The following is a 101520-nucleotide window of genomic DNA, read 5'->3' on the forward strand; positions in this document are numbered from 1 at the left end:
TGAAGATTTCGAAGCATCCAAAATAACTTACACGGAGTTGTTGAAATATGATTCAAACAATGAGTTATACAATGACAAAGTAAAGTATTGTGACAACGAATTGAATTTCGCATCACATATTGATTTGGGCGACAAAGCGTATTTTGAAAATAAATTCACAATCGCCAAAGATCACTACAGCAAAGCACTAGATTTTAGAGAAGATGCTTTAGTCCTTAGAAGAAAGGAAGAATGTGATAAAATCTTGTCAAGAGAAGAGAAATTAAGACAAGAGATTAAAGCTGAATTGGAGGAAGAAATCAAGGCTAGCCTTGACAAGGAAGTAGAAGAGCAAATCAAAAACAAAGAGCTTGAGTTGAAAAAACAATTGAGAGCTCAACTTGAAGATGAACTTTCTTCTGAAATCCTACCTAAAGCTAAAGATGAAGTAACGCAAGAGCTGGAAACTACAATATGGAAGAAAACAGCTATTTGGAACAGTATTGAAGGATATCAATTTTATCTTTCCATGTTCCCTGAAGGGCACTTCATCGCGAAAGCTAATCAGCGAATCGATCAAATTCACAAGAAAAAACTAGCACAGAAAATGGGAGAAATCTCTCCAATACCTGTTGCTAAAATCATAGATAAGAAAGAAGAGAAAATAGAGGAGATCAATATTGAAAGAGCACTTCTAATGGACCTGAGAATGGAACCAATTGAAGATATTCTGGCAAAAATTGAAGAATCTAGAGGACTGAAAGGAGAAGTATTGCTCTGGACGGATAATGAACGTATTCAACTTGAAAGAAATGAAGAGGAAAATGAATATGTTGCACCTCCTTCTCCAGCCATTACTGAACTAGACGAGGTAATGGATGAAGCTATCAGAGAAGTCGAAGAAGAGGATAATGTTTCTTTCCCTGCTGTTGAAGTGACAGAAGTGTCTTCAGATTCATTCTCAGTTGAAGAGGCGAAAGAATTATCAGAGACAGCAAAAGAAGTAAAGGAAGAAGAGGTAGTTCAAGATGCTATTATTGAAGAAGTTGTAGATCTTGCTGATACCAATTCAAATCCTGTTACTGCCACTTCAGCTCCTGAAAATAATTCAGCTTTAGAACAGTTGAGCGAAGAGGAATTGTGGATCCGCTCGGAACAATTGAATACAAAAGAAGGATATCTTGAGTATATCAATTACACAAAGACAGCAGATCAAATTGCTGAAGCGTATTATAGAATCAATAAAATTGATCAAGGGGAAACACCTGAAGTTTCTGCCGTTGCTGCTTCAGCAAGCACTCCTATTATAGAAAATACAGTTGCTGAAGAGGAAGAGGTTGTTGAAACTCCTACACTTACTGAAATTTCTGAGGTGAATGAAATAGAGACTGAAGAAGTGCAAGAAATTGTAATGAATGAGGAGACACACACTGAAGAAGTTGAGGCAGAAACTCCTGTAGTATCTAATTCAGTGTTTATCGATGGTATGGATGAAGAAACGCTTTGGAAAACTGCACTCTCTATCAACACTATTGATTCTTATAAAGAGTATTTGAACCGCACAGAAGCTAATAGTTACCTAGCTGATGCGTATTCTAATATAAATACAATTCAAAACGGTGAAGTTGTTGATACTTCAACTGCGGACACAGAAGAGCAAATTGAATTCACTCCTACTTTTGAAACAATTGAGTTTGGAGATACAGAGGAAAGCACAACTCCAGAAAATGAAATTACTTCTTTTGAACTAGAAGATATTCCTGAGGTTGCTTCAAATGATCTTCAAAATGAAATTGATCAAATTATCGGTGAAGATGCTTCTCCATCCAATAATGTTGAGATCAATGATACACCTGCACCTGACGAGTCTACTTCAACGGAAGAAGAAGTTGAAGTGAACTTAGAAACAGAAGCAGAAGTGGAAGTGGAAACTGCACCTATCGTTGAAGAGGTTCCTGAGCCTGAGGTAAAAGTAGAAGTTCCTACTGCTACTGATCAGACTCCTACTGATGAAGAAATCTTTGAATTAAACGAAGACGAAGAAGATCTTTGGAAAAACACTTGCGAAGAGAACACACTTGGAGCTTATTTTAATTATCTGAACCTTACTACACAGAAAAAATACTGGAAGGAAGCAAAAGATAAAATAAGTGCTCTTAAAAATGATTCTCAAGCTAAGGAAGAGGAAGATTGGAAGCGTGCTCAAGAAATTGATACTATTGAAGGGTATAAAACCTACATTCGAAAATATCCGTTGGGTAACTACTATGCTGCCGCAATGATGCGACTTGGAAAGCTTGAATAAAAGTAATCCAAGAACATAATATTGAATATAACAGGCCTTGTTTCTATGGAAGCAAGGCCTTACTTTTTGTTAAAAGATATAAGTTTGTTTAAAGTATAAATATGTTGACCCCGATCATTGTATATTAGTAAATATTTACGAAAATTATGTAAACAGAATCACTCTTAAACGTATATATTAATAAGAGGAAGTGAAACTGAATTAACTTATATATTAGAACTAAAAAATTAATATTATGGGGTTACTAAATAGAATATTCGTAGCATTAGATGCTTCAAGAAAAGATGTACCTTTATTAAAACATGCCAATAAATATATCAACAATTCTGGAGCAGACAAGGTGTATTTCGTTCATGTACAGGAGTCATTAGATCTACCAGATGAGGTAACAAAAAAATATCCTGATATGCTTAGCCCGTTGGACGAATCGATCAGAGCTAGCATGAACTCTCTTATCCATGAACATATTCCTAACATAGATAACATCAATCATGAGTTGCTGATTGAAGAGGGGGTCCCTGCTGAGACAATCATTAAACTTGTGAAAAGAAAGCAATCTGATATTGTGATTTTGGGTAAAAACAGTCAAGGTAAAGGAACAGGCTCAGTAGCAAGGAAAATTGCAAGTTTTGCACCATGTTCTGTCCTTTTTGCTCCCGAATTATTGCAATACGAAAAAGAGCCTAAAGCACTTATCCCTATTAATTTCTCAGAAACAAGTAAAGATGCTCTGCAACAAGTAGAAGAAATTGCCAGCCACATTCATGATCTTAAATCAATGGCAGTCAATTGCTTCCGTATTCCAAACGGTTATAGCACAACGGGCAAATCTTATGAGGAAATGGTAGAGATATTGGAAGGCGTTTCTCAGAAAAAGTTAGATCACTTTGTAAAAAGTGCTATCGATGATCATAACATCATGACAAAGCCCGTACTCATTGGAGAGGATGAAACTATTGCTGACGGCATCTATAAAACAGCTAAAAGCGAGAATGTGGATATGATCATCATTGGTTCAAAAAGCAGAACATTTATGGCCTCAATGGTACTGGGTAGTACTGCCGAAAAACTGCTGCTTTCAGACATCAATATTCCTATCCTTATTTATAAAAATAAAAATCAAACACTAGATATTTTCAATTTCTTTGATAGAATTTAATTAAACAATATTTATTATTACAAATCTTCTAAAGGTGGGCAGTTTAATGAAACTACTCACCTTTTTTATTCACTCATCACTCGGAGTATTTTTTACACTTCTATAAACTAACACATTTCCTAAAAAAAAGGATGAAAAAGATCATCATAATTATAGAAATCTAAATAGTAACTTTATAGTAAAAATACTGTTCTTTTGTAGTATCAAATTATTCATTATCTCACACACAAAACATTCTTTCATAATATGGAGATGTTTCTAACGCTACTAAAGTCAGATTACGTAGCATTATTCGCAATTATTGCATTTGGTATTTTATTAGGTAAAATCAGTGTCAAAGGAGTATCCTTTGGATTATCTGCAGTGATTTTCGTAGCCATGTTTTATGGTTACCTTATGAATGCATTGGGTTTTGAAGACTTTGCAATACCCGGGATCATTCAAAAAATAGGTTTATTATTATTCATTTTCACGATTGGTATGCAGGCTGGGCCTTCGTTTTTCGAAGCCTTTAAATCGCAAGGCAGCAAACTGATCATTTTAGCAACTCTTTCTGTTGTATCAGGTGGACTTGTCACTTTTGTTTTAGGTATGGCCTTTGACATAGACTTTAAAATCGCAGTAGGTCTATTGACGGGAGCACTTACTTCTACACCAGGTCTTGCCGCCGCCATTGAAAGCTCACAATCGCCTCTGGCTTCTATTGGTTACGGTATTGCTTATCCTTTTGGGGTAATCGGTGTAATTCTTTTCGTAAAATTAGCTCCTAAGTTCTTCGGTGTCAGTATTGAAGAAACTGAGAAAAAATACGAAGAGGACGCAACTGCAGACACTCCCGACCTAAGCAACAGAAATTTCATTGTCACTAACGACAATGTTCACGGAAAAACCATCGGTGAACTGAATATCCGTTTTATGACAAAGGCCAACATCTCACGTGTAATGGAACCTAACACGGAGAGTAAGCCGCCAATGAAAGACACTATTCTCCACAAAGGGGATTTGGTGAAAGCCGTTGGTACTGAAGATGCTCTTAAAAGAGTGGAGTTGCTATTAGGCGAACCGACGGAACAGAAAATACCTCGATCAGGTATACATGAAATTCGTTGGTTTGTGGTATCATCAAGAAATGTAGTAGGTAAAACATTGGGTGAATTGGATTTGCACAACAACTACCTCGCTACTATCACCAGAGTAAGACGAGCAGGTTTGGATTTATCTCCAAGACCTTCTACTCGATTAAGATTCGGTGATAAATTATTAATCTCTTCAACAAAAGGAAATATTATTGGACTGACTGAGCTTTTCGGAGACAGTATTAAAATTGTCCAAACACCAAGTTTCCTGCCGGTTGCTTTGGGTATCATTATCGGTGTTTTATTAGGTAAATTTGAAGTACCACTTCCGGGTGGATCTTCCTTCTCACTAGGTCTTACAGGTGGTGTATTGATGGCCGCTTTAGGATTAAGTAGATTGGGTAAGACAGGACCGATTATCTGGCACCTTCCAAGTAACGCTAATGCACTTTTAAGACAGTTTGGTTTGCTATTATTCCTAACACCTGTAGGTGTGGGTGCCGGTACCAAGCTTGTATCAACAATCAGTGAATACGGTTTCCAATTATTTGGAATCGGTGCGTTGATTACCTTGATCCCTATGCTTGTTGTAACTATTGTAGGACACGTATTCTTTAAGGTGAATTTCTTATCGCTGATGGGTGCCCTTACAGGTGGCATGACGTCTACTCCTGGCTTAAGTGCAATGGACAACATGACGGAAAGCGACGCACCTCAAGTTGCATATGCTACGGTTTATCCTTTCGCATTAGTTGCAATTATTATTGTTGCACAGATCATTGGAGGACTTTAGAGTTTTATTTATAAGATAGCTTTAGCCCCAACTGCATTAATTAGCAGCTGGGGCTTTTCTATATCAGTTTTTCTCTACAAAAGATAAAATCTCAGACAGTACTTCTTCTTTGATTTTCTCATTGTGCATTTCATGTCTCAAACCTTCCCATTTCTTGAAAGTAATTTTTTCTGAAGGTGCTTTACTGGCAAACTCTTCTGAAGCCTTATAAGATGTAATATTATCATCATCACCGTGCATCAAAAGTGTATTTGTTTTTAATTGGCCTGCATTGGCAATGTTCCACTCACCAGCATCTTTCACCCCAAAATACAAAGCGGTACAGATTTTATTGTGCACCAAAGGGTCTTTCATATACACCTCCCCTACTGTCAAATCCGTGGATAAATCAGCAGGATTCAATTTGGATGGAATCACAAAATCTTTAATAATACCCCCTATAAACTTTCCTATTTTCTCCTGCCACGCCGGCGGGTCAGTAGCCAACCTCAACCAAGGACTTGTCACTATAGCCCCCTTTAAAAATTCAGGCTGTTCTTTCAATAAAAAAGAAGTAACAATGTTTCCACCCATACTATGACCGTAAAGATAAATAGGCAAACCTTGAAATTTTTCTTTAACAAGAGATAGTAACTCAGAAACATTTTGTAGTACCGCACTGTAACTTGGCACCACGCCTCTTTTGCCAGGTGTTTTTCCATGACCTCTTTGATCATACCCAATAAAGCCATAATTATTTTCAGTAAAAAAAGCCGCCACATGAGCATACCTTTCTATATGTTCACCAAAACCATGAACCATGGCAATTATGGCCTTAGGGTTTTCATTTTCAGGTAACCAACATTTACCGTATATCTCTATATTATCTGCTGTTTGCCAAGAGTATTCAAATGATTTCATCTTTATTTGGTGTATTTATGTATTTCGAAAAATTAGTAAAAGATAATAAATTTTGATGATTTGTATTCCAACCGGTCATTTTTCCCTATTTAAAAGTTATTAAATAGTAATATTATTCTTTGGGATTAGAATAAGGTGAAGAGAATAAGGTATATTTACGGAAGTTTTTTTAAAAAGTATAAAACTCACCTATGATACAATCGATGACTGGCTTCGGCCAAGTAGCAATAGAAAATGAGCAATTCAGTGCTTCTATCGAAATTAAGACACTTAATTCGAAGAATGCTGATTGCAATATTAAAATGTCATCAACTTTTTCAGACAAGGAAATTGAGTTAAGAAATTTATTGAGTTCAAAACTTCAAAGAGGTAAAATTCTTCTGATCTTGAATTATGTTTCTAAACGTTCTGAGAGTTTAACGGCTTCTTTAAACACTGAAGTGATAAAAAGCTATTACAACAGCTTGAAAAGCATTTCTGAAGATTTAGATACTGATTCAAATAACCTTCTGGAAATTGTGATGAACATGCCGGAAGTCTTCTCTAAAGAAAATCAGGAAGATATTACTAAAGAAGATTGGCCTGTTATTCAGGAAGGTATTTTAGAAGCAATTAATAAAACAATTGAATTCAGAACTGTAGAAGGTGCAGCCTTGGAGAAAGCTTTAAGAGGTGCAATTGTAAACATCACTGATTATCTTGAGAAAGTAATAGAATTAGACCCTCAAAGAATTGAGCGTTTGAAGGAAAGATTGAGAAATCAGATTGCTGAGTTTGAAAACAACGAGAACTTTGATGCCAATAGATTTGAACAGGAATTGATTTTCTATATTGAGAAATTAGATATCAATGAGGAAAAAGTAAGATTGTCTCAACACTTGAAATACTTTATTCAGACTCTTGAGCAACCAAAATCTAACGGTAAAAAATTAGGTTTCATTTCTCAGGAAATTGGAAGGGAAATTAATACCATCGGTTCTAAAGCCAACGATGTTGATATTCAGAAAATTGTAGTGAATATGAAAGACGAGTTGGAGAAAATCAAAGAACAGAACTTGAATATTTTATAAGGTCAGATTGAAATTTTACAAAAACGACCTAAAGAAAAAGGCATTATTCTATCACGCAGAATAATGCCTTTTTTATGCTTAAAAGCATTTTGAAACATTTCTAAGCGTTTCCTTTACGGATCGCCTGTTCCCATTTCCATGCTGACTCCATCATAATATCAATGCCACTCTCAGCTTTCCAACCTAAAATTTCATTGGCAATGGTCGTATCAGCCCAAATCTGCTCCACATCCCCTTCTCTGCGGTCTACAATTTTATAATTCACAGGAATGTCATTTACTTTTTCAAAAGCATTGATCACTTCCAAAACAGATGATCCAGTACCTGTTCCTAAATTGAAGAACTCATACCCCTCTTCGTTTTTGTTTTCCAACAAGCGTTCTGCCGCAATAATATGTGCTTTTGCTAAATCTACAACATGAATGTAATCACGAATAGCTGAACCATCAGGCGTATTATAATCATCACCGAATACTGAAAGTTGCTCTCTTAAACCAATGGCTGTTTGTGTAATGAATGGCACAAGGTTTTGAGGTACTCCCTTTGGTAATTCACCAATTAATGCTGATGAATGTGCGCCCACTGGATTAAAATAACGAAGAGCAATGGCTTTTATTTCTGAAAATGCCTTTACGGTATCTCTCAAAATTTCTTCACAAATCTGTTTTGTATTGCCATAGGGCGACTCTGCTGGCTGTACTTTAGCAGACTCTGTTACAGGCAAATCTTCTGGCTGACCATACACAGTACAAGAAGAAGAAAATACCATATTGGCTACTTTGTGCTTCTTCATGCTGTTAAGCAAATTGATTAGCGAACAGATATTGTTTTGATAATATTTCAATGGCTCATTAACAGACTCTCCTACGGCTTTAAATGCGGCAAAGTGAATGACTGAACCGATATTGGGATATTTTTCAAATAAAGCTTCTACACCACTTTCGTTCACTAAATTCAGCTCCTCAAAAAATGGTCGCCTCCCAGTAATTTTTTCTATTCTATCTACAACTTCAATTTCTGAGTTGGATAAATCATCAACTATTACTACTTCATAACCTTGGTTTTGAAGCTCAACAACTGTATGAGAACCGATATATCCGGTTCCTCCTGTGACTAATACTTGATTTTTTGACATCTTATTTAATAATTATTTTTGGCTTAGAACAATAATCTAACTTAAAAAGTACTGATTTAATTCACTTTTACCTTAAAGGTTTTATAATATTCTTCGGTAGATACTCTTAATAATAAATATTGTCCTCTATGACTGGCAGGCACATTTAAAAGTTCTATTGACTTCTCATTCGAAGACTTTTGGCTTTGGAGCATTTGCCCTGCCATCGTAAACCATGTGAATTCCAGTTCAATATTTTTTAATTTCGAAGGAAGTTCAACTTTTATAATTGTATCATTTACTGGATTCGGGTATACTTTCACCTTTTTGAACAAGCTTTCATTTTCTTCTAAATCTGTAATCAACAAAGCCCTTTCATAATTAGGAATACCAAAACCATACAGACTATCCGGTGCAGATGCTTTATCTCCAGACCTTCTAAGCCTTGTGATAACGTCCATTGGCGTAGTGCCTTCTGGTAAAGCCTGTATTAATCCAGCACATAATGCTGCCATTTGAGGAGCAGAGAAAGATGTACCATTTGCTGTGCTTACTGTACCTGTTGACTTTACAACCCAAGCACCTTCACCAGCTGCCATTACATCAGGCTTGATTCTTCCGTCTGATGTTGGTCCAAAAGAACTCGTAATCGCTTTGTTCAAAGTAGTATTATTTACGGAACCTACCGTCAATACGAAAGGTGAATCAGCCGGGAAGGAGATTTTCTTCCAATATCCTGCCCCTTCATTTCCAGCAGATGAAACCACTAAAATTCCTTTTGTATAGGCATGATTAGCTCCTAAAGTGATCCAAGCTGTTTTACCATTTAAATCACTTTGAGTGTAATTCTGAGATGCATCATCAAAATCATAATATCCTAAAGAGCTTTGGATGATATCTACGCCAATCGAGTCTGCTCGTTCTGCAGCGGCTACCCACATCAACTCTTCAATTCTACTCTCATAAGATGTGTTTTCAGTACGGTACAAATAATAGGTCGCTTCTGGAGCACCTCCTACAAAACTGCCTTCATCATAAGCTGCCATGGTCGACAATACATCTGCCCCGTGATTATGATCATCTGCTACATTAGAGTTCTTAGAATAAAAATCGTACGCTTCCCCTAACTTCAGTTCATTGAAATACGGATTTGTAGTGTAATTTTTAAATCCGGCATCTAATACGGCAACATGAATTCCTTCACCTTTGTGTCCGTCCTTGTGCATTTTATCAATTCCTAAAAGCTCATTCTGCTGTTTTGCTTTACCATAATCGTAGGCCTCAGTTTTTTCATCCTCTTCGATCCCGCCCATTGTCTTATCTGACATGTTCATTACTTTCTCAACAGATGCAATTTTTTCGATCTCTGCCGTATTCGTATTACTGACAATCACGGCGTTGAACCATTTCAATGGATACCATATTGTTGCTCCAGTTGAAGCCACGGCATCGATATAGGATTGTACTACAGGTAAGTCTGATGAATCGATAGCGATATTCATCATTTCTCTTCTATTGATTGACGCTTCAGAAAGGTATTCTTCTGGATTAGATAGACTGAAGTTGGTAGGGTTTTTATCTTTGAATTGAACAAGATAAAATGTTTCCTGTGCTGAAAGCAACAGTGACAAATGAAATAGAATGGCGGTAAAAAGTGTCTTTTTCATAATTAAAAAAGTGCAATTTCTTTTTGATATTTTTAAGTATGCTGAATAATGGGATAAGTACTAATTAGAAGTTAATCAGTTTTTATTTGATAAGAAAAAACCTCTTTCTACAAAAATCATAGATCGAGGTTCATTCATATCTTATTTATTGCTACAAAAATACAATTTTTTATAACAACAAGCCTTTATATTTAATTTTTTAACCTCCAGATTTCTTTGCTTTGTAACCTGCTTCTTTGAGCAGCTCCATCACTTTGTCTCTGAAATCGCCTTGAATGATAATCTCGCCTTCTTTGGCACTTCCACCAACACCACATTTTGATTTCAATGTTTTGGCTAAAGCTTTTAAATCATCATCACTGCCTACAAAACCTGTCACAAGAGTAGCTGCTTTTCCTTTTCTATTTTTACGGTCCAACATTACTCTCAAGTCTTGTTGATTAGGAGGAAGTGTTTCTTCTTCGAAATCTGATTCCGTTTCATATTCATAATCAGGATCAGTACTGAACACCACTCCTAAGCGATCTTTCCAGTCGCCCCCATCATTATTGTTTTTTCTCCCCATGATTTCTGATTAATAAAGGTCGTCCAACTTTAATTTTAAATATTTACTTATTGCGAAGTATACACTCGATACAACCACTAAAGTTCCCAATAAGACGGCTAATATACAAATAAACCCAATATCTTTTGTGGAGATCAAGTACACAAGTTCCGGCATAGAAGAAAGGGCCGAAATAGCCACCAAAGCCACAAAGACGGATGCTATGCCTCCTCCTATTGCTCCTTGGATCGCTCCTCTCATTAGGAAAGGCTGCTTGATAAACATCTGAGTAGCCCCGACTAACTGCATAGAACGGATTAAAAAGCGTTGAGAGTAAAGTGCTAAACGGATAGAGTTATTGATCAGAATAACTGCCGTTGAGAAAAAGATCAGGGACAGTACAACCACCACTATACCAATTGTTCTCATATTACCTCTGATGTTCTGAAGCATACTCTTTGTATATACTACTTCGTAAACACCGGAGAGCGTTGAAAGCTCATGTTTTACATTTTCTAATGCACTGCTTTCTACTCCAACATCCACGCGTACTGCAAAAGCATCTCTCAGTGGATTTTCACCCAAAAAGCGGACAAAATCTTCTCCTGTAGATTCTATCATAATCTCCGCTGCTGACTCCTTACTGATAAACTGAGGAGGTTCTTCTTTAGAAACAAAAGAAAAGTTCTGAATCGCCGCCGATAAGCTTTCTTTATCTGACTCTGACAAGTCTTTTTCTAAGATCACCTGCATCTCTATGCCGCTTGAAAGTTTGTTGGCTAGTCTCTTTGTTGCAATTGCAAAAAGCCCAAACAATGCAATCATAAACAAAGCAGCAGATATACTGAATAATACGTTTGTATAGGGATAACTTCCAACGATTTTTTTCTTCATTGGTCTATAAAAAATTTTGCTTTTAGGGGATAATTTCAACGCATGACATGGCATTCCACATCATTTTTATGAAGATGAGAAGTCCAGCATGCTCTTAGTGGACCTATAGGCACACATTAGATTAACGACAAAATTGTGTAGTTCTTATTAAAATCCTCCATCAAAATCATATTATTTCATATTGATGGAGGATTTTTTTACCAATTAATTGGTGATTCGCCTCTCTCTTCTAAATATTGATTGGCTTGCTGGAACTGATGATTTCCAAAGAAACCTCTATGTGCTGATAATGGAGATGGGTGAACTGACTTTAAAACCAAATGTTTTTTGGGGTCAATCACTCTTCCTTTTTTCTGGGCATAAGAGCCCCATAGGAAAAATACCACACCTTCTTTCTCGTTCGCCACTTTTTCAATCACAGCGTCAGTAAATTGCTCCCACCCTTTATTCTGATGTGAACCTGCTTTGTGTGCCTCTACTGTAAGTGTAGCATTCAATAATAACACACCTTGATCCGCCCAACGTTCTAAATTGCCAGATGCGGGACGCGGTATACCTAAATCCGCTTCAATTTCCTTGAAAATATTGACCAAAGAAGGTGGTTGCTTAATTCCGTCACTTACTGAGAAACACAATCCATTAGCCTGTCCTTCTCCATGATAAGGATCTTGCCCCAAAATCACTACTTTCACCTTATCAAAAGAACAATGTTCAAAGGCATTGAAAATTTTACCTGCAGGAGGAAAAATTGTTTTTGTAGCATATTCTTGTTTTACAAACTCAACAAGATTTGCAAAGTAGGGCTGTTCAAACTCTGCTGTTAGTTTTTCTTTCCAGGATGATTCTATTCTTACTTCCATATAAAAAAAGGAGTTACTCTTTTCAAGTAACCCCAAGGTATAATTTTATGCTTTTACAATTTCAAATGACAATGCGGCTGCCAATTTTGCAGTACGCTTATCAATATCCAAACGAGGATTTAACTCAGCGATATCAGATGAAATCACCTTTCCGCTTTTGTATACTTTTTTGAACAATCTCATAAACGTAGGGTTGGGCTCTACTCCATTATACGCTGAAGCACTTACGCCAGGTGCATAGTGCGCTGCGAACACGTCCATACATGTTGTTTGATATACAAAATCTACGCTATCCAAAAATGCACTCAGTTTGTGTGTAGTACCCACTTTATCTGCTTCCGACAATCTACGTCCTGTAATATACTTTACGTTCAAATCGTTAGCCGTATCATAAAGTTTTTGAGTATTACTGTTTTTTTGGATACCAATCACCAAATAATTGAATGATCTGCTTTGTTCTTTCTGCTTTTGAGCGATCTGATAAAAAGGAGTTCCTGAGCTTGGCAAAGGATTTGGCTCCCTTAAATCAAAATGAGCATCAAAATTAATGATGCCTAATCGTTTACCAGGGTGCACCTTATTCATATAAGCGTTAACCCCTAAATAGTGAGCATAGGCAATCTCATGACCGCCACCCCACACTAATGGACGGTAGCCTTTTGTCAAGATCATTTCAATTACTTTTCCTAATGCCTCCTGAGCACCTTCCAAGTCTTCATCAGTACATTGGATATTCCCTAGATCTAAAAGGTGAACTGATTCAGGAAAATGAACTGGTAAATTGGCACTTACTTTTCTCATTTCGTAAGGTCCATCTACCGCTCCTACTCTTCCGTTGTTACGTTTTACACCTTCATCGCACATGAAACCAATAATAGCTACCCCTGTTTCACCTTCTTGTAAAGTTGGCATTTCTTCTTTTTCAAGATTCACTACTTGTACCTTCTGATGCCATCTAAAAACATCATACGTCTCACCATCTATTCTTCCGGTCCAGATTGAAGGGTTTGTTGCTAAGTATCTATGATCTATCATGTATTTATATATTGTATTTTTCTAATATTTTTTTTAATTCATCTAAAAAGATTTTTTAGTGCTCCACAAATTAACAAAAAGGTTGTTTAGGATAGAAAAATTATGTATATTAATTGCATTAACCCTTTCAAAAAGTTTAAATAACATCAACTCACAGTGCATACTAAAAAATTATTTTGGCTACTCCTCTAACCTAATTGTCTTATTGATAATAGAAGACACATTAAATTCCTTCACCCTCTACCTATCTCAGAAAAATATAATTATCCCATGAAAAAACTTTCTTATACATCCACTTTAGACGACGAACTCAACCAAGCCTCAACTGCTGATGAACTGGAAATTCCCCGCGACACCCCCGAGGAAGAAGTTGTAAACAGCATCACGCACGGAATTGCTGCATTAGGCAGTGCAATAGGATTAGCAATTTTACTGAACAGCATCGATACAAGTGACCCTAAATATATTATTTCTGCTATTCTTTTTGGCGGAAGTATGGTGATTTTGTTTACTTGTTCTACACTCCTTCATCTTCATTCTGATGACAACTACACCAAAACACTCGTAATTCTAGACCATTCTGCCATTTATTGGTTGATAGCCGGTACTTACACTCCTATGTGCTTAATTGAAATTCCAAACAGTGGCGGAACAGAACTCTTTATAGTCATATGGACCATCGCCATATTAGGTACAATTTTTAAAATGATTGTCGCTGACCGTTATCAATGGATATCTATTACACTTTATCTGCTGACAGGTTGGGTTGGTGTATTTGTATTCCCCGAAATGCTTGAGGCTTTAGGTGATGGAATGCAATGGATCATTGCCGGAGGATTAGCGTATACATTAGGCGTTCCGTTCTATTTATGGAGAAAATTAAGATATAATCATGCTGTGTGGCACATATTTGTAATGATTGGGGCTGGACTGATTTACTATGGTTACTATTTATACATCTTTTAGAAGATAAATTATAAACAATCACTTTCACCTCAGTTAATACAAAAGCCCTGTAATCTTGTAAATTACAGGGCTTCTTTATGCAGTTGCATTATATTATTTTTTCTCTTGAACAGACTTTCCTTTTTGAGAAGGAAGATTCCTAAACATTTTACGTTTGTGTCTGTAGTCCAGATAATATCCAATCATTGGGAAAACTGTACTCAGAGTGATGATAAATAATATCTTGTATATTAATCCTTCTCCTTGCATAGCGTTGAATTTTAGGTTTGTATATTACAAATATACATGACCAAAGTCACCTTTCAAATGTTTTTCAACTGTTTTTACCATGTATCATTTTTGATACTATATTTTTCTTATCTCTTAACTCTCCCATGATGATTCCTAAGAAATGAAGAAAGATAAAACTTACCAGGTAGTAAAGGGATAGTTTATGCATATCTTCCATTAAATCATGATCTCCTATATCGTAGATGATACTCATTCCTGTGATTAATGAACCTGCTATGCAGACATAAAAAATGAAGTAAACCCATCCTTCCATCTTTTCCTTAGCTGTAAGCTGTCCAGAAGAAAGAAAGTTTAACTTAAAGCCTTTTTCCTTGGCATTGACGATTAATCTTAATACGTATAAGCCTATTAATAAGTATCCTGCATTAATATGCCACTGCCACATATTTCCACGAATTGCTTTTGCCACTTTCATGGCTTGATCTTTTGAGATTTCTACATCAAAAGTTCCCAGATAATTTAAGATTACATCACGCATATAGTATTTACTCATCCAGTTTTCTCTTAGGAAAATAGTCATTAGAATAAATAACATTGTAAAAGCGATCAACCAATGTAATAGGCGATGAGATAGACTGAAGCTTTGATTAGTCATTGTGTTTAAAGAGTGATAAGTACTTTTCCAAAATCAAGCTCAACCGTTTTTTAAGATTCATTTTATGTTGACTTTCCTTAAAAATAAAACAACAGCATTGTTATTCAATTTTTAAGGCTGTGAATCCATCAAAACTACCCCAAAACAGCATTAAGCTATTTCTGACCAAGCACTTAAGTGATTAAAAAGTGTAAGTAATTACAATTCTACAAAATAAAAATGAGAATTTTCTTTGTAATTTATAAATACAGTACATCACTTATAACATACCAAATAGCGTTTTTTGGAAGGATTTATTATTTTTAATCTACACAATACAATTAAACACCCCTAGTATGAAACAGTTTTACCAAAAGAGTTTACTCATCACGCTTCTCTTTATCTGCCATTATTCTTTTGCTCAAATTCAAAATGACAATTATCCTTTACTAGCGAGTTTTTATGCACAGGGAGGAAATTTTGAAGATAAAATACAGCTTTATATCGTAGAATTCAGACATACCTCTGAAGTACAAGTCAGTGTTTCTTATGATAAAGTTTCAGGAGATCTGGTTTTAAAATTTATGGATAAAAGTGGCTCAGAACACCGTGAGGTTTTACATGGATATGTTCCTCAATATGATTCAAACACACCAAGTGTGATCACATTTTATAAAAAAGACGAAAAGAACAAATCCGTTTCTATTACCGAATACAATGGAGGACTTTCAGTAATCTGGAATGGAGAGGAATATCACATGACGTCATAAACCTGAATAAAATATTCAACAAAAAATTAGGGCTACTTCCTTTTAAAGAAGTAGCCCTAACTTATATAATCTTTCAAAATCCAAGCTTTGTTGTTACCTCAACTTGGACTCATAATATACGTTCAATTTTGATCTTTGATATTTTGCATCACCTGCATTACCATCTGCCCAAAGGATTCTTCCTTTATCAACGTCATAGAATGGCTTAATATCAATTACTCTCAGTGTTAACTGACCTGACAAGATGAAAGAAGCCATTGTCTGACCGTCTTTCTCGTAACCTAACATGTACTTGTAGGCCGCATCTCTCATGTACTTACCTCTTAAAGAAGCTAACTTTAAATTACGATCATCTGCTTCTCCTGAAGCTTGACCTCTACCTTCCAATGAGATTCTATACATTCGATCAGGATTTGCCGTTAAGTTCATCAAAAGTCTATCACAAATTGCATCTAACTGCTCTTTTTGCTCTTTTGAGAATAAAGACATTTTTGTCTCTCCAGCTCCGTATGTTTCAGAACTGTAAACAACTCCTATTGGTTGATTTCTTAATTTTTCCCCTACAGGTACTAAATTGTCATTGTATAAATTTACGCTCATTGGATTAATTTTTAAAGATTATAATTGAAAGAATCCGACTTAAAAAATCTATGTTTTTACCGTCTTGGTATTACAAAAGTATATAAACTCTACCAATTTACAAGAGTAATAGAAAATAAAATACACAAATCAATCATAACTCATTGATTTACAATTAATTTATTTGTCTGCTAATTTTCTAATTCTTCTGATTTCTTCTTGATAAACGTCTTCATTTCTCTTCATTTCTTCTTGCGTAGCTTGCATTTCCTCAAGGTTCTGACGCATCTCTTCTTCTTGGGATCTCATTTGTTCTGCTTGTTGCTGAGAAATGGCTAGTAACTGTTTTAATTTTTCAGAAGCTAATTTATTCAAAATAGTGATGGCTAAACTCTCACAAACTCTTGAAAGGAACTCCAATTTATATTCCTCCAGCACCTTGAAACTCGCAATCTCAATCACCCCTTCCACCTTATCATAGGCTTTCAGTGGATATATAGCTACAAATGAGGCTGTGATATCACCAAGTCCTGAACTGATATTGAGATAGCCTGAAGGTACATCTTTTAAAATAATAGGTTTTTTCTCCAGGAAGCACTGACCTATTAATCCTTCACCTTGCTCAATTTTATTAGAGTTCAAATATTTCTTACGGTCATAAGCATACACAGACTGTCTTCTTAAATAGTCACCTCTCTCCTTGTCTTCTACTCTAGAAAATACGGCCACTTGATTCAGTTCTAACACTCTGGCTAGGAAACTTGTAGATTGATCAATCAGATCATCTAAATTCTCTACGGTTCTTGTCAAATCATTGAACTCAGAAAGACATTGGGTAGTCCAAGTTCTTTGTTCATCTTCAATTTTTGTCACTTGAACCTTTTTCAGGACCTCTCTTAATTCTTTGTCTGATTTTTCTAGTTCTTCAGCTCTTTCAATACTTTCCTTGGTTAATCTCTCTGATTCTAAACGATAGCTCATTCTTTCTCTTTGCATCAAAAGCATCAGAATACCCATTCCGAAAATACCGATATAGGCCCCTCTTGTAGAATCTGGTTCATAAAGAGTTTCATAATCAATCATTGGGTCTACCAAAATATCTTCCAATTGGAACATAGAAAGTAAAAAACCCGACAAGATGATAAACAGTGACCACTGATATTTTTTCTCTCTTACATCAAAAATCAAAAACGGAATCAACAAGTGTACAACTCCAATGATGTAACCTGAAATTCTAGGGTTAGCATCTACTGGTGTTAAATAAGAATTATAAATGATCACTACACTCATCGGTATAATACATAAAATCACTCTCGAAATCTGGTACAGTCTGAGGTGATTAAAAGTGAGTACAATCAAATTACCCAAAATACCCATCAAAGGCCATTGCATCAGAACAGGGGCCTTCATAATGGAGAGAATAAGGTAAAAAATTTCAAAAAAGGTCAGATAAAACGCAAATTGATTGGTTGTAATTACTTTCTCTCTCGTAATTCCTTGAATGTTTTTATCTAAACCTATTGAAAATATCTGCTGAAAAATGTTCATATATAATCTTTTAAACGCTTTGTGATAGTCCGCTTCTATTCTACTCCACTAATTTCATAAATCAAAAGTACTATGACAAATGTACTTGAGTTGTTTTATCACTCAAAAAAGAAACGTAAATTCAAATTTCTTTAGTATAAAAATCATGCACAAATGAATATTTCAAAAGACTTATACAAAACATCTCTCACATTATTGACTGATTTCTACCAAATCACGATGGCTTACGGATATTGGAAACAGAATAAAGGAGAGCAAAAAGCGGTATTTCACGGTTATTTCAGAAAAGCACCTTTCAAAGGCGGTTATGCCATTTGTGCCGGTTTGGGGTACGTGATCGATTACATTAATCAATTTGAATTTACAGAAGAAGATATTGATTTTTTAGCAAAGCAGAAAGATAATAACGGAGATGTTTTATTTGAGAAAGGGTTTCTGGATTATTTATCAAATTTAAAGCTATCTGTTAATGTACATGCGGTAGAAGAAGGAAGGGCAATTTTCCCTAACGAACCTTTTATAAGAGTGGAAGGTAATTTGATTGAATGTCAATTATTAGAAACTGCAATTTTGAACATTGTCAACTTCCAGACTCTTATTGCTACAAAAGCCGCACGTCTGAGAATTGCTGCTCAGGATGATAGTTTATTAGAGTTTGGTTTGAGAAGGGCACAAGGAATTGATGGTGGTATTGCCGCTACAAGAGCCGCTTATATTGGCGGTTTTGACGCAACTTCCAATGTGCTAGCCGCACGACTTTTAGACATCCCTGTAAAAGGTACTCATGCTCATTCTTGGATCATGTCATATGATGATGAAATGAAAGCTTTTAAGGCATATGCCGAATCTATGCCCACCAATTGTATCTTTTTAGTGGATACCTATAACACTTTAGAAGGTGTCAAAAAAGCGATTGAAGTGGGGCTGGAATTGAGAGAGAAAGGGCATGAAATGATTGGAATACGTCTTGATTCTGGTGACCTTTCTTACCTCAGTATCGAAGCTAGAAAATTGCTGGATAAAGGTGGTTTCCCTAATGCAAATATTGTGGCAAGTAATGATTTGGATGAGTATCTAATCAATAACCTGAAAAAGGAACAAGACGCTAAAATCAATGTTTGGGGCGTAGGTACAAAATTGGTTACTGCTTACGATCAGCCCGCTTTAGGTGGTGTTTATAAATTGGGTGCAATTGAAAATGAAGAAGGCGCACTGGATTATAAAGTAAAGCTTTCGGAGCAGGTCAATAAAATTTCTACTCCAGGGGTATTGCAAGTAAGACGATTTATAGACGATAATGGGAAATACAGTGCGGATGGTATCTACAATGAAGAGCATCCTATGCAGGAAAACTGTACGTTGATAGATCCGAATAACGGAATCCGTTCGAAGAGAATTACTGAAAACGACAAAGGTGAAGATCTTTTAATTCAAATTTTCAAAAAAGGCGATTTGGTATATGAAAAGCCAAGCATTCACCTTTCAAAAGAAAAAACGCTGACTGAATTAAGCCGATTTGACAACAGTGTGAAACGTTTTTACAACCCGCATGAATACCCTGTGGGGCTTGAAAAAGGTTTATATGAATTAAAATTAGAAGTTATCAATAAATTAAGATAATTATCATCAGAGAAAATTCCGATTAACATTAGAAAACCCTAATTTTGGGTAGATAGTGATAGGATTTTTGTAAGATAATCGCATTGTGATATTAAAGTATTTCAGAAAGTGTTACAATCCAGCAAGTTTTCCCATAAAAGAAACAATTCTGTTGATGAATCAGGAATTGACAGCAATCACTATTTCTGTAAATAATTTTTTTAACTGTCAGCGTTAAGCAAATTACTATATGGCTTCAGAAGCAAAAAGAAATAAAAATATTAGAAAAAATATATATAAACCCAATGCTACCGTTCCATCCACTTCTGCCACTCCACATGAAGAGAGAACGGAAAGGCCTTCGAGAGTGAAAATGCCGAGCATGTCCATCAATAGCAACAAGCTTAGTGATCCTAGACTGAAAACAAGTATTGGGCTTTCATTGATGTTCCTTTCAGTATACACTTTTCTCGCTTTATTCTCTTTTATTTTTACGGGAAAAGCTGATCAAAGTGTAATTGAAAATGTGGGCGGAATCAGCAATCTGATTTCATCAGGTAAAGAAGTACAAAACTGGCTTGGCTTGTTGGGTGCCTCTTTGTCTCATTTATTGATCTATAATTTATTTGGTATTGGCACAGCTTTACTTATCCCAATGCTGTTTATTGGTGGGTATGAATTATTCACTTTAGGTAAAGGAAAACTAATCCGTTTCAGAAAGCTTTCTTACATCTGTATTTTCTATATGATGTGGACCAGTATTTTACTGGGGTATTTTGTGGTTGTCAATGATTCTCCGAATTTTCTTGGTTTTCTCTGTGGAAAAATCGGTTTCACTGTAGCTGATGGTCTTTATAGTTTAATTGGATGGGGAACCGTCATTCTTTTGATTTTATCTGTTCTGATTCACACCGTCTATATCACGAAGTTCAAAAAAGTGAATTCATTGATTGGTAGAGTGACAAAGAATAATGTAGAAAAACAATCAGAACCAACTGCTTCTACAACTTCTGATGAGATCGAAACTCAAGAAGAAGAAAGAGAAGTTGAACATAAAGAAGCGGAACTTACAAACGAGGCTGATATTTCTAATGATATTGAGGAAGAAAACGAGGCAGAAGAAATTGAAGAACGAGACACTGAATTAGAAAATGAGATTGTCAATACTATCTTAGAAAAAGATACGCCTTCTCCAACTGAAATTGTTCCTCACACCCCTTCCACTCCTGAAGTTGTTGAAGAGAAACAGAAAAACAATGCTCCTCAGCAGATTAAGGTAGATCCTATTTCTGTAGATGTAAATATTCAGGTAGAACATGTTCAAGTTGGTGAAGCTACTCCAGTACCGCCAACTCAAAACTATTCTGAAAATAGGACTCAGAAGTCAAAACAGGAACCTCTTCCACCGGTACCTCCAAAGAAAGAGATCCCTGCATCGACTACTAAAGAAGAGGAAACTCCTCCATCTTATGAGTTGGAAAAAGAAGATCAAAAATCAGATCCAATCGCTTTAGATCCTCCTGCTCCAGCTCCTAAAGTAGATAAATCTATTGATCCACATGAATTAAGTAACGTATCAAATACAGATGATGTGGATAAGGCTGATTTGAATATTCAATTTGAGGAAGAAGAGGAAGATGATTTCCTACAAGTAGAAGATATGGATGAGTATGACCCTAAACTTGATTTGAGTCATTACAGACATCCTAGCTTGGAGCTTTTGAACCCTCCTGTTGAGAATAAAGCGAAGGTGACTAAAGAAGAGCTTGAAGAAAATAAAGAACGCATTGTAAATACATTAAGACACTTTAAAATAGGAATATCATCCATCAGTGCCACAATTGGCCCTACAGTTACACTTTATGAAATTGTACCTGAAGTGGGTATTAAAATCTCAAAAATCCGTAATCTTGAAGATGATATTGCATTAAGTCTTGCCGCATTAGGTATCCGTATTATCGCTCCTATTCCTGGTCGTGGTACAATTGGTATTGAGGTACCGAACAGCAATAGAGAAATGGTTTCTATTTCTTCTGTATTGGCGACTGAAAAATTCGCGAAAGCAAAAATGGACCTTCCTATTGCTTTCGGTAGAACGATTTCCAATGAAGTATTTGTAACAGATTTAGCCAAAATGCCACACGTTTTGATGGCAGGTGCTACTGGTCAAGGTAAATCAGTGGGTATCAATGTTCTCTTGAGTAGCTTATTGTACAAAAAGCACCCGTCTGAATTGAAGTTTGTAATGATTGACCCTAAGAAAGTGGAGCTTTCATTATTCAATAAAATTGAAAGACACTTCTTGGCAAGTTTGCCTGATGCTGAAGAAGCCATTATTACAGATACGAAGAAAGCAATCCACATTCTGAATTCATTATGTACTGAAATGGATATGCGTTATTCTTTATTGAAATCTGCAGGTGTACGTAACATCAAAGAGTATAATGCGAAGTTCAACAGCAGAAGACTGAATCCTAAGAAAGGACATCGATTCCTTCCTTATATCGTCTTGGTAATTGATGAATTAGCTGACTTGATGATGACCGCCGGAAAGGAAATCGAAGGACCAATAGCACGTTTAGCACAGCTTGCAAGGGCAATTGGTATTCACTTGGTTGTCGCTACCCAACGTCCTTCAGTGGATGTAATTACAGGTATGATCAAAGCGAACTTCCCTGCCCGAATTTCATTTAGAGTAACCTCTAAAATTGACTCAAGAACAATTTTAGATGCTGGCGGTGCGGATCAATTGATTGGTATGGGTGACATGTTATTATCAACCGGAAATGATATTACGCGTTTGCAGTGTGCCTTTATTGATACTGATGAAGTAGAAAAACTTTGTGATTTCATTGCTGATCAAACAGGATTTGCTACTGCATACATGTTACCAGAATTTGAAGAAGAGCAATCTGCTAGCAAAGACGCAGGAGGAAGAAGTGTGGATGACAGAGATGATTTATTTGAAGAAGCTGCACGTCTGTTAGTTAGACATCAGCAAGGTAGTACTTCTTTAATCCAGAGAAAATTAAGTCTAGGTTATAACAGAGCTGGCCGAATTATTGATCAGTTGGAAGCGGCAGGTATAGTCGGGCCTTTTGAAGGCAGTAAAGCAAGACAAGTGAATGTAAAAACAGAAATGGATCTTGAAGTCCTTTTAAGAACTTTAGAATAAAGTTTGAAACATTTTACCCTTTGTTTTACGTTAAATAAGGCTATAACAAAAAAACTGAACAAATAGAATCAAAAATTTAGCATGGTAACTACAAAAAAATATATATCATTAATCCTATCAATCTTATTTATTTCTACACAATCTTTATTCGCTCAGCAAGATGAAAAAGCAAAAAAGATATTAGATGAAATGAGTAGTTTTTACCAAGGTTTGGACGCATTTAGTGCTGATGTTCATCAAGAAGCAATTAGTACAAGTGAAGGCAAATTAGGTGATATTGATATGAAAGCGATTATCAGCGGTAATAAATATCAACTTCAATTAGATGGTCAAACAATCTATAGCGATACAAAAGATGTATATAGATATGATCAGGAAATGGAAGAAGTTACGATTGAATCTGCTGAAGGTGATGAAGAAAGCTTAACAGGTTCGCCTTCTCAAATTTATACTTTATATAAAAAGAACTTTAAGTATTTACATGCAGGCAAAGAAAATGGTTTAGATATTATTGATCTTAGTCCTGATAAAAGTTTAGATATTAATTTCTTCCGTATCAGAATGTATATCAAATCTTCTACTAAAGAATTAGTAAAGTGGGAAATGTACGAGAAAGGAAACTTGATGAAGTATGTTTATGTGATCAACAACTTCAATAAAAACGTTTCAGTTTCAGACAGTGATTTCAAATTCAATACGGCTTCTCATCCTGATGTTGAAGTGGTAGATTTAAGATAATCATCAAAATATTAAGCATAAAAAAACGTATCAAGCACAACCTTGATACGTTTTTTTATATCCATTTCTAAGCCCTACTCTACTGGAGCAGTTGCTTTGAATAATACAGCTTCACTTGAAGTTGCAATAGAATACGATGCATCTACTAATAATAATGCTACCTCACCTCTTGTTAAAGTTAAAGTATCATCACCTTCAGTAATTGTTGCCTCACCTTCAGAAACAATAATGATCTGAGCAGTTTTAGCAGTATGCATATAAGTGTCACCTTCTTTCAAAGAAATTCTACTTAATTCGAAATCTGGTGCTGGACTTTTGTAGATTCTTTCTAAACCATCCGCTTGCAACTCACCGTCCATTACATCAGGGTGTGTTTCATCAAAAGTCACGTGCTTCAATAATTCAGGAACATCAACGTGCTTAGGCGTCAAACCACCTCTTAATACGTTATCAGAATTGGCCATCAACTCCATGTTTTGTCCTTCTAAGTAAGCGTGTGGAAGACCTGCGTCTTGGAATACTGCCTCTCCTACGTCAGCTTTCACAATATTGAAGAAGTAAACTGAGTAAATACCTTTGTCTAAATCTTCACCTTCAGCTTGTAAAGCAACTGATTTTGCAGTCCAGTAATCAGGAGATGACTTTTCAATTTTACCTTCATTGTATAATGGCATTACTCTATCCACAAGAGAACGTAATTTTTCATTCACTTGTGCAGGAGTGTACTCCATCACAGTTTTATATAATTCATAATACCCTCCGTTTTCAAATACTTCAACTAAATCTGAAAACTCAGGTACCGTATTTAATACTTCTTTAAGTTTATCTTTTGGTAAGAAACCATGCAATAAATAAAATTCTGATAACGCCACCATGATTTCAGGTTTGTGGTTATCATCTTTATAGTTTCTGTGTGATGCCGTTAAAGGAATACCTTCTTCATTTTCTCTCGCAAAACCTTTTTCTGCCTCTACTTTTGTAGGGTGCACCTGAATTGAAAGAACATCTTTTACGTCAAGTACTTTAAATAAGAATGGTAAACGACCAAATTTCTCACTGATATAACTACCAATTGTCCCTTTAGGATCTTCTTCAATCATTTTATTCAATAATTGAGAATCACCAATTTGAGCAGGTGCGTTATTGTGAGCACCCATCCAATATTCGGCATATGGCTTGTCTTCTTGCGGTATAGATACTAATTCGGGGATAAACGAGCTACCTCCCCATGCGTAGTTTTGAACGATCCCTTTTAATGGAAATAATTTTGACATTTGAAATATTTGGTCTTATAAGTAGATAATAATGTTTGTATAGAGTGATTGTTTTTCTTTCTTTGTCCCGTAACCGGATGAAATAATTAATCATTGTTATCTGCTGTTTTGTGAAAACGACACAACAAGGTTCTATTCTAAACAGAACAAATGCAGTCATCTCAAAATAATAGTAATAATAGATTCAGTTATTCTTGTACAGTTACTTTCTGAAGAAAGCTCACTTAATTATGCTCACAAAAATAGAAATAATTTTTTCACTTCTATACTAACAAAACCTTATAAGACAGAAAAATAAAGTTTATGGATAAATATCTAACCTTTAAGTTTAAAAAGTTTGACATAGGTCATCAAAACTCCGCCATGAAAATCGGTACTGATGGAATATTATTGGGTGCTTGGGCTAATTTAATCGGTTGCAGAAATGTTTTGGACCTTGGTACTGGCTCTGGTTTGGTGGCTTTGATGTGTGCACAAAGGTATAAAGATATCAATTTTGTGGGACTCGATATTGACAAAGAAGCAAGTCTTCAAGCTGAAAGAAACTTCAAAAATTCACCCTATGCAGATCAACTCAAAAGCATTCATTCTTCTATCCAAGCCTTTCAGAACGATGAGAATATTTCCTTTGATGCCATAGTCAGTAATCCACCTTTTTTTAAGGATAGTCTTAAGGCTGATAATGAACAAAGAAACACTGCAAGGCATACTGACAGCTTAAGCTTGACAGATCTTTTCCTTTTCTCTTCCCGCCTATTAAGTAAAAGTGGAAAGCTGATCATTATTTATCCTTTTGATCAATTAGAGCAACTCAACACGACTGCTTTGAGTCATAACTTCCACGTTGTCAAACAAGTTAATATCCGACATAATAAGTCAAAACTTCCTAAAAGAGTATTGTTAGAGTATCTCTACCAAGAAAAAACACGTAAACAAACTATAGACTTTAATATACGCAACGGCAAGGGAGATTACTCTGAGGAATATATTTCTCTTACAAAAGACTACCATCCATTTTTATGATTAAGAATAAAACCAACATCTTACTTGATTCTACTACAATTGACTCTTTATATGCATCCATACATCAAAACATTGGAGGTGAAAGAGTTGGCAACAGAATTATTGGCAATACTATTCTAGGCAATGTAAATCTAGAATCATTCAACCATATACAAGACTTTAATATCAGTATCAACCATATGACGTTGAACAAAACCGCTCACATCTACAATAATGCGGATAATAGTGAGGGTAATGTTTATATGCTTGTGGTAAAAGGCGACGGTACTGTTCTTGCAAATACGGGGGAACGTAAACTAAAGGAGGTAAAGAAAAATGAACTTATCGTTTACTCTAATATCAATAAAGTTATTCTTGAGTTCCCAATGAATCAGTCTTTATCATTAGTTGGTCTTCGATTAAATAGAGAACAGTTGATTTCACTTCTAAATCACTCTGAAGATGCCTATCAGGAAATGATTACTTATTTAAATGAAAACGTTCTTATTGATCAGATTACATCTGAGACATTGCATATCATTGAAGAAATCATCAAAATACAGAACAGTACTGTGATAGGGCGTTCATCTATTATAATTGGAAAAGGATTAGAACTTGCTGGTAGATTCTTAACTCAAGTATATCATAAAATTCATAATCAAAGATCAAATATCAACCACATTTCACAAGAGGAAATGGAACTTTATCATGAGATCAAAGATTATTTGCTGCAGGATTATGAAAACATCCCGACTATTTCATCAGTAGCAAAGGAGTTTGGAATTGGCGAGACAAAGTTGAAGGAAAGGTTTAAGTCTATATTTGGCAAACCAATTTTCAAGTTTATCACTACACATAGAATGCTGGATGCACACCGTTTAATAGAAATGACAGACACACCAATCTCAAGAGTTGCAAAAGAAATCGGGTACCCTCATTTATCAAAATTTTCCATGGTTTTCAAGAAACATTATGGGTATACACCTTCGGAATTGAGAAAAAATACGGTCATTAATGCTTATTAAAAGTATATGACCAAAGTGGTAAATAAAAAGTCTAAAGTGGTAAATCAAATGTTAACAGATGGCGTTTTTATAACTATCAACATCATTTAAACATTTATTTCTACTTTATAATATTTAAGCAAAATGAAATTTACTACAAAAAACATCTCTGCAAACGTATTCCGTTTCTTTCTAGTGGCTATCTCTGCGTTAACAATAGCAAGCTGTAGCAAAGAAAATGATGAAGTTGCTCCAGAACCAGTATCTTCTATTGAGATCACAAGCCTTGAAGACGGTGCTATCGTAGGTGCTGAAACTTCTTTCGAATTAGTAACTGCTGTTTCTTCTTTAAGCGGTACAGTTGCTGAGCCAAAAGTTGCCTTTACTAATGTAAAAACTGGTCAACAATTTGAATTTGAATTAATTGGTAAGATGCCAGAAATCGAAGGTGCTATCAACACTACAATGACTGCACAAGTAGATGGTCTTATCAAAGGTGAATACGAAGTAATTGCTTCTTTCCAAGAAACAAACGTTACAAACAATATTGTAATTTCTGAAGCAATCAACGTAACAGCATTAGAAAAAGAACCAAGAAACTAATCCTCTGAGTAAACCAACTCAGATGAATAGATCCATACTATAGAAAATCTTCGCTCAAAAAGTGGGGATTTTTCCCTTTTATTCTAGGGAGGCTTATTTTTCATTGAGCACTTGAGTTTAGTTACTCAGGTGCTTTTTTATTTTCTAAGATTTCACTTCTAAAGTAAAGAAAATAGGTGTCTTTTCAGCAAAATTTTGAGAAAACAGGACTATTAATGCTTATTAAAAGGAAATGACTAAAGTGATAAGTAAAAAGTCTGAAGTGATAAATCTAATACTCAACCGTGGCGTTATAATAACTATCTAAACCAATTGAGTATTAATTTTAACTTTAACATTTAAGTAAAATGAAATTTACTACACAAACGATCTATACAAACGTTTTCCGTTTCTTCCTTGTTGCTATTTCTGCATTAACGATTGCAAGCTGTAGCAAAGAAAACGACGAAGTAACGCCAGAACCAGTATCTGCTATTGAAATCACTAGCCTTGAAGACGGTGCTATCGTAGGAGCTGAAACTTCTTTCGAATTAGTAACTGCAGTTTCTTCTTTAAGCGGTACTATCGCTGAGCCAAAAGTATCTTTTACTAACGTAAAAACTGGTCAGCAATTTGAATTCGAATTAATTGGTAAAATGCCAGAAATCGAAGGTGCTGTTAACACTACGTTGACTGCTCAAGTAGACGGTCTTATCAAAGGTGAGTATGAAGTAATCGCTTCTTTCCAAGAAACACTTGTTACAAACAACATTGTGATTTCAGAAGCAATCAACGTAACAGCTTTACCAAAAGAGCCAAAGAACTAATCCGCTGAGCATTATCTCACAGATTATAGTTTTCTAGAATAAAAAATCCCCACTTTCCAAAGTGGGGATTTTTCTGTTATAAGAATAAAATCAAAAATAAATCATAGTTAATTCTAATCTATTTTTGACTTTGTACTTATAAGGATATTTATTGCTTTTCAATCAGATAAAATCCACAGGTTGTCACAAAGTTTCTAACCCAAGGAATATCACCTAATACTGGTATCTTTTTTCGTGGCTTCAAGCCAAATTTATATTCATAAATAGGGTTGATAAAATATAAAGTCTTCTCTATGATTTTATAATTTGAAGCTTTGCTTATTCTCTCAAATCGTTCCAAAGAAATACCCGTTTCCTTGATTTCCATTAATTCCGTAACATGCCCTTCTGCCACGTTTCCATTCTTAAGAATAAACTTATAAAGTGGTGCAGGTAATAAATGAAAATAAGGGAGTTTAGATAAAACTTTACTGGCACATATTTGCTGATGTCCCCCAAAAGGCATTTGCCAAGGTGGGAAACCGAAAAATATTTTCCCTTTTGGCTTCAGGAAGCTTCTAAAGTAATGAATGATTTTCTCTTGATCGGGAATATGTTCAATTACATCTTTCAATACAATCAGATCAAATTTATCATCCAAATCCTTCTCTACATCGATATCATATATATTTCTGCCGATGATCTGTGCTTTCCCTTGATCAATATATTCTTTTAGGAATTGATTGGCGAGTTCTACCCTTTCCATATTCAACTCAATACCCATACCGGTACAACCACGGTCAAGAAAAGCTTTTAATACTCCTCCTTCACCACAGCCAACTTCTAGCACTCGCGTATTTTTTGTTATAGGATAGGATTGCTCAATAAAAGGAATAACGTATTTATTGGCATTCTCAGTCTGATATGAAAAATATACCTCTTTATCTTGATGAAACTCAAAAGCCATCGTTTGAAGTTTTTAGTCTTTTAATTTATTAATCAGCGGTGATACAATGTTAGGTTAGTACTGCTGACGTACCCATTCTATATGTTCACCAAAGTAAAAAATAATAATATTCATTATTATACCCCAAAATACGGCACTTAAAAACATATATGATATTATTCTCTGCTTTTTTTCACCAAAAGACAAAGCTATTAACATGCCAATAGGTGGACCGAATAAAATAGGTGTCAGAAAAGCTACTCCTTTCATACCGTAACCTTGCCACACTCTCACAATCATTCTGTTTCTTTTGGTAAATAGTCTTCTAACCTTACCACGGTTCATCCACGTTAATATTTTGACTCTCGCCTTCGTCCCCATATATGTCAATGTTACTACCGTCAACATCATACCCAAGACTGTAAAAACTGTTGTCTCTACGATTGTAAGTCCTGTCGTAAATCCCATAATAGGACCAAATAAGAATTTAACGGCACTAATAAAAAGTAGTGAAATATATTTTGCGAGTTGATCTAACATTATAAATATTATCGTTATCCTTTCAGAATATGTTTGAAATCTAAAGTTTAGCTTACAAACATGCTCTTATGATATGAACACAAAAGAGAGAAAGATAAATCAATTTTCATCTAAAAAATTGATTTAATTCCATTAATTATTAAAAAAGAACTGATTATCAGTAATAAAATTCTTTATTAACATCAAATGTTTTAAAATAGTTTCAAGATCTCCTAAATTTATGTCACTTTATAAACTACAACAACGAAGCATAAAATGATCTTTTTAAGAACCTTTTTATTATTCTTGCTCATTCTACCCTTATCAATGTCTTCTCCTAATGCCAAAACATTCAATAATGAAGGCAACTTGCTACAAGTAGAAAATGAGTTTCTGATATCTAAATTATACGATAATGCTCGCCTAAAGGATGAAGGATTATCTTACGATGCCTTTAAAAAAGGGATGATTGCCTATTTGAACCTAATCAATGATAAGAAAATTAAAAATACTAGAGTATTAAGTATTCTGGATTTTAATCAGCCTTCCACCTCAAAACGTTTTTATATTATTGATGTGACAACTGGCAAATTGCTACTCAAAACTTATGTTTCACATGGCAGAAATTCGGGCTTACTATATGCTGAGCGTTTCAGTAATATTGTCAACTCCAAGCAAAGCTCATTAGGGATTTACAAAACTTCTGAAACCTATCATGGAAAATATGGCCTTTCTTTAAAACTAGATGGTTTAGAAAAAAATATAAATGATAATGCTAGAAAAAGAGCGGTAGTACTTCACCCTGCAAAATACGTTTCTGAACACTTCATTGATCAAAATGGTTATATCGGAAGGAGCTTCGGTTGTCCGGCTGTTCCTTATAAGGATCATAAAGATGTCATACAGTATATAAAAGGGGAAAGTGCTTTCTACATTCATACAGCAATTGAAAGACGACTGGACGAGGCTTTATTTACCATGCCTGATAATGCATTAGAATTGCTAGCCAAGTATACTAATATTCCTCCTCAAACGATAAAAGTTAGAGGTTAAAGATTCATCAAGAATGAAGGGATACAATTAATATCGTCTTTATCCTGGATAAAAAAAGAGCATGCTTTTGAAACATGCTCTTTTTTTTATTTCAACTCTGACCCTGCTGGGAAGGTTGATGTTTTATATCCTAATGCGACGGCCTTTGATTTATCGTCTAATGCCTTTTTCGCTTTCCCTAACTTTGTGAAAGTTAGCGAACGGTAATAATATAATTTCTTATCTTTTGGATTATTTTTCAATGCCGAATTAAGGTATTTCAATGCTTTCTTATAATCTTTCTTATTGAAAGCAATAATGCCTCTAACACCGTTTACTTCTTCCGGGCTAGCGTCTAACTTTAATACCCCATCAATATGTTGCTCAGCTAAATCATTGTCACCTAATAATGCGTAATTGTAACCAAGTAAAATTCTTGCAGAAGAATAATCAGGGTATTTTTGAATCGCATTTTGTAGAATTTCATTACTCTTTGTTAGATCTCCTAATTCCATCAATGCCACCCCTTCACCATAAAGATCTACATATTTTGATTTACCTAAATTATGTAACAGTGAGAAATCTTCTAATGCATACTCATAGTTTTTCAACTTGATAGAAGTCCATGCTCTTTGATGGATAACGTAAGAAAACTGAGGTGTAATTTCTAAAGCTTTTGAATAGTTGACTTGAGCCTCTTCCAAATTTCCTTTTAATGAATAAACATCACCAAGGTAAGAATACACTTTAGAGTTATTTTTCATTAGGCTGACCGCAACATCTAAATCCGTCAGGGCTGAATCTAGTTCTTCTGATAATTTATAAGCAAAACCACGTTGCATATAAGCATACCCATAATTGTTAGAATTTTCAATCGCTTCAGTGAAGAAGTCTTTTGCCAATACATATTCTTTTTTCCCTAAATAAGCGTTCCCCATTAATACATAAGTATAGGCTTTTGTTGGGTCTACTTCAATTGCTTTATTTAAAGAAATCATACTTTCGTCTAACCTTCCTAATGCTAACTCTGTTTTTCCTTTCTCCACTAAAGCGTTGTAGTAAGTAGGAAAATACTTTAATGCGCTATCATAATCATTTAAAGCCTCTAAGTACTTTCTTGATTTTGTTAAAAGCACACCTCTTTTATAATAAGCGAAACCATAAGTAGGTGCCCATTTTATGGCTTGGTTATAATCATTAAGTGCTTCCGTATTTTTTTGCAGTCTTGCATACAGCTCTCCCCTTCTACAATAAGCGTAAGCATAATTAGGATTATATAAAAGTGCTTGATTGTAGGCTTCCAATGCTTCAGAGAATTGAATAGAGTTAGATAAACAATCCCCTTTTAAACTCAAAAGTTTTATATTGTTTTTATCAATTTTCAAACCCTGCTCTACCGTTTCTAAAGCGTCCTCAAATTGATTCTGCATAGTGTTAATCTCCGCTTTAAAAATATAAGCGTCGATTATTCTTGTATCTAAAGCAATGGTTTTATTGAAATCAGAAAGGGCTTCTTCATATCTTTTCATCTTCATGTAAGTATGACCTCTTCTTTGGTAATACATCGCTGATGATGGAGATAACTCAACTACTTTTGTATAATCTTTAATGGCTTTTTCATATTGGAAGATATTTCCATAAGTCTCTGCTCTGAATACATAAGCCGTCACAAATGACGAATCTTGTTCAATAGCTGTTGTAAATTCCTTTTCCGCTTTTTGATACTCCCCTTTATTCAGATAGATATAACCCATCAATGAATAACCAACAGGTTTAACGGCATCAATGGTCAATCCCATTTTCACATCCTGCTCCGCACTATCCAATTCTCCTTTATGAATGTATAATTTTGCTCTTTCATAATAAGCATTATCATTCAATAAGTTCAATTGTATTTCTTGAGTATAGGCATCTATTGCTTCGTCAATCTGCCCGTTTAAAACGTTTTTATATCCCTCTTCCATGTAACTTTGGGCTATTACAGGAATAGCGGTACTAATTAGCGCCAAGAAAGGGAAAATATATTTTAATGATTTGGTTGACATAAATAATGCTTAGTTAGAATTTACAATATCTATTAGATCACAGGTAGCATATTGTATTAAACACATAAAAATAAGATTTCGATATAATAGTTTAGAGTTATTAATAAAGTATTAACTTTTTTTAGAGAATAAGAAAATAAACATTGTTATCATTGTTGTTGAAATAAAATGATGTAAGCAGTATCCTAAAAAGTAGACCTTTTGATATATCCATCATTAAATGTTTCACTTTTTTTCCAAGTATCAAAATTATCATATCTACAATTTAAAAAAGAAGCGTATTTATGTAAGTTTTGGTCATTATTGTCTCACTTTCAACTTTCTAACCACTAATTATCCACCTCTTTCAGCATCAAACATACTTTACCATATTTGATGCTCGAACTAAAACGATTGCAATATGGAAGATCTTAAAAATAGAGAAGATATTATATTACTGGTCAACACTTTTTATACAAAAGTTAGAGCACATCAGGAGCTAGGTCCATTTTTCAACGAGCACATAAAAATCGACTGGGATACTCACCTGCCTACTATGTATGATTTTTGGGAAACGAACTTATTTTTTGTTTCAAAATACAAAGGAAACCCTGTCAAAACACACCAAGAAGTGGATCAACAATCCACAATAGAGCAAAAACATTTCGGATTTTGGCTACAGCTTTGGTTCAATACTATTGATGAACTTTTCAAAGGAGAAAAGGCTGAATTACTCAAATCCAGGGCTAGAAATATGTCGCACATGTTGTTTATGAGAATTTTCAATGCACGACAAAATTAGTAACATTCATTCGTGCTTTTTTCATTTCTGATGCAGTATATTTGAACTGAAATAAACTCTATGAAGAAGAAGAAGATTTTATATGCCGTGAGCTTTCTGTTTGTAGCCACGGTGGGGTTGGTTGTTTTACTACTTTTTTGGAATTCCTATGTCAGCCAAAAAAGTGCACCTTATATATTGAATAAGGAAAATCCTTCCATAACATGTAAAACCGGCTTAATGTTAGGGACCAGTAAATATTTGAGAAGCGGTGCCCCAAATCCTTTTTTTACCAACAGAGTCAATGCCGCTTCAGAGTTGATCAGAGGACATGATGTCGAGTTTATCATTGTAAGCGGAGACAACCGCACTACCCAATATAATGAACCTAAAGTCATGCGAATGGCTTTGGAGAAGAAAGGAGTCAGCAAGAAAAAAATTGTGATGGACTATGCTGGCTTGAGAACTCTGGATTCGGTAATCAGAGCAAATAAGGTTTTCAAGCAAGACAAATACATTGTCATCTCACAGTTATTCCATATTGAAAGAGCCATCTTTATTGCCCGTCATAATGGTATAGAAGCCTATGGCTACCCTGCAGATGATTTGCCACTTAATAGAGGTTACCGTGTTCATCTAAGAGAGATTTTTGCCAGAGCAAAGATGTTTTTAGACCTTTATGTTTTTGATACGCAACCTCGCTTTTTAGGTAAAGAAGAGGTTATTGAGTAAAAATAAAATTAAGAAGCCCTGAATTAAAGTTTGTCACCACAAACAGATAAAGTAGTTAACATTGTCATTCAGCTTCATAAAAAATAGTATACTAGAATAAAAAAGCATCAATTTCTACATAATGAAATTGATGCTTTCTAATTTAATAATATAACGGACTATGAACCAAATGCCATAGATTTTAATTCGAAGTTGAATCCTTGAGAGATAAGCTCATCATATTTACCTTCTTCGAAGACATAATAATAAGCTCCTTTTTTAGACACACCTTTTTGCTTTTCATCCAATTTCTTCAATAAGCCTGTAGCCAGAATTTTCTTTCTGAAGTTACGCTTATCAAATTGTTTCTGGTGAATTGCCTCATAAAGTGACTGCAACTCAGGTAATGTAAATTTCTCAGGTAATAATTCAAACCCGATAGGTTGGTATCTTGATTTTCTTCTTAACTTACCCCAAGACATTTGAATCATTGTTTCATGGTCAAACATCAATTTTGGCAATGCTGTAATCGGGAACCACTGTGCTTGGTTCTTTTCTAAAGTTTCCTCGTCTTGCGACTCAACCTTAATTAAAGAATAATATACTAATGAAATAACTCGTGCTTCTGGATCTCGGTCTACCTCACCAAAAGTACTAAGTTGCTCCATGAAAATTCTATCTAAACCTGTTTGTTTTTTTAGTACACGTTCTGCTGCGTAATGTAAAGATTCTCCGTAGTGCAAGAAACCGGTTGCTAAACCCCATGCTCCTTTGTAAGGATCTACTTTACGGCGCGTCAATAAGACTTTTAATTCGCCTTTTTCGTATCCAAAAATTACACAATCTATGGCCAGTAAAGGTTTATATGCGCTCTGATAATATTCGTTCATATTCTAAATCTTATTTTAAAGATTGGAATTTTACTATAATTTTTCTTTTCCTTCCCATAAAGATAACTAATAAATTAAGAATACATTATCTTTTTAATCCAAATCTGAAATTGAATTACAAATATAAAGTTTTCAATCGAAAAAGATAACAAAACGGGACAAACTCATACATAATAAGCAATAACCGGTGAATATCTATTTATTTTTATTTACATTTATATTTTAATAACATTTTCACTCCTAAAGATTATACTACGGACTTCAAAATAGCTACTATGAAATATATAACATCTAAATTTTTCATAAAGTGTTTGACTCTACTATTATTGCTTTTTTCAACACAACTCTCTTATGCTGATGGTGTCAATAAAAAAATTGACAACTTGCTTCAAGTTAGTCAGAAATATGCTGATGATGGAGAATACAAGAAAGCCTTAATATGGAACACTAAAGCACTTAGAAAAGCAAAGGGAAGGGATTCAGCTTTGATAGAAGTTTTAGCACAGAGAGCAAATTTCCAACTATCGCTTTCTGAGTTCGGAGAGTTTGAGGAAACGGTATCCTCTTTTATTACTCTTGCCAAAGATAGAAAAAGTGCCAAATTCGGTCAGGCTTATGCCCTGCTTATGGCAAGTCAGCTTTATATCGAATATACTGATATTGTAAGTGCTGCCAATCTTTATGCTGAAGCAAAAGCTATCCTAGACAGCAACCCTGACACGAAGGAGTTTGTGGATAAATCGCTTGATTTCCAGAAACTTGAAAAAGAAGTCGTCTCTCGTCTTTATCTGGAAAGAGGGCAATATGACTCTGCAATGACTGTAATTCCTACTTTTCAAGAGTTGAGCCTTGATTTTGCCAACAGTTCTACAAAAGAGGTTTACGAGATCAGGGGCAACAGATTCATCACTAAAAAATACAATAACCGTGAGCAAATCCGCCTGAAAAGAGATCACGCTTTCAGTTTGACTATGGAAGGAACATTGTATCGTTTGAACGGTGATTATGAGAGAGCTGATAGTTTACTGCAAGTGAGTGAGGCATGGATTAAGAAAAACCTTAGAGTTGACGATGTGAGCTATATCGTGAATTATCATGAGAGAACTTTAAATTATATTGAGAGTAAAATCGATCCACTTGTTCCTCGAAAAATGCTCGAAAAGAACATTTATAGAGCTGAAAGGGTGTTGGGAATTAGTCATCAGGTGTTCTTCAAAATCCAAGAGGATCTCGTTGATTATTATGCTTGGCAACGATTCAGCAACAAGGGTGATAAAACACAGTGGGAATATTCAACGAATACTTCTCTTTACTTCGGAAGAAAAAGCATTAACCACTCAAAATCAGAGCGTTTAGTCGCCAAAGATGATTACTTGAAAGGTAATTTCAATAAATCTTTACGCCTTACGGGTGATTTAATGGATGATGCTAATGATAAAATAATCCCTAAAAATCATAAAGAATATATACTCCTGCAGGAACTTCGTTATAAGCTGGGTTTAGCACTTGAAAATCAAGACCTTGCTCAGAAATCGTTGTATTCCTATATTACTGCTATCGGAAATACATTGGGGAAAGACGCTTTACAATATCATATTGCAAAAGTGGAAGAAGCTACCTACTTAACAATGTATTCAAATGAATTTGAAAAGGCAGACAGCTTATTCAATGTACATTTACCAGTGATTGAAAAACGTTTAAATCCTCATCATTACAAGCGTCTTGAGGCTGAAAAGGAAAGAGCAAATTACTACTCTCTAATGGGAGATACTGAGAAAGCTGCGACTTTGAGTGCAAGTATAAAAGAGGCTTATGGAGAGTATTATGGTACAGAGCACTTAGAGTATGCTGCTGGCTTGCAAGGTAGTGCTGCTTATGCTATTGACCTTGGAAACTATACAGAGGCTGACGAACAGATCACAGAGTTACTTCAAATTTATGAAAACAACTCGTATAGAAGAGGAACACAAAATTCTACTCACGCTAGAGCTTTAGAAACGGCTGCTCGTTTTCAAGTCATCACAGGACAGTTTAATGAAGCAACAAACAACCTTACTAAAGCTAATAGGTTATCCAAAAAATCACCTGGCACAGTAGCCTCTTCTTCTTATGCAGACGTACACGCTATTGTTTATCTGCAAAAAGAATATTTCTCTCAAGCAGAAGATATTATTCAGAAATCAATTGAACATAGAACTAAGATATTTGGTGAAGACAGTAGATTACTAATCGTCCCTTACACACAGCAAGCACGATTAGCATACCTGAAAGGGGAATATATTGATGCTGATTCTATTGCTCAGAAAGCTTATACTATTAGTATCAATACTTTTGGAGAAGAAGCTAAGCAGTCGATTGAGACATTAGAAGTGCAGGCTGAGATTGCTGTGGCAATGGGTAACTATGAAAGGGCACAGGGATTAGTTCAGAAAGCACTAGCAATTGCCAAGAAGTTGTATGGGGAGCGACACATTGAGGTGGCGAAAGGTTATACACAATTGGCACTGATTGATTTATATATGGGGTATGACCCGAATGATGTAATGTATCTCTTTAAAGATGCAGTAGACATTGTGGCGGTACAGCTTGGAAAAGACAACCCTGTTTTTGCTTTGGCTTTGAAAAACTATGCTTTGGCAAAAATGGAAATTGGCAAGTACAACGAAGCAGAAGATTTACTAAATGAAGCCAATAAGATTTGGGTGGAGAAGTTGAAAAATGAAAACAACACCAACTCTGCTGAAATCAAATTACTTTTGGGTGATCTTGAAATGAGAAGAAACAGTTACCTGAAAGCACAAGAAAACTATACAAAGGCTCAGAAGACCTACAATAAGTTATTCCATAAAGGGCACCCGATGTACATCAAGAGTACAATGAAAAGAGCTCAAGCTTATTATAGTGAAGGTAAATACAGCAAATCTGTAAAGTATGCTAAGATTACTTTGAAAGAGCATACTGAATTTATTGAGAAGTATTTCCCTGTGTTGAGTGCAAAAGAGAAATCAAAATATTGGCAGTCTATCAAACTTGATTATGACTTCTATTACAATTTAGCTTTTGCTGCTGGAAAGAATAAATTAAAATCAGATATGTATAATTACGCATTAGAGACTAAGCCATTGCTTTTAAGTTCTTCAGTAAAAGTGCGTAACCAAATTATGCAAAGTAAAGATTCTGTATTGATCCGTGAGTTTAATGAGTGGATTGAAAAGAAAGAAACACTGACAAAAGCATTCGCATTGACCAACGAACAGCAATTAGCAGAGGGCATCAATGTGAAGGCTTTAGAAAAAGATATCAATATACTAGAAAAAGAGCTTTCGAAGAAATCAAGTGTATTCTCTGAGCAAAGTTCGAAGAAGGAAAGCTGGAAGGCTATTCAGAAAAAATTAAAGGAAAATGAAGTTGCAATTGAGATCATTCGTTTCAGTCAGTTCTCTAATGTATACACAGACACGGTGAACTATGCTGCGCTGATCATCACTCCGAAAACGAAGAGTGCTCCAATTGTAAAATTGATTCCAAACGGTAATCTTCTTGAAACAGAAAACTTAGGTTTCTACAAAAACAACTTGATCTTCGGCTTCCCTGATGATGAATCATACGCCGCTTTCTGGAAACCTATTTATGATATTATCGGAAATGATAAAACGGTTTACTTCTCTGCTGATGGTGTTTATAATCAGATCAATTTAGAGTCTATTCCAGTTGATGTTGACAAAGGAGATTACATTATAGATCATAGTCATATTGTATTGACTTCAACTACTTTGGATGTATTGAATGAGAGTGTTGATAGAAGTAGCAACTTGAACGTTTCATTATTTGGAAACCCTGTTTTCTACAAGGATTTAAAGCCAGAAGAATACAATCAGTACACACCTAGAGCCATCACACAGTTGCCAGGTACATACAAAGAGATTCAAGAATTGGATAAATTATTATCTGCTGAAGATCATACAACTGATGCTGTTTACCTTAATAAAGCAGCAACAGAAACAGCAGTAAAAGAGCTTGATTCACCAAGAGTTTTCCATATTGCCACTCACGGTTTCTTCTTAGATGATATCAGTACAGAATCACAATCGCTATTTAAAAAGCAAGAAGGCGTCAACCCTCTTCTAAGATCAGGCCTATTGCTTACAAATGCAGGTGACTTAATGGAATCTGATAATGTATATGCTTTCAATAAAGAAGAAGGTGTATTAACGGCCTATGAGGCCATGAACTTAAACTTCGACAATACCGAATTAGTAGTGTTATCTGCTTGTGAAACAGGTAAAGGTGACAACAAAGTAGGTGAAGGTGTTTATGGTTTACAGAGAGCTTTCTTAGTAGCTGGTGCCGATAATATCATCATGAGTTTATTTGAAGTATCAGACGTTGCGACACAGAAATTGATGACCTCTTTCTATCACTTATGGTTAAAAGAAGGGCATGATAAAAGAATCGCCTTCTCAATGGCCAAAAAACAGCTGAGAGAAGAATTCCCAGAACCGAAGTACTGGGGAGCATTTATTATGATTGGTAAGATCTAAGATGAATAAGAAATATTTTTTTGAAGGACACTTTTTATAAGGTGTCCTTTTTTTATGGCATAAGAGTTAAGTACATTGTAAAAACACATCAACGGTAAAATTTCTGTCTAAGTGTATGATATTTTTTAATTTGATAAACAGTTAATCATAATTATTTTTGAATAAAATATATTATCAGTGGTGGCAAATAGTATTTTTAAAGTCTAATATCTAAATGATTCATCAAGTTAAAGAGTTAAGGTATTATCCTTTAGTTTTATTTCAACAGTAGCAAACTATTTTTTTAACAGCCCTAAAACAGGATAGTATCATTGGATGTAATTTATAAAGCAAACTTAAATATTGTGGTAAAAAATTCATATCACAGCCTATAAAACAAACTAATTGTATCATGCTCATTCATAAAAGTAAAGAGAGTGAAAGTGGTGAAAAATCATCAGGAGATTACACATCTACTTTCGACAGAAGAACTCTAGAAGAAGAAAAGAAGCTTCAATTTTCTGATGGACAGCTTCAAGAGATTACAGAAGCTCTACATGAATTAATACATGGAAGAGAAGTATTTAGTAATCTTCATTCTACAGAATTGCTATCCGACCCTCTCAACATTATTCAAGATGCTATTTTTGACCTGCTTGAGGTAATTGAAGGAAAAATTATATTTAAATACTATAAGCAAGAGCGAGTTAAAGATAGATTAAATTCATTTTATTTTGACCCCGATTTAATTTCCCAAATAAAATACGCATACCAAGAACGGTATAAAATTACACTATGGGAAGATCTTGTAAAGAATAGTGGTATCGGTTTTAATAATTACAAAGTTCTTCGAGTTTTCTCTTATCAAAAAAGATCTGCTTCTATTGTCGACCCTCTTGAAATTGCTATTTCTGCACAGCAATATTTTGAACGCTATGAGAAAGGTAATAAGAGAGATACCGCTCCTTTGATTGAGCTAGAGGAGTTTTTGTTACTTCATTTAAAAATGCATCCTCAATCCGTTATTGATGTAGATGAAGCCTACTCCAAAAAATATTCGATTTCTTTAAGGGAAAAGTGGAGTCATTTACCTTATGGTTTTTCATCTAAGTTAGATGATATATTACCTCTTTATTATCTAGATGAATTGAAATACTTAGATAAGGTAGCTGTAAATTTAAAAGAGCTTCAAATTTCTATCAGTGACTTTGAAGGAGGATTAGAAAAAGCCAATTTACTAATATCAGACAAAATACACGACTCTGAAATTAATTACATCTTCGACGATGCAATGCTTAAGATGTTGAGAGAAGTGATAATAGATGAAATAGAAGGTTGTGGTTTAGTAAGAGATCAAGCTGGAAAATATTCATTCCTTGGTGATTTAACTTCTCAGGCATCCATTTATAGTTTAAATGAAAAAGAAATCAGCATTTATTTTCCACTCACTTATGTGATCGAAAATACCAAGCTTCATTTTGATCCTGAAATAATTTCAAAAAAAATAGAGATAGGTGAACAGAACAGAGAGAATTATATTCATAGTCAACCTAAGGGTAACATTGATTATCAACATTTAGCTCAAATTATTTACTCCCAAACAGTCAGAGGAGATTGGAAAGAACCATCTTTCATTTATTTTTTCTATGAAAATTTTTCATGGCTCTTACCTAAAATGAATTATCGTCAAGATGATAAACAAGATGATAAACAAGATGAAATGCTGAGAGAGAAAATCAAAAAAGAGCACTCTGAGCAGAAAGAAATTAGAGCAAATCTAAAAAAGATAGAAGGACATCCACCTTCTATTAACGAACTCAAACTACAGTTTAAAAAACTATACCAAACAGATCTTCTTATTTTTCTGGAAAAATACCTCGAAGAACATATCTCTTATTTCAATTATGTCCTGGCCGATAGTTCTACTAATGGTAGGGAAGGCATTGATGAAGAAAAAATTGCAAATTCCATAGAGGAGATACTTTGGCAATATCAATATTATCTTGATAGTATTGCTAATAAAAATTATAAGGCTGTAAGTAAATTCACAAGAGATAAAAAACGAGATGAAGTTTCAGAAAATATTAAAAAGCTACTCTTGCAACTAGAGAACAACCCCGTAAGTTATAAGCGGATGCTTTATTTCTATGAAGGACATGATTTCACTAAGGATCTTCAACAGTATAAAATATATGAAGACCTGAAAGATTTTATACCTTTACAATTTGTACATCAATGGGTTACCGTTCGTTCTATTGGCAAGAAAAGTCAAAACCTGAATGAAATAGAGAAAGATCTAAAAAATCGACCAAAGAACCCTGATTCTACTGCTAGTGGAGTAATTTTAGAGTATTACGACCATACCACTCAACAACACCGGTACAGATACTTAGTATCAGACAAAGATACTGTGTATGGTATTTCTCAAAGAACAAACTCTAGTATTGATGATATTATTTCAGCAAATAACTGGAAGAAAATCGATCCTAATACAGGTATGATCTTGACATTTCTAAATAGAGAAATGAAATTAAAAGCAGGTGATTACATTCATCTACCCACTAACTATACCCCCAAAAAAGGCACTATTTTTTATAAGGAAGAAAATCTTGGTAATGATCTTAAGTATGTAGCGGTACAGAAAGAGGAAGGATATTGGAAAACTAAACCTCTACAGATACATGAAGATGATAACCTCAAGGACAAAATTCTAAAATATATTGGAGTAGAAGATCAAATAGAAAATAAAAAAATAAATGGTGTTAGCCTTAGTCTTGAATTGATGGTGAAAGGAAAGTTATATGCTTTTATTGATATATCATTTAAGATAGGAAGTGAATTGAGTATAAAAACTGCAGACACAAGGTCGGTAAATGTCTCCCTTTCTGCAATGCCTGCTATTGGTTTGTCAGCAGGAAAAAAAGGATATAATGTGGATATTGGGGCCGGTGTGAAATTCAGTCTAGATTATTTCAGAGTATTAAATGGTTCATACACTTCTTACTCTCACTTTCTTGCGTTCTTACAGTTAGCCGTTTTTCAAACATTTACTGGATTTAGTAAAGACCTAAATATGGTCGAAAAATGGGATGATGAGACATGGAATGAACTTGCAAAAGGATATGTCCGAAAGGAACTATTAGAATATTACGGTTATGTTGGAGGTAGTTTTAAATCGAATCAAGATATTTTACAAACAATGGATGTTGATGAGGATACAAGTCAGAAATTTGGAGCTAAATATACATTAACTTCAAGTTCTGCCTCATCATATAAAGTAAAAGGCTTAGATAAAAATCTCAAAAAAAGAAGTGTTTATGAACAGGAACGTGCATTAGAAAACTGGCAACCTAGTGAAAAAAAGGCCTTAAGAGATGACCTCTCCCATTCATTAACTAATGAAACCACTATAGGTGGAATAACCATAAAACATGAGGTTAAAGATACAAAATACAGTACAAACCAGAACAATATAGGAGAAACAAACGCAATTGAGATAGAATACCCTATCACTGAAATTACTGCTCAATCTCTATTTTCATATAATACCCCTAATCTTATACAGATCCTTAAAAATATTGTAAAAGGCGTATGTTCGTTTGATATTACAGTAGGACCGCAAAGTATTCTCAGCAATATTGATCACAGTTTATTTATGGGCACCGCACCTACTGCAGAAAAAATGTGTAAGCTAAAAAGCAGTTCAAGTTTTAGTTTAATTTTTAAATCTCAATTTCTATCCGAAGAAGACCTTCTTCCAAATCACCAATACACAAGAATGTCTATAAAAGGAAATTTAGGATTGGCATTAGAAGATCCAGCTGATAGGTTTAGTTTTTCAGGTAACACATCAGTAGAACATGAGATTGCAGAAGTATTCGGGTCAGGAACAATCTCTTATATCTCTTCCGTTTTCAATGGTATTAACAGCGAAAAAGGAATAGAATACGGCTTAGACAAACCTCAATTCTCCACCAAATACAATGATCTTATACTTGAAGCCACCCTAAAGGCAAAAAAGGAGTATTATAAAAATTCTGGAAGAATTACAGATGTACACGCAAAAATCCCTACTCTATCCGACCTACTGAAATCCTATCAACAAGATGAAAATTTAAAGGAAATTCGTGATAAACTACTAGAACAAACTATGAGCGAATGGAAAGGGTTTATAGAAAAGGATAATGAAAGTTATAATGAAATGGTCATGGAGTTTAGTGATAATATTAGGGATGTGGTACTGCCGTATGTAAGTGAACCTAATAGGATGGTATGGAAATGGAGTGATATTGCGAAGGATATTCATGGATTAAATGAGAAACAATGTGAATATTATTTAGGGGACATGAATGCTATTGGGGAGTATTTTTATTATAAAAAAAGGGAATCTAATAGAGTACTTTTAGAACAAAACTCCTCAAGTTTCCTCCAAATAATTCTACTCAAAAAAAACAAAGGCGACCTTATAAAATCTTTTGAAAAAGATATTCTGTTTCCCCTATTTATAGAAAACAAAGTTTATAGTAATATATCATACAATGGTTAAAATAATAATTCCACTTATATTAATAATGGCTATAATACAAAGTTGCTCACTCAGTGAGCAAGAAGCAATTCATAAATTGCAACAGATGCATCAATCAAGTTTTGATTATGAATTAAATGAAAACACAAAAAAGGTAGAGTCTATTTCGTTTAACAAGGATACTAGTTTAAAAGAAATTCCTGAAGAAATTTTGGCTTTTGAACATCTAAAAACACTTGAAATCAGACGGACAGGAATAACAGAAATACCAGAATTCATTTCTTATTTTAAACATATTCAAGAATTACGTTTTTCAATAAATCCAATACAACAAGTCGCAGATATTTTTGAGCAATTCCCTGAACTCGAATATTTAAGTTTATCGCATACAAAAATAACTGAGTTACCTCCTAGTATTTTTAAATGTAAGAAACTTAAAAATCTTTTATATATAAACACTCCAATTAATGGTTTTGATGAAAGATTATACCTTTTAAAAGATCAATTAGAAATCTTATTTCTTTCTAAATGCGAAGAACTCCCTCCAAAAATTAGTACATTCAAAAATGTATCAGATTTTGGAGTAACATTAGGTAAAAGTTTTAAGTATATAGATGATTTACCAAAGCTCAAAATGCTTACTCTTGATAATAGTACTGCTTCACGTTTCCCTAAAGATTTTAAAACAATAAAAAAACTTAGGAATTTAAGCCTAGTTAATTGTGATAAAATCACTGAATTACCTGCCTCTCTAGGATATGCAGAACTTGGAGAATATGATCTTGTAAGTTTCAATTTTAATGGTTGCAAAAAACTAAGAGGTCTTCCCGAATCCTTTAAAAATTTGAAGAATATAAGAACTTTTTACTTAGACAGTTGTTTTAATTTCTCTTATATCCCTTTAGGGCTAAGAATCGGAAGTTTAACAGCAATAGGAGCCAATTGGCTAAAAATGCCGAAAAACCTATTAAATACACCATGTACTAGGTTATGGATTGATGGTCACAGAATGGGAACTATAAGAGGTATAAGTGGTATGAAAGGGCTTGATTTCGCAGTGATTATCAATGGAAATATTTTAAAAGTGCCTGAAGAACTTTGTGAAATGAAGGATTTACATCATATCAATTTAGAAAATAATAAAATCAAAAATTACCCTGCTTTTTGGAAGAATTGTCCTGAATTGGATATTGCGTTGGGGGGAAATCCTTTGTAACCAAGATTTTATAGATTCCCATCACTGATACTTTACACTTTTGGGATAAACCTAAATTCTATCTATGGCTTGTAGATGTAAAGTGATAGTAAGCAGTTGCACATTTAAAATGGGGATAAGTTGGATTATTATTTTTTAGTCTAATCAAGGCCGAATAGAAGAGCATAGCCAAAGTTACGCGATGAAATTCTAACGATGAGTAGACTAAAAAAGAAAATCCAAAACTTCCGATTTTAATTGTACAACTGCTTAAACATCAAGAAATAAAAAGACAACTTTCAAAGCTTGATTCTTGCTCTATGAGATATCCTCCCAAAAGCCCATAATTTTAATTATGGGTTTACTATTATACGGCTTAGACGAACCTCAATTCTCCACCAAATACAATGATCTAATACTTGAAGCCACCCTAAAGGCAAAAAAGGAGTATTATAAAAATTCTGGAAGAATTACAGATGTACACGCAAAAATCCCCACACTATCCGACCTACTGAAATCCTATCAACAAGATAAAAATTTAAAGGAAGTTCGTGAAAAACTACTAGAACAAACTATGAGCGAATGGAAAGGGTTTGTAGAGAAGGATAATGAAATGGTCATGGAGTTTAGTAATAATATTAGGGATGTGGTGCTTCCATATGTAAGTGATCCTAATAGGATGGTATGGAAATGGAGTGATATTGCGAAGGATATTCATGGGTTAAATGAGAAACAATGTGAATATTATTTGGGAGATATGAATACTATTGGGGAGTATTTTAGTGATAAAAGTGATAAAAAGAATGAAGATTTGTATAAAGCAACAACTTCAAGTTTTTTAAAAATGACTCTCAAAAAAAATTGACAGATTTAGAATCTGCTTTTGAGAAAGATATTCTATTTCCACTATTTATAGAAAATAAAGTTTACAGTAATATATCATACAATGGTTAAAACAATAATAAAACTATTTTTTATCATGATTTCATTTACAAGTTGTACTGTTTCTGAAAAAGATGCAATAGCTCTATTACTACAAAAATATCCAAACTCAATAAATCTTATTAGAGAAGATAACTCTGATAAAATAACACAAGTTTATATTGAAAATGCTAAAAATATGACAGAGCTACCAAAAGAGCTTTTAGCATTTGATAGTTTAAAGGTCCTAGAAGTTTCAGAAACATCAATAAGTGAGGTACCTCAATTTATTACAGAATTTAAATCATTAGAAAAACTTTTAATTGAAAAGTCTCCAGTAAATGAGATTCCCGACATTTTTAATGAATTACCTCAATTAGAACATTTAGATTTTAGCTACCTCAATATTTCTAATCTACCTCAGAGTATATTTGAATCAAAAAAACTAACAAGACTAGTTTTCATTGAAACGAAAATAAAAGGTTTTCCATCTGAACTCTATAAATTAGAAAATCAATTAACCATGCTGTATATCTCAAAATGTGAAGAACTACCATCAGATATATACAAATTTAAAAATATCACCCATTTTGCAGTCGAGTTAAGTAAAAGTTTTAACTACGTAGATGATCTACCAAAACTTGAAAAACTATACCTTGATAACAGTACTGTATCTCGTTTTCCAAAAGACTTTAAAACCATCAAAAACCTTAGAGCATTGGGTCTAGAAAACTGTGATCAAATCACTGAATTACCTGCATCTCTAGGATATGCAGAAGTTGGAGAATATGATCTTGTAAGTTTCAATTTTAATGGTTGCAAAAAACTAAGGGGTCTTCCCGAATCCTTTAAAAATTTAAAGAATATAAGAACCTTTTACTTAGACAGTTGTTTTAATTTCTCTTATATCCCTTTAGGGCTAAGAATTGGAAGTTTAACCGCAATAGGAGCCAATTGGCTAAAAATGCCGAAAAACCTATTGAATACACCATGTACTAGGTTATGGATTGATGGTCACAGAATGGGAACTATAAGAGGCATCAGTGGTATGAAAGGGCTTGATTTCGCTGTGATTATTAACGGAAATATTTTAAAAGTACCAGAAGAACTTTGTGAAATGAAGGATTTGCATCATATCAATTTAGAAAATAATAAAATCAAAAATTACCCTGCTTTTTGGAAGAATTGTCCTGAACTGGATATTGCGTTGGGGGGAAATCCTTTGTAAATAAGATTTTCTATTTTTTTGGCAGTGATCTCTCCTAATCCCTTCATTTATAGCCACTGATAAGGTTAAACACCTTCACATTATAAAGTGGTGGTCCGCCACATAATAATATGGTTAGAGTAATAAGCTTAACAGTAAAGTATACCAATGCAAACACTCCAATTCTATTATACAATTTTATAACACCACTTGTTATATATCAAACACCTTTTGCAATATTCGTTACTATCGTATTATTCTATTATATATATGATAAAAATGTATGTTAATAATTTAAATATTAAAAAATAACTCATAGCTTTGACGATGTTAAAAAGGTAATTATACTTTAATATCAGTATGTAATGGCTTCACTAACAAAAAAAGAACTACAGAAGAAATATCAAGATTACAAAGCACAAGGATTAGCTTTGGATATGACAAGAGGTAAACCAGGTACAGAACAACTTGATTTATCCTTACCAATGATGGACTTAGTAACATCTAAGGACTACAAAACTTTAGCAGGTGCTGACACTCGTAACTACGGAGGTCTTGATGGTATTCCTGAAATGAAAGAAATTTTCAAAGATTTCTTAGAGGTTTCTTCAACAGATGAGGTGATTGCAGCTGGTAACTCTTCCCTTACTTTAATGCATGATACAATTGCGAGAGCAATGTCTCATGGCTTCCCTGAAAGCAAAAAGCCTTGGGGGCAGCAGGACAAAATCAAATTCTTATGTCCTTCTCCAGGTTATGACAGACACTACTCTGTATGTGAGCATTTCGGTATTGAGATGATCACTGTTCCGATGACTGAAAAAGGTCCGGATATGGATGTAGTTGAAGAATTAGTTGCTGAAGACAAGAGCATTAAAGGTATTTGGGTAGTACCTAAATACTCAAACCCTACAGGTTATACTTGTTCGAAGAAAACAGTGAAGCGTTTGGCTAAAATGAAAACTGCTGCGAAGGATTTCCGCATCATGTGGGATAATGCTTACACAGTTCATCATTTATCAAGCGACCAAGATCAGTTAGAGAATATCCTTGAAGCTTGTAAAGCAGAAGGTACTGAGAACAGAGTATTGATCTACGGTTCATTCTCTAAAATCTCTTTTGCTGGTGCTGGTGTTGCTGGTATGGGTGCTTCTGTTGATAATATCAACTGGATGAAGGGTCACTTGTCAATGGCGACAATCGGTCCTGATAAGATCAACCAATTAAGACATACACGTTTCTTCAAGGACTTCAAAGGAGTTCAAAAGCATATGAAGAAACATGCTAAAATTATCGCTCCTAAGTTTGATGCGGTAATCGAAATCTTGGAAAAAGAATTGGGTGGTAAAGGTATTGCTACTTGGACAGTTCCTAAAGGTGGTTATTTCATTAGCCTTGATGTGCCTAAGGGATGTGCAAAAGAAGTAGTGAAATTAGCAGCGGAAGCAGGTGTGAAATTGACTGCGGCGGGTGCTACTTTCCCTTACAAAAACGATCCTAAAGATAAGAATATTCGTATCGCTCCAACTTTACCGTCTATGGGTGAAATCAAGTTGGCTATGCGTGTACTTACTGTTTGTGTGCAATTAGCGGCTGCTTCTAAGAAGTAATTTTCACATTCAGTTTATAAAATAAGGGCAATCTCGTTTTGAGGTTGCCCTTATTTTTTGTTTCATATTATAGACCACATTGTTGTGGGTAAATATGTTTTTGGAGTAAACGCGTGGTTATAAAACCTCGTCCAGCATTTTTGTATATTTCTCAAAATCTGATTCGATTTTGGGGTCTTTCATGACATCGTATAAATGATAAGTTGCCAATTTCTCCATTCCGATAAAACTATTCATTTTATGGAACCCATACATCGGTCCATTGTCCACACTAGTACCTTCAAATAATTCTCCTTCTAACTCAAAAGCCTCAATTGGGGCATTCCAAGAGGTTGTCAAAATGTATTTTTTGCCTTGCAATAAACCACCTCTACCATAATTGAGTTTTGGACTTTTGCTAGATCTTCCATCAGAAGCATAAAGCTTGTTGTGCCCATTAGTTAAAACTTGGTCAAGGTAATGTTTAAAGCCAAAAGGAATAGAGAACCACCAAATCGGTGTATGATAAATCACGACATCGGCCCAAACAAACTTTTCTATTTCTTCATTGACATCATATTCCTCATCTACAAAAGTAGATTTCACTTCAAACCCTTCCCTATTCTTAAAATAATCAATAGATAAATTTGCTATTGATCTGTTTAAACTCCCTTGTGAGTGCAAAAACTTCTGACCGCCATTGATGACTAATATATTTTTCATTTTAATTAATTTCTTGTTTTAAATTCCTATTTATACACGTTAGAAAACACAACTTGTTTCAACAAATATTATCGATTTAGATTTGTTAAAGGGCGTTATTCTTAAATAAGCTTACTATCAAAAGGTTAAGAAATCTTATTGTTTTAGAATAAAGAACAGGAACGGTTATTTTTGCTCTTTGTTCCCCAACAAAAAATAAAAATAAGCTTATAATACATTCATGAATACTACTAACAACAAGCAAAAGTGGATTGCTACATTCCATCAATATTTTCGTGCTTTGTACTTTTTCATTTTAAAGAACAAGAAACCAATTCTTCTTTTCATTTTTGGAGGACTGTTTTTGGGTGTATCCTTTATTCTTCTATTCTTATCTGGAGCGTTTGGCACAGGGTATTCTGATGAAGAACTATTAAGTTATGAAAACGAAACTGCTTCTGTAGTTTATTCCGAAGATAAAATTCTGATTGGAAAATTCTTTGCTGAAAATAGAACCAACGTACAATTTAAAGACCTTCCTAAACATCTTATCAATGCCTTAGTTGCCACAGAAGACGCAAGGTATTTTGAACATGAAGGAGTTGACTCAAGAAGTGTACTGAGAGTACTGTTTAAGAGTATCATATTAGGCGATAAAAGTAGTGGCGGTGGTAGTACCATTACGCAGCAATTGGCGAAAAACATGTATGGAAGAAAGGATTATGGTCCATTTTCTATGATTTTTAATAAATCCAATGAGATCAAAATTGCACAGCAAATAGAACGCCTTTACTCTAAAGAAGATATTTTAAGAATGTACCTCAATACGGTGCCTTTTGGTGAAGATTTGTATGGTGTGGAAGCGGCGTCTGAGCGTTTTTTTAATAAGAAGGTATCTGCTTTAAAAATTGAAGAAAGTGCTATTTTGATTGGTATTTTAAAAGCAAATACATTTTACAACCCAAGGTTATACCCTCAGAATGCTCAAAAAAGAAGAAATGTGGTAATGCATCAGATGTTGAAATATGATTTTATCACCCAAAAAGAATATGATTCCCTTAAAGTATTACCGCTTCAACTTGATTATGCTAACATTGAAAATGAAGGAATTTCCAATTATTTCCTTGTGCATGTTAAGAAGAAAGCAAAAGGAATTGTTAAGGAATATAATAACGCCAATCAAACAGATTATGATCTAGAAAAAGATGGTTTAATTATTCAAACTTCTCTGAATGCAAAATTGCAATACAATACGCTTCTTGCTTTCCAAAAGCATTTATCTACTATGCAGGGACTGCTAGAAAAACAGTATGCTAGAGGAAGCAGTAAAAAAGAATTAGAGCGATTGGTCGCTTCAGCTTCTAAGAAATTTGATCAACCAAAAACTAAAAAATCAAGGGAGTTTTTTACATGGGAAGGTATCAAGGTTGAAGAACTAAGCATAGAAGATAGTATTAGAAAAGAACTTTCATTGTTGCATGCTGGTTTTCTAGCCCTTAATCCTAATGACGGTTTTATAAAAGCTTGGGTTGGCGGTATTGATTTCAGGACACATCCTTATGATCAAATCATGGCGAAAAGGCAATTGGCCTCTACCTTCAAACCTATTGTTTATGCAGCCGCATTGGAAAAAGGAACTCGCCCTTGTAAATATTTGAAGAATGAAATTGAAGAAGAGGACGGCTGGAAACCTGAAAACTACAGTAAGACTTCAGGCGGAATGTATACTCTTTCTGCATCACTTGCTAAATCTTTGAATATCCCAACGGTGAACTTATACAATTCTATGCGCTTTGATCGTTTAGAAGACCTTTGGACACAGCTAGGTTTTAGTGAGGAATTGAAAGATTATCCTTCAACTGCTTTGGGTACTGTGGATGCTAGTATTTATGAGTTGGCTGTTGCTTATTCGGCTTTTGCCAATGGCGGTTTTAAAATAGAGCCTAGATGGATTACAAGCATCAAAACCACAGATGGAAAAGTGATTTATGAAAGTGGTCACGTTAAATCGGAAAGGGTATTGAGTGAGGAAACTTCCATTTTGATGTCGGAAATTCTTCAGAAAGCGACACTAGAAGGTACAGGTGTTGCCTTAAGAAGCAGGTACAATGTTCGATTGCCTATTGGTGGTAAAACAGGTACATCACAGAATTATGGAGATGCGTGGTTTGCCAGTATCAACCCCAACCTTGTGATGGTAACCCGAGTGGGTGCAACTTCCAATCAAATTCATTTTAATTCAGGTGTGAATGGCAGTGGCAGTAAATTAGCCCTTCCTATCACCGCACTTACGCTTCAGGAAACTCAAAAAGACAAAGCACTTTCAAAAGAATTATTTACCTACTTCCCTGCCCTGCCTGATTATCTTTCAGATGCTTTGGACTGTGAGGATTTTAAGGAAGGCACTGATGTGGAAATGTTCTTCAATAATATCTTTAAGAAGAAAACGAAAGAGGAAAAGGAGAATAAGAAAGCGGAACGTAAGAAACGTAGAGAGGAGAGAAGGAAAAAGAGGAAGGAGCAATAAAAAATTGAGCACCATGATTGATAACATGGTGCTCAATTTTTCTATTTAATTCCCACATTTCAGTCTTTAGGGCATAAATGCATAGGCATAAAAAATCCCAACTTCCAATACAATGACCGGAAATCGGGATTAAAGCTATATATACAAAAAAGTGGTTATTTTACATTCTTGAGAGCTTTCCAATGTGGTTCTTTCATACCTGCCAAATCAAAGATAGCAAAGCCTTTTGCACCGCCTTTTTTGGCTAGTTTAATGGCTTCTTCCATATCTTCTTGTTTTGGTAAAGCGGGTGTATAAAGACCTGTGATCAGTGGCTCTTTGAATTTCCCTTTTACATCAGAAACACCTTGTTCTGTGGCGAATTTGATCCAGTCGATAGGCTCCTCATAAAAGTTGTTGTAGATCATTGGGAATACCATATCCAACTTGAAATCGTCCCATGATTGACGGCAGATTTTTCTAGCCAATTCAGGATAAGGGAAAACGGCCGCTGACAACATACTGCCTTCTTTATGTACAGCATCATAAATCTTATTTACTAAGTGTGTAACGGAGTCGTATCTGTATTGACGCCATTCTTCTGATGCTGTCGGATCTTTTAATTCTTTGATATCAATACCTGACTCTTCTTTGAACTTCTGACGGCACGTTTCGCAATAACAGAAATCCCACTCAGGGTATTCTTTATCTTGCACAATACCGTAAAGTGGCTGTAATGATGAAGCGAGAATAACATCAGAGTATCTTACATAATCCAAATGAACTCCTTTTACTCCTTCAATTTTTGCCAAAGAAACGGCTTGTTTTATAATATGGTCTTGTACTTCTTCTTTTGATGGGCACACCCATTGGTAATAATCAACATAAGGATGATATTCATAACATGAACGTCCATCACCACTTACGGCGTACCAATCTGGATTTTGCTTGGCTACTTTATCTCCATTTCTGTTGAGGGTCCACATCCAAGCGTGCATCTCTATATTTCTGGCTTTCAGCAATGGATACATTCTTTTGTAAGAAGCTTCATTTCCTCCCAAAAGAACACCTTCAATGTTACAGTCTTTGAGTACATCTAGTTTCTCTTCCCATTGTGCATCAGTCCAGTCATCATGTGCATGAAGCCACATCCACCTTGACGGAAGTTTTTTACCTTTTGCTAGTACGGGAAGTCCCAATACGGCCCCTGCTGTTGCTAGTCCTGCGATTTTAAGAAATTCTCTTTTCTCCATTTTATGTGTAGTAGTTTTTACGAATATTTATTCTTGAGTGAAAAGTGATAATTTAAGAGTGAAGATAAACTGAATTTAACTAACCTCCATCAATTTCTCTTGATACAAGAGAAAAAGTCTACCTCATACTTCTTAAGTCTTAACTCAAAATACTCTAATTCATATCAATTATATCAGTAGAACTATCTTCTCTGATCACGTAAATCTTCTTTTCTTGAGGTACTTCCAATACGAGTTGGAAACCAGTTAAGGTTTGGTCCATTTTAGGCGTCAATTCCTTTCCATTGTAATGCATTTTGTCAACACCACCTAGCTCCTTAAACGTTTTGGCATATACCCTGTTTTTCAAAAAGAACGCTTTTTGTTTGTAATAGATGTCGAATAAATGACGGTAAAGTCTTTCCCCTTCCGTCTCTTTAATTTCTTTCTTTACCTTATCCCCTACTTTATTTTCTGTGAAATGAAGGTATCCCCATTGTTCTGGCATATGCATGGCAATTTCACCTTGTGGAGACCAAACCCAGTTATGTTCTGGATAGGTTCTTCCTGTTTTAGGGTCGATTTTTTTAGCATACGCTCCGTCCTTTTCCTCTAGATCCCAATTGACTCTCGAAAAGTTTATTCTCCATCTTGTATCTTCTTTAGGGAAAATGGCTAATGGATTTTCCTGTCCAATTACTTTCCATGGGAAGGCAATTTCCAATGTCCACTTTTCATCCTTATCAGTAGGGTCATTCAAAGTACCATACATTTTCACTGCTGATTTTAAGCCGTCAATATCCCATGCGTTCATATACTTTCCTCCATCTCTATAAGGCTTTGTCATCATCAAATCCCATACTGTATTGAGCAGGTTCATTTCAAACTCATAGTATTGTGAAGAAGTTGGTACAGGATTAAGAAATACCTCAAAATCATTGTCTTGATAAATCACTGCATCTCTTTCAGTGATTGTACTCCAAAGATGAGGCTCTTCTAATTCTGCCGCGATATAGAGGTAATCCTTGTCCCACAACATTTTCACTCTTGTTTGAAAAGGTGGATTCGGTTGTTTATCACCTTCAATGTCTACAAAGTCCTGCGTCCATTCAGCGTTTGCCCAATCCTCTTCGTCTAAAACACCATCAATTATAATGGGTGATGCGGATTGATAACACAAATAACTTTCTGGTGTAGGGTACTTTTGTGCCATTACAGTAGAGGCTGTCAAAAGTGTAAAAACACTGAGGATAGAGGTTAGTCTTAAAATCATTTTTAACTATAGGGTTCCGTTGATTTATTTCAATAATTCAGGGTGCGATTGATATACTTTATATACCAACTCACCAAATAATGTATTGGTCCATGCAAACCATGAACGTGTATATTTCTCTGGATTGTCTTTATGGAAAGATTCATGCATAAATCCTGTTCCTGCATGCGTCGCTTTCAGTTGTTCCAGACACCATTTTAATTCCTTTGGATCTTCTGAAGTCAATCCTTTCTGAATAATAGACATTGGCCATACATAATCCAAACCTACGTGCGGACCGCCAATTCCTTCATATTTTCCTTTAAAGAAATAAGGGTTGCTGTCTGACCATACAAAGTCTCTTGTTCTTTGATATAAAGGATCATTGGCATCCATACAGTCCAAATAAGGCATTGAAAGTAAACTTGGAACGTTGGCATCATCCATAAAATACTGGTTACCAAAACCGTCCACTTCAAAGGCCAAAATTTCACCGAAGTCTAAGTGATCCTTTGTACCATATTTTTTAATGGCATTTTCTACTTCCTCTGCTAATGATAAACATTCCTTCGCAAAGGCTTTATCCTTCACAGCATTGGTATAAATATCCGTCAATTGTTTTAGTGACGCTACCGCAAATAAATTAGATGGAATAAGGAAAGGTAATAACGTAGAGTCATCTGATGGGCGGAATGAAGACACGATCAATCCACATGGTTTCATAGAGGCTCCAGCTCCCCAATTGGCCATTGTGTCTTCGTATTTTTGAGTTACCCTTGAGAAAGTATAAGGCCCTACACCGTCTTTACGCTGTTGCTCTTTGAAAGTCTTTACAATCAGTTTCGCAGACTTCTGCCAAGTGGCATCGAATATAGAGGCATCTCCTGTTTTCTTCCAGTAACCGTTGGCTAATCTTACTGCATAACATAATGAATCAATTTCCCATTTTCTTTCATGGGTACCCGGCTTCATATCTGTGATATCTGTTTCAGCCCATTTTGATTTTACAGTCGGGTCCTTCTCAAATGCATTCGCATAGGGATCCAATAAAACACATTCTGCTTGTCGATTGACTAAACCTTTGATCATGGTTTTCAGCTTATCATCCTCATTGGCTAGAGGAAGGTAAGGCCAAACTTGTGCTGTTGAATCTCTCAACCACATGGCAGGAATATCGCCGGTGATCACAAAGGTGTCTGGGCGGTCTCCATTCATGGTAAATTCAACTGTGGTATCTATTGTATTAGGGTAACAGTTGGTGAACATCCATCTGAGTTCGTCGTCCCCAATTTTCTTCGCTACCTTTTTGATGATTTTCTCTACAGCCTCTGATGTGAATTTTCTTTCCGCAACAGGAGGTCTGTGTGATGTGAATTTATCTTTAAATAATGTTGAGGCCATCGTTGTGCCTCCTGCCATTGATAGGCCTGTAGTAAATAATCCAGTGGTTTTGATAAAATCTCTGCGTTTCATTTCGTTCTACTTGGTTCGTGTTGGTTAATTAGGATTGTTTTTTGGTTATTTTATGTGCTGTTGGCGTAGTGGACTACGCTCTACAAGAACCTTATCAGCCCATGACGGTTGCCATGGACTAATTTTATTTGGTTCAAGGGGTATATCTTAAATATTATTCAAGCATTTTACTTCTAATGCTTTTTTCAATTCTTCAGCATTGATTGTCGTTCTTTCCAGTGTGATTACTTTTTCTTGATTTGCTTCAAGATGGAAGTAATTATCTGAGAAATGTGCTGTTACTTCTCCTTCTAGACTTAATGCTACGCTTTCAGCAAATACATCCGACTTCAATTTTATTTTTAAGGTGTTACCTTCTTCTACAACAGTTGTTTTGATAGTTGCTTTTGGAAGGATTTGATCTTTAGGTTTAAAGAAGAATGCATAATTCTTAGCAATCACTTTTCCGTTTGCGTCTTCTGCCTCCAAAGTCAAGTACATTGATTTTCTTTCTTTTAAAGTCGATTTTCTACCTAAAAGCTCTTCTAATGTACTCTCTAAAACTACCTTAGAAGTATTTCCGTCTACCTTGATGGGCAACGACTTCTTTACTAGCTCTTTACCATCAAATGTATTCCATTTTACATTCAATGTTGCACCAATTTCCTTCCATTCATCATTTACTAACCACACTGTCAGCAACTCATCTTCAATATCAGTAGAAATCAACTGCGGTTCGAAAGCTCTTTCCGCCGCATAGTGTAATGCTTTCCATTCACCATAGTAGTCAATAGAAGACCAAGAGGCGGCAGGCCAGCAATCATCTAATTGCCAGTACAACGTACCCATACAGTAAGGCATTCTTCTACGGTGAATCTCAAAGCCTTGACGCATACCATCTGCTTGAAGTAGTTGTCCTACGTAAACAAAATCTTCAAAATTGTCAGGTACATTAAAATCTCTTTCCATATAGACTTTAATCAAACCATTACCTGTATAACTCTTCTGATGAGTATTCATCACATCCGTTTCCAAGCCCCAATCTTCTTCGATAGTGAATTTCTTGATGGCTTTGAATGAAGGGAAAGATTGGAATCCATACTCACTCATAAAACGAGGTACGTATTCTTTGAAGCTTTCAAATGGATATTTCCCATGCCAAACACCCCAGAAGTGGTTATCGCCAATCGTGAAGTCTTCTAAATTACCCCAGTTTGAAATTGGTGATGAAGGATAATAGAAACGGCCTTCATCATATGTTTTTACCATTTCTGGCAATACTTCTTTAAATAATCTATTGTAATCTTCTAGTAATTTCGCTTGTACTTCTTCAGACCATCCGTAAGAATCTTGCCAGCCCCAGTTATCCCAAGCTACACCTACTTCATTATTACCACACCATAAAGCCAATGATGGTCTATTTCTTAAACGCTTAATGTTGTAAGCCGCTTCCTCTTTTACTTTTCTGATAAAGTCTTTATCACCCGGATACATTGTACAGGCAAACATAAAGTCTTGCCACACTAAAAGTCCTTTCTCATCACATTGGTCATAGAAGTAATCACTTTCGTAAATACCTCCACCCCACATACGCACCATGTTCATGTGCGCTCTTACCATACTTTCGATCATCCAATCGTAACGGTCTTTTGTAACAGAAGGCAAGAAGCTGTCTTGTGGAATATAATTGGCTCCTTTCATAAAGACAGGCTGACCATTGACTTTCACAAAGAAACTCTCCCCAATGCTGTCCGGTTCATTGATCACTTCAACAGTTCTAAAACCGATTTTATGTGATTCTTGATCTACGAAATCACCATCTACATTCAACTGAGTAGTGATTTCATATCTTGTTTGCTCTCCTAAACCATTTGGCCACCATAATTCTGGGTTCTCAACTTCTGCTTCCAATTCGATCACGTTCAAACCTTTATTCAACATTACTTTTTTCTCTTGAGAAGAGAATGTTGATGAATTGTTTATCAATCGAATATTGGCATCACCTACAACACTTGAGTTGACTTCAACAGTAGCTTTCAGCATTACCTTTTCTTCCGTAAGGCTCATTTGCTGAATATGAACATCATTAATTTGAGCACTATTCCAAACCACTAATTCTACGGGTCTCCAAATACCTGAAGTCACAAAACGAGGACCCCAGTCCCATCCAAATGAGTAAGGTGCTTTACGAGAGTAAATACTGTATTTCTCCTCTCTAGCATCATTATCGGCAGGGTATTCAAAACCAGCTTGCTCTCTTAGCGGTTTTGTGATTTTAATTGGCGAATGGAAATACACTTCCAAAACATTGCCTTTTTCTTTTAAAAGTGAGGTTACTTCTTTATTGTATCCCACAAACATATTGTCGGAAGAGATCACTTTTTTACCGTTTAATGTAACATCGGCGTAAGTATCTAAACCTTCAAAATTTAAGGCAAAATGCTGTCCTTCCTGAAGCGATACAGGAGTATCGAAAGTGGTTTTATATACCCAATCCTCCTCTTCAATCCATTGTAAGTCTTTTTCATTTTGACGGTAAAATGGATCTTCAATTAATTTATTTTGAAATAAGTCAGTGTGCACTACTCCCGGAACTGTGGCAGGGTACCATTGCTCTTTATTGGCTTGTTTAAATTCCCAATTGGAGTGTAATGAATATGATTTTTTTAATTGTTCTTGATTTTCCCAATCTGTAGAACAACTAAAAATTAATAGTGATAGAAATGCGTAAGTTAGGTAAGTAATGTTCTTCATCTTATTTCATTTATGTACTTAAGTACAAATTCAAAATTATCTAATACTAATTCTATTTATTGTTTTGCGATTACTTCCTTCAAAAAACTTTTAATAGAACCACTATTAATACGTTTTTTAGCGTTGTACTCTCAAAAAATAAATTAGAATTAACTATGATTTATTTTTGGCTTAGTACTTATGCTAAAATAGCCCAAGGAATTGAATTCCCTGAGCTAGTTAGTATTTCTTTGCATTAATTTAATTCACCGAACAGGTAAGCAGAAACAAACCAGAAGTTTTGCTCTCCTTCCTTCAGCTTTTGTGCTGTTGGCATACTCACTGTTATTTCATGTTTACCCGAAATCTTTTCCATCGGAATAATCATTGGCGGTACGTCAGAACCAGGACACCAGTTTGATCTTGACAAATCTGATGATGCTTCCGGCTCTTCAATTTCTTTCGTTCTATAGCCTTTTGCTTCCCAGTCTATGTAATCTACTTTTCTTTTCTTTAACCAAACACCTGAAGTTGGGTTAAATCTACGGAAAGAAGCACAGTCTGTTCTCCAAGGCGTAAACTTAAATAGCTCTTGACCATCAAGTTTGATGATATTCTCAGTCGGCACAAACTCGTCACCACCTGAGTGACCACCATGACCTGTTGTGATATAAGCCATTTGAATGTCTTTGGCATTGGCAGGGACTTCAACAGAAGTACCTACATCTGCTCTTTGGAATTTATCGCAACCTCTTTGAGGCGGAATATATCTTACAGAGTTTAACACTGGTGCTACCCAACGTTTCTTAGCAGGTTCATAAGCATTTTCTGATTCCTCAAATCTTAGCTTAACATCCACTTTGTAACCTTCTTTTGTCCATGTATCAATGTGAACACCTACATAAACTTCACCTTCTAGTAATGGTAAAAGTTGTGTGATGTCTTGTTTCCACATGGCCTTTTCAGCCCATCCATCAATGTAAACCGGCATTCTGTTAGGGTACTTTGAGGTATCTTGCTTCGAATAATGCCCCACTCCAAACGGTGTCATAAAACGCATCAACTCCACAGCAGGTTTATATTCTCCTTCTGCAATCATACCAGGATAATTATCCGTTTCCTCGGCATCATCGCTGTGCTCTAACTCATATTTCTCACGAGCAACCGTCAACATATTTACACCATTGGCATCCATCACAAACACTGACCCTGCCTTATCCCAACGATCACCTGCAGAAGTTTCCTCTACAATAATAGAGACTTTCGTTTCACGTTCGAATTTTGGAATATTTAGTTTACGAAGCATGATACGTCCTGATTCAATATAGAAAGGTTGTGTATCACTTACTCTGATGCCGTCTTTTGTTAATTCAGGATCAAAGTAAAGGTGCTCTTGATCAAAAACATGATAAACTTTACTGCCGATTGAAGGAATTTCCTTAGGGCCACAGCTTACCATGAGTACAGTTAAAGCGAGTAGTTGAAGAATCTGCTGTTTCATTTGTCGTTTATTTATTTATTTCCTGTTTAAGAGATTGTACAGTTTTATCACAGGTTACCGCTCTTAAATATTCTGAGCCAGTGCTTTCTTTACTCATTGCCACTCCATTGTTTTTGAATGTCATCTGACTATCCACCAATTTAGAGGCAGAGGAATGCACTGCTGTAACTCCTGTATTTTCAATAATTTCTTTCACATTATTTGGTAAAACGCCACTTCCTGCCATGATTTCAATACGGCCATCTGCTTGTTTTACTAAATCTTTTAATACCTTGACACCTTCTGGCGCCGTCATCATCTGACCTGAAGTCAATACTCTATCCACACCCAAAGTAATCAAGTCTTCCAGTGCCTTTTCAGTATCTCTGGCCATATCAAAAGCTCTATGGAAAGTCACCCCTAAAGGTTTTGCCTCATCCACCAAAGCTTTGCATCTTTCCACATCAATTTCAGCATCAGCGGTCAGTGCACCAATCACCACACCGTTCATGCCTGATTCCTTGGCTATTTTGATGTCTTCCAACATCTCCTCAAACTCAAGGTCTGTAAAAAAGAAGTCACCTCCACGAGGTCTGATAATTGGGTAAACGTCTATATCTACATATTTTCGAACCAATTTCATCATCCCCACGCTTGGCGTAGTTCCCCCTTCTAATCTTCCTCCACATAGTTCTATTCTATCTGCTCCGCCTCTCTGGGCGTTAATGGCGGAATCCACCGTATAGGAGCAAATTTCTAACGTTACATTCATAATCCTTAGTCAAAAAAGAGGAGTCATTAGTCCCGTAGTCCCTCCTCTTTTTTCTTGTTTTTCAGCTCCTACTTTGAGCTGTATATGGTTAATAAATTTAATATCTAGAATGCTTTCATTGGGATGGCATTTTGAGCTCCCAATTGTTTATTAGGCACATTAGTCATCTCAAATTCCAACGCTCCTCCACTCATGATCTCTTTATGAGTGATGTACAAACGGTCAATCGTTTTACCGTTCAGTGTAATTTTGTTGATGTATTTGTTTTCCTTCGACACGTTTTTAGCTATAACTTTAAATTGTTTTCCTGTCGAAGTATTAATTTCTGCTTCTTCAAAAATTGGTGTACCGATCACATAAATTCCTTGTGCTGGATTGACTGGGTAGAAACCTAAGCTACTGAATACATACCAAGCTGAGATTTGACCACAATCCTCATTACCACTGATTCCCTCAGGAGTATTATCATATTGTGTAAAAAGAATTTCGTGTATTTTTTCTTGTGATTTCCAAGCTTCACCTGCATAGTTGTATAGGTAAGCAATATGATGCGATGGTTCATTACCATGTGCATACTGACCGATTAGACCTGTAATATCTGGAGACACATTATCACCTGTCAACTCTGATGATACTGTAAACAATTCATCCAATTTTGCTACAAATGCTTTTTTAGAAGGGAATAAATCAACCAAACCTTGAATATCCTGCAATACAAACCAGCTGTGCTGATAAGCATTTCCTTCTGTATAATCAGTATTTTCTCTGTGATTTGCTTCCGCTGGGTCAAATGGCAATCTGAATTTACCGTTTGTCATACGACCTCTCATAAATTCTGTTTCCGGATCGAAAAGTGGTTTATAACCTTCCGAACGTTTCATGTATTTGGCATAACCAGCTTCATCACCTACGTGTTTTGCTACTTGAGCAATACACCAGTCATCATAAGCATATTCTAATGTTTTCGTCACTGACTCACCACCTTTATCAGAAGGAATGAATCCGTATTTTTTATACGCTTTCAAGTCACGTTCATCTTGCATTGAAGTCACCTTCATTGCTTCATAAACACGCTTAGGATCAATATCATCAATACCTTTCAATACCGCATCTGCTAAAACCGGCATAGCATGATAACCTGTCATACAGTTGGTTTCATTACCTGCTAATGCCCAAACCGGCAGAAGACCTGTTTCATCAAAGTGTGCTAACATTGAATTGATAAAATCAGCATTTCTCTTTTCTGACTCCACAATAGTTGATAACGGATGTACAGCTCTGAAAGTGTCCCAAAGTGAGAACGTACTGTAATATCTGAAACCATTAGCATGATGAAGCTCATGATCTGCTCCTTTATAATTTCCTTGTGCATCTGAATGCGTTACGGGAGCGATCTTAGAATGGTATAATGCCGTGTAGAAAATCTCTCTTGACTTCTTATCTTTTGTAGTGATTTTGATCTGATTTAATGCCTCTTCCCAAATATCACTTGCTTTTTGTTTCTTTAAATCAAAATCATAACCCGCTGCTTCTTGCTCCAATGCCACATGTGCACCTTCAAGAGTTGCAGAAGAAACTCCTACTGCTGCAGTAACTTGATTTTGAGCATCAACACTTTTAAAGAACACTTGCGCCACTAATCGCTCTCCTTCTTTTTCAATATTGATTTTCTCAATTGGTTGAGAGAATTTCATTTCAAAATATACTCTCTGATCTTCAGCCCATCCTTGAGAAAGACGCTCACCTTGTACTCTATAATCATCCAACTGAATCAAAGACGACTTCGTTACACCGTCCCAGTTGACTGCAAATCCAAGGTTTACAATCATCGAAGGTTTTTCTGCTGACTGTGGGTAAGTCCATCTATGAAAACCAACTCTTGTTCCCGTTGTCATTTCAGCTTTAATACCACTGTTTTCAAGTAAAACAGCATAATAACCTGGTTTTGCCGTTTCATTCTCGTGAGAATAACGTTGCGTGTAAGGAAGGTTATTTCTGTTTTGCTCCATGGCATCCAAGGTATGCTCTTTGGCTGTAGGCAATACGATCAAATCGTTTAAATCACCAATACCCGTTCCGCTTAAATGCAGGTGTCCAAAACCAATTAATAATGAATCTGAAATATGATAACCACTTACCCAGTCCCATCCACTTACTCCGTTGATAGGGCTACACTGAACACCACCATAAGGTAATGTTGCTCCTGGAAAAGTATGTCCATGCTCACCTGTGCCGATCAATGGATCAACAAAATCAACTAATTGCTGTTCTTCTGCCTGTTTCGGCATTTCGTCAGTACAGGCCGTCATTGCAATCATAGGCGTAAAAGCAACGACTTTTAAGGTATTCTTGATGTAATTTAAGATCGACACGGTAATTAATTTTAGTATGACCAATAATGGTGCGGTTATCATAAAGTGTTCTTTGTACAGCAAAAATAAAAAAAAACAGTAATAATCACGCATCCAAACATGCAAAAACATGCATAAAATTGCTAACCTTTGTAAATAAACAAAGATTTATATCATTCTGTTTAATGTTCCAAAAATAAAGGCACACAAAAATACCTCTAGTAGTATTTACTAGAGGTATTATCTATAATTTTATCTAAAGCTGTACCACTGTTTTATACCTATAAAATCAGGGTTGCTTGGTGAATTCGCTCTTTGCTCTGCAATTACTCTATTCGTTTCAGACGGGTGCACCGTTAATTCTCTGTCTGGATAAGGGAAACGTGCAGGTCTTACATAGTTCGTCACACCACCTAAATGCAACGGCACATTTTCTGGTGTAGCAGAAGGTGTTAGCGTTTCTAATAATGGATCACCCGGATAGGAAGGCAAATCATAAGTACCATCATCATCTTGAGACAATGTAGCTCTTACTATAGAAGGTTTATTGGTTCTATTCCAATTTGCAAAAGCATTGTAACCATCACCAATATTCGAAATCCAACTTTCATAAGCGATCACCTCTAATTTATCAGATGCGTCATCATAAGCTTGATTGGCATTCGTAATATATGTAGCTACGGCATTATCATGATCATAGGCATTATTTGTTTGACGCTTATACAATTCCTCCATTTTAGTCTCAAACTCTTTTCCTGGAAAATTGATTGCATCGTACTTTGCTAATGCTAAAGTCACTGCATTTGTAAAATAGGTTTTCGCATCTCCAGCCACTCCGTAGATCAACACTGCTTCAGCAAGCATAAAATTCATCTCATCTGCACCAATAACTATAGAAGGCGTCACTCTGTTGTACGTTGCTGGAGCTAAACTTGCCAATGTCGCAAATTGTCCTTTATCCTCAAACTTATAATCGGTTTGGTCAGTCCAAAGTGCCGCCTGAACCACTTGATCCGAACTCGAATTATGGAAAAGTCCCTTCGTTCCAAAAGCGTTTTCTCCATATCTCATTCCTCTGTAATGCACTTCTTTAAACTCGTTAGGACCCCCTGCCTGTGCAAAAGGATCAAAATTAGTATATCGCGCAGTATCTTCCATACTTACATAAGCACTTCCATCTTGCGTCAAATGTGATGTAATTCTAAACAATCTAGGGTCTTGCCTCTGTTGCATGTTTTTCAAAGCCAATTCACTCATAAACGGACCTGAAAAACCACCTACTTCCCCTCTCACTGCAACGCCTGTACCATTGATATGTTGTCCCCATGGACCACCCACATCTACATGATTTACATAGACAGCATTGGACCAATCTGTGATATAACCACCGTCACCATTCATACCTTTTAAGAAAATCTCCTGTCCTTTGGTTGGGTCGGCATGTGACATCATCATCCCAATTTTCATCAACAATGAATTCGCCAATCTCACATATTTTTCAGCTCCAACTGTACTCGGTTCATATAATTCTGCTGATTCAGAGTTTGTAAACAGATTCGTATTTGTAGCCGAATTTAATAATACACCTCTAGCCTGTTCCAACTCTGTGGCCATAGTATTCAAGACTGTTTCCTGATCATCAAACTTAGGATAAAAATTACGGTCAGTGAATCCTTGCCCTGCCTCAGTATAAGGTATATCACCATAAAGTGCCGTCATTCTAAGCAAGTTGACCACTTTAACGATTTGTGCTTGTGCAATTTTACCTTCTTGCCCTTCCTGATCACCCAAGCGACTTTGAATATCAGCAATATTTTTCATCACATCGCCAAAAATCAAACTCCACGTTGCTTCTGTATAACCATCATTTCGTCTAAAACCTGATCCTTGTGTATAATTACAAGCCAAATTTTGAGACAGCGGACTAGACATAATAAGATTTCCTCTAAAGCCTTCGTGACCACTAGAAAACATTTTTAACTGAGAGAAAGTATACAAATGTTTTGGATCCAGATTATTACTTTTCCATGGATCTTTATTCATTTCCTCAAACGTATCGGTACACCCGATCAGCATCAAAAGGGAAAGAATACTATATATAGAATATTTTATGAATTTCATTATCAAAGAGAATTTAGAAGTTAGCATTTAATTTAAATCCGAAAGTTCTTGGGATTGTTAAGTTGGCAAATTCAATACCTTGACCATTTCCACTTGTAAATGAAGATTCAGGATCTATATTATCAGTGTTTCTCCATAAATAGAATAAGTTGAATGCGTTGGCTGATAATGTAAGGTTACGTATTGGCGTTTTTCCAAGCAGTTCTTTTGAGAATCTATATGACAAAGTCACTTCTCTTAATTTCACAAAAGAGGCATCGTAAATAAAATGCTCTGAAATCCCTGCTACCGCTCCATAATATTGTTCTGGATCGATATTATCTGTAAATGGAGATCCATCTTCTCTTACCAATCCACCTGGATTCCATGTTTGGTTAGGATCATAAAACTCATCTCTTCCTGTCAATGTTGATTCATGCTTTCCTAAGTTATAAAGGTTCGATTCGGTTGAAGAATAAATCTCTCCACCCCATTTTGAATCAATCAAGAAGGAGAAGGATACATTTTTATATGTAAATGAATTTCTCAAACCGGCCATCCACGGTTGTACACCGTTACCAATAATATGAACACCATCATCAGCCACCGGTCTACCGCTGTCATCTACTATAATGCTATTGCTATCTGGGTGTCTTTTAAATTTCTTTCCGACAATCACACCGTAAGCTTCACCAGGAATTGCTTGAACGGATACACTACCTAATGATAATAACTGGAATGAATTTACACCTTCTGTCAGAGAAACAACCTCATTATCATTATAGGCCATATTTAATGTGATATCCCATGAGAAGTTATCATTCTGAATTGGCATATAATTCAACATCAATTCGATACCTGAATTATCAATCTGCCCTGCATTAATCAATGCTCTTTCAAATCCTGAGCCTTTAGAAATATCTACACCCAAAATCTGATTTACAGAAGATGATTTATACCATGCGAAATCCAATCCGAATCTATTTTCAAAGAATCGAAGGTCAATGCCCACCTCATAAGAAGTTTGAATTGCAGGTTTCAATGTACTATTCGGAATTTCTCCACCTTCTACATTACCAATATTCACCCCATTATGATTCCATCCATCTAGTCCGTATCTCAAATTAAGTTTATAAGGGTCAGTATCAGAACCAACTTGTGCTACTGAAGCACGAACTTTACCAAAGGAGAACCAATCCGGCATGGTCCAGTCCATATCTGAGAAGATCCATGACGCCGATAAAGACGGATAGAAGAATGAGTTATTATTCAATGGAAGTGTAGAAGACCAGTCATTTCTTGCAGAAACATCTAAAAATAGATAACCTTTATAACCTACCGAAGCTGTACCATAAACCGAAGCAATTGCTCTCTCACTCTTTCTGAAATCTTGGAACCTTGAAGAACCTGCTAGAGGATTTTGGAAGTCAATGGCTGTAAAATTCTCTGAACCTGAATCAGTATAATCTACTTCTTTATGCATGTAAGCACCTCCAGCATTGGCTGTAATATCAAAATCTCCAAACTGTTTATGAAACATCAAAAGAAAATCAAAGTTGTTTTCTCGATCGAGATTGGTTCTTTCAAAAGCTCTACCTTGAGAGAACCTTGGAGTGAATAATGGTTGTAATACATTCTGACGGAAGGTACTGTAATCTGTACCTCCTCTACCCATCAATTTTAAGTAATCAGTAAACTCATACGTCAAGCTCACCATACCGATTATTCTATCAAGCTTATCTTCATTGACCACTTCATTTAAAGTCCAGTAAGGGTTTTCATCATCATTATTATAACCTATTGGTCTCCCTGTTGTTGGATCTTTATAGTTCTTTAGCCATTCCTCTTTAATTGTATTCGGAATTTGCACAAAATTGGCCATGTAGTTATTCACCGAATTACCCATTTCCAGCCTGTTATGAGCTTGCTGATTGACATATGTTACTCTTGCATCTAAAGAAAGTTTATCATTAATCATCTTCGTTTTCCCTCTCAGGTTAAACGTATTCCTTTTATAAGTAGAATGATCCACTTGTCCTTTACTGTCCATGTTTCCGTAAGAAAAACGCACTGTAGATTTGTCATTGCTTGAAGTTAATGCAACGTTCGTATTCCATGTACGTCCAGTGTTGAAGAAACTTCTATAATTATCATAAGCACCTACAGGTCTTGTTACTCCATCAAAGAAACGCATTGACTGCCCGTTGATTTTCGGACCCCACATAGATGTTACAGATTTAGGATCTGAATCTGGAGGAAGCGTACCATTTGTACCTTGAGCGTATGTCTTTTGGTCTTTCGGCGTAATTCCCAAAGCATCAAATGTGACACCCACATTAAAATCAACTCCTAATGCTTTCCCTTTTGTCCCAGACTTCGTTGTAATCAAAACCACGCCATTAATTGCTCTAGAACCGTATAAAGCTGTTGCCGATCCACCTTTCAAAACTGACATTGATTCTATATCATCAGGGTTAATAGAAGATAAACCGTCACCAGTATTTACATCTCCTGAATCAGAACTATCACCTGCATCTTTCACTTGATTATTTGAAATTGGAACACCATCGACTACATAAAGTGGTTGGTTATTACCGCTCAAAACGGCATTTCCTCTGATCACTACTCTTGAGGAAGAGCCTGCTCCACCAGAAACGGGAGCGACTTGCACCCCTGCCACTTTACCTGAAAGGGAGTTCATCACATTGGCAGAATTACCGGCAGAACCTAGTTCTTCAGAATCTACCTCAGACATGGCATACCCCAGCGAACGTTCAGAACGTTCAATACCCAAGGCAGTAACTACCACTTCTTCCAATTCCTCTGCATCCACTTCCAAATCAACTGTTATATCAGAAGCAGAAGAAACATCCACCTCTTTTGAAGTATATCCTATAAATGAGAAGACTAGTGTATTTTGATCGTCTGTTAAAGAGATGGAAAATTTACCATCTAAATCTGTTACTGTACCAGAAGCTGTTCCTTTCACCAAAACATTTACTCCTGGTAGAGCTGAGCCGTCCGTTATGTCTTTTACAGTACCTGTCACCACTTTTTCCTGTGCCAACAAATTACCTTGCATGACAAGGACGCTAAGTAGCATTAGTAAGTATTTTTTCATTGTAAATTGAATAAGAAATAATTAGTTATAAATAATGATTAGACCTTTGTTTTTTTATGGTTTTACTTTGAGTTCATTAATTAAAATAGACTTTATTTTTTAATTCTCTAAGCCATTCAACTATTTATCAAACTCTTAAATCACTATTCAAAGATGAACTAGAACAATTCTAATCGCACCGAACTAAAAAGTTTAATTTAATGTTTCAGATGTGGTCAATATGAGATAATTCATTGTTATACGAATTGTTTTTAGCAAGACAATTATCTTAGAATAGTGATATTTTCTGTATACAAAAAAAGAGACCCGGCAAATTTTACCAGGTCTCATTAGTGTTCATCTATTAGTTTTAACCGTTTCCTGATTTCTCAGGCTCTCAGATTATTTTTTACTGTACCATTGTGGCACTGCGATGAAGTGAGTAGCTTCAGAAATTGAACCTCTCTGTCTTTGCATCGCTTGACCAACATTATTACCATTGGCGTTCAACTCCTTATTAGGGTAAGGGAAACGTGATGGTCTAGTATAATCAGTCACACCACCTCTATGTAATACTACTTCAAATGTTCCATCTACCGTTGCATCTGCATTTTCAACTGGATCTTTATCAAATGAAGGAAGATCATAATCTCTAGCTTCTGCAGGAACTACTTTATTCAAGAATGAAGGACCACCCGTACGGTTCACTAAAGAGAATGAATTGTAACCGTTTCCAATTTGAGACAACCAGTGTTCTGTCACTACAATATCACGCTTATCTGCAGCCGCATTATATCTTGCTACTGCATCGTTTACATATTGTGTTTTGTTCTCATTATGGTTGTAGTTAGCATCCGTTTGCTCCTTGTAAAGATTAGAGAAAGTATTCTCATAGTCTCCACCACCAAAACCAAGTGCATCGTATTTAGAGATGGCTAATTCTACACCTCTTCTGAATGCTTCTGCATCATTCACGCCGTAAGCAGGAATTGTTGAGGCTTCAGCAATTAAGAAAGCTACCTCATCAGCACCTATTACAATTGAAGGCATTGTTCTGTTGAACGTTGCTGGGTTCATACCTGCCAATGTAAGCAACTGACCTTGGTTTTCGAATGCATATGCTGCTCTTCCACCCGCGTTCTGATCTTTCCAGAAAGATGCCTGCTGTGTTCCGCCATCATCTTTCTTGTGGAATAAACCTCTGTTACCATCACCGTTGTCACCAAAACGAACACCTCTGAAGTGTACTTTCTTGAATTCACCTTCAGCACCTGCCTGAGCAAATGGATCAAAGTCATGGTACAATGAAGGGTTAGTAACTGCCTTGCTCACACCGCCAGTGTAATCACAGTGCGCTACAATTCTGAAAATACGAGGGTCATGATTAGCTTGCATGTATTTCAATGCTACATCTGAAAGGTAAGCATAAGAGAAACCACCTACTTGACCTTCAACCGCAATACCAACACCATTTACGTGCTGTCCCCAAGGACCACCTGCCTCAACGTGTCTTACGAAAGAAGCATCAGCCCATGATGTAATATAACCACCTTCATGCGTATAACCCATTTTGAAGATCTCAGCACCTCTTGAAGGTTTCGCTTCTGACATCAACATACCGATTTTGATCAGTAATGAGTTGGCTAATCTAGTGTATTGATCTTTTTTACCTGTAGAAGCATCATACGCATCATGTGAAGTGAATTTCTCATCAGAAGAAGCCATGATTGCCGTTCTTGCATTTACAAGGTCCGTTACCATCATTTCTAATACTTCCTCTTGAGATTCATATACAGGGTAGTAAATCCCTTCAGTGAAACCTTTACCGGCAGTAGAGTAAGGAATATCACCGTACAACTCTGTTGCGCGAAGCATATTCACTACTTTAATAATATCAAACTGAGCAATGTAGTGCTCGTTTCCTTCTGTTTGAGCAAGTCTCACCTTTGAATCCTCAATGTTCTTGATAATATCTTTGAACAATAATGAGAAGGTAGGTTCAGTATAACCATCATTGGTAGTGAATCCCATACCCGTTGAGTAAAGACAAGCTGTATTTTGAGCATAAGCTCCACCCATAATGATAGATGATCTCCAAGCCTCATGACCTGAAGCATACATTTTTGCTTGAGAAAAGGCCATGACGTGTTTTACATCGATGTCGTTTGATGTCCAAGGGTTGTCATTTATCTCTTCGAATCTGTGAGTACAACCCATTAGTGATGATGCAGCAACAGTAGCCGCTAATAATATATTTCTTAATTTCATTATTTCAACTTTTAGAAGTTAGCATTTAACTTGAAGTTCAATGTTCTTGGCAGTGCTAAAGTCGCTGACTCTACACCCGATACATTTCTTGAACTGAAACTTGCTTCAGGGTCAACATTTGGAGTGCTTTTCCATAAGTAACCTACGTTAAATGCTGAAGCAGTTAGGCTTAAGTTTTTGATTGGAGTCTTTTGAATCCATTGCTTAGGTAACATGTATGAAACTGAAACCTCTCTAAGCTTGATGAAAGATGCATCGTATAAGTTAAACTCTGCAATTCCTCCATAACGACCCCAGTACTGTTGTGGATCTACGTTACCTTCAAATTTCTCATAAGTAACATCTCCATTGTCTCCTTCCACTGCTGTGTAAAGATTACCAGGGTTCCAAGTACCTCCGCTGTAGAATTCTTCTCTTCCTGCTACAGTGTTTTCATGCTTACCAGAAGCATACATTGAAGCATTTGTTGAAGAGTAGATATCGCCACCAAACTTACCGTCAATAAGGATTGAAACGCTTAAGTTTTTATAGTTGAATGTGTTTCTCCAACCTGCCATCCAAGGCTGTACACCGTTACCGATGATTGAAGGCTCATCTTCTTGCATAATACGACCTTCGCCGTCTACTACAAACCCTCCTTCAGGTGTTCTTAATGCTTTCTTCGCTACTAATGCTCCGTAAGCTTGACCTGGGTTAGCTTGGATAGAAATTCCACCTGCTGAAGCGATTTCATAGAAATCTACGCCTTCTGTTAATGAAACTACTTCGTTGTAGTTATATGCTGCATTTACAGCTGTAGTCCATTTGAAGTTTCCTTTTTCAATTGCTTTGAAATCCATTGCAAATTCCCAACCTTTGTTCACAATCTCACCTGCGTTGATGATTGCTCTATCATATCCTGATACATCTGAAATAGATACTGGGATAATTTGATTTACTGAAGATGATGAGTAACGTGCAACATCAATTCCTAACTTATCATTGAATAATCTTAAGTCGATACCAAATTCATAAGAAGTTTGGATTGCTGGTTTCAAGTTGGCATTTGGAATATCATTACCTTTGATGTTACCGAAGTTTAAGCCGTTGTGATCCCAGTTATCAATGTCATATTGCAAGTACAAGCTATAAGGATCTGTTGCTGAACCAACTTGTGCCCATGAAGCTCTCAACTTACCAAATGATAACCATTCAGGAACACTCCAATCCATGTCTGAGAATACCCAAGTACCTGATAATGAAGGATACAAGAATGAGTTATTGTGCATTGGTAAAGTTGATGACCAGTCATTACGAACAGATGCGTCTAAGTATAAATAACCATTGTAACCTACTGAAGCTGTTGCATATAATGAAGTCATCATCATTTCATAAGTAGAGTACGCTTGGAATACATCACTACCTGCTCCAGGGTTTTGGAAATCAGATGATGAGAATTTTGATGATCCTACATCTGTGAAGTTTCTGATTTGATGTAAGTAAGCACCACCTGCGTTTACATTGATATCAAATTTACCTACTTTCTTATTGTATGAAACTAAGAAGTCTGAGTTCGATTCCATTTCAAGGCTTGTTCTTTCAAACGCTCTACCTTGTGGCTGCCATGGAGAATATAATGGATCTAAAACATTCAATCTCATAGCACTGTAATCAACACCTGTACGGCCTAAGATTTTTAAGTCTTCTGTGATATTATAAGTTACTGAAGCCATACCAACTACACGATTCAACTCATCCTCGTTTTTACGCTCGTGAATGTACCAGTAAGGGTTTTGCTCGTTATTTGTGTAACCAATTGGTCTTCCTAACTCATCTTTGTAATCTTTCAACCAGTGGTGTGAAATTGTAGAAGGCATACCGATCAACATTGACATGTATGAGTTTACTGAACTACCCATAACCAATCTATTATTCGCTTTTTGGTTTGTGTAGTTAAGACGAGCATCAACTTTAATTTTCTCACTCAATTTCACATCACCTTTAATTGAGAATGTGTTTCTCTTGTAAGTAGAGTTTTGAACCATACCTTTGTTATCCATATTTGAATAAGAGAAACGGATAGATCCTTTTTCTGTTGATCCATAAGCACTTACCGAAGTATTGCTCGTTAAACCTGTACGGAAGAAATCGTCATAGTTGTTGTAATACGTAAGTGCTCTTTCCTTACCGTCATAATAAGCTGTGTTTAATTGTCCTTCAATTTTAGGACCCCACATGCCTAATTGATCTCTATCTGATGCTAAACGGCCATCTGAACCGTTACCGTATACGCTTTGCTCATTTGGAGTGATACCCACAAAGTCTAAAGAGAATCCTTGTGAGAAATCAACACCTGATGATCCTTTTTTACCTGATTTTGTAGTAATTAAGATTACACCGTTGATCGCTCTTGAACCGTAAAGTGCTGTTGCTGAACCACCTTTCAATACTGACATTTCAGCAATATCATCTGGGTTTAAAGATGAAAGACCGTCACCTGTAGAGATATCTGACTCATCTCCATCACTACCATCTGCTAAGATATTATTTGAAATCGGAACTCCGTCAATTACATATAACGGTTGGTTATTACCACCTAACATAGCATTACCACGGATAATCACTTTTGAAGCAGAACCTGCACCATTTGAAGGAGTGATTTGTACACCTGCCACTTTACCAGATAATGAGTTCATCATGTTACCGGTAGCGGCACCGTTACCCATATCTTCCGCTTTTACACCTTGAACTGCATAACCAAGAGATCTCTCCTCTCTTTCGATACCTAAGGCTGTTACTACAACCTCATCAAGTTCCTCAGCATCAATCTCTAAACTTACATTTACGTTAGATGAAGAAGCAACATTTACTTCCTGTGATTGATAACCTATAAATGAAAATACTAATGTGTTTTGATCTTCTTTTAATAAAATCGTGAATTTACCATCAAGATCTGTCACAGAACCTAATGATGTACCTTTTACTAAGACGTTCACGCCTGGAAGTGGCGATTTATCAGCAGCGTCTTGAACTATACCAGTTACTGCTCGATCTTGAGCATAGGTGTTACCCAACATCCAAAGGATGCCCAATAACGTTAGTAGACATTTTCTCATGTTTGTCAAATGAATAGATTAGATACGAAAATAAAGTTCGATACATTAGGCATAGAGCGTCCCCTCTACCTGTCGTAGCTTAAGTTTTTTATAAAAATTTAAATTCAGAAAGATGAATTTCTGTGTTGTCAGAAGATTGATCTAAATATATAACATTGCTACTCTTCCGTTACATTTCAAAGAAAATACTCCTTGAAATTTGAAAAATAGAGTGACTATTCCGCCTTTTTTAAAAGCGGATCCAATAAATAAACAGAAGGTAGTTTTTGATTATATAATAGGTTCTTTTAATTCATTTCATTTCATAATTTGACAGCTCTTAAATCACCTCAACTCCCTCATTTACAAACGGTCTCAGCAACTCGGAGGTAGGATTTAATTCTGTAATTATTGTATTTACATGCTTTAGCTTCACACCCAAGAAAGGTTGTGCCGTCATCAGTTTGTCTGAAGCCGCCACTGAAATCACTTTTCTTGAAGCATTTGCCATAGCTCCTTTCACTTCTACTTCTTCTCTATCAATATCAGTAATACCACGGTTGACGTCAATACTTCTTGTTCCCATAAAGCATAAATCTGCTTTGATGTCTGAAAGCTCATTGATCACTGAATAACCTACAGTAACCAAAGCGTTTGGAAGCAATTTACCTCCCAAGAAATAAACATCAAGAAAACGATAAGGTGCCAGACTTGTAGCAATAGGCAAACAGTTTGTGATAATGGTCGCTTTCAAGTCTTTTGGCAACTTTTTCGTAATCTCCAAATTGGTGGTACCACCGTCAATCAAAATCACTAAATCATCTTTGATCAAAGAAATTGCCTTGTCAGCAATCACCTCTTTCTTTGCTTTGGAGTACACCTCTCTATCCTCATAACTAAATGGGATATAAGTGGATACATCAGCATGGTTTTCAGTGTTGTCTGCATTTTTCACAGCTCCACCGTGCACCCTTCTGATTTTTCCAGAGTCAGACAACTCTCTCAGATCTCTTCTAATTGTATCTTCCGATACATTTAAGGAGATACTTAACTCAGATGACAAAACTTTGTTGTTTTTTCTGATCTCATCCAAGATAAATTGTTGTCTTTCTTCTTTTAGCATTTTTTATTAGATAAAGTGTTTTGATTACACCACAAACATAACAAAACACGCATAAACACGCAAACACTAACGCGATTATCTTCATTAATAAATGTAAATAATTACAACTTTTTATTATTCTAACTTACAAATAATAGAAACACGCATGTTTATTTAAGAAATCACGTATGCTATGTTAAATATACTTTAGATAATAAATAACTAATAATCAATTATTTACACAAATAATCAACAAAAACGCAACTCGTCATTAACAAGCATAAACGTGCAGATATAAAAAAAGGAAAGCATTTCGGCTCTCCTTCTTAATATATTTTAACAAAATAAATTAACTCAAGACAGCAAATTTTTCATGCGACTCTAAGTAATCCTTCACTTGTTCCATCAACCACATCGGAGTAGAAGTTGCACCAGAGATACCTACTTTATCACCTACATTAATCCATGATAAGTCAATCTCATTCTCATTTTCTACAAAATAACTTCTCGGGTTATTTTTCAAGCACACATTATAAAGTGCCTTACCGTTGGACGATTTCTTACCACTCACAAAGATGATAACATCCATCTCTCCTGAAAACTTCACCATTTGAGGCTCTCGATTGGAAACTTGTCGGCAAATGCTGTCATTGGCATTAAAAAGCGTTTCATGTGCGCCTTCTCCATGCACCTCATCTATTCTTTTTTCAATTTCAGCTTTTAACTCATAAAACCCTTTTGTGGATTTAGTAGTCTGGCTAAACAATGTCACTGGCTGATTGAAATCTACTAATTTCAGATCTTCGATTCCTGTTACAATAATACAGTTATCGCCTGTCTGCCCCGTAAGACCAATCACCTCTGCGTGCCCTGGCTTACCATAAATGACTAGCTGTCCTTCTTTGCTAGATGTTTTATCATATGCATTTTTTACACGGTTCTGCAGTTTCAAAACAACCGGACAAGATGCATCAATTAATTCAATATTGTTTTCAATGGCAGTTCTATAAGTGGCAGGAGGCTCACCATGCGCTCTAATTAATACTTTGCAGTCACTCAGTTCTTTTAACTGCTCACGGTCAATCACCACCAAACCTTTTTCACGTAGACGTTTGACCTCCATATCATTATGAACAATATCTCCTAAACAGTACAGTTTTCCAGAGTCGTCCATTTCTTCCTCTGCCATTTGAATGGCAAACTCAACGCCGAAGCAGTAGCCTGATTTATGATCTATAGTAACTTCCATTAGTGTATTTTTTATTTGAGAACATTGCAAATTTAAGAACTTTAATTGAGTGAATTAAAAAATTTACTCTTCCGTAATGAATTTTTCAATTTTATTTAATTCTCCTCTTTTCACTTCTTTTAAATCGTATTCTGCAGCAGACAGCACTTCTATCAAATACTGCATTGCTTTTTCAGGAAATGCGGTTTCTCCACAGGTGTAAAAATCTACGGAAACAAACTGATGCTCAGGCCATGTGTGTACTGCAAAATGACTTTCTTGAATAACTACTACTCCAGAAACCCCATAAGGTGAAAAATGATGAAAAACGGACTGTACAATAGTTGCATTTGCCGCTAATGCCGCCTTTTCCATTATCTCTTTCATGGCTTCCGGGCTGTTAAGTGCTTCATGATTGCAGGCATACAATTCACCTAAAAGTTGCTTCCCTAAAAAAATTTCTTCTCCTTTATAAAAACTCATTTAATTTATATCCTAAAGTTATAAAACAGATGCTCAACAAATTTGTTTGTATTTTTTTCCTTTTTCTCTTGACAAACAGCTGTAACAAAAAACAAGAAACGGTCACTTTATTATATACGGTTCCTTTGGTCATTGATACTAAAATGGATGAAATTATTCACTCTATGATCAAAAAAAAGATAGCACAAGACAAATACTGGCAATCTATTGCTGATTTATCTGATTCTTCTTTTGTGGAATTGATTAAACTAGACAGCATGTTTGTACTTGACATCCGCTATGCGACGTCCAACAACTTCACAAAAAAAGTGCTCTACCCCTGTCCCAAAGCAATGCTTCGTAAAAAAGTGGCTTTACAGCTTATAAAGGTACAACATGAACTTCTTAAAAAGGGTTATAGATTGAAATTATTTGATTGTTACCGCCCATTAAGTGTACAATGGAAAATGTGGAATGTCTATCCTGACCGCCGTTATGTTGCTGATCCTAGAAAAGGTTCATGGCATAACAGAGGCTCGGCTGTCGATTTAACACTTTGTACCATGGATGGAAAACAGGTAGAAATGGGCACACCGTATGATTTTTTTGGGAAAGAAGCTTGGCCGGCCTATCAGGATTTACCTCCAAAGGTATTAGAACATAGGCGATTACTGGCGGACACAATGTGGAAACACGGCTTTGGCCCCACCTCCACAGAATGGTGGCATTACTCTTACAGATTCATGAATTTTGAAGTTTCTGATCACTCTCTAGAATGTGAATAAAAAGAAAAAAATTAAAAATTCCATAATAAGGTACTGATCACTAATAATTTATAAAATAATTTCATACATTGTTAAAACAAAAGAGGAGGGCTTTTAGTCACCGTCTTTTCCATCTAAATATGTTATACTGTTAATCATGAACAATCGCTTCCAACATGATTGTATTTAAAAATGAATCAGCATTTGTGGAATGGAACACCACCACAAATACTATTATTTGTAACTGGAAAGCTGTTACTAATACTAATGAAATGGAAGAAGTAATTCTATCCATTGTTGAAATCAAAAACGAGAATGAAATTAAAAACTATGTATCCAATCGAAGTCACTTAAATTATTCGTGGTCGGGATTGCCCGAATGGAACCTGTTTTTGAATACAGATTCTACCTCATTAAAGAATTTTGAGGATGTTTATATTATCGACCCCAACACCCAAAGCAATGAGAAATTGAAAGACTCACTAGAAACCATCACCGATAGTGTCAGTCAAGAATTTGACTATAAAACCTTCCGCAATTACAAGGTTTACCAAAGTATTGCAGAAGGATATGTCATAAAATAACAGAAGGCCTGCTCTCACAAGCAGGCCTTTTTTATGAATTCATCAATCTTTTCTGTTTTTTTCCTTCAAATAATCATAGATGCGTTCTTGCGAACCACGATCATAAGAACTGCGATTTGTAAAAACTTCATTCGTCTGATCTGCATCTATCATCCTCCCTTTTACATTATCCTCCCACTGCATCTGCATAATATCTCTGATGATCTGACTATTTTCTTTTTCTACAACAGGAGCAACAACCTCAATACGGTGATCAATATTTCTCGTCATCCAATCTGCAGAGCCAATAAACATTTTCTCTTCATCTCCTGATCCAAAAATATAAACTCTTGAATGCTCTAAAAAACGATCAATAATACTCACCACTTCAATGTTCTCACTCTGCCCCTTTATACCAGGCACTAAACAGCAAATTCCTCTCACAATCAATCTGATTTTCACCCCCTCATTACTTGCCTTATACAAATGCTTGATCATTTTATGATCTTCAATGCTATTGAGTTTTAGAAAAATAAAGCCCTCCATCCCTTGTTTTACTTTCTTGATCTCTTTGTCTACCAATTTTGTAAAACTCGTTCTTGAAGTAAAAGGAGAAACCAGCAAGTTCTTGATTTTCGGAACAATCAACTCCCCCTCTAAGATGCTAAATACCTGACGCACCTCTTCCGTCAGTGCTGTTCTAGCTGTCAGCAAGCCAAAGTCAGTATAAATTGATGCTGTTTTCTCATTAAAATTACCTGTGCCGATATAGGCAAACTTTTCATTGGTTGCGCCTTTTTCTATATATAGTATCTTTGAGTGTACTTTGATACCTGGAAAACTGTACCTTACTCTCGCTCCTGCATCTTCTAATCTTTTTCCCCATTTGATATTGTTTTCCTCGTCAAAACGGGCTTTGGTTTCTATAAACACAAATACTTTTTTACCATTTTCAACGGCTCTCAGCAATGCTTTCGCAATTTTAGAATCAGAAGACACTCTATATAAAGTAATCTTTATAACCGTCACCTCTTTATCCTCTGCCGCTTCTTCAATCCATTTTAAAATACCATCATAGGACTCAAAAGGGAAATGGAGCATTCTTTCTTTCTCCTTAATCACAGAGAAAACCGACGTTCCTGTTTTGATATAATCGGGGTCGATAGGTGGTAATTTCTTATGCTCTAAAACGTCACCGATTGGATTAGGGAAACCGAAGAAATCTTTCATTTTATGATTTTCGCCCCCATACACTATGTCTGTGTCGTTGATATCAAGCACTGTCTGCAATTGCTCATTCGTGGCTTTATCAACTTTAGCGTCAATCAAAGCTCTAGTAATCTGACCAACATTACGGTTGGACAATGAGTTTTTAATTTTATCTAAAAGATTACCTGAATATTCATCTTCAATGTAAAGCTCCGCATCTCTTGAAACCTTAAGTTCAAAGAAAACTTTATCATACGTTTCTTTTAAATAAACTTTCAAAATATCATCTATGTAAGCGATCTTATGTCCATCTTCTGACGGCAATTCAATAAACCTGCTTTCTTCAGGCACTTTCACGCACATAATTCCTCCCTCTGGCTGTGCCGTAATCAAGTATAATTTTTCATTTTCAATAAATAAACACTCTTCTTCCGTAGAAAAATTATCTTTAATCACTAAAGGTTCTTTCAGTTTATTTTCAATGAAATCTATTGCAAAATCCTTATACTGCCCACTGATTTCGTTGGTAGAGACAATATGAATTCCTAATGCATTTAATTCAGGTATAATTTCATTTCTAAAAATATTTCCCAGCAGTTGCCCTTGTCTGTTGACCTCCTGTTTGATTTCTTTCAGTAACTTATTGGGCTTAGTGATCAGCTTTTTTCTTAATTCTTTATCTAAATTTTTAATTTGACGAATATCAGAAACCCTTACCTTAAAAAATTCATCAAGGTTGGACGAGTAAATCGCTAAAAATTTAATTCTCTCAAATAATGGGTTTTGTTTGTCTTGAGCCTCTTGTAGAACTCTTGCATTAAATCGGAGCCATGATAAGTCGCGATTAAAAAAAGTATATTTCATAGTTTATTTCTCTCAAATTGAAGGTTGAATAACAATAATAAAGCATATACGGAAAATGTCCTCATTTTGGTTATTACCAAAGCGTTAAAATATACAATAAAAAAAGGTTTCAACATCCTTTTGAGACATTGAAACCTTTCTAAGTATCATGCAGTTTGCACTGCGGTATTGCTATTTACCTAACATTAAGCTTTTCAACTTCTTATCAGCAGGCTTGTTGCCTAACCAAATACCGAAAAGTGCCTTCTGGAATTCTTCTCCTTCAACTGTCGTTAACAACTTACCATTTTTGTAAGCTTTTAATTCCTTTCCTGAAGTCACAAACTTGAAAATGTCACCTACTTCAATTTCCTCACCGAATACGGCAATAAAACTATCAATTTCAGATTGTAAGGTAGGAAGTTTGTCTCCTAATGAATTTTTAAATCCAGCTCTTACTGTTTCTTCCATTTTTTCAGCTGTAATCAAACTTGAAATGATATCAAGCTGGATCATTTTCATTTTGTTGCTGTATAAAACTTTATTCGCATCTGAAGATTTTTCAGCTAAATAAAGACTTCCTACATACAATGACAAGAAGTACTTTGATCTTACACCTGCACCATTAAGCTGCAATTTTGTTCCCGCTTCATCTACTGAGTTTTGAAGCACAACATCTGAAATTTCTGTAGTTTGTGCACTGACAGTTACCATAGACGCAACCGTAAGTAAAAATGCGATAAATGCTCTTTTCATCTTATTTTAATTCTAAAAAGTGTGTTTAAAGGTTTCGAAGGTCCACTTTTTTTATGGGACCGCAATGTATTGTTTTGGAAAGATAACAAAAATTTATTTATGAATAAACGTTCACGATTAAACTCTTATTGTATCTTTATTCGCTAATTTTATTTCAAGCCATTTCACAAAACGATCCAGCAACTTGTAATACAACGCGACAAACAATAGAATGTACATCACCCAAAGAATAACAATATTAAACCAGAATGTTTTATGGTACTGACCAAAGAAATGCTTTGTCGGTGCAAAAAAGTGTGTTCTGAAATCAAATAGCCCGCTTGCCTCTGTTGGAGCATGATAGATCGGATAGATTCTCTGCACCAGTTTTGAACCGTACTCTACAATTCTTTTTTCAGCTATGGTATTTTTTACAAATTCTGATACTTTATCATTGGTATACAGATCTTTTAAGTAAAGGTATTTCTCCTTTCCATATTTTTCCAAGAGCTCCTGCACCTTCGCTTCTTTCTGCTTTTTCCAGTAGATATAAGCCATGTTAACGTGCTCTCTAGCATCTAAAAAGAGCTGATGCAACTTATTGGCATCGGCCAAAGTGAATTTATCAGGGTTAAAATCCAACTCAAAATCAAGCTCTGCACCGTATACATCTTCATTTTTAAAATGCTTGCATTCATTAGAAAGTAAAACCAGATTATCTTCAAATTTAGAACGGGTTACTTTCCCCTCTTCTTTATTATGAAGATACAGTTTACATTTTTCCAATTTGCTTATTAAAGTAGGAATATAATAAGTCCTCAAATAATCAGCAGAGTGGATTTCTGTATCTAATTCAAAGAAATGTTTTTCAAATAAATTATCTGAAAACTGCTCTACCATCAACCCTTCAAAGGCCCATCTTGAAGCCATCATTTCACCTACCAATGGCACTTTTCCTTCTCGGTTTTTAAATACTGGGTTGATATTGGCATATTGTACCACTACACCTCCCAATAATAATTGTGGAATCAGGATAATCGGAATCAAAATATAAACAGTAGCCACTGATTTGAAGGCACTTGAAACGTTCAATCCTATCATATTAGCCACACATGCCGTAGAAAAAAGCATTAGAAAATACTCCAGATACATCCCTCCAATACCCATTATGGTATTACCAATCAACACGAAAACCAGTACCTGTACGGCTGACATCCCTGATAGAATTGCCATTTTTGAACATAAATATGAAATCCTGCTCAAAGAAAGATAGACTTCTCTTTTCCGTATTTTCCGGTCTTTGATGAGTTCTTCCGCACTGATCATTAAACCAAGGAAGAGGGCCACAATCACAGCCATAAAGATATAAGAGGGCATGTTCATGTTTTCCCTGAATACATAATTCACTCGATTTCCTAATTCATCTAAATGATAAAAATAGACAATCAGTGACAGCATTAGAGCGAGCAATGGCGCCTGCAACAGGTTCACCACTAAATACTGTTTATTATTAAGTTTTGTATTAAGATCCCTCAGTACAAAGATTTGAAACTGCTTAATTTTTGAAGGCAGATCCAGCACACTTTTAGGTGGTTCTTTTACCGTTTCTATTTTCGGCACCTTCACATATTCCTTATAACGCTCAAACCAGTATTCTGGCTTCCACTTTCTCTTTCTGGTTCTTCGGCCGTATTCGTCCAGTACTTTGGATTCAATAATCTCAAATACTTCCTCAGAATCTACATTGCCACATCTTGTACATTCACTCTCCACATCCGCATACCTCGCTTCTTCTTTGAAGTAGCTTACAGCAGTAACAGGGTTGCCATAGTACACAGGATAACCTCCCACATCCAATACCAACAACTTATCAAACATTTTGTAGATATCTGATGAAGGCTGATGTATCACAACAAAGATCAGCTTCCCTCGGTTAGTTAACTGACGAAGCAGATCAATCACATTTTCAGAATCTTGAGAAGATAAACCAGAAGTAGGTTCATCTACAAAAAGTACACTTGGCTCTCTTAGTAGCTCAAGACCAATATTTAATCGTTTACGCTGACCTCCACTGATCGTTTTCTCCAGAGGATTACCGACTTTCAGGTCTTTTACGGCATAAAGACCCAAATTCTCTATCGTTCTCATGATGATCTTCTCGACCTCTTCATGATCAGAATGAGCAAAACTGAGTTTGGCGGCATAATACAAATTCTCATACACTGTCAGTTCCTCTATCAATAAGTCATCTTGAGGAACATACCCCAGCACACCTTTTACTTCCTCTGGTTTTTTATGAATATCAATGCCATTGATCAGCACCTCACCTTGTTTTGGCTTGTGAGTACCGTTCAATACATTGAGTAAAGTCGACTTTCCTGAACCACTAGCTCCCATCAAAGCCACCATATTTCCGCCTTCTTCTATGACATCAATATCATGCAGACCTTGCTTCTTGCCAAAAAAGTAATTGATTTTTTTCGCTTCAAATGAAATGGGATCAGTAGACTCACTTCCAATAAAAATGGCTGCAATTTCAGAATGGTAAAGATTTAATGAGCCGCCATTAGCTGTATTGATACGAATCACGCCACCCACATCCAGAGGATACGCTCTTCCGGTACGCATTCTTTCACCATTGATAATGAATATCTGTCCCTTTTTGGTAGTTCTTACAAAGTACATTCTTGCCAAAGGCATGTAAAGTACAGCAAGCGGAACATCTACTTCTTTTCTATAAAGGTGCTTTCCTTCTGTTTCAAAATCTTTTTGATTGGTAATAGCCAAGCAACCTTCAATCTCTGACAGTTTCTGAATATCATTGGTATTCATAAAACTCTGCATTCTATCCAATCTGTTAAAATCCAGGTTGAATGCATCGCAGATCACTCTCATAATGGCTTGCTCATCTTCAGAGAAAACGCCATTAGAATAAGCCAATTCCAAAAGGTCTATCACCATTACAATACGCTGCCTCAAAGTCAGATCTCTAGCGGCTGAAAGAGCAATTGAACGAATCAGCTCTTCATCGACATTCTGTCTTGCCTGAAGCTCAAAAATTTCAACGTATGTATTGGTATTACTTTCGTGAAGTGTATTTTTTAAGTATTCTTCTAAAATCTCCAGTGCCTCATCAATAGATCCGTCAGCACAGGCCATAATTGCAAAAAGTTTTGTAAGAGATTTTAATACTTTCTCATTCATAAGTAAGATTGTTTCGTAATGCTGAAATAGGATGCTTACGTCGTCATTCAGTTGTTGTAATAGTACTATAAAGAAACAAAAAAAGTCCTGTGTTTTCAAACACAGGACTCTTAAAAATGATGGTTTCTAAAAAACTATTCAGAAACTGTCATTGTTCTTAATTTTTCTACGATTGTTGAAATACCTTTCAAGTCGTCAGCTTTTAATTGATAACCACCTTTGTTGTCTTTCAATTTCTCATCAAAATTAAGCTTGTCATATTCTGCTTGTAATGCTTTGAATGCTTTAGCATACTCTACAGCTTTATCACCACCATTTTGCAACGGTGCTAAAATTTCTACAATTGCATCGATAGAAGAACGTTGCTTTGCAATAGAAGACATCAAGTCTACTAATAAAGCGTCTCTAGCTGCTTCAGGAAGGTCTGCAGGTGCGTTGTGCACTAAACCTAATGAAATGTGCAATGCTTCTAATGTAGTACCTGTCACGATCAACGCCGCCACATCATACTGTGAATTAGTATTTAAGAATTGCTTTACTTTTCCTTCAGAAGATGAAATCACTTTCAACATCGCTTCCTTATCTGACAGCGATTTCTCTAGCTTCTCGCTTAAGTCCTCACCCATTGCTTGAGAGATACCCAACTTATCTGATAAAGTTTTAGCAGTAGTGAAGTAATCAATTGCTTCCTGCGCTTTACCAAATGCTGATAAGTAAGCAATATCTGAAAGGTAAACACCAAAGTTCAATGCTGAAGATGCTTCAGTCAATGTGTAAGATGTTGCACTCTCTCTCTTATTTAAAAGAGTAGCATCAAACTCAGCACCACTTCTTTCTAATAATACAGGAATTGCTGTAGGCTCAGGGGCATTATTAAGAATAATGTTGAAGTCAGCTTTTGTTGCTTTTTGAGCTGCAATTTCTTTCTTTGCCTCTTCTTTCTTCTGTGCAGTTTCAGATGAACCACCACATGCTACAAGAGAAGTTGCTAAACCACATGCTAAAGCTACTTTCCCTAATTGCTTGAATTGTGAGCTGAATGTCATAATTTATAAAGTTCGATCAGGTTTGTCTAAAAAATTTTATGCTCAAAAATAATTGTAAATATTATATATCAAAACAATTCATTCATAAAAAGATTATTTTAAGTCAGATGATGTTAAGTACCAACACAAAACAAATGAAATTTTCCACTTGTCACTCTTCTTATTCTTGATCATTATACCACAGTTATACGTCGCAAATCTCTATAGGTCGCATTGAAAAATAATAACTTGAAAATTCTCATTTTTTCTACCCGAGTACTTATCTTTGCTTTATGGAAAACGAATTAGGTTTTATCTCACAAATGTTTGATACTTTGTATCTATTTCCAGAGGAATTGGAAGATATAGAGATCCCTGAGGAAGAGTTAGAGAAGGAAGAAGAGAAAGCTGTAGAAAAAACGGCAGAGGTGGAAAAAACACCTGCTATCACCCCAAAAAAGGTCATTCGGAAGCAATTACCTACGGATTATTATGGGGAGAATAAAAGGAATATTGTCATTTTTATCGAACATAGTGGTGTAGATATTTTCAGAAGCAAAGAGTTTCAGTTATTGCTCAAAATATTAGGTGCCTTACAACTTACATTACAGGAAGTTGCCGTGATCAATGTGCTAGAGCAAAAAGACAATCTGGATACTTTGGTCAAAAAATTACAACCTAAGTTCTTCCTTTATTTTGTCAATCAGAACGAAAGCCCTCTTTCAGGTGAAAAAGTTGCAAAGTACATTCCTACAGAAATAGATGGTCATCAAGCTGTTGCTGCGGATGGTCTTACAAAACTGTTATTGGATGTTGAGAAGAAAAGAGATTTATGGATGGCTTTAAAAGCTTTATTTGAATTATAGGCTTTAATCCTTTCCACTAATAATACAAAAAGTCCTATTTACACTACCTTAATGTAAATAGGACTTTTTTATTTATGAACTACGCTAAGTCTTGCAGTAATCTTTCTTATTAAATCATCAACAACCTCCAAACTCCTGTAATGAAAACTAATACCAATCCTGCCGGCGTAAGGTATTTCCAACATAAGGTCATTAATTGATCCACTCTCAATCTTGGATAAGTCCATCTTACCCACATCTGTACGAAAACCAAGAATAAGGCCTTGCTCATCAACCAGAAGAAACCCCAAAGGTATGCGGAAAGCTCTCCCATTGTACCTGAAGTCCAATCTGCTAAACGTACAGGACCGATATTAATAAATGGCGTATTCCACGATCCTAGAAATAAAACTACTGCAAATACAGACCCTAGCAACATCACTCCGTATTCTGAAAGCATCATAAATGCAAAACGCATTCCTGAGTACTCAATATGATAACCGGCAATGATTTCTGATTCTGCTTCAGGAATATCGAAAGGTGCTCTATTCGCTTCTGCCAGAGATGAAATGAAAAATATAACAAATGCAATTAGCAAAAATGGATTCCTAAAGATATTCCAATTTAATATACCACCTAACTGCGTCACTTCTATTCCTAAACCTTTTAATCCAAAAAGGTAATTTTGATCTACACTGAATATTCCTTGTTGTAAAGAGATGATTTCTGTATTTAAACTCTGTGCCGTCATCACTGCACATAACACTGCTAATCCGAGTGGCACTTCATAAGATACCATTTGTGCGGCGGATCTCATTGCTCCATATAATGAGTATTTATTATTGGAACTCCATCCTGCCGCTAAAATACCCAACACCTCCAATGAAAGTATGGCAAGGATATAAAAAACACCTACTTCGGTTCCTGATCCATAAAGACCATTGGTGAATGGTAATACTGCGAATCCTGCAAATACAGGCATAAAAATAAGTATAGGAGCCACCTTGAAAATAGGTTTATCGGCCGCTTTTGGAATGATATCCTCCTTCAATAATAATTTCAATATATCTGCCAAGGTTTGCAATAAACCTTTAGGCCCCACATTGACAGGCCCTAATCTATCTTGAATCCATGCAGATACTTTTCGTTCGGCATAAACTCCAAATAATGCAAATGTCAATAAGAAAGGAAGATAAAATAAAAGTGCTAGCATAGTTCTTCTTTTTCCAAAAAAGTAAATTGAACCGCAAGTTAATCAAACAATATACTTGGTCAAAAGTAATCTGCCTTTTTTGAAGTAGCGCCACACTCTTATTATGAAAATGCTTCCTTTTTTTTAAATTATTTGAATGCAAAGCTCATTTGTTAAAAATCAACTAAAGAAACTTCAAAAAAAGTATGACTTTCATTTTCTGGAATACTATTGCTACATGCATTGTTTTGGATTTTTCAATAAATGATGATTTTACAATATCATTTAACGATTGGTTCCTAAATATTTGTTGTGCTTAACTTTTTTTAATAATTTTACGATCTGCCACTTATATAAAGATTTCTTTTTACCATTCATTCAGAGTTATCTTATTTTTTCGTGATTCTATTCATATAGAAGATTAAATTTTAAAGTTTTGACTAGATACATCTCAGTAGTACTTTTAATACTGATCTCAATAAATGCTTACTGTCAAAGTAGCATTAAAGTGACTGGGCAAATAATTGATCAACAAACAAACGAAACCATACCATACGCAAGTGTTTATATTGAAGGAACAACGATAGGAACACTTTCTGACATGGACGGTAATTTTTCGGTCAATGTACCTTTACCTGTAAATAAAAAAGTACTTATCGCGTCATTTATGGGGTATTCCACTCAGAAGAAAAAACTGAATGAGAAGAATGTCCGCAAGAAAATGACCATTAAATTAAAAACTTCAGCCAAACAGCTGGATGAGGTTGTGATACGCACAAAAAAATGGGAAAACCCCGCTTGGGCCATTATGCGTGCTGTTCAGAAAAATAAATCAACCAACGATAGAGAAAAACTGAAGGCTTACGAATACGAAAGCTACACTAGAACCAACATCTGGGTGGGTAATGTGAATGAAAATTTCAAGAAAAAGAAAGTCGTTCAGGATGTTCTAAAATCTTTTGAAAGCTTTGAAAAGGTAGAAGATGAAAATGGACAGCCAATTATTCCCATTTTTGCTTCTGAAGTACTTTCCAATACTTTCTACATCAAAAATCCTGACGCTAAAACGGAACAAATTATCAAATCCAGAATCAGAAGTGTTGGTCCTGATGATGACGAAATGATCACACAGGTACTAGGTTCTTCATTTGTCGACTTCAACCTCTACGATAATAACTTCTTGTTTATTGGTAAATCGTTTATTTCACCGATTACATCTGAATGGAGAAACTTTTATGATTATACCCTTGACCCTAAAAAAGTAGATGTAAACGGGATCACTTGTCATAAAATTGCATTTGAACCTCGTCGTGAAGAAGACTTAGCCTTTGCTGGTAATTTATACATTGCCGATTCTGCCAATCATTTTGCATTAGTGAAAATTGACGGAACCTTAGGACAAGGAGCTAATATCAACTTCATTGACAGCGTTTTTATTGACCAAAGTTATACTCCTATCGTACAGGAGGATGGCTCTTCTGCTTGGATGCCTCTGCATCAAAACTTTGTCGTTTCAGTCGGTAAAATTGGAGAAAAATGGGCCAAAGTAAAGATCAAAATAAAAATCAGAAACAAAGATTTCGTAGTCAACGAGCCTAAATCTCGTTCTTTTTATGAACAACCCGTTTTAGTTGCTACTGACGCGTATCTTGATGGCAATAATGAGGAATTCTGGGATGATCATCGGCACGAGAAACTTTCCTCCACCGATGCGCAGGTGTTCTCTATGATTGACTCAGCCGAGGAAACACCTAGAGTAAAAAGACTTGCAGCAATTGGTGATATACTTATCAGTGGTCATAAAAAAGTAGGACCTGTAGAATTTGGCCCTTGGCCCTTTATTTATGCAGGCAATAGCGTAGAAAAGCACCGTTTCCAAATCGGCTTAAGAACCAACAATGAGTTCAGCAACAAATTCTCTTTCAGTGGTTTTGGTGCTTATGGCATTAAAGATAAAAAATGGAAATATGGAGTTACAGCTAGAGCGATACTGAATAGAGAAAAATGGAGTATCATTGGTATTCAACATTTCAATGATCTGAGCAGAGTCAGTGTCAATCAAGCGAACTTTAATAGTAAACCGATTTTCTTGGCGTCATTACGATGGGGCGACATGCGCTACCCTTATATGGAACAGAATACTAATATCTGGTACGAATCCGATGTGATGCGAGGCCTCAACGTTCAAGCAAAATTTACCAAAAGAATCATAGATCCACTTTTCCCTTACAAAATGGATGGTGAATTTGTAGACAACAAACCTGTTTATGACCGTCTGAATGGCTCCGAATTTTTCTTTAAACTGACTTACGGTTTAGGATACAAATACATTGCTACGCGTACACACAACAGAAAGAAAATAGCACAAGACAACAGACCAAGAATCACGATTGACTACACGATCGGTATTCCTGATTTATTTGGCAGTAATTACAAATTCCAACAAATCAGAGTTGGACTTGACCAAAAAGCCCGATTGGGTAAACTTGGAACATCAACCTACACACTATCCGGAGGATATATCCCGACAAAGACGCCTTTCCCACTCTTGGCGATGCCTTTTGGTAATAATGTACCGATTCTTTACAATCAGTTTGCTTTCAATATGATGAACTTGGGTGAGTTTGTGGCTGACAAGTGGACTTCATTACAATTGATCCACCGTTTTGAAGGCAATCTCTTAAACAGAATTCCTTTTGTGAAGAGAATGGGCTGGAGAGCAGTAGGTATGTGTAATGTAGTTTATGGTGATCTTTCTGAAAAGAACAGAAACCAAAGTGTACTTCCTCAACTACTTGAAGGAGAAAGCTACGACCCTGCAAGGGAAGCTAAACCCCTGGATCCTTCAATGCCTTATGTTGAACTGGGAACAGGTGTAGAAAATGTATTCAAAGTTTTAAGAGTGTACACTATTTGGAGAACTACCTACCGTACTCCTACAGCCGATAACTTCGCAGTCTATTTAGCATTGGGTATTTCATTCTAGTTTTTTTCCTGAGCAGAGAAACAAAATTACTTACTCAAAAAAATTATATTTGTAAAAAAATTAAGATTATGAAAATAAGAGTAGGACAAGGTTACGATGTTCACAAATTAGGTGAAGGAGAGGAATTATGGTTAGGTGGTATTCAATTGGATCACACACATGGTCTGATAGGTCATTCTGATGCTGATGTACTCATTCATGCTATCTGTGATGCCGTATTAGGAGCTGCCAATATGAGGGACATAGGCTTTCATTTTGCTGATACAGATCCTCAATACAAAGGCATTGACAGTAAAATTTTACTGAAAGATGTCATGAAAATTGTACGCGAACAGGGTTGGGAATTCGGTAACGTAGACTGTACTATTGTGGCACAGCGTCCTAAAATTAATCCTCATATCCCTGCTATGAAAAAATGCATGGCTGAGGTGATGAATGTAGACGAAGAAGATATTTCAATCAAAGCAACCACTTCCGAAAAAATGGGTTTTGTGGGTAGAGAAGAAGGCATGGCAGTACATGCAGTAGCTTTGATCACAAAAGCATAAATTCTAAGGCAGAATATAAAAAAACAGGACAACGTTACTTTTTCCGTTGTCCTGTTTTTTTATTTTAAAATTTATTCCGTCTCCAAACCTAACTCACTCAGCAACAAGGATGCATTAAATTTCTCACACACTCCATTTTTCAACTTATAATCAAAATCGAACTCGTTATTTGTGTAATCAAAATCAAAATGATAGTTCTTTGTGATGTTTGGCTTATGCTCTTCAAATTCTGACAACTGCAAATCATGCGTAGCTACGAGGATATGAGAAGCAGAAGACTCTTGGAGCTTTTGAAGTAAAGCGAAAGAACCTTTTAATTTATCTACAGAGTTTGTTCCTCTCAGCATTTCATCCACCAAAAATAAATCACAACCTCCTTGATCCACTGCTTCAATGATTAATCGGATTCGTTCTAATTCCGCTTTAAAAGTGGATTCGCTTAGCCTTAAAGAATCAGCTATACGCATAGAAGTGATCAGCCTCGGTTTCCTTCCCATTTTAAAAGAAGATGCACAAACTACTGTACCTGCATAAGCAAGTAACAGGTTGACTCCTATCACTCTAAGGAAAGTACTTTTCCCAGACATATTCGAGCCTGTTACAATACTGATTCTATTGGAAGCATCTAATGTGTAAGAATTTCTTACCCCTCCATTTTGAATACCATTATTCCCTTCAAAAATTAAAGGATGCCCCATATCTTCCCCTTCAAAAACAATAGTTTCGTTGTCTTCAAAATCAGGCATAGCCCAGTCGCTATAATTACGTTTGTGAGTTCCTAAACTATTATAAGCCTCAATGGAACCTATGACATCAAATAGTTTATCAAACAGGTCAGGGTATTTATTGAACCATTTTCTTATTTTGAAAACGACTAATATATCAAAAGGAATGATTACGTACAGTACCACCAAACCCAGCATATTCTTTCGGATATAAAGCTGTTCTATATCATTAGAAAGTTTGAGCAAGGGCTTGTAAAAGTCTCCTCCCTCTAATTCTTTGATTTTATTGACAAGCAGAACACTTTTAAACTCTTCCTCACTGATCAGTTTTATAGCATTGGCTAGCCTTGAAAGTGATTCTGAGGTACTGTCTAAGTAAGCAATAAACGTGGATACTTGCTTGCCCACTTTACCCATAATCCAAAAGTTGCTCAAAACCAGAACCGCAGCCGCTTCTTTTGAGTATTCAAAGGAAGTATGAACACTTAGATAAATCAAGATCCAGGCAATAGGCACAAAAATCAAATATCCTTTCAGAAATGTTTCTCTTTCAAATTTGAAATTTTTCAGTGCAATTGAGTTGATATTGAAGTATTTTTTGGGTTTTGAATCATCAAAAAGAAATAATTTAAGCTGGTCTGAAAAAGATTCCTTACCTGCCAATTCTTTGACCACTTCCTGTCTTTCTTTAATTTCTTCTGAAGGCGTAGCATGACTGTCTTGAGCAAAAAATGACGCTAATAGACGCTCTCCCCATTGCGTTGAACAACGATTGATAAAGTGGAATAATGAGTGCGTACCAAACACGTCCAAGTCATGACCATAATTATGCACTGTGGTGTTATATTCTTCCCCATCTTCATAAATATTGGCCTCACCTTTACTGATGTTTACCTCATTCTCTGTCAGCAACTTTAATGTTTCCAACTCCCTGATTTGCTTGATGACATCCGTATGTACTCTTACAAGCAAGACAAAAAGGACTAGAATAATGAAAAAGCTGAAAAACAGACCTCCTTCTTCATAAAATTGATACGCAAAATAAGCGATAAAAATTCCTGCTACTACAGTAGACAGCCTCATCATTGAATAACGCTGAGACTTAGAATTTAACTGTTTTAATTGTAGAGAAATCTGACTTAGCTTTTCCTGATAGTTTGACATACAATAAAATTTCGTCAATCGTTTATCTTCCAAAAATTGTAATAGCAAATGTAAAAGAAAAACATTAATAATTTATGTTTTCTGTTTAATGTTGAAGCATTCTAAGTGATGAGCTTTTTTAATACTTCAGAAGTTAAAAAACATCAAATCAATCATTACCAAACAATTACAAACTACTCAAAATAATATACACCAATAGTGTTTTTGTGATATTTCATAATGTTACATGAATTAAAAAAAGTAAAAGAATTCGACTTATTACAACTTTTCTACGTTACATTTGCAGTTGGATTTACTACTATCATCATTTATTTTGAGATTTTCAAAAACATATAAGCATTTATTCAGACACCTATTTACAGTATGGGTGGCACTCCACACATTGAATTACAGTGTGGATATTGATGCTGTATTGTTTTCTCAAGCCAATTATTCTACGGAAGAAATCACTCTTTATGATAATAAAGTAGAGTCCTTTTTTGAAATTTTTGTGCATTTACTTTGGGAAGGTCAATTGGACGACCTGAAAGATAATCCTTTTTCTCAAAACGAATCCAAAAGTTTTATTCCAAAGGTTTTTACATTCGTAAATGCCTGTCAAATCATTTATGAAGCAGAGGAAGCTGTTCTTCATTTCAAAGAACAGCTAGACTTTTTCTATTTAGATCAAAGTTACCCTACTCCTACTGCTGACATCATTCCTCCCCCTCCACGAGTGGCTTAAATTATTCGGCAACGTGCACTTTTCTGCACTTTCAATAATTTAAAACAGCTTCTATACGCATAGAAGACAACCACTCTATCATGAAAAAAATATTATTCTTACTGGGATTAGGTTTGAGCCTATTCACAGTTAATTTATATGCTCAGGAATCTTCACAAGAAATAAATGAAGAGGTTGAGCCTGAAACTAAATTCAAACAACAACCTGGGCTTGCTAAAGCCGCTTCTAAGATTTTTTATTCTGAAAAACCATGGAGTGTTTCTGGTTTTGGTGAGATTTCTTATGTCAACAGAAATGACATTCCGTTAGGCATGGAAGATGATATTGAGTTATCATACAATAACCTTTACCGTTTCTCTACTTTCTTTGGCTACCGTTTTACAGATAAAATTATCTGGAACTCAGAAGTGATGATCGAATACCTTCAAGATCCTGCCGGAAACAGTCACTTTGAATTTATTTTAGAAGCCTTCTTAGATTTCTCCATTCACAAATCATTTAATGTAAGAGCAGGTTTATACCCTATGAATATTGGTTATATCAACAATAATGATGAGCCTGTAATGTTTGGATCTGTAAACCGCTCTGATGTTGAAAGAATCATTGTTCCGTCTACTTGGATGGGAATGGGTGTAAGTGCTTACGGTGTTATCTCACCAAGCTTCAACTATGCTACAGGAGTTACGCAAGGATTAGATGGGGCACACTTTTTAAGTGGAAGTTTCATTCGTCAAGGTAGAGAACCAAGATTTGACAGTGAGGCGTTTTCTACTTATGCTTACAACGGACAAATCAATTATGTAGGTCTAAAGAACTGGACGCTAAGTGCATCAATGTATGTGGGACAGGCAGGAAATAATCAAACGGTTCAAACTTCTACAGGAGATTATAAAACTGCTGATGCAGTCGCACAATTGTACACTGCTTACGCAAGATATGAACAAAAGAACTGGGAGTTTATGGCATTGGCTACTCATGGCTTTATGTCAGGCACTGATGACCTTTTTGAGCTAACAAAAATGGGTAATGGAGGCGTAGGCCAAGTAATGGCCAATCAAAATGTAGGCTACTTGGTGGAAGGAAGCTATGATCTATTATCTCTATTTGGAGAACGTTCATTCTTAAGAAAAAAGAATGCGCTTATCGATCCGCATCATGTAAAAATCCCTTTGTTTGTTAGATACGAATACATCAACACACACAAAGATTATAATAAAAACCTCTTAGCTGAAAATAATGCGAATATGGTCCATTTTAATTCAGACATTATTACGGTGGGTTTGAACTTCAAACCAAGAGAGGAGATTGCTTTCAAGATTGATTATCAATTTAGAAACAATCGAGCAACAGGACCATACGCCGCCAAAGAGGATAATTTACTCGAACTAGGTATTGGGTTTATTTTCTAACCTTTGACAACTTAACTAAAACTAAATCACCAATTTTTTCCCTTTAAGGTATTTTACTTTAAAGGGATTTTTTTGAAATCATTATTTCTATCCTTCATTTCTACTATATTTATAGAGGCAGGTAATATTACCTCAACCAAAATGAAGCTATAAAAACAACCCAAATGAAAATATTCCTCTCAATACTTATTTCAACTCTACTCTTTATCAGCAACATACCCACACAAGCACAGAGTTTCGGGACTGGAGGCGGAGGCGGTGATAAAAGAACTGATAAGAAAGTCGACTTTATGCCAATTCCTTATATCAACTACAACAGGTCATTAGGCTTTTCAATTGGAGCACTGCCAATGGCAATGTTCAACATCAGTCAGAAAGATACAATATCACCTTCATCTGTAGTAGGCTTACTTGGTATGTGGACTACAAATGATTCATGGTTTGGATTAATGTTCTCCAGATTTTATCTCAATAAAGATAAATACAGAGTAACTTTTGCAGCAGGTTTAGGCAGTATTAATTTCCAGACTTTTGTCCCCATGCCCATTGGTGGCGGTTTTGTAGATTACAATACAGGTTTAAATTTTATAAAAGTAGAAGTACAAAGAAAAGTCATCAATCACCTTTATTTTGGTGTTAATTATATGGCCACTGATTTTAATACTTCTTTTAATGTAGAGGGAGATACCACCGTTCAAAACAACCTTCAAACCATAGGCCTTGTCATATCTTATGATCATAGAGACAATGTATATTACCCCTATGGGGGGCATATTGGAAATATAAAATTAGACATGAATCCAGAGTTCCTTGGAAATGAAGTACAAAACACCAAAGTCTCCATTGATTTCAATAAATATTTTGCATTTAGGGAAGGGAAAGATGTTTTAGCCACAAGAGCCTTTATAGGTTTTGGTATAGGAGACCTTGTTTTCAATCAGCAGTTTATTGTAGGTGAAAGCGACATCAGAGGGTATACACAAGGTAAATTCAGAGGTAATTCCATGTATAATATTCAAGCAGAATACCGTTGGAATTTTTATAAACGAATGGCCATTAATTTCTTTGGGGGGTTAGCCACTATTGCAGGAGCCAATGACTCTAGTCAAAACGGAACAATTCTCCCAGGAGTAGGTGTTGGCTATCGATTTAATGTTTTTCCAAAAAACCATATGAATGTAGGTTTAGATGGCGCTGTAGGCAATGATGATTGGGGAGTGTATTTTAGAATTGGGGAAGCTTTTTAGTACTTAAAAGTACTGCGACAAAAGTAAACGGGTGTTTTTAATGAAGAATTAAGAATGATGAATGAAAAATGTTTCTTGCTCTGGCATATAAGCTAGTCTTTATGACGGAAACCGTTGCAGAGGTGTTGTAGTATAACGTTCACACTGACCATAGTATTGATCTCCTTTTCTTCATTCTTAACTCTTCATTCAAAAAGTCCCTTTTCTTCTGTCCTAGTACATACCATTTAATTTACAGGAATGAAGACTAAAACATAATTAATATTGATCATCATGCTCCCCTTCTAAAAATAATATAGGATGAATATTACTAGAATGCAACACTTCAATTCCTCTAAGTTTTCTATACAGTTTTAGAGCGAAAATATCAGTCATACTCGATATAAAATCTAATATGTGCATCACTTTTTCATAGGGTGTTTCAGACTCTTCAAATCGGAACTGTATAGGTAAAAGTCTAATAATTTTTCGTTGTTCCTTATCCCTATCCATTTGAGGAGTAAGAGCAGCGTCAACAAAATCTTTTACTAAACAAGATAAAATTCTAAACGCTGCAATTTCAAGTTCAACTACTTTCTTCGCATTGTAGATTTTATTAAATGAAATATCTTTTATTTTTTGAAACGAGGCTTTAAATGCTGGAATTGACTCAATGAGACTTTTCTTGTAATCTCCGCTGAGAATTTCTTCCTTATTATTCCAAAAAACATCAATACACTTAAAAACCAATGAATTAATAGCCTGCGTACGTAAATAAGCAATTGATTCATCAGGGTAGTTTCCCATTAATTCTGCTTTTAAAATTACATCCTTAACATGATCTGGCCTGTTATTCATTTTGATTATTTCAATAAAGGAGTCTTTCACATCTTCATAAGACAGAATACCTAACCTATGTGAGTCTTCAAAATCAATAATATTATAGCATATATCGTCTGCCGCTTCCACTAAATAGACAAAAGGGTGCCTTTTATAAATTATTTCAGCACTATCTTCCTGTTGCATATTTACCTCTTTGACTATTGTTAAAAATGACTGCTCATCATTTTTAAAATAACCATACTTTTTCCGATGTAAAACACTTTTATTTGATGCTGATGACTCACAAGGATACTTTAGAATGGAAGCAAGTGTAATATAGGTAAGATTAAAATCTGTTTCTATTGTATTTTTTTGTTTCATAGTCAAAATCCGCAGCGTATTAGCATTCCCTTCAAAAGATATTAAATCTTCCCATTCACAAGGTGAAAATTGGCTTTTAAATATTTTATCTTCCAAATTGTTGGTATCTCTCTTTTTGAAATACTTTGAAATTGCCTCTTCTCCAGAATGACCAAAAGGAGGGTTACCCAAATCATGAGCTAAACATGCAGACGCTATAACTTCTCTAAGGTCACTCTCATAAAATGTTCTTGACTGATCATCTTTCTTCACGCCTTCAAGAGTTGCAATTTTCTGTCCTATTATTTTACCCAGTAACCGGCCAACACTAGCTACTTCCAATGAATGTGTGAGCCTGTTATGTACAAAATTCTCTTCAGGCAGTGCAAAAACTTGCGTTTTATTTTGAAGTCGCCTGAATGGACTAGAAAAAATTAATTTATCCCAATCTTTTTCATACGCACTTCTAGCCTCATCGATGATAATATCTTTGCCAAATCTTTTTGAAGAAAAGCAATTATTCCATGTAATCATATTTTAATCAGTTTGCTATTTTTTCCGTTTAAGCAATAAAACTTCTCAATATCTCTTTATAATTGTGGGGAATACAACCTTGAGAAATTACTTTCAATGACTGAGTAAATTTCAATAAATAGCTGTCTTAAGTTAATTATAATAAAGAAATAGTTTAAAGCAATTGTATCTTGGTACTGCCCCCAATAAGGACATCTTTTTTCAAGAACCATAATTATTATTTACTCACTCTTAAGAACCTAGTTACAAAAAGGTAAATACAACTTGTTTACAATGAACTGTAAACAAGTTGCTAATGATTTTGAAGACAGTAAATAATATTATTTTGCAATTCAAATCGAATACCTACATAGATGTAGGCATAAAATTATGCGTTGACCTTCAGTAGCTGTTATCTATTCATCAAAGCATTGAATAGAAAAATAAGTATCTACTAATGGCTTAGTATATGTTATAGTTGAAAAACCATATAATAATTAACACAATAAGTAAGGAACTTGATACAATATTCACCGTTTTTTCTTCCTTTCTAAAAGTCTTTATGTTACTATCATAATTGAACATATCAAATTTGTATTTTTCCATAAAAACAAAACTTATTGATGCAGTGAAAATACGCATGGATAGAAAATCAGTATGTAAAACTGAAAGCATCAATGATGTGACTTGAAAGACAATGAATAATATCTTATTTCTTTTATCTCCATTGTAAAGTAAATAAGGGATAACCCAAACGATATAAAAAATACTATAGAAAGCTTGAATATCATTACTAAACAATTGTGGGCTATCATTGACTGAAAGTCCCGGAGAACAACTGAAAATAAGATAGATAAGAAAAATACCATGCAAGATACAATTGGAAATCAAAAGGAAGTTTTTTGACTGATAAGTTGCTAAAATGAAAAGACCTGCTTGTGGGAGTATAAAAAAGAAAGTCAAAAGATAGGGATTGACAGTGGGCCATTCAATGTAATAGATAAATAAAAATAAACTACAAAAAAAGGTCTCAATGACAGCTAACTCCCTTATTCGGCTGTTTGTATTTTCAGCTCTTTTTTTCTTCCAATAAAAACTAATGACAATAATAATTTGAACAATTAAAAAGACTAAATAGGAGTGTATTGAAAAGTGTATTCCAAAAAAAATAATAAACTGTGCCAAAATAATTTTTAAAGTTGTTGACACATCATTTAGCTCTCTTAATTGTTTTAAGAATGGAAAGGTTATGGTTTTCATAAAAAAATGCTTGCACACAAGAGTACCACATAGATTCCTTGTTAAACTAATTATACTGTATCGTATATGTCAAGCAAAACAAAATATCTACACGATTAACTTTGTGTTATATGATAAATTGATTTCAAAAAATGTTGGATGTAAAAAACTGTTTTAGTTTATCATAATCCTTATTAAAAGGATGGCAAGTGGAAGTAATTTTATGAATAAATTATGGTGAAAAAATTAACTAACTGGTTACGAAAGTTAAGTGAACTGTAAAAGTATAAAAGTTCTTTATTTTTATATGCATCTTATTCTCTTTTAATAGAATATGCATGTTTAAAATTAATCAACTGAGAAAAAAAAACAAATTTAATTTTTCATTTATAACTCTCACAACGCGTCTTTAATAAAAGTGGGCCTTATAGGAAAAGTATAATGTGTTAAATCTTGAATAATTTCATGATTATATTTCTGACCGAATAAATCCCTTTTCCTAAAATAAGATTATTGACAAAACACCGATATTCAATGTATAGAGAAATAACAGACATAAGATATTTTATTAGATATTGGGTAAAATAAGAAATAGATAAATAGTAGCTTTCTAAAAAAATGAGAATCTAACAGCCATGATAATTAGATGGTGTAGCATTACCCTTATAATTATCACTTTTTGAATAAAAATAAAATTTTCAACAGATATAAATAATTTTTGTGTATCTCAATGACAAAGATCAAAACTATTTACAAGATAACTTCGTAAATTATGGTTACGGAAATGAAGTTTCACTTTAAACAATTCATTTTCATCACTTTTGAGATATAAAACTATGTGGGAAACATTTGACATACAATCTGTATTGATTGGACTTGGTATTGGTTTAGCAGTCGCTGCATTGGTTCAAGTGAAAGATTGGATAAAGCAATCTGGTTTGAAAAGTGAAATTAAAAGATTGAAAAATCACCTGCACGATAAATTGGAAATTGATGCGGAAGCTATTTCTGGAAAGAAATCGGAGATAGAACGCTTGAAGAGAGAAAATGAAAACCTGAGAGTGACCAATAAGGCTTTAATCAATAAACCTGGAAGACAAGAACTTCTAACTTTTCATGCTTATCAAACAGCTATAGATAAACTGAATAGTAATATGATGGGATTCGGCCCTGCTTGGCAAGATGCTCTAAAAGAAGCTAATCAAGAAATTAAAGAAATGGAAGAAGGACAAAAGTCTTTTGTAAAGAAAGTATTTCCTAAAGGACTGTTTGGAGGGAGTACTACTTATGAAATTGGTGAGGGTGATTAAACATCCATCACAAACTTTTTCAAGAACCTTGATGAAAACATTTACTTTTATCAAGGTTTTTTTATGCCCTCACTACCAAGTTGATTATTATTTGTATATTGAATGAACACTCAACCAATAACACTTAAAATCGACTAACATGACTGTCAGAGAAGATCATAACGACTATGATGCTATAATAATCGGAAGCGGAATTGGTGCATTGACCACAGCTTCTCTCCTCTCTCAAATCAAAAAGAAAAAAGTACTGATACTCGAAAAACATTGGGTAATCGGAGGGCAAACACATGTTTTCAAAAGGAAGAAATATCACTTTGATGTTGGGGTACACTATATAGGTAATATGGATCAACGTTGTATGCCCCGTCAGATTTTCAACTTCATTACCGAAAATAAACTGGAGTGGAACAAGATGCCACATGTATTTGAGAAGTTCGTTTACCCGGATTTTACTTTTGGAGTACCTGCACACCCCGATGAATACAGAGAAAAGCTTATAGATCTATTTCCGTCAGAAAGGGAGGCTATTGAAAAGTACTTCGTTGATGTAAAAACTGCATCAAAATGGATGGAAAGAAATTACGCCACTTCCTTTCAAGTTCCTCTCCTTAAATTACTCGGAAGCTTATCCAAGTCTAAAAAAGGAAAAGCCATGGCATTATCCACTACTAAAGAGTATATGGATAAGAATTTCAAAGATCCAAAACTGAAAGCGGTGCTTTGTTCACAATGGGGCGATTTTGGCCTTCCTCCTTCAAAAAGTGCTTTCGGGATGCATTGTCTTATTGTTACCCATTATTTTTATGGCGGATATTACCCTGAAGGCGGTTCTAAAAATATCGCAATGTACATACAGCCTACTATTGAAAAAAGTGGAGGCAGGTTGATGGTGAATCAAGATGTAGAGGAAATTATTATAAAAAATGACAGGGCTGTTGGGGTGAAAGTGAAAGAAAAACATGGAAAGTCATTTACGTTAAAGGAATACTATGCTCCAGTGATTATTTCTTCTGTTGGTTTCTATGGTACTTTTAATCATTTAGTAAAACAGAAAGTTGATTTCCTTCCTGAGTTCCTCGTAATGAATGTTAATCATTTATAACTTTCATGTATTCTGTGTTTTACGTAAAATTATT

General features: G+C 35.4%; 70 protein-coding genes (1 of these 70 cut by a window edge). 33 read left to right on the plus strand and 37 right to left on the minus strand.

The features are described 5' to 3' along the window. From HHU12_RS01690 to HHU12_RS01700, 3 genes are all read left to right on the plus strand, one after another. Positions 1–2284, plus strand: partial view of a hypothetical protein gene (locus tag HHU12_RS01690; protein WP_169654411.1) — the 3' portion only. Its footprint begins 992 nt before the window's first position; 2284 of the gene's 3276 nt are visible here — the last part of the coding sequence; its start codon lies off the left edge, out of view; its stop codon occupies positions 2282–2284. 235 nt (positions 2285–2519) lie between these two features. Continuing rightward, complete coding sequence (locus HHU12_RS01695; RefSeq protein WP_169654412.1) at positions 2520–3443, plus strand: universal stress protein; 924 nt, start codon at positions 2520–2522, stop codon at positions 3441–3443. Between the two features lie 246 nt (positions 3444–3689). Further along, positions 3690–5312 carry an aspartate:alanine exchanger family transporter gene (locus tag HHU12_RS01700; RefSeq protein WP_205959744.1) on the plus strand — a complete coding sequence of 541 codons (1623 nt, stop codon included), beginning with the start codon at positions 3690–3692 and terminating at the stop codon, positions 5310–5312. A gap of 63 nt (positions 5313–5375) precedes the next feature. On the opposite strand, the gene HHU12_RS01705 is transcribed toward HHU12_RS01700, so the two are convergent. Further along, the gene (locus tag HHU12_RS01705) at positions 5376–6212 is read right to left on the minus strand and encodes an alpha/beta hydrolase (RefSeq protein WP_169654414.1); all 837 of its coding nucleotides are present in this window, start codon (positions 6210–6212) and stop codon (positions 5376–5378) included. 191 nt (positions 6213–6403) lie between these two features. On the opposite strand from HHU12_RS01705, the gene HHU12_RS01710 reads away from it, so the two are divergent. Further along, entirely contained in the window at positions 6404–7282 is an 879-nt protein-coding gene (locus HHU12_RS01710; RefSeq protein WP_169654415.1) for a YicC/YloC family endoribonuclease, read from the plus strand. A 100-nt stretch (positions 7283–7382) separates the two neighbouring features. On the opposite strand, the gene galE is transcribed toward HHU12_RS01710, so the two are convergent. The 6 genes from galE to hutG form a co-directional block, all read right to left on the minus strand. Then, positions 7383–8417: a UDP-glucose 4-epimerase GalE gene (galE, locus tag HHU12_RS01715; RefSeq protein ID WP_169654416.1), complete on the minus strand. Its 1035-nt coding sequence runs from the start codon at positions 8415–8417 to the stop codon at positions 7383–7385. 56 nt (positions 8418–8473) lie between these two features. Continuing rightward, entirely contained in the window at positions 8474–10063 is a 1590-nt protein-coding gene (locus HHU12_RS01720) for a S8 family peptidase (protein ID WP_169654417.1), read from the minus strand. A gap of 199 nt (positions 10064–10262) precedes the next feature. Next, positions 10263–10628, minus strand: coding sequence for a translation initiation factor (locus tag HHU12_RS01725; RefSeq protein ID WP_169654418.1), 366 nt, complete (start codon positions 10626–10628; stop codon positions 10263–10265). 9 nt (positions 10629–10637) lie between these two features. Continuing rightward, a complete protein-coding gene (locus HHU12_RS01730) occupies positions 10638–11501 on the minus strand; it encodes a cell division protein FtsX (protein ID WP_169654419.1) in 864 nt (287 codons plus the stop codon). A gap of 197 nt (positions 11502–11698) precedes the next feature. Next, positions 11699–12361 carry a uracil-DNA glycosylase gene (ung, locus tag HHU12_RS01735; RefSeq protein WP_169654420.1) on the minus strand — a complete coding sequence of 221 codons (663 nt, stop codon included), beginning with the start codon at positions 12359–12361 and terminating at the stop codon, positions 11699–11701. 45 nt (positions 12362–12406) lie between these two features. Beyond that, positions 12407–13396 carry a formimidoylglutamase gene (hutG, locus tag HHU12_RS01740; protein WP_169654421.1) on the minus strand — a complete coding sequence of 330 codons (990 nt, stop codon included), beginning with the start codon at positions 13394–13396 and terminating at the stop codon, positions 12407–12409. Between the two features lie 270 nt (positions 13397–13666). On the opposite strand from hutG, the gene trhA reads away from it, so the two are divergent. Then, positions 13667–14362, plus strand: coding sequence for a PAQR family membrane homeostasis protein TrhA (trhA, locus tag HHU12_RS01745; RefSeq protein WP_169654422.1), 696 nt, complete (start codon positions 13667–13669; stop codon positions 14360–14362). Between the two features lie 313 nt (positions 14363–14675). Here trhA and HHU12_RS01750 read toward each other — a convergent pair whose 3' ends face one another. Next, complete coding sequence (locus tag HHU12_RS01750) at positions 14676–15248, minus strand: cytochrome b/b6 domain-containing protein (protein ID WP_169654423.1); 573 nt, start codon at positions 15246–15248, stop codon at positions 14676–14678. 335 nt (positions 15249–15583) lie between these two features. Here HHU12_RS01750 and HHU12_RS01755 point away from each other — a divergent pair, with 335 nt between their 5' ends. Continuing rightward, positions 15584–15997: a hypothetical protein gene (locus HHU12_RS01755; RefSeq protein ID WP_169654424.1), complete on the plus strand. Its 414-nt coding sequence runs from the start codon at positions 15584–15586 to the stop codon at positions 15995–15997. Between the two features lie 93 nt (positions 15998–16090). Here the strand turns inward: HHU12_RS01755 and HHU12_RS01760 are convergent, their stop codons facing one another. Together HHU12_RS01760 and HHU12_RS01765 are read right to left on the minus strand one after the other, a co-directional pair. Further along, on the minus strand, positions 16091–16597 hold the full coding sequence (locus HHU12_RS01760) for a hypothetical protein (protein WP_169654425.1): 507 nt from the start codon (positions 16595–16597) through the stop codon (positions 16091–16093). A gap of 159 nt (positions 16598–16756) precedes the next feature. Next, positions 16757–18124, minus strand: a complete 1368-nt coding sequence (locus HHU12_RS01765; RefSeq protein ID WP_169654426.1) for a GAF domain-containing protein — start codon at positions 18122–18124, stop codon at positions 16757–16759. Between the two features lie 153 nt (positions 18125–18277). Between HHU12_RS01765 and HHU12_RS01770 the strand changes: the two genes are divergently transcribed. The 3 genes from HHU12_RS01770 to HHU12_RS01780 all read left to right on the plus strand — a co-directional run bounded on the left by HHU12_RS01770 (position 18278) and on the right by HHU12_RS01780 (position 23636). Next, positions 18278–19744 (plus strand): nicotinate phosphoribosyltransferase, encoded by a 1467-nt coding sequence (locus HHU12_RS01770; RefSeq protein WP_205959745.1) that lies wholly within the window; start codon positions 18278–18280, stop codon positions 19742–19744. A gap of 229 nt (positions 19745–19973) precedes the next feature. Next, positions 19974–22898: a DNA translocase FtsK gene (locus tag HHU12_RS01775; RefSeq protein WP_169654427.1), complete on the plus strand. Its 2925-nt coding sequence runs from the start codon at positions 19974–19976 to the stop codon at positions 22896–22898. An 81-nt stretch (positions 22899–22979) separates the two neighbouring features. After that, positions 22980–23636, plus strand: a complete 657-nt coding sequence (locus tag HHU12_RS01780) for a LolA family protein (protein WP_169654428.1) — start codon at positions 22980–22982, stop codon at positions 23634–23636. 74 nt (positions 23637–23710) lie between these two features. Here the strand turns inward: HHU12_RS01780 and manA are convergent, their stop codons facing one another. Then, positions 23711–24910, minus strand: a complete 1200-nt coding sequence (gene manA / locus HHU12_RS01785) for a mannose-6-phosphate isomerase, class I (protein WP_169654429.1) — start codon at positions 24908–24910, stop codon at positions 23711–23713. Between the two features lie 303 nt (positions 24911–25213). Between manA and HHU12_RS01790 the strand changes: the two genes are divergently transcribed. From HHU12_RS01790 to HHU12_RS01805, 4 genes are all read left to right on the plus strand, one after another. Next, complete coding sequence (locus HHU12_RS01790) at positions 25214–25933, plus strand: tRNA1(Val) (adenine(37)-N6)-methyltransferase (RefSeq protein WP_169654430.1); 720 nt, start codon at positions 25214–25216, stop codon at positions 25931–25933. Continuing rightward, a complete protein-coding gene (locus HHU12_RS01795; protein WP_169654431.1) occupies positions 25930–26937 on the plus strand; it encodes an AraC family transcriptional regulator in 1008 nt (335 codons plus the stop codon). The genes HHU12_RS01790 and HHU12_RS01795 overlap by 4 nt, the downstream gene beginning before the upstream one ends. Before the next feature lie 123 nt (positions 26938–27060). Continuing rightward, a complete protein-coding gene (locus tag HHU12_RS01800) occupies positions 27061–27519 on the plus strand; it encodes a hypothetical protein (protein ID WP_169654432.1) in 459 nt (152 codons plus the stop codon). A 347-nt stretch (positions 27520–27866) separates the two neighbouring features. Further along, entirely contained in the window at positions 27867–28325 is a 459-nt protein-coding gene (locus HHU12_RS01805; RefSeq protein WP_169654433.1) for a hypothetical protein, read from the plus strand. A 148-nt stretch (positions 28326–28473) separates the two neighbouring features. Here the strand turns inward: HHU12_RS01805 and HHU12_RS01810 are convergent, their stop codons facing one another. Next, positions 28474–29271, minus strand: a complete 798-nt coding sequence (locus HHU12_RS01810) for a class I SAM-dependent methyltransferase (protein WP_169654434.1) — start codon at positions 29269–29271, stop codon at positions 28474–28476. 54 nt (positions 29272–29325) lie between these two features. Beyond that, positions 29326–29790 (minus strand): hypothetical protein, encoded by a 465-nt coding sequence (locus tag HHU12_RS01815; protein WP_169654435.1) that lies wholly within the window; start codon positions 29788–29790, stop codon positions 29326–29328. A gap of 255 nt (positions 29791–30045) precedes the next feature. Here HHU12_RS01815 and HHU12_RS01820 point away from each other — a divergent pair, with 255 nt between their 5' ends. After that, positions 30046–30822, plus strand: a complete 777-nt coding sequence (locus HHU12_RS01820; RefSeq protein WP_169654436.1) for a murein L,D-transpeptidase catalytic domain family protein — start codon at positions 30046–30048, stop codon at positions 30820–30822. An 86-nt stretch (positions 30823–30908) separates the two neighbouring features. Here HHU12_RS01820 and HHU12_RS01825 read toward each other — a convergent pair whose 3' ends face one another. After that, positions 30909–32846, minus strand: a complete 1938-nt coding sequence (locus tag HHU12_RS01825; protein WP_169654437.1) for a tetratricopeptide repeat protein — start codon at positions 32844–32846, stop codon at positions 30909–30911. A 400-nt stretch (positions 32847–33246) separates the two neighbouring features. Between HHU12_RS01825 and HHU12_RS01830 the strand changes: the two genes are divergently transcribed. Further along, positions 33247–33627, plus strand: coding sequence for a group III truncated hemoglobin (locus tag HHU12_RS01830; protein ID WP_169654438.1), 381 nt, complete (start codon positions 33247–33249; stop codon positions 33625–33627). 60 nt (positions 33628–33687) lie between these two features. Then, a complete protein-coding gene (locus HHU12_RS01835) occupies positions 33688–34338 on the plus strand; it encodes a SanA/YdcF family protein (RefSeq protein ID WP_169654439.1) in 651 nt (216 codons plus the stop codon). 158 nt (positions 34339–34496) lie between these two features. Here HHU12_RS01835 and HHU12_RS01840 read toward each other — a convergent pair whose 3' ends face one another. Beyond that, complete coding sequence (locus HHU12_RS01840; RefSeq protein WP_169654440.1) at positions 34497–35207, minus strand: NUDIX hydrolase; 711 nt, start codon at positions 35205–35207, stop codon at positions 34497–34499. A 311-nt stretch (positions 35208–35518) separates the two neighbouring features. Between HHU12_RS01840 and HHU12_RS01845 the strand changes: the two genes are divergently transcribed. The 6 genes from HHU12_RS01845 to HHU12_RS01870 all read left to right on the plus strand — a co-directional run bounded on the left by HHU12_RS01845 (position 35519) and on the right by HHU12_RS01870 (position 49185). Further along, the gene (locus tag HHU12_RS01845; RefSeq protein WP_205959746.1) at positions 35519–39748 is read left to right on the plus strand and encodes a CHAT domain-containing protein; all 4230 of its coding nucleotides are present in this window, start codon (positions 35519–35521) and stop codon (positions 39746–39748) included. A 391-nt stretch (positions 39749–40139) separates the two neighbouring features. Next, positions 40140–44273 carry a hypothetical protein gene (locus tag HHU12_RS01850; protein WP_169654442.1) on the plus strand — a complete coding sequence of 1378 codons (4134 nt, stop codon included), beginning with the start codon at positions 40140–40142 and terminating at the stop codon, positions 44271–44273. Positions 44274–44298: 25 nt separating this feature from the next. Beyond that, the gene (locus HHU12_RS01855) at positions 44299–45468 is read left to right on the plus strand and encodes a leucine-rich repeat domain-containing protein (RefSeq protein ID WP_169654443.1); all 1170 of its coding nucleotides are present in this window, start codon (positions 44299–44301) and stop codon (positions 45466–45468) included. Between the two features lie 334 nt (positions 45469–45802). Then, positions 45803–46312, plus strand: a complete 510-nt coding sequence (locus tag HHU12_RS01860) for a hypothetical protein (protein ID WP_169654444.1) — start codon at positions 45803–45805, stop codon at positions 46310–46312. 114 nt (positions 46313–46426) lie between these two features. Further along, positions 46427–47596, plus strand: a complete 1170-nt coding sequence (locus HHU12_RS01865) for a leucine-rich repeat domain-containing protein (RefSeq protein ID WP_169654445.1) — start codon at positions 46427–46429, stop codon at positions 47594–47596. Positions 47597–47940: 344 nt separating this feature from the next. Continuing rightward, positions 47941–49185: an aminotransferase class I/II-fold pyridoxal phosphate-dependent enzyme gene (locus HHU12_RS01870; RefSeq protein ID WP_169654446.1), complete on the plus strand. Its 1245-nt coding sequence runs from the start codon at positions 47941–47943 to the stop codon at positions 49183–49185. Between the two features lie 117 nt (positions 49186–49302). Here HHU12_RS01870 and HHU12_RS01875 read toward each other — a convergent pair whose 3' ends face one another. Further along, the gene (locus HHU12_RS01875; RefSeq protein WP_169654447.1) at positions 49303–49887 is read right to left on the minus strand and encodes an NAD(P)H-dependent oxidoreductase; all 585 of its coding nucleotides are present in this window, start codon (positions 49885–49887) and stop codon (positions 49303–49305) included. Positions 49888–50107: 220 nt separating this feature from the next. Here HHU12_RS01875 and HHU12_RS01880 point away from each other — a divergent pair, with 220 nt between their 5' ends. Further along, positions 50108–52393, plus strand: coding sequence for a transglycosylase domain-containing protein (locus tag HHU12_RS01880; protein WP_169654448.1), 2286 nt, complete (start codon positions 50108–50110; stop codon positions 52391–52393). A gap of 155 nt (positions 52394–52548) precedes the next feature. On the opposite strand, the gene HHU12_RS01885 is transcribed toward HHU12_RS01880, so the two are convergent. The 14 genes from HHU12_RS01885 to speD form a co-directional block, all read right to left on the minus strand. Then, on the minus strand, positions 52549–53625 hold the full coding sequence (locus tag HHU12_RS01885) for a putative glycoside hydrolase (RefSeq protein WP_169654449.1): 1077 nt from the start codon (positions 53623–53625) through the stop codon (positions 52549–52551). Positions 53626–53779: 154 nt separating this feature from the next. Continuing rightward, positions 53780–54877 carry a carbohydrate-binding family 9-like protein gene (locus tag HHU12_RS01890; RefSeq protein WP_169654450.1) on the minus strand — a complete coding sequence of 366 codons (1098 nt, stop codon included), beginning with the start codon at positions 54875–54877 and terminating at the stop codon, positions 53780–53782. A 24-nt stretch (positions 54878–54901) separates the two neighbouring features. Then, positions 54902–56329, minus strand: a complete 1428-nt coding sequence (locus HHU12_RS01895; RefSeq protein WP_169654451.1) for a glycoside hydrolase family 125 protein — start codon at positions 56327–56329, stop codon at positions 54902–54904. A 147-nt stretch (positions 56330–56476) separates the two neighbouring features. Continuing rightward, positions 56477–59062, minus strand: a complete 2586-nt coding sequence (locus tag HHU12_RS01900; protein WP_169654452.1) for a beta-mannosidase — start codon at positions 59060–59062, stop codon at positions 56477–56479. Positions 59063–59297: 235 nt separating this feature from the next. After that, positions 59298–60542, minus strand: coding sequence for a PNGase F N-terminal domain-containing protein (locus HHU12_RS01905; protein ID WP_169654453.1), 1245 nt, complete (start codon positions 60540–60542; stop codon positions 59298–59300). Between the two features lie 7 nt (positions 60543–60549). Next, positions 60550–61293, minus strand: a complete 744-nt coding sequence (locus HHU12_RS01910) for a copper homeostasis protein CutC (RefSeq protein ID WP_169654454.1) — start codon at positions 61291–61293, stop codon at positions 60550–60552. A 104-nt stretch (positions 61294–61397) separates the two neighbouring features. Beyond that, entirely contained in the window at positions 61398–63707 is a 2310-nt protein-coding gene (locus HHU12_RS01915) for a GH92 family glycosyl hydrolase (protein ID WP_169654455.1), read from the minus strand. Between the two features lie 189 nt (positions 63708–63896). Continuing rightward, positions 63897–65765 carry a SusD/RagB family nutrient-binding outer membrane lipoprotein gene (locus HHU12_RS01920; RefSeq protein ID WP_169654456.1) on the minus strand — a complete coding sequence of 623 codons (1869 nt, stop codon included), beginning with the start codon at positions 65763–65765 and terminating at the stop codon, positions 63897–63899. Positions 65766–65778: 13 nt separating this feature from the next. Beyond that, positions 65779–68865: a SusC/RagA family TonB-linked outer membrane protein gene (locus HHU12_RS01925; protein WP_169654457.1), complete on the minus strand. Its 3087-nt coding sequence runs from the start codon at positions 68863–68865 to the stop codon at positions 65779–65781. A gap of 381 nt (positions 68866–69246) precedes the next feature. Continuing rightward, positions 69247–71112, minus strand: coding sequence for a SusD/RagB family nutrient-binding outer membrane lipoprotein (locus tag HHU12_RS01930; protein WP_169654458.1), 1866 nt, complete (start codon positions 71110–71112; stop codon positions 69247–69249). Between the two features lie 11 nt (positions 71113–71123). Continuing rightward, positions 71124–74207 (minus strand): SusC/RagA family TonB-linked outer membrane protein, encoded by a 3084-nt coding sequence (locus HHU12_RS01935; protein ID WP_169654459.1) that lies wholly within the window; start codon positions 74205–74207, stop codon positions 71124–71126. Between the two features lie 319 nt (positions 74208–74526). Further along, on the minus strand, positions 74527–75309 hold the full coding sequence (locus HHU12_RS01940; protein ID WP_169654460.1) for a DeoR/GlpR family DNA-binding transcription regulator: 783 nt from the start codon (positions 75307–75309) through the stop codon (positions 74527–74529). A 328-nt stretch (positions 75310–75637) separates the two neighbouring features. After that, on the minus strand, positions 75638–76537 hold the full coding sequence (locus tag HHU12_RS01945) for a 4-hydroxy-3-methylbut-2-enyl diphosphate reductase (RefSeq protein ID WP_169654461.1): 900 nt from the start codon (positions 76535–76537) through the stop codon (positions 75638–75640). 63 nt (positions 76538–76600) lie between these two features. Next, positions 76601–76999, minus strand: a complete 399-nt coding sequence (speD, locus tag HHU12_RS01950; RefSeq protein WP_169654462.1) for an adenosylmethionine decarboxylase — start codon at positions 76997–76999, stop codon at positions 76601–76603. A 29-nt stretch (positions 77000–77028) separates the two neighbouring features. Between speD and HHU12_RS01955 the strand changes: the two genes are divergently transcribed. Both HHU12_RS01955 and HHU12_RS01960 read left to right on the plus strand, forming a co-directional pair. Continuing rightward, positions 77029–77763: a M15 family metallopeptidase gene (locus tag HHU12_RS01955; protein WP_205959747.1), complete on the plus strand. Its 735-nt coding sequence runs from the start codon at positions 77029–77031 to the stop codon at positions 77761–77763. 155 nt (positions 77764–77918) lie between these two features. Continuing rightward, entirely contained in the window at positions 77919–78326 is a 408-nt protein-coding gene (locus tag HHU12_RS01960) for a hypothetical protein (protein WP_169654463.1), read from the plus strand. A gap of 42 nt (positions 78327–78368) precedes the next feature. On the opposite strand, the gene ppk1 is transcribed toward HHU12_RS01960, so the two are convergent. The 4 genes from ppk1 to HHU12_RS01980 all read right to left on the minus strand — a co-directional run bounded on the left by ppk1 (position 78369) and on the right by HHU12_RS01980 (position 85342). Continuing rightward, positions 78369–80378, minus strand: a complete 2010-nt coding sequence (gene ppk1, locus HHU12_RS01965) for a polyphosphate kinase 1 (RefSeq protein WP_169654465.1) — start codon at positions 80376–80378, stop codon at positions 78369–78371. A gap of 171 nt (positions 80379–80549) precedes the next feature. Beyond that, positions 80550–81113, minus strand: coding sequence for a chalcone isomerase family protein (locus tag HHU12_RS01970; protein WP_169654467.1), 564 nt, complete (start codon positions 81111–81113; stop codon positions 80550–80552). A gap of 117 nt (positions 81114–81230) precedes the next feature. Further along, on the minus strand, positions 81231–84296 hold the full coding sequence (locus HHU12_RS01975; RefSeq protein ID WP_169654470.1) for an ATP-binding cassette domain-containing protein: 3066 nt from the start codon (positions 84294–84296) through the stop codon (positions 81231–81233). A gap of 134 nt (positions 84297–84430) precedes the next feature. Further along, entirely contained in the window at positions 84431–85342 is a 912-nt protein-coding gene (locus HHU12_RS01980; protein WP_169654472.1) for a hypothetical protein, read from the minus strand. Positions 85343–85614: 272 nt separating this feature from the next. Here HHU12_RS01980 and HHU12_RS01985 point away from each other — a divergent pair, with 272 nt between their 5' ends. Then, positions 85615–86187 (plus strand): hypothetical protein, encoded by a 573-nt coding sequence (locus HHU12_RS01985; protein ID WP_169654474.1) that lies wholly within the window; start codon positions 85615–85617, stop codon positions 86185–86187. A 109-nt stretch (positions 86188–86296) separates the two neighbouring features. Here the strand turns inward: HHU12_RS01985 and nuoH are convergent, their stop codons facing one another. Beyond that, positions 86297–87379, minus strand: a complete 1083-nt coding sequence (gene nuoH / locus HHU12_RS01990) for an NADH-quinone oxidoreductase subunit NuoH (protein ID WP_169654476.1) — start codon at positions 87377–87379, stop codon at positions 86297–86299. Positions 87380–87794: 415 nt separating this feature from the next. On the opposite strand from nuoH, the gene HHU12_RS01995 reads away from it, so the two are divergent. Both HHU12_RS01995 and ispF read left to right on the plus strand, forming a co-directional pair. Then, a complete protein-coding gene (locus tag HHU12_RS01995) occupies positions 87795–90344 on the plus strand; it encodes a DUF5686 and carboxypeptidase-like regulatory domain-containing protein (RefSeq protein WP_169654478.1) in 2550 nt (849 codons plus the stop codon). Between the two features lie 68 nt (positions 90345–90412). Then, a complete protein-coding gene (ispF, locus tag HHU12_RS02000) occupies positions 90413–90892 on the plus strand; it encodes a 2-C-methyl-D-erythritol 2,4-cyclodiphosphate synthase (protein ID WP_169654480.1) in 480 nt (159 codons plus the stop codon). Between the two features lie 71 nt (positions 90893–90963). Here the strand turns inward: ispF and HHU12_RS02005 are convergent, their stop codons facing one another. Beyond that, positions 90964–92781: a MutS-related protein gene (locus tag HHU12_RS02005; protein ID WP_169654482.1), complete on the minus strand. Its 1818-nt coding sequence runs from the start codon at positions 92779–92781 to the stop codon at positions 90964–90966. Positions 92782–93094: 313 nt separating this feature from the next. On the opposite strand from HHU12_RS02005, the gene HHU12_RS02010 reads away from it, so the two are divergent. From HHU12_RS02010 to HHU12_RS02020, 3 genes are all read left to right on the plus strand, one after another. After that, a complete protein-coding gene (locus HHU12_RS02010; RefSeq protein WP_169654484.1) occupies positions 93095–93505 on the plus strand; it encodes a hypothetical protein in 411 nt (136 codons plus the stop codon). Positions 93506–93585: 80 nt separating this feature from the next. Beyond that, positions 93586–94914 (plus strand): porin, encoded by a 1329-nt coding sequence (locus HHU12_RS02015; protein ID WP_169654486.1) that lies wholly within the window; start codon positions 93586–93588, stop codon positions 94912–94914. A 164-nt stretch (positions 94915–95078) separates the two neighbouring features. Then, on the plus strand, positions 95079–96161 hold the full coding sequence (locus tag HHU12_RS02020) for a BamA/TamA family outer membrane protein (protein WP_169654488.1): 1083 nt from the start codon (positions 95079–95081) through the stop codon (positions 96159–96161). 258 nt (positions 96162–96419) lie between these two features. On the opposite strand, the gene dgt is transcribed toward HHU12_RS02020, so the two are convergent. Next, positions 96420–97856: a dGTP triphosphohydrolase gene (gene dgt / locus HHU12_RS02025; protein WP_169654490.1), complete on the minus strand. Its 1437-nt coding sequence runs from the start codon at positions 97854–97856 to the stop codon at positions 96420–96422. Positions 97857–99910: 2054 nt separating this feature from the next. Between dgt and HHU12_RS02030 the strand changes: the two genes are divergently transcribed. Next, on the plus strand, positions 99911–100384 hold the full coding sequence (locus HHU12_RS02030) for a hypothetical protein (RefSeq protein WP_169654492.1): 474 nt from the start codon (positions 99911–99913) through the stop codon (positions 100382–100384). A gap of 139 nt (positions 100385–100523) precedes the next feature. Further along, on the plus strand, positions 100524–101486 hold the full coding sequence (locus HHU12_RS02035; protein ID WP_169654499.1) for a phytoene desaturase family protein: 963 nt from the start codon (positions 100524–100526) through the stop codon (positions 101484–101486). The last annotated feature ends 34 nt before the right edge of the window (positions 101487–101520 follow it).

This window comes from Flammeovirga aprica JL-4, assembly GCF_012844305.1.
GTDB lineage: Bacteria > Bacteroidota > Bacteroidia > Cytophagales > Flammeovirgaceae > Flammeovirga > Flammeovirga aprica.

What these genes read in the sequence shown, in the direction of transcription:
- HHU12_RS01695 (WP_169654412.1), top strand. Translation starts at nt 2,520, where the DNA reads ATGGGGTTACTAAATAGAATATTCGTAGCATTAGATGCTTCAAGAAAA.
- HHU12_RS01700 (WP_205959744.1), top strand. Translation starts at nt 3,690, where the DNA reads ATGGAGATGTTTCTAACGCTACTAAAGTCAGATTACGTAGCATTATTC.
- HHU12_RS01705 (WP_169654414.1), bottom strand. Translation starts at nt 6,212, where the DNA reads ATGAAATCATTTGAATACTCTTGGCAAACAGCAGATAATATAGAGATA.
- HHU12_RS01710 (WP_169654415.1), top strand. Translation starts at nt 6,404, where the DNA reads ATGATACAATCGATGACTGGCTTCGGCCAAGTAGCAATAGAAAATGAG.
- galE (WP_169654416.1), bottom strand. Translation starts at nt 8,417, where the DNA reads ATGTCAAAAAATCAAGTATTAGTCACAGGAGGAACCGGATATATCGGT.
- HHU12_RS01720 (WP_169654417.1), bottom strand. Translation starts at nt 10,063, where the DNA reads ATGAAAAAGACACTTTTTACCGCCATTCTATTTCATTTGTCACTGTTG.
- HHU12_RS01725 (WP_169654418.1), bottom strand. Translation starts at nt 10,628, where the DNA reads ATGGGGAGAAAAAACAATAATGATGGGGGCGACTGGAAAGATCGCTTA.
- HHU12_RS01730 (WP_169654419.1), bottom strand. Translation starts at nt 11,501, where the DNA reads ATGAAGAAAAAAATCGTTGGAAGTTATCCCTATACAAACGTATTATTC.
- ung (WP_169654420.1), bottom strand. Translation starts at nt 12,361, where the DNA reads ATGGAAGTAAGAATAGAATCATCCTGGAAAGAAAAACTAACAGCAGAG.
- hutG (WP_169654421.1), bottom strand. Translation starts at nt 13,396, where the DNA reads ATGATAGATCATAGATACTTAGCAACAAACCCTTCAATCTGGACCGGA.
- trhA (WP_169654422.1), top strand. Translation starts at nt 13,667, where the DNA reads ATGAAAAAACTTTCTTATACATCCACTTTAGACGACGAACTCAACCAA.
- HHU12_RS01750 (WP_169654423.1), bottom strand. Translation starts at nt 15,248, where the DNA reads ATGACTAATCAAAGCTTCAGTCTATCTCATCGCCTATTACATTGGTTG.
- HHU12_RS01755 (WP_169654424.1), top strand. Translation starts at nt 15,584, where the DNA reads ATGAAACAGTTTTACCAAAAGAGTTTACTCATCACGCTTCTCTTTATC.
- HHU12_RS01760 (WP_169654425.1), bottom strand. Translation starts at nt 16,597, where the DNA reads ATGAGCGTAAATTTATACAATGACAATTTAGTACCTGTAGGGGAAAAA.
- HHU12_RS01765 (WP_169654426.1), bottom strand. Translation starts at nt 18,124, where the DNA reads ATGAACATTTTTCAGCAGATATTTTCAATAGGTTTAGATAAAAACATT.
- HHU12_RS01770 (WP_205959745.1), top strand. Translation starts at nt 18,278, where the DNA reads ATGAATATTTCAAAAGACTTATACAAAACATCTCTCACATTATTGACT.
- HHU12_RS01775 (WP_169654427.1), top strand. Translation starts at nt 19,974, where the DNA reads ATGGCTTCAGAAGCAAAAAGAAATAAAAATATTAGAAAAAATATATAT.
- HHU12_RS01780 (WP_169654428.1), top strand. Translation starts at nt 22,980, where the DNA reads ATGGTAACTACAAAAAAATATATATCATTAATCCTATCAATCTTATTT.
- manA (WP_169654429.1), bottom strand. Translation starts at nt 24,910, where the DNA reads ATGTCAAAATTATTTCCATTAAAAGGGATCGTTCAAAACTACGCATGG.
- HHU12_RS01790 (WP_169654430.1), top strand. Translation starts at nt 25,214, where the DNA reads ATGGATAAATATCTAACCTTTAAGTTTAAAAAGTTTGACATAGGTCAT.
- HHU12_RS01795 (WP_169654431.1), top strand. Translation starts at nt 25,930, where the DNA reads ATGATTAAGAATAAAACCAACATCTTACTTGATTCTACTACAATTGAC.
- HHU12_RS01800 (WP_169654432.1), top strand. Translation starts at nt 27,061, where the DNA reads ATGAAATTTACTACAAAAAACATCTCTGCAAACGTATTCCGTTTCTTT.
- HHU12_RS01805 (WP_169654433.1), top strand. Translation starts at nt 27,867, where the DNA reads ATGAAATTTACTACACAAACGATCTATACAAACGTTTTCCGTTTCTTC.
- HHU12_RS01810 (WP_169654434.1), bottom strand. Translation starts at nt 29,271, where the DNA reads ATGGCTTTTGAGTTTCATCAAGATAAAGAGGTATATTTTTCATATCAG.
- HHU12_RS01815 (WP_169654435.1), bottom strand. Translation starts at nt 29,790, where the DNA reads ATGTTAGATCAACTCGCAAAATATATTTCACTACTTTTTATTAGTGCC.
- HHU12_RS01820 (WP_169654436.1), top strand. Translation starts at nt 30,046, where the DNA reads ATGATCTTTTTAAGAACCTTTTTATTATTCTTGCTCATTCTACCCTTA.
- HHU12_RS01825 (WP_169654437.1), bottom strand. Translation starts at nt 32,846, where the DNA reads ATGTCAACCAAATCATTAAAATATATTTTCCCTTTCTTGGCGCTAATT.
- HHU12_RS01830 (WP_169654438.1), top strand. Translation starts at nt 33,247, where the DNA reads ATGGAAGATCTTAAAAATAGAGAAGATATTATATTACTGGTCAACACT.
- HHU12_RS01835 (WP_169654439.1), top strand. Translation starts at nt 33,688, where the DNA reads ATGAAGAAGAAGAAGATTTTATATGCCGTGAGCTTTCTGTTTGTAGCC.
- HHU12_RS01840 (WP_169654440.1), bottom strand. Translation starts at nt 35,207, where the DNA reads ATGAACGAATATTATCAGAGCGCATATAAACCTTTACTGGCCATAGAT.
- HHU12_RS01850 (WP_169654442.1), top strand. Translation starts at nt 40,140, where the DNA reads ATGCTCATTCATAAAAGTAAAGAGAGTGAAAGTGGTGAAAAATCATCA.
- HHU12_RS01855 (WP_169654443.1), top strand. Translation starts at nt 44,299, where the DNA reads ATGGCTATAATACAAAGTTGCTCACTCAGTGAGCAAGAAGCAATTCAT.
- HHU12_RS01860 (WP_169654444.1), top strand. Translation starts at nt 45,803, where the DNA reads ATGGGTTTACTATTATACGGCTTAGACGAACCTCAATTCTCCACCAAA.
- HHU12_RS01865 (WP_169654445.1), top strand. Translation starts at nt 46,427, where the DNA reads ATGATTTCATTTACAAGTTGTACTGTTTCTGAAAAAGATGCAATAGCT.
- HHU12_RS01870 (WP_169654446.1), top strand. Translation starts at nt 47,941, where the DNA reads ATGGCTTCACTAACAAAAAAAGAACTACAGAAGAAATATCAAGATTAC.
- HHU12_RS01875 (WP_169654447.1), bottom strand. Translation starts at nt 49,887, where the DNA reads ATGAAAAATATATTAGTCATCAATGGCGGTCAGAAGTTTTTGCACTCA.
- HHU12_RS01880 (WP_169654448.1), top strand. Translation starts at nt 50,108, where the DNA reads ATGAATACTACTAACAACAAGCAAAAGTGGATTGCTACATTCCATCAA.
- HHU12_RS01885 (WP_169654449.1), bottom strand. Translation starts at nt 53,625, where the DNA reads ATGGAGAAAAGAGAATTTCTTAAAATCGCAGGACTAGCAACAGCAGGG.
- HHU12_RS01890 (WP_169654450.1), bottom strand. Translation starts at nt 54,877, where the DNA reads ATGATTTTAAGACTAACCTCTATCCTCAGTGTTTTTACACTTTTGACA.
- HHU12_RS01895 (WP_169654451.1), bottom strand. Translation starts at nt 56,329, where the DNA reads ATGAAACGCAGAGATTTTATCAAAACCACTGGATTATTTACTACAGGC.
- HHU12_RS01900 (WP_169654452.1), bottom strand. Translation starts at nt 59,062, where the DNA reads ATGAAGAACATTACTTACCTAACTTACGCATTTCTATCACTATTAATT.
- HHU12_RS01905 (WP_169654453.1), bottom strand. Translation starts at nt 60,542, where the DNA reads ATGAAACAGCAGATTCTTCAACTACTCGCTTTAACTGTACTCATGGTA.
- HHU12_RS01910 (WP_169654454.1), bottom strand. Translation starts at nt 61,293, where the DNA reads ATGAATGTAACGTTAGAAATTTGCTCCTATACGGTGGATTCCGCCATT.
- HHU12_RS01915 (WP_169654455.1), bottom strand. Translation starts at nt 63,707, where the DNA reads ATGATAACCGCACCATTATTGGTCATACTAAAATTAATTACCGTGTCG.
- HHU12_RS01920 (WP_169654456.1), bottom strand. Translation starts at nt 65,765, where the DNA reads ATGAAATTCATAAAATATTCTATATATAGTATTCTTTCCCTTTTGATG.
- HHU12_RS01925 (WP_169654457.1), bottom strand. Translation starts at nt 68,865, where the DNA reads ATGAAAAAATACTTACTAATGCTACTTAGCGTCCTTGTCATGCAAGGT.
- HHU12_RS01930 (WP_169654458.1), bottom strand. Translation starts at nt 71,112, where the DNA reads ATGAAATTAAGAAATATATTATTAGCGGCTACTGTTGCTGCATCATCA.
- HHU12_RS01935 (WP_169654459.1), bottom strand. Translation starts at nt 74,207, where the DNA reads ATGAGAAAATGTCTACTAACGTTATTGGGCATCCTTTGGATGTTGGGT.
- HHU12_RS01940 (WP_169654460.1), bottom strand. Translation starts at nt 75,309, where the DNA reads ATGCTAAAAGAAGAAAGACAACAATTTATCTTGGATGAGATCAGAAAA.
- HHU12_RS01945 (WP_169654461.1), bottom strand. Translation starts at nt 76,537, where the DNA reads ATGGAAGTTACTATAGATCATAAATCAGGCTACTGCTTCGGCGTTGAG.
- speD (WP_169654462.1), bottom strand. Translation starts at nt 76,999, where the DNA reads ATGAGTTTTTATAAAGGAGAAGAAATTTTTTTAGGGAAGCAACTTTTA.
- HHU12_RS01955 (WP_205959747.1), top strand. Translation starts at nt 77,029, where the DNA reads ATGCTCAACAAATTTGTTTGTATTTTTTTCCTTTTTCTCTTGACAAAC.
- HHU12_RS01960 (WP_169654463.1), top strand. Translation starts at nt 77,919, where the DNA reads ATGATTGTATTTAAAAATGAATCAGCATTTGTGGAATGGAACACCACC.
- ppk1 (WP_169654465.1), bottom strand. Translation starts at nt 80,378, where the DNA reads ATGAAATATACTTTTTTTAATCGCGACTTATCATGGCTCCGATTTAAT.
- HHU12_RS01970 (WP_169654467.1), bottom strand. Translation starts at nt 81,113, where the DNA reads ATGAAAAGAGCATTTATCGCATTTTTACTTACGGTTGCGTCTATGGTA.
- HHU12_RS01975 (WP_169654470.1), bottom strand. Translation starts at nt 84,296, where the DNA reads ATGAATGAGAAAGTATTAAAATCTCTTACAAAACTTTTTGCAATTATG.
- HHU12_RS01980 (WP_169654472.1), bottom strand. Translation starts at nt 85,342, where the DNA reads ATGACATTCAGCTCACAATTCAAGCAATTAGGGAAAGTAGCTTTAGCA.
- HHU12_RS01985 (WP_169654474.1), top strand. Translation starts at nt 85,615, where the DNA reads ATGGAAAACGAATTAGGTTTTATCTCACAAATGTTTGATACTTTGTAT.
- nuoH (WP_169654476.1), bottom strand. Translation starts at nt 87,379, where the DNA reads ATGCTAGCACTTTTATTTTATCTTCCTTTCTTATTGACATTTGCATTA.
- ispF (WP_169654480.1), top strand. Translation starts at nt 90,413, where the DNA reads ATGAAAATAAGAGTAGGACAAGGTTACGATGTTCACAAATTAGGTGAA.
- HHU12_RS02005 (WP_169654482.1), bottom strand. Translation starts at nt 92,781, where the DNA reads ATGTCAAACTATCAGGAAAAGCTAAGTCAGATTTCTCTACAATTAAAA.
- HHU12_RS02015 (WP_169654486.1), top strand. Translation starts at nt 93,586, where the DNA reads ATGAAAAAAATATTATTCTTACTGGGATTAGGTTTGAGCCTATTCACA.
- HHU12_RS02020 (WP_169654488.1), top strand. Translation starts at nt 95,079, where the DNA reads ATGAAAATATTCCTCTCAATACTTATTTCAACTCTACTCTTTATCAGC.
- dgt (WP_169654490.1), bottom strand. Translation starts at nt 97,856, where the DNA reads ATGATTACATGGAATAATTGCTTTTCTTCAAAAAGATTTGGCAAAGAT.
- HHU12_RS02030 (WP_169654492.1), top strand. Translation starts at nt 99,911, where the DNA reads ATGTGGGAAACATTTGACATACAATCTGTATTGATTGGACTTGGTATT.
- HHU12_RS02035 (WP_169654499.1), top strand. Translation starts at nt 100,524, where the DNA reads ATGACTGTCAGAGAAGATCATAACGACTATGATGCTATAATAATCGGA.